This is a genomic window from Fusobacteria bacterium ZRK30, from assembly GCA_024628785.1.
Lineage (GTDB): Bacteria > Fusobacteriota > Fusobacteriia > Fusobacteriales > Fusobacteriaceae > Psychrilyobacter.
In genome coordinates this window covers 288,358-403,700 of sequence record CP102404.1, presented here as the reverse complement: position 1 = coordinate 403,700, position 115,343 = coordinate 288,358, and the positions used below count along the sequence as shown (strand labels likewise).

Below are 115,343 nucleotides of genomic sequence, written 5' to 3'. Positions count from 1 at the left end.
CTATCAAAGGGAGGTCTCTATGACTATAAAAGAAGTTTCTAAAAATAATATTTTCTGCTTTCAAAGTTTATAAAAAAGCAATGAGATCTAAAATAGATATTTAAATTAATTTGCCAAATTAATCGTAAATATAAATTAAACAGGAGGTATTCGATGAAAAAAGAAATTTACCAGGTAGATGCTTTCACTCATAAAGTATATAGCGGAAATCCAGCAGGAGTAGTTCCAAACGCTGAAGGACTTTCATCCCTTCAAATGCAATTAATAGCAAAAGAAATGAATCTTTCTGAAACTGCATTTGTTTTTCCCGGTTCCATAGATTATGATTTTGAATTACGTTTTTTTACCCCAACTGAAGAAGTTGATTTATGTGGTCATGCAACAATTGCAACTTTTAGCCTGTTAAAAGAATTAGGTATTATTCCTCCTCATAAAACACAAATAATTCAAAAAACAAAAGCCGGAAAATTAAATATTCAGTTTTTAGAAGATGGAAGTATATTAATGCAGCAAACCTCCCCCAAAAATTTTAAAAAAGAAATCCCCCTAGATAAATTATTTACGATAATGGGCTTAGCCTCTGAAGAAGTTGGAATAGAAAATTTAATGGAGTTCCCAGAAATTTGGTCTACAGGGCTCCCCGACCTTTTATTACCCATTAGATCAACTGAAATTTTAAAAAATTTAACACCTGCCATGGATAAATTAGCAAACTTAAGTCAAAAACTTAATATTGTCGGGGTTCATGCCTTTTCTATTGATAAAAAAAATCAAGTATGGTGTCGGAACTTTGCTCCTGCTTTTGGTATACCAGAAGAATCTGCAACAGGAACCTCCAACGGAGCATTAGGAGCTTGTCTTTATACAAAAAGATGGGGGTCAGGTAAACATCTATCTTTTGTTGCACATCAAGGTGATTGGATGAAAAAACCAAGTAGAATAATTGTTCAAATAGATGCTGAAAATGACTTTCAAGTATGGGTTGGGGGAAAAGCTGTAACTGTTTTTGAAGGTAAGCTTATAACCCCTGAATAATCATAGTCAGAAAAAAAATAAAACCCTTAATTAAAAAAACCTCCAGTTATAATTTACGCTAATCTGGAGGTTTTTATAAAATATAAGTCAGCTTTATCTTTTCAAATTCCGCGTCCTGGGCTGTTTTAATCTTTCCTTTAAAAACAAATTATCATTGGAAACAGGTGGTCGCTGCCTTTCCTTTAGATCCCTGTCAAATTCTTCCCTATTATTCAAAATATCTTCCTTCGTTCTCTTCCTATCTTCAACCTCTGGTATTCCATCTGGAAATCTGTCTTCCAGCTTATCCTTTACATATTCCTGGAATTCTGGATTCTCTTTTATATCTTCTATGATCTCTTTCTTCTCCTCATCGGATAGGTCATCCCAATAAACCCCATTATCATAATAACTGTCATAGTATCCGTAATAATAATCGTTATACCAAGGATAGTAATCGGTGTTGGTAGAAGTTTCATCGACAGAACTGCATCCTAGCAGGATCAATCCCACCAGTATTAAAAGTATTTTTTTCATAATAGATCACTCCTTTTAGCTGTGTAAAATCTAAATATTTAATACTATAGATAAAATTCTAATTAATAACTATTCCATTTTAATTCATTGGTACTAAGAGCACCTTTTCTATCGCTATATCCTACAGGCCTTACTACCCAATTTAGTTTGAGAGATTCTCCTCCTGCAATGAAATCAATAGGTGCTCCTCCATCAAAAATGGTATACATATCATTGTTATTATCTAAATTATTTTCTAATGCCAATGATGTATGTCCTCCATAAACTAGTTCGGAACCTGCTGTATAATATAACGATCCCCCTACTTCTATCTGCTTTTCTCTTGCTTCACGGGAACTATTTGTTATAACTATTAAATCATTTGTTTTTTTATCTACTTTCTTTCTTATTTCTTCCAATGTTATAAAGGTAGGTGAGGTCGAATCATTTATAGTTTTATCCAAAATAATAATTGGTATAGATGTTCTAACTGCTCCTAAGATTGCCACAGCTTTAGCATCTTTTGCTTTTGCTAGTTCTCTTCTCAATTTAGGCGCTAATGTTGTTGCTAATATACCTATTATAGCTATTACGATCAGAATTCAATAAGTGTAAACCCATTACTTTTATTTTTTTTCATAAATACATCCTCTACTTTAAAAATTTGTCATTTCTTATTTTTCAATTTAATTGACACGTCTAATAATCAATTATGACATATATTGTTTAATTTTCATATTATTATTTTATATATTATTAACTCAACGTTGTCAAACTAAATGTAAATATAGATCTTGATAATTGTCACTGTAGAAGCATTCCTGCCGAAGCTTAACGACTATAAACTTCAAATAAAAACTCAAAACTGAGCTTTGTCCGACTCTATAGCTAGAGGCGGAAACAAGTGGAGTATGAAGAAAGTTTTTTTTAGTAATCTCCCTAGGATTTCCTTTGTGAGCTTCGTGTAAGGATTTTTGTTTTTATCTCGGGAGAGATTCGTGTCTATTCGTGAAAATCCATACATTCAATTTGACAAAACACAATATATATCTTATATATAATACTGATATTGTGCAATTTATAACAAAATATTAGGAGGGGTTATTTATGATTACATCCGGTTATAGTTTTATAGCGTTTATAGTTTGTTTTGCAGCAGGTGTATTTTTTATTGAAGAAAAGTTAAAATCTAAGACGAAATTTTTTGAGGTTATTCCTCCCCTGGTAATTATCTACTTTGGAGTAATGCTCATGTCTACCTTTGGTTTTTGGTCACTGTCAATTGACGGGGTAAAAACAGGAGCAGGTATAGCAAGAAATGGAATGAAGAATGCCATCCTGCCCTCTATGATATTTTTGATGTTATTAAAATGTGATCTACGACATGTATTAAAATTAGGTCCAAAGATGTTATTGGCATTTTTTTCAGCTACATTGAGTATAATGACTGGGTTTGCAGTAACATTTATGATCTTCAAGGATAAGTTAGCTGAAAATTCCTGGCAGGCTTTCGGAGCACTATCTGGTTCTTGGATAGGTGGAACTCAAAACATGGTAGCAGTACAGCAGGCATTAAATTTAGATGATGTAGGAATGGGATATACCTTACTCATAGATTCCATAGATTATTCAATTTGGATCATGCTCCTACTATTCTTTGTTGGTTCAAGTAAATTAATAATGGCTTTTAATAAATTCAATAAAGCTGATACCAGCATAGTGGAGGAACTTTCCGAGCATCTGGCTGCATTAGATGAAGAGATAGTAAAAGAAGTTACATTTTTAGATCTATTCGGTACATTGGCATTTGCTTTGGGAGCAGGAGCGTTCTGTGTATGGGTAGCACAGTATCTACCTCAGACTACTTTTTTAAATAATACAACTTGGTCGATTTTATTAGTTACAGTTATGGGAGTTGTTGGAGGAATGTCGCCAATGAGTAAAGTCCCGGGATCTAAACAGTTATCTAATATATTTTTATATACATTGATTGGATTGATAGCTTCCTCTGCAAACTTTGCAGAGCTGACAGAAGCACCGGTTTATATTATTGCAGGAGCATGTATCCTGGGAATCCATGCACTTATCATGGCAATCCTTGCTAAGATCTTTAAATTTGACCTCTTTACCTGTTGTGTGGCATCGGTGGCAAATATTGGAGGAGTTGCATCAGCACCTGTAATTGCAGGGGCATACAATGATTCTTTGGTTCCGGTAGGAGTACTTATGGGAATGTTAGGAGCAATCATAGGAACAGGGATGGGACTTATAATGGCTAAGATCTTATTTTCATTACTATAAAGTATAACAATCAGAAAAAGAAGAGTATCAGAAACTTCTTCCTGCATCTAGAGAAATCTAGACGTAGGAGGATTTTTTTTTAATAAATAGAACTCGGATCAAAAGCTCTGATGATCACAGATTTAAACCTTGGACACGGAGATACACCGAGAAATAAAAAGTGCACTGAGAAAACTCTGAGAATCAGAAAATTTAAAATTTTTAGATTTTTTTAATTTTGAAAGCGATGCTGCTTTCACAATCGTCATTATAGAAACACTACTGCCGAAGTGGGACGACTATAAACTTCGTATAGAAACACAAAAATGAGCTTTGTCCGCCAGAGACACGAGTATCTAAATTACTTTTATTTGAAATGAAATAATTTAGAATGTGTTAGAGGTGGAAACAGGTGGAGTATGAAGAAGATCCCTTAGTGATCTCTCTTACTTTTCTTTGTGAGCTTCGTGTAAGGAATCAGATTTTAAAACTCTTAGGTTGTAAGGTCTTTTTCGTTTGGTTTGATAAAATAGATACTCTTTCTCGGTTTTTACAGTAACTTTTTAGAAAGTATTTATTTATTGCATTTTTGATAAAATTGCAATATAACAAACCAAACCGATTACAAAATTATAACCATTACAATTTAAATTAGAGGAGGAATAATATGGGTTTAAATATGTGGAATGGAAACAGAAATAACTTATTCAAATTTGACGGATGGAGAAAGGTAGCAGCTAAAAGATCTAATACATCATTTACTTCAGACGGGTGGCAAAACAAAGTTACTAGTAATAAAGCTTTTAAAGCACATACAAATGGATGGAAAAATTCAATAACTTTATAATCAAATTTATCCCTATAAATATTAAAAAAAATCCTCCTGCCCGTAGAGATTTCTAACTTACAGAAGGATTTTTTTATTTCACTAAACTCCTCAGATTCTTGACTTCTCCGATAAAGTTTGTTACAATTATGTTATTGATTTAAAAAATCAGTTTACTGCTTTCAACAGATAGGATTTTAGGAGGTCAAATAATGATAAAAAAATCTATTCTATTACTGATGATCATAATGGGTAATTTAGCCTATGGAGGAGAACTCAAAGAGGCTCTTTTTGCCGGAGGATGTTTTTGGTCTATGGAGAAATCCTTTGAGGGAATCTCAGGTGTAGAGTCAGTAGTTTCAGGTTATGCAGGAAAGCCTGCTACTGTAAATAATAAAAAGAAAAAACCCATAGAAGTTGTCCATATCACCTATGATCCTTCCATAGTTACCTATGAAGAGTTACTGAAACTCTATTGGAAACAGGTAGATCCCACAGATGGAGAGGGGCAGTTTGTAGACAGGGGATATCAATATAGTCCCGCTGTATTTTACTACGACAAGGAACAAAAACAAGAAGCTGTTAATTCAAAAACAGACCTAGAGACCAGGGGAGTATATGAAAAACCCATAGTAGCTCCTATTTTAGTAGCTCCTAAATTTTATCCGGCAAAGGAATACCATCAGAATTATTCCAAGAAAAACCCGGTAAAATATCAATATTCCAGAATCAAATCAGGAAGGGATGAATTTTTGGATGAGATCTGGGGAAAAGACAGAAAGGATGTAGGAGTAAGGGAGTTAAAAAATAATTAACACCTATCCAATAAAGACTGCAACCCTAGATGACTTAATATAAAAATAGATCTTTGACCAAAGGAACTCCTAAATTTAGGAGTTCCTTTTTTTGTGTTTGCCCTCCCAGTTAAATTTCATCAATATAACAACATTAAAAATTATTAAATTTTAATGTTATAGGTATTTCATTTATTCACCTGTATATAATTAGGGGAATAAAAATATTTTATAGGGAGGGTGAATACATATGAAAAAAATTATATTATTGTTCTTTACCCTGTCACTTATGTCATTTGGTTCCCAAAAATATGATTTCAGATTTCAGAGTGTGGATATTTTGCAGGTTAAAATAAGCAGGAAATATAATGGTGTGAGGAGTCTCACAGGGGTAGTAACTAACAAAAGTTCAAAAGAGATAGAATATATAAAGTTTAATATTAAAATCAAAGATAAAAATGATAATTACTATACCGTAGGAGAGATAAGATCCTATAACTTACCCCCCAATAAAGAAGTATGTTTTAAAACCTATCTAAAAGTTTTGGATATAGATAACAGAAATCTAAAAGTTGAAATAATCGACCTGATTATGGGGAAAAAATAATATTAAGATTCTAAAATAAACCCTCCTGCACCAGAGAAGTCTGGTTTTGCAGAGGATTTTTTTATTTTATCAACATTTTCATTCCCATTACTTTCCATAATGAAACTATATAACCATAGGGAAACTACTTCACAGATGATCCTCTTAGTGTTATTCTGTATTCAGATCAAAAAAGTAATGTCTTTAAAAACAGATTAAATAAATTTTAAATAAAGGGAGATTAACTATGAAAAAACAATTTTTAGAAGCAATGAATACAAGATATGCATGTAAAGAATTTGATATTACCAAAACTATCAGTGATGAGAATTTTAACTTTATATTAGAAGCCGGAAGACTTTCCCCCAGTTCATTTGGTTTTGAACCTTGGCAATTTTTAGTGATCAGAGATCCGCAAAAAAAATTGGATGTCACTGAATTCTCATGGGGTGGGAGGGACAGAGCTACAGGAGCCAGCCACTTTGTGGTAGCTTTAACTAGAAAAAGCGATATGAAATATGACTCAGATTATCTAAATAATTTTATGAGAGATATTCAAAAATTACCAGAAGATGTAATTGAAATGAAAACCGGCTTCTTCAAAGGATTCCAGGAAAATGATTTTAAAATCTTAGAAAATGAAAGAACATTATCTGACTGGGCTGGGAAACAAGCATATATAGCTTTAGGAAATATGCTCACAGCCGGTGCTATTGCAGGGGTAGATTCTTGTCCTATTGAAGGTTTTGACAAGGAAAAAACAGAAAAAGTTTTAGCAGAAAAATTTGATATAGATATGGATAAATTCGACCTGGCTTATATGACAGCCTTCGGATACGCTAAAAATCCAGCAAAACATGATAAAACAAGAAGAAAAATAGAAGATGTTGTTAAGTTTTATTAAAAACTTATAGTAAGATAAGGAGTGATAGTTCTAGGGTTATTACTTCTTATTTTTATGTTATTAAAAAATAAATACCGGAGGAAAAATATGATAAAAATCACAGCTAAAGCAAGTGTAAAGGAAGAAAACATAGATCTCTATTTAAAAGTTGCTTCAATCTTAACAGACGCAAGCAGGAATGAAGAAGGAAATATTTCATATGGTCTATTTCAAGATACAGAAAATCCTTCTACTTTAACATTTATAGAGGAGTGGAAAAGTTTAGAGGCTGTTAAAATTCATGAAGAATCTGAGCATTTTAAGACAAATATTTCAAAATTAATTGAATTGGCAGAATCTATAGATATAAATGTATATAACCAGGTTGTGTAAGTTTAAAATATAGAAGTTTCAGTAATTGGAATGGGAGAAAAGAACCATTAGAAGGCAGTCCATACTTAGACAAAAGAGTAGATATTAAAACAATAAAAAAACAAAAATGGCAGGATTAATTTCCTTCCATTTTTTTATGAACTACCTCTTCCAAGATTATAAGATTCTTGTCTTAAACTGTATCTAATATAAATTTAATAGATCCTATATTCTTTGCATTTTGTAACAACAATCTACAATTCTCATTTGGTCTTATTAGGGTAAATGTCTTCCCCAGAGCCTCATATCTTTCTGCAATTGCATTGATTGTTTCTATCCCGGAAAAATCCATTACCTTAGCATATTTAAGGTCTAAGATTACATCTACAGGATCCCTGTTTACATCAAAAATTTCTTTTAATTTATAAACTGAACCAAAAAATAAGACACCATTTATTTTATAAATTTTTTCTCCATTCTCATCAGTTTCAACATTAGCATATATGATCTTTCCCTTTTCCCAGGCAAACATAAGAGCCGATAAGATAACTCCTACAATAACTGCAGTTGCCAGATCTTGAAATATAGTTATAAAAGTTACTGCTAAAACAACTATTACATCGGTCTTAGGAATCTTGCCTCCGTATTTTAAACTTTCCCATTTGAATGTACCTATAACCACCATGAACATAACTCCAACCAGTCCACCTATAACTGCATACGGAAAGATTATTTTAAATGTCTCTAGACTAAGACTTACGTGGGGAATATAAAATTTTGGAAGATCTCCCTTTAATTCCATTCCTGCAAAATCTTGGACTGTTCTTAAAGAATAGATGTCATAGTGGCTCATAATACTAGAAATAATTGTCACAGAGACTATAGCAACCAAACTTGATGGTATTGCGCTTGTTATCTTTCCTGTGAAGTGAATTATCGCCATAGTTACCAGTACAAAGATGATCATAATCAATAGATCTTTTGTTGGCAGCCAATTCCCATCAATTTTAAACTGGGAAAACTGAGCGAGAAACATAACAATTGATAATCCATTTAAAAATCCCAGCGTTACTGAATATGGAATGATCTGGGTATATTTTCCGAGTTTAAAAACTCCCAATAATATCTGGATAACCCCCATTAGAATAACTGTGGCAAATAAATATTCTAAACCATAAGTTGCTATTAAAGATGCAAAAACAACTGAGATAGCAGCTGTAGAAGAACTGATCATTGCCGGTCTCCCTGTAAAAATAGCTGCGACCAAACCCATAACTACTGCACCTTTTAAACTCAAGATAGGACTTACCCCTGCAACAAATGCAAATGCAACAGATTCAGGGATAAGAGCTAATGCAACTGTCATTCCCGATAAAACTTCATTTTTTAATATTTTTCTAAACATACTGACCTCCTCAAAATAGTTTGTTCGAGCTTGAACAACTTAGATACTATAACACTTTTTTAAACTTTGTTCAACCACGAACAAAAAATATGTATGGTATAATAGATATATATTAAAATTAAAGGGGGAAAAATGAAAGAAAGTGTAGTAGAACTGATAAAATGTGTAAATAAAAGGTTCAATGATAATTTAAAAGCAGAGTTTAAAATAAAAGAGATCCCAATAAAATTAAAGCATATCGATCTTTTTATGATTTTATATGAATGCGGGGAAAAAATAGAATTTAAAAATCTAGTTAAAATCTGGGGAATCTCTAAATCAACTGTATCTGAGACTATAACAAGATATGTCAAACTAGATCTGTTAAAAAAAGAAAATACAACGACAGATAAAAGACTGGTATATATCTCCCTTACTGAAAAAGGCAATGATTATGCAGATAAAATAAATGGTATTACCCATGAATTTTCAACTGAGATCAACGGATTATTAGGTGAAGATAAAGATAATTTAAAAAATATTCTCAAAGAGATTATAAAATCAGACATATAAAAAGAAATGTGACATCGCATCAGAAAGCTAGAAATATTGGTGATACCAGTAGCTGGTAGTATTTTTTGGATTCCACTTACAGGTATAATTTCCTAAACTAAAAAAAGATAAAGCTCACAATACGAACTTTATCTTTTTTGAAACAACCAAAAATAAACTACCCATGCATATTTATCATTGTAAACTCTAAATCAGCAATAATCCCCATGAAGATAAGGATCATGACTAACATATACTTAGTGTTAATTCCCTTAGATTTTATAAAATCATCTTTACTTTTCCCATCCACCGAAATAATATCTTTTAGGTAGCAGTGATAGTTATTATCAAACCAGATGATATAATCCAGGCAGGTATAATCTCTTTCAAACTTAACAATTTTACTTTTTTTTATCTTTTTATTGTGATCATAAAACTCAACTAAACCGGTTAATTTTTTTATTTCTTTTTGTTTTAATCTTAATTTTTTTTCCATAAACTCTCCTTTTATATTAATTTTTAGTTTTTTTTAGTTTTTTTTTAGTTTTTTTTAGTTGATTGATTATATTACAAAGAAAGAAAACAATCAATACTTTCTATAATGAAACTACATAACCATATGGAAACTACTTCACATATAATACTTTTAATGTTATTGTTATTGTGAAGAAAAAAACTTAAAAAGCTTTTAGGAGGATATCAAATATGATTGCAATGGTTGTAAAAATAATAACAGAAACACATGACATTGAAAGAACAAAAGAAGTTGCAGAAAAATTGGTAATGGAAACTAAAAAAGAAAAAGGATGTATAGAGTATGATTTCTATATAAATATAGAGGATAAAACATCTATGTCTTTTATTGAAAAATGGGAGACAAAGGATGACCTGGAAAATCATCTGAATTCTGAGCATTTCAAAAGATGGTATCCTGAGATCTGTAAGTATAGAGTTGGGGGAGAAACAGTTTTATACGAAAAACATCAAATATAGACAATTAATATAAAAAATTTAGAGGGGAACTATGGAGAAAATAACTTTGAACAATGATATAAAACTCTTCCCTGACCCTGATAACTGTTCTTTTTAATTAAAGAGCAATGTGAATTTGCACCCAATTAATAATAATAAAACTTTAGGAGTTGAGATATATTTATGAAAGTCGTAGCATTTAATGGAAGTCCCAAGGTAAATGGTAACACTAAGCAGGCTATTGATATAGTAGCAGCTGAGTTAAAAAAAGAAGGAATAGAAGTAGAAGTTGTTCATGTTGGAAATAAAATTATCAGAGGCTGTTTAGCCTGTGGTCAGTGCAGAGTCAAACTAGATGACAGATGTATCATAAAAGATGATAACTATGTAAATGAATGGATCCAAAAAATGAAGGAAGCTGATGGTGTAATCCTGGGTTCACCTGTACATTACTCTGCTGTTGCAGGGACAATGAAATCATTTTTAGATCGTGCATTTTATGTGATGGGTGGATCAGCTATGCTGAGAAATAAAGTAGGTGCCTCTGTTGTAGCAGTCAGACGTTCTGGTGGGATTCCGACTTTTAATCAGCTGAATAACTTTTTAAATTATTGTGAACTGACTATGCCTACTTCTAACTACTGGAATGTAATCCATGGTACAGCACCTGGGGATATCGAGCAGGATGAAGAGGGAAAACAAATCATGAGAATTTTAGGGAAGAATATGGCCCACCTGTTAAAATTAGTTGAAAATGGTAAAGGTCACGTAGAAGCTCCTGAATTTGAACCAAAAAAATATACTCACTTTGTAAGATAAAAAAAAGGGGAAGGATGATTTTAAATTATCCCTCCTCTTTTATTTTAAATCTTCCCTATACTTTTCATAGGCAATATAATAGTTTAAATTTGCCTGTATAAGCGATAATTTACTGTTATTCAGCTGATTTTCATAGATTAGATATTCAATCGTTGAGATCTGTCCCTGGCTGTATAATTTTTTTTGTAGTCTAAAATTTTCCTGGGTGGCTTCTAGTTTGGCATCCTGGGATTTTAATGCATCGCTGGTTTTAATCAATTCTATATAATTTCTTCTAATCTTTACTTCCAGATCATTCAGTTCCATCATTCTCTTATTTTCAGCCTTTTTCACTTCGTTTTTCGCTTCAGAGTAGGAATCATAATTTTTTCCAAAATCAAAAAGTCTCCAGTTGATTTCAATCCCGGTAGTCCAGTACCATTTATTTCCCGATGAATTAAAATGCCTGTCATCTGCATTATATGCCAATTTAGCATTAACTTCAGGAAGCAAATCTGCCCTGGCTACGTTCTTCCTCTCCTCTGTGATCTCTCTGTCTAAATTAATTATCTTGCTTTCCCTGCTGTTTTCTAAAGCTGTCTCTAGATCATCTTTTAAATCGATGGTTTCAATGCTGTATTTTTCAGGTTTAATCTCTTCTACATCTGTCTGTTCATAGGGAGAAAGACCAAGAAGATTTTCAAATTCTATTAAATATATCTTAAGCTGATTTTTCGCTTCTGAAAGTTTTAATTTTGAGTCGATATAACTGCTTTTTAACGGAAGATAATCTGCATTTGAGATGTACTCCAGTTCCAATTCTCTCTGGGCTTTTCTATAGGAGAATTCCACCTCTTCCACCGCTTCCTCATATACCCTTATAATATGTTTCTGACCAACTATTTGGGAATATTTAGTTATGACAGCTAACTTTAAACGGCTTTTTTCCTCCATTAACCTATGATCACCGATCTCTTTAAAAATATCAGCAATCTTTATATTAGATACTATCATTCCTCCATTATAGATAGGCTGGTTCAAAGATATTTCATGGAAAAAACCCTGATCTGTCATGGTTCCGTCCATAAGGTCTACTTGATTTTCTTCATCTGTTGTAATATAAGTTCCCCTATAACTGATGTAGGGAAGAGCCTCTTTGTAGGCCTGATTTTTTTCAAGCTCAATATTATTGTTTTCTATCTGAATATTCTTGAACTTATAATTATTTTTATAGGCTAAATCTATCGCTTCTTCCAGGGTAACTTTATTTTTGGCAAAAATAGAGTAATTAGATAAAAGCAATAGAATTAAAAAAAGTTTTTTCATCTCCTTCCTCCCTTTTTATTTTTCACCGACAATTTTTACTCTCCCGTTATCTTGTAATTGATTGGAAGGAGACAAGATTATTTTGTCATCTTCCTTTAAACCCTCTAATATTTCTACCCTGTCCTTTCCTTTTAACCCCTCTTTTACCTGGGATAATACGGCTTTTTCAGAAGAAATTTTAAAAACGTAGTCTTGGCCGTGATATTTAAATACACTGTTTTTAGGAACTGCTATTACATCCTCCTTTGACATCTCAACCAGTTCAATATCCACTTCATAACCAACCATTAGATTCTGGATGGGTTTATCAAATTTGATCTCTACCTTTACTCTTTTTTGCTCTATTCCCAGGTCTGAAATTTTTTTAAAAGCCTTAGGATAAATCTTTGAAATCTTCCCGTAAACAAATGGAAATTCTTCCCCATTTCCGATAATAACTCTATTCATAACCTTTAACTTCATCACATCTTCTGCCAGAATTTCAGCTTCTATATAGTAAGTGTCCTTTGCTCCTACTTCAAAGAGTTTAGTTCCCGGAATTACATATTCCCCTTTTTTTATAAAAACATCCAATAAGATGCCATCTGCCTCCCCGAAAATTAAACTGTCTTCCTTTCTTATTTTTGTTTTTTCCAATTCATTACTTAAAACTTTTTCATTACTTTCATAACTTGTAACATACAAATTAGAGGTATACCTCTTATACTCCTCCCTGACCTCTATAAGTTTTTTTTCAGCTATCAAATATTCAGCATATGCTTTTTGGTACTCGTCTTTAGAGATATATTTTTCATCATATAAAGTTTTTTTTATTTTATAGATCCGTTTAGCTTCATTAAAAAGAGTTTCATTCCTTTGTATATTTAAAGCTATTTTCCTCTTATTGATCCTGTATTCCGATCTCAATAAATTTATTTTCTCTTTTAACTCTTTTTCTGAAAAATCAGTGTTTTTCATGTCCAGTTCTGCCAAAATTGTCCCTTTATCAATAAGATCTCCCTCTTCTTTATAGATCTCTATTATCCTTCCATTAATCTTAGAGTAGATATTTTTTTGATCCTCGGCCTTTATAGTTCCACTTTCTTCAATAGATTTCATTACCCATCCTTTCCTTACATCAAACACCGTCACTTCCTCTTTTTTCTCAAAAATTATACCCGAGATTACAGCTGCAGCAACGGCTAAAAGAATTATAATCCATTTTTTTTTCATAAGTCCTCCCTAAAAATCCCTTGATTTTAGTACCTCTAAAAGATCTAAATTATTAATTTTTTTTATTATAAACAGCTGGGATAAAGCAATAAAAAATATAGTGGTAGTTGTGGTAATGATATGTACTTTTACAGGGAGATGGGGGTCCAGAGTATAGAGGTCGGACTGAAGAGCATCAGCCAGAAGTTCTACAGTTTTTATCCCCAGAGGAATACCGATTAAAATTCCAAATACAGCCATTAAAATAGTCTCTTTAAGAATGATTTTAAATATTTTTATCTTGGAAAACCCTAATATTTCCAAAGTTGAAAATTCAATTGTCCTTTCAGAAATACTTATAATTGTTGCATTATAGATGATTCCAAAACCCATGATCCCTGCAAAGATCACCATAAGAAAAACGCTTCCCATGGTTATTTGCAAAAATTCTTTAGAGGTATTAATCAGGTCTTCAGTTGATTCAACAGAAGCTATATTTTTACCATTTTCAATCTTTGATCTATCTATATCTTTACTATGTATAAGAGCACCTGTAACCATCCCCTTATCAACTAAATACTTTTCCATATAATGGATGTTCATATACCCATTGATTCCTAAATTCTGTTTAATAATATCTACGACCTCTACCTCTAAATCGTCCCTGTGGGGAATAAAGTTTTTGATTAAGAGATGATCTCCAACAGTTAAATCTAATTTTCTGGCCAGATTTTCCGTCAGGAGAATCCCATCTTCAGGGAGATCCACAGACTCTCCCCTGAGATTCTTAAAGTTATAAAATTGTGTTTTTGATTTCAGACCAAGAATAGGAATATTTTTAGATTTCCATCCATTCTTTAACTCAAAGGGATATTCTATCTTACCTTCAATATCGTCTATTTTAAGTGTATTTTTTAAATCTAATATCACACTTTTCTTCAATGGACCTGTGAAATTGATATTATAATCAGCTGTTTGAAATTTTCCATAATGCTCATTAAATATCTGGGAGAATATATTCATTTGATAATATGGAAAAATTGTAACCATATAGGTTATTGAAACCCCCAGGACCACCGTTATAAATCTTTTCCTATTTCTAAAAATATTTCTGATAACTATCTTCCAGGAAAATTTTATATTTTTCCAGATCTTTTCAGCCCGTTCTAAAAATATTCTTTTTCCTCCTCTGGGTACCTCCGATTTCATGGATTCTGAAGGCATGATCTTCAATGTTCTTTTTGCACCGGCTATTCCTGCTATCACAGTAATAATAATCGATATGATAAGTCCCCCCAAAATATATCTATAATAAATTTTCGTTATTAAAAAAGGCAGATTGAAAAGTCCCGCATACATCTTAGTCATTACATTTGACAGATATAAACCTCCAACAGATCCCAGTACAGCACCAAATCCTCCAATAAGTACAGCACATTTAATATAATGAAAAAGAACCTCATAATCGGAATATCCCAAACTTTTAAGAATTCCTATTGTCATCCTGTCTTTTTGCACCATCCTGGAAATAATAGTTGATATGATGATGGCAGCTATTACCAAAAACATCATAGGAACAACCGTAGCAGTACCATAAAGACCTTTTATTTCATCACTTATAGCTCTGTTGCTCAGCTGATTTTCTTTCTCTACTATCCTTTTTAACCCGTATTTATCCAGCTTATCTTCCAACCTATCCTTTATACCCTTAATATCTTTTTTATTTTTCAGCGTCACCAATACCTCATTATACTGTGATTTATATGAAAGGGCATTTTGTAAAAATTCTTCCCCTATAAATACCACCCCAAATTTACCCTGGGGAGGTAAAATACTCTGTTCGTCCTTCATGAGATACACATATTCAGGCTGTTCAGCTAAACCTACAACTTTAAATATATACTCTTTTTTATTTATCTGAACCCTTATGTTGTCACCAATATCTAATTTTTTATCTTCAGCAAACTTCTTTAACAATATGACTTCCCTGTCTGCTTTTATCTCCCTCCCTGAAACAATGGTTAGTCTGCTCAGTTCTTTTTCCCCATCAACTCCTAAAAATCTTAACTTTACAGATGGCTCTCCTTTTTTCACCTTCATCTGAACCTCTGTAACTACACGCCCCTCTACTTTTTCAACCCCCTCCATCCTTTTAATAAGATCCAGTTTATTCTTTGAAATCCTGACAACAGATATAAATAGATCTGGAAAGTTATTCATCTCATAATAACTGTTCAAAGTATTAGACATATTAATGGCCGTAGAATTTAAAGCTGTATATAAAATTATTCCCACCATACTCACAAAACAAGTGCTGATAACCTGTCCTTTCATTTTTTTCATAAATCTCAGGAGCCTCAAATCTAATTTTTTGATTACCATTCCAATTCATCCACACTTTTAGGAGAGTTATTTTCTATAACATCTATTATCTCTCCACTCTTTAGATAGATGATCCTGTCAGCAATCCTTCCTATAGAGGAGTTATGGGTAATAACTATTATGGTTTTTTTGAATTTTTTATTTATTTCTGTTAAAACTTTTAAAATTTTTATCCCGGTTTCATAGTCTAAAGCTCCCGTTGGTTCATCGCAGAGTAAGATAGTGGGATTTTTAGCTACAGCTCTTGCAATGGAAACCCTCTGCTGTTCCCCTCCGCTTAATTGAGACGGAAAATTATTTTTCTTATCTCCTAAACCCAGATTGTTCAAGATTTCATCAATATCCAGAGGGTTACTACAGATCTCCACAGCTAATTCTACATTTTCTTTAACTGTAAGATCGGATAAAAGGTTATAAAATTGAAAAACAAATCCAATTTCATCCTTTCTGTATTCAGTTAATAATTTATTGTTGTATCCACTTATATCATTTCCCCTGACAATAATTTTCCCCGTGGTAGGTTTATCCATCCCTCCAAGGGAGTTTAAAAGAGTACTTTTCCCGCTTCCGCTGGGTCCCAAAATAACTGCAAACTCTCCATCCTTTATATACAAATCTATATTTTTTAATGCTTTAAATGGGAGTTCCCCTGTTATATATATCTTAGAAAGGTTTGAAACCTCTATTATTCTTTCTTTTCCCATAATAACTCCTTTTGTATTTTTAATAGTTTATTCAAAATCAACCCTTTTTTTAAATATCTAAACTTCTTTAAATTTATCCCTATATTAAAGAATTTGCATAAAACAGCTAAAATCCTTTTCTATTTTTTTAGAAAATTATATTTGAAATTAAAATTTCTTCTTTTTTCATTTAGGAAATCTGATTCCACAGGAAATTTTTTTAATAAACAATGTCTTTTTTTATTTTTTTTGTTATAATATGAACATAATGTATTAAAAAAATAATTTTGAAAAGGGCAAAACAAGGGAAACTTTGTGACGCAAAACTATAGGGTCTGAGTCCTGCAATGGATATGACAGCCAGTTACCAAAGTTTCTTTAGGGGGTAGTATGCTTAAGATTCTTAAAAAAAAAATTATTCAAAATAATTGTTTAGGTAAAAAAGTAAAAGAGGAGACTAGATTACTCAGAAATTGTGATAAAGCTGTTAAACGTAACCCGGAGAATCCAATTAGTTATTTTAACAGGGGAAATCTAAAGTTTAAATCAGGAGATTATCAGGGTGCAATGAAGGATTATAATGCAGCCATAAGACTGAACCCTGAATATTTAGAAGCATACCATAGCCGGGCAATAATAAAAGAGAAGTTGAATTATTACAACGGGGCTATCGCTGATTATAACTTTATTTTAAAGATGGATTCCTTGGATCCATTGGCACGGAAAAATAAAAATATTATCCAGCAAAGATTTTAAACAACCTTCAAAATAAATCACAAAAATCATGAAAAATTTTTTCCTCTTTTTGAATAATTAAATTTAATTTTTTGGAGGAATTGATCACTTCCTCAGTATATGAAAGGTGTAATAATATTATTTTTAAAAAGGAGTAAATATATGAAAAAAATTGTTTTTTTATTTTTTATTTTATCTTTTATCTCATTTGCCTCATTTAACCCCTTCAGCCATCAGAGGTATAACTTTACCCTTGATAAGGTCTCACTTTTAAACGTTAAACTAAGTGAAAAAATTGGAGGAAGAAAATATTTTGAGGGGATCATTAAAAATAATACAGACAAAAAAATTATAAAGGCAGAAGTTACTGTTATGTTTAAAGATAAAAATACCCCATACCATATTGTGGGGAGGATGAATTTTTATAACTTAAAACCCAATGAACGTTCTACTTTTTTAGGGCAGAGTGTTCATGTGAATAATATTAAGGGGGAAGATTTTAAAGTTGAACTCAGTGAGATTATTATGGAAAAATAAGGGCAAAAATTTATAAAAAATGTAACATGTGTTACAGAAAATATATTGAAATCCTGATAAAATATTCTTAAGTTAAGAAGGTAAAATATAAATAAAAGAGGTGATCTATATGTTTTCAAAATTAAAACTTCCAAAAAATACAAGTAAGATAGGTGAAACGCCTATTATGAATGAAAAAAATGTTTTTCCTGAAATATTAAATAAGCACATGACTCCCAAAGGAAAATGGGCAAAAATTGTTGTTATTGATGGCAGCCTTAAATATGTCCATGACGATGAACTTAAAAAAATATTAGTAGCAGATAAGAACCATTCGATAGTTATCGAACCCGAAAGATACCACCATGTTATTTTAGATGGCAGGGTTGAATTTAAAGTTGAGTTTTATAAGGTTCCGGTAAATGTAGAAAATTTTGATGATAGTGCTTCCAGACCGGGGGAAAATTTCTTATAAAAATAAAACAATAAAAAACTCCTAATTCATAAATTAGGAGTTTTTTTTATCTATATCTCTTTTTTTAATTGATCGACCCACTCTTCAATCCTAGAAGATGTAAGATCATCCTGATTATTTATATCCAGTGCCAGACCTATTAATTTATCGTTTTCCAGGGCTTTACTGTCAGAAAAACTATAGCTTCCCCTTGAAGTCATACCGATTATTTCCCCCCCGGCATCTCTGGCCGCTTTACCTATAATACCCAGGGCATCACAGAATGTATCTCCGTATGATTCCTGATCACCGGTTCCGAAAACACCTATTTTTTTCCCCGATAAATTTACATCTTTTAAAAGATCGATCTTGTCACCCCAGTCATCCTGAAGTTCACCATATCCCCAAGTAGAAGATCCAAACAAAATTAAATCTAAACAGTCAATATTTTTTATTCCCTGAGATATAGGCACAACTTCTGCTTCTAACTTCCCTCCCAAGATCTGAGCTATTGATTCCGTATCACCTATTGTACTTCCATAATAAATTCTTACTTTCATCTTGTCCTCCTTTTCATTTTCAAAAGATTTGTAAGTCAAAGTATTTTAACTTAAAAACATTATATGGATAAAAACATGAATTGTCAAGAAATATATTTTAAATTTATAGCTTTTAAAAAAATATAAGAAAGGCAGATAGGATAACCTATCTGCCCTTACAATTAAAATTTTATTTTTTAAATATAATTACTCTAAAAACCCCCATGTCACTTACCTTATGAGGTACTGTATTTTTTTCTTTTAAGAAAAAATGAAGAATAGTCGCTATCACTCCTAATAACCCACAAAATAAGAAAGAAGTTTACGACCTTTCTCTCAAAATATATCCCCTTCCCTGAAGAGATTCAATGTGATTATCAAAGGTAGAAAGCTTATTTTTAAGTTTTCTTATATACACATCTATAATTCTATTACCCTGAATAAATTCATCCTCCCATACCCTCTCATAGATATTTCTTCTAGAAAGAGCCACTCCCCTGTTTTTTGCTAAAAAAACAAGGAGATTATACTCGGTTTTAGATAGCTTGATCTCTTGTCCACCCTCCCTCACACTTTTGGCTGAGAGGTTGATAAAAATATCTCCTATCTGGAGAACCTCTATCGCGGCACTATTTTTTCGTTCCACAGCTCTTATCCTCAAGGTTACCTCGTGTATATTAAATGGCTTCTTCACATAGTCATCTGCCCCCTTTGTAAAACCATCTACTATATCCTGCTGTTCAGTCTTTCCTGTGAGCATTATTATATGGGGAGCCCCATAAACTTTTGGATTATTTCTTATCTTTTCACAGACCTCCAGCCCATCTATCCCCGGCAGGTAAAGATCCAAAAGTATCACCTCCGGACTCATACTTACTATTATGTGTAAGGCTGCTTCCCCAGATGAAGCTGTGCTCACATCAAAGCCCTCTTCCTTTAAAGTTTTTTCTAAATGATTTCTTGTTATCAGACTGTCTTCTACAATTAATATCCTCATATACTATCCCCTTTTTCTATTCTCTCCCTTAAACTATTCCACCTGACCTCTATATTCTCTAAATATTTAATTTTTTGCTCAAAGTTTTCTGAATCTCTCTCAATTTCTTCCAGAAGAATTCTTATTTTATCCTCTTTCAGATATGAAAACTCCCCCTTGAGTTTATGGGCATAATATTTTATTTTACCACAGGATTTCTCTTCCAGTGCTTTTTTCAGTTGGAAGATCCCTTCCGGTATCTCCTTTAAACAATCAGCTATTATCCCTTCACTGCCCAATTCATCGACTAACCTTTCAACCTTTAGGTGAGGTATAAGATTTTCAATGGCCTCTATCAGATCATCTCTCTGAAAAGGTTTGGTCACATAGGCATCTAGCGATCCCTTAAGGGCTTTTATTCTATCCTCTAAAAATGCATTTGCAGTTATTGCCACCACCGGTAGTTTCATATCTATCTTTTTTATCCTCTCAGCCAGTTCATATCCATCCATCCCAGGCATCTGTATATCTGTAAACACAATATCAATATCATCTGTCAATAATTCCAGAGCTTTTGAACCTCTAGAAGCAGAGATAACTACTATTCCATTCTTTTCCAATAGATCCTTTAATACATTTAGGTTTAAAGTGCTGTCATCTACAATCAAGGCTTTGATATCTCTTGTTTTGATCTCTGTCTCTTTCGGTATTACCTTCTCCATACTTCTATAGATCTTCCAGTTAAACAATGGATTCATACAGATAACAGATACTTTTTTTAGTTCCACAGGAGAATCAGATACCACTGTACAATTTAAACCATGTTTTTCAGAGTGGTACAGATCTTCCCCTATAAAGATATGGGGATAGTCCAGAATTACCTCTCCATCCTCAGACATATCCATAAATGCCTCTTCATCGGATACAATTATATAAGGGCAGCTGTAGTCATCTCCAAATTGCTGAAAAATTTCTTTTATCTCTTTAGAAGCTGTATATAAAATAAAACCTTCGGTGCTAGTCTCTAATCGATCTTTCCCTTTAGGAAGGGACAGTTTAAAATAAAAACTACTCCCTACACCCACAGTACTTTCTACCATAAGTTTTGATCCCATTAAAGATAAAAATCTCGAGGTTATTGCCAGTCCCAGCCCCGTTCCCTCATATTCCCTTAAGTTTCCCTGCTGTCCCTGGATAAAATCCTCAGTTATCTTCTCTACCATCTCTTGGGGGATCCCTATTCCAGTATCTGTTACTTTAAAATAAATATCTTTGGATTCATCTATTTTAACACAGATAGTAATTTCTCCCTCATGGGTAAACTTAACTGCATTTCCAATGAGGTTTATGAGGATTTTCCTCAGTGCCAGCCTGTCTCCCACTACAAAGTGGGGGGTATCTTTTGCACAGATACAGACAAGTCTTAAGTTTCTCCTGTTTATTATACTCTCAAATATCTGAAGTACCTCGGCCAGTGTTTCCCTAAGAGAAAACTGATTTCTGTGAATTTCTATTTTATTTGCTTCAATTTTAGAAAAATCAAGGATATCATTTATGATCTCCAATAAATGATGGGATGCTCCGCCTATAACTCTTAATTTTTCACCGATCTTCCTGTCCATGGGAATATCTTTAAGAGTTTCCACCGTGCCTATTATTCCGCTGAGAGGCGTTCTTATCTCATGGGACATATTTGCCAGAAATCGGCCCTTTTCCAAACTAGCCTCCTCTGCCTTGAGTCTTGTTTCTATAAGTTCCTTTACCAGCTTTCGTCTGCTTATTATCAGGTAAAACATAATAAAGGAAACTATTATTGTCAGATGGAAGGAAATTATTATCTTATTCAGATTCCTCTTGTCTATCACAAAGAAATGTCCATCCATATTATAGAAGGAGTACCCTCCCTCTAAAAGAAAGTAGTTTAGTTTATATTCTTTTGCCTTGGGGTAGTTAAAAAACAACTTTTCCCTCATAGGTAAGCCGCTCTTTTTTCCATCAGGATACAGCACCATAGTAAACTCATCTCTAGGAGCATACCTATATCCGTAAATTGGATAATTCAGTTTCTCTAGATCCGAGGTTTCCTCTCTGTCTTTAACAACTAGTGCTCTTTCCCCTCCAGATTCTCCTTTATTTTTTTCCATGGAAAAATTTGAGAACTCTATATCTTCAAAATGTTTCTTCAAACTATCAACCTCTGACCCTTTAAAACCTAAGAGATAGATCTCCTCTATTGCAGGCTGAAGATAAAGTATCCTTTCAAAATAAGCTTCCAGCCCATGAAATTTTGGGAGGATCTTCCCACTTTTTTCCATATTCAGTGAGGATTCTATTCCAACAGCTGACATACATATTATTATATATAAAAACATAATTATTCTTTTCATTTCTTCCTCCTCAAAAGCATTATATCTTTTTTAAAAAATAAAATCAAAAATTAACAAGATGTTAACAACTTAATATTATACTTATTTTGAACTTAAAGTTCTTAAAAAAATCGTATTGATATGAAATTTATCAATATTTTTTAAAAGTTATCACATAATATATTAGGGAGGTAATGTATGAAAGGAAAGTTAGGATTTTGGAGTATTGTACTTTTAGGTATCAACTGTATAATTGGTACGGGAATTTTTGGTTTACCCAACAAAGCTTATGCTATGATCGGTGAAGCCAGTGTAGGAGTTATTATTTTTGACGCACTATTAGTTATCTCTATTGCTCTGTGTTTCGCAGAAGCAGCTGGTCGTTTTAAAGTAAATGGAGGTCCTTATATCTATGCTAAGGAAGCCTTTGGAACATTTTTTGGTTACGAAGTAGGTCTTATGAAATGGCTTATGGGAATTATTGGCTGGGCTACATTTGCAGTATTTTTAGGAAACAGACTTGCTCTGGTTTTCCCGATGTTTGATACTCCATTTGGCAGAATGGCTATTGCAATCTTTAGTATTCTTTTCTGGAGTGTAATTAACTTAATGGGAGTTAAATCTTCTAAAATAGTTAATAATATAGTTACTTTGGGAAAACTAATTCCATTATTTTTATTTATCTTTGCAGGAATCTTCATGTTTGGTAAGGTTGATACAACAACTTTAACTGAAACTGTTGCAGTAACTGCACCTAATGGAAATACCTTAGTAGAAGCAGCTATATTATTTTTCTTTGCTTTTACAGGTTTTGAAGCTATCGGTATCGCAGCTGGAGATATGATCAATCCTCAGAAAAATCTTCCTAAGGCTATCGTTGTAGTAATGTTAATTGTATCAACTGTTTATATCGCAATCCTATTAATATGTATGAAAGTACTGGGACCATCTCTTGCTCTTAGTAAAGCTCCTGTTGCAGATGCAGCCGGCGTTCTTTTAGGAAGTGCTGGAAAATCATTTATCATGACAGGTATATTAGTATCAATAATAGGTATAAATATGGCCGGTTCTTATACTTCTACAAAATCCGGAGTAGCTTTAGCTGAAACTGGTCTTGTTCCTGAATTCTTTTTAAAAACCAACAGTAAAGGGGTTCACTATAACGCAGTTCTGGCATCTATGATAGGAACTATGGTATTAGCAATGAGTGGAAGTTTTACTGTTCTTGCATCTATCGGTGTTATTGTTAGATTTATCCAGTATATTCCTACTTGTGCTGCTGTTTTGATCTTTAGAAAAAGAGATAAGGAAAAGGGAATAAAACATGACGGATTTACAATCCCATTTGGACCAATTATTCCTGTTATTGCTTTAGTTGTCAGTGTAATCCTATTAATCAAAGCAGGGATAGCTACTCCTCATAAAATTGTTTATGGTTTAGGAGGATTGGTAGTTGTAGCTCCATTCTATAAGTTCTCTAAGGAGAGAATGGAAAAGGTAGAGAGAAAGGAAGCCCTGGGAGGTGTCCAATAGATGAAGGTAATCGGTATTTCAGGAAATAAAAAATTTTTAGATGGTTTTAACAGAGATTATGTTTTCGACCACTATTCTACATGTATTGAAAAGATCGGTGCTGTACCGTTAATTTTACCAATAACTGATAAAAAAGAAGTTGCCAGGGTATATATCGATAAGATCGATGCTCTAATTATGACAGGGGGTATCGATGTAAATCCTTTCCTATATGGGGTGGAACCTACAAAGGAAACCGAAGTTCCTTTTGCTCAGAGAGACGCTTTTGATTTCATGCTTATCGAGGCTGCACTAGAGAAAAATATCCCTATTTTAGGAATATGCAGAGGAATGCAGATCATGAATGTATATTTCGGTGGTTCACTGCACCAGGATATCAAATATTACGGTGAGACCAGTATACAACATGTACAGAGATCAAATCACCATGAACCTATCCATCTTGTTGATGTTGAGAAGAGTTCTACCCTCTATACTCTTATTGGGGAAAAACAAAAAGTAAACTCTGTACACCATCAGTGTATCAACAAATTAGGAACAGGACTTGTAGCTTCAGCAGTATCTTCTTCTGATAAGATAATTGAAGCCTATGAATCCAATGGAAAAAACAAGATCTTAGGTATCCAGTGGCATCCTGAGATGATGTTTGCTGAGGGGAATAACGAGATGGAAGATATCTTCACATTTTTAGTTAAGTAACCTCACTACAGATAATTAGAAAAAATATTCAGATAGAGGGGTCTTCTAAAAGAGAACCCCTCTTTTAAATTACAGATACAGATGGTATACTATTTAAAATATTATAAATATCAATTTTTATATCAGGGGGACAGAACATGACAAATAAATTAGGTTTTTGGAGTATTATCTTACTTGGAATAAATACTATTCTTGGGTCAGGGATCTTCCTCCTCCCTGGAAGTTTTTATATAGCTTTAAATGAAAGGGGGGTCTTCCCTACACTGATTGTTATTGCTACTGTTCTTTCTATCTCCCTTTGTTTTGCAGAAGCCTCTGGAATTTTTGAGGGTTATGGGGGTCCATACATATATGTAAGGGAAGCCATGGGAGAGTTTATGGGTTTTCAGGTTGGCTTTATGAAGTGGGTTATCTCTCTTCTTGCCTGGGCAACTATGGCTGTTGCCTTTGCAGACCTTTTAGTAGCTTTTTTAGATATAGGTCATATCCCTTATATTGAAAAGATTCTTGCAGGACTTCTTATTATCATACTCTCCTATATCAACTTTTTAGGAGTAGAGTTAACAAAGAGTTTAAATAATATTGTTTCCCTGGGAAAGATGGTCCCAATTCTCTTATTTGTTTTTATTGGGATTAAATATATGGGAAAAAGTAACCTTCTCCTTATAACAAGGGAGCCCGGAGGATTAATAACAGGTATCCAGGATCCAATTTTGATCCTGTTCTATGCATTTACAGGCTTTGAATCAATTGCAGTAGCGGCTAGAGATATGAAAACACCTCTTAAGAACCTGCCAAAGGGTATTATTGCTGTAATGATTGGCATAACAATACTTTATCTGATTCTGATATTTTCTATACTGGGAATTTTAGGAAAAAATATAGATCCGGATTCATATCCTATATTCCATGCAGCCTATCTTCTATTAGGACCTCTTGGGGGAAGTTTTTTTTCATCAGGGATAATAATGTCTATTATTGGTATCAATATTGCATCCTCGTTTACAAGTCCGAGATCTATCGTAGCACTATCTGAGAAAAATACCATGCCGGAATTTCTTTCCAGAAAAAATAAATATGGTACTCCCGGTGCTGCTATCATCCTTACAGGAGGTCTTTCATTACTTATAATTCTTATTGGAAATTTTAACACCTTAGCTTCATTTTCTGTAATTTCAAGGATTTCCCAATACCTGCTTACATGTGTAGCTGTCATCATATTTAAAAAACGGGGTATTAGAGGCTCTTTAGTCTTACCGGGAGGGTACCTGATTCCTCTCATTGCCTTGGGAACTATGGGTATTTTATTTTATAACTACCTGATCTACATAGCTACTGTATTTTTAATATTTTTTCTGATTGGAAAATATTTCTATAGTTATGATGGGAAACCACAGAAAAGTTTTGGAAACTAATCCTTAATTTTAAAATTTGAGATAATAAAAAAGCAACGTGATGTTGCATCCAGTTAAGCATTATCAATATTTATACGCACTAATTCATCTAATATTTTTATAGTTTCCCAGACAATAAAAAAGTGCCGCATCTGCGGCACTTTTCTTTAAAATCCCAATAATCTATATTTTTTTAAAATAACTCTCTCTATATCTTTCATAGGTTTTTTAAATAATTTTATTCTGTCAAATTCATCTGTTTCAAATTGAGATTTTAAACTGTTTCCAAATGTCATTCTTACAGCAGTACCTATATTAACTTTTTTTACACCTGTATGAGACAACTTAGTTAAATCATGATCTTTGACTCCAGTAGATCCATGAATCACAAGGGGAACATCTAATTCTTTTTCTATATCAGTTAAAAGTTCATAGTTAATAATAGCTTCCTGGCCGGTCATCCTATGAAGAGTCCCTACTGCTACTGCCAAGAAATCTACTTTTGTTTTGTCATAAAATTCTTTAGCTTCCAAAAGTTCAGTATATTTACCCTTAGAACCCATATTGGGATCACTGTACCCTACTGATCCTATCTCAGCTTCTACACTTACATTATAATTTTTAGCAAAGTCAATAACATCTAAAGTATTTGATATATTTTTCTCTAAAGGTAAGGAGGAGCCGTCATACATAACAGATGTATAACCTGATTTTATGGCTTCTTCTATCTCTCCCATAGATTTTGCATGATCTAAGTGAATGCAGATTGGAATAGAGTAATCTTCACTGATAGATTTAAGTAAATTGCATAAATTTCTCGAACCCATATGCATAACAGCATCCCTATTTGTCATCAAAACGGCTGGAGCCCTCAGTGAAGATGCCGCATCTAATACAACCTTGGCATCTTCATATCCATATACATTAAAGGCTGGAACCGCTTGATTTTCACCTAATTCATTTATTATTTCTTTTAAGGTAACTAGCATATTTCCTCCTATCCTCTGGCAACCATTTCTCCAAATTCAGCTTTTTTAAGAGCTATAAACTTTTGGATTTCATTTACAGTCGGCATATCTTCTGAACAACTGTGACTTGCTACTAGCATAGCTGCCGAAGCACTTCCAAATTCCAGTGCATCGATAATATCCCAGCCCTCCATCAACCCATAGATAAATGCAGATGCATAAGCATCTCCTCCGCCAAAGGATTTAAGCAGTTTTACTGGAAATGGTTTAATCTTATAAGATAAATTTTCAGTGTAGGCAACGGATCCTTCTTTTCCATGTTTTATAACAACAATTTTATTTTCATAAGCTAACCATCTATTGGCAATTGCTATATCACTTTTATCTTCAAAGTTAGCAATTCCTTCCATCAATTCAAATTCTTCCTTAGAACCTATTATCAGGTCGCTTAATCTTCCTATCAATGAATAATAGATTGCCACTTCCTCCTTAGATTTCCAGGTATAGCTCCTATAATCCACATCAAATATCACAATAGTTCCATGTTTTTTAGCGTATTCTACCGCTGTAAAACAGGCTTCTCTTGACGGGCTGGCCGACAAAGCTGTTCCAGATACAACAATTGCTTTAGCATTTTTAATATACTCTTCTGAAATTTCATTGGATTCCAGCATAAGATCCGCAATACCGTTTCTATACATCAGTATAGAACTTTCAGTTGGACTTTTTATTTCAGTAAATGTAAGTCCAAGAGATTCACCATTTTTACAAGTTGCTACCTCTGTTGTATCTATATTATTTTCTTCGAAATAATCGGTAACAAACTTTCCAAAACTATCATCTGAAACTTTTCCGATAAATCCTACTTTTTTGCCAAGTCTTGAAAGACCTACTGCTATATTTGCAGGTGATCCTCCAACATACTTATTAAAATTTTTACTCTCCTCCAACGGTTTATGAATATCTGTAGGATTAAAATCTATTGCAACTCTTCCAATAGGAATAATATCCATAGGTCTGTTTTGATTAAATTTTAACATAATTTCCTCCAGTTTTTTATCTAACTATAAGCATATATCCTCTAATGATTGAAACCAGTTCATCATATCCTTCACTGAATTGAATTAAAGTTTTAGTCACTGCTCCATAGTTATCAAACTCTTTTTCTTCCATTCCCTCTGCAAGATAAGCCTTCTTGAAATCATCAAACTTATAGAGAAGCTCATCTATTATCTCAGGTGCTACTGAATCACCTATTCTATCCTTCACCTCTATATTTGAACCGTTGAATCTCTTCTGCCATTTGTACGGGATAGTCTCCAGTATATCTCCTCCAATAAACTGAGACCACTGATGGTGATTTCTGTAAGCTGCCACCAGGAGCTTAGTTTTATATCCCCTCTCCTGGAATATATTATAGGCATTTTTCATAACTGCTACTCCTGCCCATTCAAGATATTCTGGGTTTGTGATTATATGATCTCTATTGGCTACATCTTTTAGCCAGTCATCTACCCTTCCAACCATGATAGTGCATACAGGATTTATGTGACTGTTATCTAAGCCCTCTTTCTCCCTTCTCTTAAGACCTCTTTCTACCGCTTTTGCTACAGCTATAGCCTGTGGAACGGTAAAACTAACCGTAGCATTGATGCTTACCCCTCTATAGGTAGCTTCTTCAAAGGCTCTTATTCCTGCACTTGTAGCCGGGATTTTCACCTGCATATTTTCAGAAAGATTGCTGAAGTGAACAGCCTGTTCTGTAAGAAGTTCCGAATTTCTATAATATTTAGTATTTGTCTGGATGGAGATCCTACCCCTTCCTGTTTCAGGATCAAAAATAGGTTTTAGGAGTTTTGCTCCCTCTACGGCCATATTTTCAATGAGTTCCCAGGCGATCTCATCTTCTGTTGCCTCTGGGTTTTTCACAATGAGATCTTTTATCTGATCTTCATAATTTTCAAGTTCTGCTTTCAATACATTTTTAACTATCACAGGATTCGTAGTCGCTCCTACAGCACCATTTTCAATGGCATAGGACAATTCATTTATAGAACAAGAATCATTCCAATAATCTGTTTTAGTAGTAAGTGCCATCTCATGAAGCGGTCCTCTGTATATTTTTTCCATGTTCTCCCCCTCAATGGAATCCATTTAATATTTTGGATTCCATTTTACAGTTATTTTTTTATTAAATTTTATATAGTTGTCTCCATTTTTTATTAGCTCATCCAGTCTACTTTATGCTCTGGATTCCACTTTGTAGTTATTTTTATTAAATTTGTCCAAAAATCTATGGAAGAAACTCCTGTGATATCCCCATATCCAAATTTAGAATCTTTGATCCCTCCAAATGAAAATGGTTCTCTTGGAACAGGCACTCCGATATTAACCCCTAACATTCCTGCCTGGAACTCTCTTATAGCTTCATCTACAAATCTACCATTCTGAGTAAAGATTGCAGCAGCATTTCCATATGGTGACTCATTTTGAATAGATGCAGCTTCAGCGATTGTATTAGCGCTTCTAATCTCCAAAACAGGTCCGAAGATCTCTTCGCTGCTCATTTTTTTACTGTTACCCCAGTCAATAATAGATGGCCCTATAAAATATCCCCTATCTCCTTTAACTGTTCTTCCATCAACTATAATTTCAGCTCCATTTTCCTCGGCGTAATTTAAGTAGTCCTCTATTTTTTTTATAGCAGCCTCTGAGATAACCGGAGGAAGATCTACTCCGGGAACCATATTTTTAGCCTTAGTAATAACTTCTTCATATACATCGTCTATACTTCCAACACCAATCATTACAGATACGGCCATACACCTCTGCCCGGACATTCCAAAGGCAGATGAAATAATATCTCTACTACCTGCATCTTTATTAGCATCCGGCATTACTACAATATGATTTTTTGCTCCACCCAACGCTAAAACCCTCTTGGAGTTAGCCGATCCTCTTTTATGAACGATTTCAGCTACAGGAGTTGATCCCACAAATGATACAGCTACGATATCTTGATTGTCACAAATCCCTTCAACAATCTCTTTTCCACCGTTAACTACATTGAATATCCCTTCAGGTAATCCTGCCTCCTCCCAGAGTTCTGCCATTTTCATTGCTGAAATAGGTGTTAGCTCCGATGGCTTTAAGATTATTGCATTTCCTAGAGCTATTGCATTTGGAACAGTCCAATGGGGAACCATTACCGGGAAGTTAAACGGAGTGATAGATGCTACAACTCCTAGGGGTCTTCTCTCTTCCTTACAGTTGACTCCTCTGCTGACATCCTGGGTTTTCCCAGAAATTAATTGTGGAATAGAACAAGCAAATTCTGTTAATTCAATAGCTTTATCTACACCGGCATAGGCCTCTTCCATCGATTTCCCATTTTCTTCACAGTTAACTACTGATAATTCTTCCCTATATTTCATAAGTAATTCTCTATATTTATAAATAACCTTAGATCTCGATTTTGCAGTTAAACCTGCCCAAGCTTCTTGAGCAACTTTAGCTTTAGCTACGACTTCGTCCAATTGAGTTTTAGTAGCTGCTTTAAACTCACCAATAATTTCTCCATTGATAGGAGCATATACATCATATTTTTCTCCCATTCCTGACACAAACTTACCATTTAAATAATTTTTAATTTCATTATATTTCATCTTTTCCTCCTAAAGTATTTCAGAGATCTTCACAGGTCTCTTTTCTTCTAAAGATTTTTTTGCCGCTAACCCAATTAATACAGGTTGTAATCCGTCGTTCGCATTAACAGGTACATCTTTATCGTTAACTATTGCCTCTACAAATTGATTTACTTCTTCACCAAATGATTGCATATATCTCTCCAGGAAGAAATAAAGTGGTTTTTCCGATATAATACCATCTTTTGTAGAGATAACTGCCTTTGATCCACTGTCATTTGAGATAGATACCGAACCAAGTGATCCGAACACCTCTGCTCTCTGGTCATATCCATAAGCTGCCTCTCTGGAGTTATCAATTACACCTAGAGCTCCATTTTTTAATTTTAATGTTATAATGGCTGTATCTATATCACCGGCTTCTCCAATCTCAGGATTTACAAGTACTCCTCCAACAGCATAGACTTCTTCTACTTCACTTCTAGACAAATATCTGACCATATCAAAGTCATGGATAGTCATATCCAAAAACATTCCACCAGATACCTTAACATAGTCAATTCCTGGAGCTTCAGGATCTCTGGAAGTTACCTTTATGATATGAGGTGTCCCAATTTTTCCTTCTGTAACAGCATCTTTTATAGCCTTGAAATTATTATCAAACCTTCTATTAAACCCAACCTGATATTTTACCCCGGATTTTTCCACTTCATCTAAAACCATCTGGATCTTTCTTAAATCATGGTCTATTGGTTTTTCACAGAAGATATGTTTGTTAGCTCTTGCTGCCTCTATTGATATAGATGAATGAGTATCTGTTGAAGAACAGATTAAAACAGCATCGATATCTTTATTTTCCAATATTTCTTTATAATCAGTAGTTATATTTTCTATTCCAAGTTCATTGATCCATTTTATTTTATCTTCATTCATAAATGGATCTGCAATCATATGAACAGTGGCATTTTTTACATTGTTGGTGATACTTGTTGCATGTACCTGCCCGATTCTTCCGGCTCCTATAATTCCTAATTTTAACATTTTTTTGATTCCTCCCTTTATTAAAGACCTGTTTTTTCAGCAATAAATTTTCTAGCTCTTACAGCATATTCAAATGGGTTAGCAAGTGCAGGATCCTGTTCTGCTTCTACTACCATCCAACCGGTATAATCAGCATCTTTTAATGTTTTGAATATAGGATCAAAATTAATTATTCCATCCCCGGGAATAGTAAATGCCCCTTTTTTTACCCCTGTTAAAAAAGAAAGGTTGTTTTCTTTAACTTCTCCTAATATATTTTCTCTCACATCTTTCAAATGAACATGAGCAATTCTATCTATATATTTATTTAAAACGTTTTCAACTGAAGATTGAGTTCCTTCAGAATAGTACATATGGCCTGAATCAAATAATAAATAAACATTACTGTTTGTTGTTTCCATGAATTTATCCACTTCTTCCGGAGTCTGAATGCCTGTCCCCATATGGTGATGCAGCGACACTTTCATCCCTTTTTCTTCAGCTAATTTAGCTAATTTATTGTATCCAACAGCCACTCTGCCCCATTCTTCACCTGTAAAAACAGGCTTTTCATTGAATATCGATTTATCCAGTCCCTGAATACTGTGTGACTGCTCGGAACACCCTATAACTTTAGCACCCATAGTATGTAAAAAATCTCTATGTTTAATAAATTCGGCAATAGTTTCCCCTTCTTTTCCTACAGCAAAGAAGGTACTAAACCATGCATTACAAATTTGAATTCCTCTAATATTTAACTTTTCTTTTAAAAGATCAGTATCTTTAGGATATTTATTTCCTACCTCACTTCCAGTAAATCCAGCTAATGCCATTTCAGATACACACTGCTCGAAAGTATTTTCACTCCCTAGTTCAGGTAGGTCATCATTTGTCCAAGCGATTGGTGCAATTCCTAATTTTACTTTTTTAGAATCCATTTTACTCCTCCATTAATATTTTTTTATTTTTTTCTTTTCCTGCTTTGATGCTTCATATGCCTTATTTATTTTTTCATTATCAGATACCGAAGCATTTCCCACATGCCACCATGAGTCATATCCATCTGTCATAGTTTTAGGTAGTACTTTTACATCTATTAATGTCGATACTCTCTGCTTTTTACTGTCTTCCAGTGCCTCTATTAACTCCTTCTCATTTTTAACATTATATGTCTTGCATCCATAAGATCTTGCATTCATAGCAAAATCAATAGGGATCAGTTCCCCGTCTAAGTTTCCTGTTTCTGCATTTCTATACCTAAATTCAGTTCCAAAACTTCCCATCCCATTTCCCATTTGAAGATTATTTATACAACCAAATGCCATATTATCCATTAAGATTATGTTTATCTTTTGTCTTTCTTGAATAGAAGTAACCAATTCCGAGTGCAGCATCTGATATGATCCATCTCCAACCAGGGCATATACCTCTTTAGTCGGTTCAGCTATTTTAACTCCCAGAGCTCCACTAATTTCATACCCCATACAAGAATACCCGTATTCTACATGATAGTCATTTTCACCTCTGCTTTTCCAAATTCTCTGTAGGTCCCCAGGTAAACTTCCGGCAGCTCCTACAATTATAGAGTTCTCTAAATTTTTATTTAATATTCCTAAAACATTAGTCTGGGTTAAAGATGAATCAGTATTTTTTTTAAATTCTTCCAATACATGATCTAAACCTCTTACTTCCGGAATAAAGTTTTCACCATAAGTTATATCCACTAATCTATTCCACTCTTTTTCCCAAAGTTCTTTGACATCTCTAACTTCATTTTTATATTCTGATCTATAGCTGTCTTTTAACCCTTTACCCAGCTTTTTTAACGTTTTCTCTGCATCAGCAGTAATTTTAATCCCATCTAATTTATGTGAATCAAAATTTGCAATATTAATATTTAAAAACTTTACATGTGGATTTTGGAAGATCCATTTAGAGGCAGTTGTAAAATCAGTGTATCTGGTCCCGACACCTATTACAAGATCTGCATCTCTGGCTATCCTGTTAGCTGCCAAATTCCCAGTTGTTCCCATCCCTCCCAGATTCAGATTATGACATGAGGAAACAGCTCCTTTTCCAGCTTGAGTTTCACCAAATGGAATATTAAACATCTCACTGAACTCTCTAAAAGTTTCTTCTGCCTCGGAATATTTAACTCCTCCTCCACAGATTAACATAGGTTTTTTAGCTGAGGTAATAGCTTCAACAGCCTCCTTTATCATTGAATCTGTAGGAAGAGTTCTTTCCATCCTGTGAATTCTTTTTTTAAAAAACTCCAGTGGATACTCATAATTTTCTCCCTGTACATCTTGAGGCAGTGCTATTGTCACGGCTCCTGTATTGACAGGGTCCGTTAACACTCTCATGGCATTTAATAGAGCTGTCATAAGCTGTTCCGGTCTGCTGACTCTGTCCCAGTATTTAGACACGGGTTTAAAAGCATCATTTGTTGATATCGTTAAATCATGGAATTGTTCAATTTGCTGTAATACCGGATCTGGCTGTCTAGTTGCAAATACATCTCCAGGCAGCAAAAGTAATGGTATCCTGTTTGCAGATGCAGTTGCTGCAGCTGTCACCATATTTGCAGCTCCCGGTCCTACAGAACTAGTGCAGACCATTATTTTTTTTCTCTTTTTTTGTTTTGCAAAGGCAGTTGCTGCATGAGCCATTCCCTGCTCATTCCTTCCCTGATAAACTTTTAAACTGTGATTTTTTTCTTCTAAGGCCTGTCCTAGTCCAAGAACATTACCATGGCCGAAGATTGTAAAAATTCCTTCTATAAATTTACTCTCTTTCCCATCAAATTCAACATATTGATTATCTAAAAATTTAACAAGAGCTTGAGCTGTTGTTAATTTAATTGTATTCATATTTACCCTTCCTATTTAGATTTGATATTTTAACCTAATATTTTATTTTTCAGGCCAAATTTTATTCTCCTTATCATGCAGCCACGTATGTGCATCGTCATCAACTCGCTTTGTCCAAGGATTCCCATCTAAATGTCTGATCATCCAACAATAATACATCCCATATCCCGGGGCTGATGTTTGAGGATGTGTAAAACCACCATTTATCATTAAAGCCGAGTTATTTTGTATCTTATATACATTTTCTCCTACAAAAGCTCCTCCAAAACCCTGAGGCTTTGTAAATTTATAAAAGTAAATCTCCGGCTGGGCATGACTATGAGGAGGGTAACTTGACCATTTTCCAGGATATGTTATTACTTCTCCTAAAACCATATTTGAATAAGGAGCATTTTCATATTTAAAAATATCTCTTACAAGTCTCCTTGCAGTTCCATCCATTACCCCGTCCCCAAAAATATTATCTTTGCAGTCTTCCGGTGTATATAATTTAGAATCAAATAAATTATGATTTATGGTTTTTTGAACCCCTATTTCCCCATCTTTCATAAATTCTATAATTACCTTCTTATCATTTGAAACATGCAGTGTATAAGGTCCACAATCAAAAACATTTTCCCTTTCAGCAACAAGGTCTTTTCCTTCCCATAAAAACTTAATTTTTCCTTCAAATAAAATTATAGCCATCTCCTTATCACGATCGTAAAGTTCTACTTTTTCTCCAGCTTTCATCTTATATATACCAAAATCCATAAGCATTGATCTATTTTTCCCGTCATCTTTTGATATCGAATTATATCCATATTTAAGTTCATTATTACTTTGATGCTCAAGCATAATTAGTTTCTCCTTTTTAATTTTATAATTTTTCTTTTAATTTAAGATTTAATTTTATTCTTTCTCATATCAAATACAACTGCTGCAACTATAATAAACCCCTCTACAATTTGCTGTATAAATGCATTAATTCCTAAAAGAGTAAATCCATTTGCCATCACCCCTAATATTAATGCTCCTATTACAACACCCCATACAGTTCCTATCCCTCCGGAATGGCTGGTTCCTCCTATTGTTGCTGCTGCTATTGCTGTAAGTTCGATTCCAGTTGCTGCTGCCGGCTGAATACTTCCTCCTGTTCTTCCCATAAAGATTATTGCACACAGGCCGGCCATTAATCCGGCATATGCATAGATAATTACTGTATTTCTCTTAACCTTTATTCCTGATATTTTGGCTGCATTTATATTCCCGCCAATTGCATAAACACTTTTTCCAAATTTTGAATAATTCATAATAATAAATGTAATAATTATCATAATTCCATAGATAATAACCGGAACAGGAATAACATTGAATATCCTGGATCCAAAAAATGTTATCGAGTCATTGATACTGCTTATGGGTTTTCCGCTTGTATACATAAGTGCTGCTCCCCTTGCTGCAGTATACATTCCCAATGTCGCGATAAAAGCCGGCACCCCAGTATAAGCTATCAAACCGCCATTTATGGCTCCGCATAAGGCTCCCAATAATAAGGCTACTATTATCGGCACTATTATCGGCAGTTCCGGTAATCCCGGAAACATCCTGTCAAAGGCATCCATCGTCTGTCCTAAACTACCTGCTACAACTCCAGCAAATGCAAGAACCGATCCTACAGAAAGGTCTATTCCCTTAGAAACAATTACAAGAAGCATTCCCAATGCCAATATCCCGTAGATAGAAGACTGGGTTATTAAATTAAATATATTTCTAACGGACAGAAAATTAGGTCTTAAAATAGATAAAACTAATATCATCCCCATAAGAATCAAAACTATTCCGTATTTTTTTAGTAATTCATTTGTATTTTCATTCAGTAAAGATTTTTTTTCATTTTTTATAACAGTTTCTACTGCCATCTTTTAGCCTCCTTAATTATATTAATGTCAATTTTAGTTTTTCTTTATTTGTTATATTTCTATAATCATTTTTTTTATTGGTTGCATATTCCATGAGTTCTTCCTGGGTCAATTCGCCATCATTATCAAGAATACCTGTAATTTTCCCCTCATGCATCACTACCACACGGTCAGCCATCCCCAAAATTTCAGGCAGTTCCGAAGAAATCATTATTACACTTTTCCCTTCACAGGCTAATTTTGATATTAATCTGTGAATTTCAGATTTTGCCCCTACATCTATTCCCCTTGTAGGTTCATCCAAAATAAGTATATCCGGATCTGTTAAAAGCCATCTTGCTATCAATACCTTTTGCTGGTTTCCTCCGCTTAAATTTCCAATTTTATGATTTAAACTTGGTGTTTTTATTCCCAATGCAGATATATATTTTTCCCCATCTTCTTTCATTTTTTTATAGTTTATTAACTTGTTGGGGTTTATATATTTATCTATATTGACTATAGTCATATTGTCTTTTATCGACAACATCGGGAAGATACCCGTTTCCCTCCTGTCCTCTGTCAATAAGGCCATTTTATTCTTAACGGCTGCAGATGAGGAATCAATTTTTATTTTTTCATTGTCAATTAAAACCTCTCCATTAATAATAGAACGAACACCAAACAGAGCTTCCATGACTTCTGTTCTACCGGCACCGATCAACCCGGCAAAACCTAAGATTTCTCCTTTTTTTAAGTTAAAAGAAATATTTTTAAAATGATTTCCGTCACTTAAACTTTTCACTTCTAATTTTACTCCGGATATTTCACTGGGTGTTTTAGGAAATAAGTCATCTACATCACGGCCTACCATCATCTTGATCATTTCATCCATGGACATATCTTTGCTAGGTTTACTACCTATATAATCCCCGTCACGAAAAACAGTAATTGTATCCGCTATTTTAAATATCTCATCTAATTTATGGGAGGTATATATTATGCTTCTTCCCTCAGATTTTAATTTAAATATTATTTTAAATAACTGGTCTATTTCTCTGTCTGTAAGTGCCGAAGTAGGTTCATCCATTATAATTAACTTGGCATCATATGAGATTGCTTTTGCTATTTCTATCATTTGTATTTTTGCAATACTTAAGTCTTTCATCAAAGTTTTAGGATTTATGTCTAGATTTATCATCTTCAATACTTCTACAGTCTTTTTATACATAGCTTTATGATCTATTAATCCCAGTTTATTCTTGGGTTCCCTGCCAAGCCATATATTTTCCATAACAGACCTGTATAATATTGGACTTAATTCCTGATGTATCATTGAAATTCCTAATTTTAATGCCGTTTCTGTATCATATTTTTTCATTTTTTTACCGTTAAAAATAATCTCTCCCGATGTCTGTCTGTGTATCCCTATTATGCACTTCATAATAGTTGATTTTCCGGCACCATTTTCTCCCATCAGAGCATGAATTTCTCCAGCTTTAACTTTTAAATTAACCCCTTTCAATGCCATTACACCTGGAAATTTCTTAACTATCTTATCCATCTCTAAAATATATTCATTAACCTCCACTACATCACTCCTTATCCTATTTAAAATTCAAAGAATGTTAACTTAAAATATTGTTTTAAGTTAACATTCTTTCAAATAATATTTTTTACTTAAAATCATTTAAATTTTCTTTTGTAATAAGTTTAAATGGAATATAAGTTATTTTATTTTCAACTGTTTTTCCTTTGATAACATCAATAACATTTTTGGCTGCTGTTGCTCCCTGACCTTTAGCATCTTGAAATACCGTAGCACTAAGTTCTCCTTTTTCTACGGAATTAAGAGCATCAGGTGTAGCATCTAATCCAATAACCTCAACATATTCAAGTAAACCATTATTTTTTAAAGCTTGAATTGCACCCAATGCCATTTCATCATTATTTGAAATAATTGCAGAAAGATCATCTCCATATGTTGTAATCCAGTTTTCAGCAATTGCTAACCCTTTATCTCTTTGCCATAACCCAGTTTCTTCTGCAAGAACTTTAACATTAGGATATTTTTCTTTTATTACTTCTTTTACACCAAGAGTTCTTTTTAGGGCACCTTCATTTCCTAAAATCCCCATAAGAATTGCAATATTTCCCTTACCGTTTATCTCTTTTCCTATAAAATCCATCTGCATTTGTCCACCTGTAATTTCATTGGCCCCCACATAATAAACATTTTCAGGCATTTTATCTTCTTTTCCTGCATATGGATTTCTATTTACATAACACAGTGGAATTTTGGCATCCATGGCAGCATCGGTAATAGGTCCCATAGCACTTGTGTCGGTAGGAACCACGATTATAGCGTCTACGTCTCTTTCTATAAGTGAATTTACTAAATCCTGTTGTTTAATAACATCTTCTTTTGCATTTTCTATAATAAAATTAACATCATTTTCTTTTGCATAGGCTTCTGCAGCATCTAATATAAAGGTCTGGAATGTGTCATTTAAATTATTGATAACGTAAGCAACTGTTGGTTTTTCATTGTCTGTGTTCTTAGCTTCCTCTTTGGATGATTCTCCGCACCCCTGGAATAATCCCATCGTCAAAACTAACCCTATTATCATTAATAATTTTTTCATTAATTTTCCTCCTAAGTTAAAATTATGAAGTTACAATAACAAAATTTCTATCCAACATCTATACTATTAATTTTCTTGAATATCAATAAGTTTCCCTGTCTCAAATGACTCCTTGCAGGCATAGGCTACAATTGTAGTTCTTGTCCCGTCATATACAGTTACCTCTGGTTTTCTTTTATTTATAATACAGTCTACAAATTCTTTTAATTCATCTACATATGCAACTTCAAACCTTTCCAAAAAATCCTGAGAACATTCTTTTCTTACACCACTAGGGTCCAAAACTTCCACTAAATTTTTCTGAGGTACATTGGCAATCCTTAATATTCCTTCCGTTCCAATAATTTCAGTTTCAACATTATATCCATGAGGAGCCGTTCTTCCAGCAAAAATAAATGCCATTGCATCATTTTTAAATTTTAAAAGTGCAGATACATTATCCCCGTCTTTATGTTTTCCAAATTCATCATGTTTATAACAGCCACCTATTCCCCATGTTTGGATGGGTTCAGAATTCAAAAGCCATCTGGAAAGATCTATATCGTGTACTGCCATATCAATGAATTGTCCTCCTGAATGGCCTGCATAGGCAATTGCTCCAGCTATTGCAGATTCTGGATCTTGGCTGTACCCTCTAAATAAAAATGGTTTCCCTATTTTCCCCTGGTCTATCATCTTTTTAGCATATACATATGAAGGATCATAACGTCTCATGAATCCCAGCATAAATATTTTATCTGGATGGTTTTCAATGGCTTTTTCTGCTCTTTTACACTCTTCCAATGTCGTCCCCAGAGGCTTTTCAGAAAAAACATGCAGCCCTGCCTCTAATGCTTTTTCAATCTGGTCACAGTGCAGATGTGATGGTGAACATAGAAACACAGCATCTAATTCATTGTTTTTAATCATCTCATCAAAATCAGTATATCCATATGGAATACCCCATTTTGTTTTAACTTCTTCCACTCTTTCCTCTTCAATTGCACAAATAGCAGTTAATTCTGCTTCAGGAATTTTAAAAGCAATGTTTTCAGCATGTTGAATTCCAAGTCTTCCAAGACCTACCATTCCAAACTTAATTTTTTTCATTATTCATCCTCCTAAAAGTTTTTTCAAAATTTAAAACGTTTTAAATTATTTTATAATATTAAATACTTCTTTTTTTTTAATTTGTCAAATTTAATTTTACTGATTTTTGGACAAAATACATTAATAACAGACACTAAACTCGATAAAACTAATATTTTATTGACTAAAATTTATTATTATAATCTAAAAAAATATTTAAAGTTATTTTTTTAACAAAAACTTTGGAAACGTTTGCTATTTAAAACGTTTTAAGTTATAATTTTAAAATAAGAATTAATTAAATTATTGGGGGAGAGTATCATGGGAGTCACACTTAAAAATATTGCCAGCCAGTTGGGTTTATCCTATACTACGGTATCCAGGGCTTTAAATAATCACAAAGAGATAAAACCTTCTACTCGAAAGCTGGTAAAAGAGACTGCCGATTCTATGGGATATGTCCCAAATTCAATAGCCCAGGGATTAGTTATGAAAAAAACAAAAACTCTTGGTCTTATTCTTCCAGATATAACAGATGGTTTTATGGCAGAGTTGGCAAAGGAGATTGAAATAGTTTCCAACCGGGCCGGGTATACAATATTTTTATGTAATACTAACTGGAGTAAAGAGCGGACAAGAGATTATGTAAAAAAATTAATAGAAAGAAGGGTAGATGGTATCATTATGATCCCCACATCCAATGATATAAGTTTTTTAGAAACTGCTCTAAAATATGATACTCGAATTATATTTATAGGTTCTAGTTTAAAAAAAATAGAGGTTAAGTCCATCCAGGTAGATAACTATAAAGCTATAAAAATAGCTATTTTTCATCTTTTAGCAAAAAATAAAAAAAATATTGCTTACCTCGGAGGAGGAAAAGAGCTTTTTGCCAATGAAGAAAGATTTACTGCCTTTAAGGATATTTTACAAAATAATAGTCTCTTTGATCCTAAGCTTGTAGCAAACTCACATGAAATTAGAAAGGATGGCTACTTATTAGTAGAAGAACTTTTAAAGAAAAAGATAAAATTCGACTCAATTATTGCTTTTAATGACGTTATTGCAATGGGAGCCATAAAAAAATTAAAAGAATTAAATATAAGAGTCCCAGAAGATGTAGCTGTTATTGGATTTGATGATAGTCCAATTTCTAGAATTTTAGGAGTCGGGTTATCTACGATAAAACAACCCATCGGAGAAATGGCTAAGCTAGCCTTTAATGAAGTTATAAAAAATAAAGATAATAAAAGGATTTTGTTAGATCCTATATTCATCCAAAGGAATAGTTCCTAATTATTAACAGACTTTTTTATCAAAAAAATTATTTTTAGAAGCCTAAATAAATTTCATTGTTTCCTATACTATAAAAAATCCATCTAGGTAGATTCCTAGATGGATTTTTTTATGCTCTCTTACGCTCAGAAGCAGTTATTTTTTTATTCTTCTGTCCAGTGCTCATACTATACAGAAAAATACCTAATCCAATGAAGATAATTCCTATAATCATATTTGTACTTAAAACTTCTCCGAAAACTATAACAGAAATAAAAATAGTAGAAATACTCTGGGTAGACAATATCACAGAAGCTTTTTCAGCATCTACAAATTTTAATGCCTGGTTCTGTGCTGTGTATGCAAAAGCTGTAACTACAATACTCAGATATAATATATTCATTGTTAAAGCTCTCGTCAGAGGAAAAGGCTTTTCATTAAATACGCCAATAAATATCAGAGAAAAAAGGCCGCATAAAAACATCTGGATAACAGAAAGTTTTTTATAGGACATCTTATTGGAATTTTGTTCTAAATATACTATGTTTAAAGCAAAACAAAAACCGCTTAAAATCGAATAGAAGTCCCCTATACTAAATCCATTGAGAGAAAGACCATTTTTATTGACATAGAAGATCCCAATTATTATGAGAAGTGAATAGGATATATTTATTACACTAAATTGTACTTTTTTTAAAACTCTTTTAATTATTAAGGTAAATATTAAATAGGAAGAAAATAGTGCAGCACCTCTCGCCGATGATATATACAGCAGCCCATAACTCATAGTAAAGAACATTATAAATACAAATACAGATGACCAAAAACATATTTTTATCTCCTCTATATTTAACCCTTTAAGTTCTTTAAAATATATTATAGATAATATCAGTCCACCAATAAAAAACCTAACAGTTAATAAAGAGAAGACTCCTACCCCTAGATTAAAAGAATATTCCATGGAAGGATAGGCACTCCCCCAGATTAATGAAGCAAATATCAATAATACAGTCCCATATAAATTGGCCACTTTATCTCCCTCCTTGTTTAAAAATATAATTTCTCAAAATATTCTTTCAATACAACTCTCTTAGAATAAAAATTCCATCTTTCTTTTTTTAATCGCGATTAACTTATTAGTAAGGTTATAGTTCATAAATTCACACAAGTCAACAAAGCAACCTGATGAAATTAAGACACAGTAAAAATATTGAATAAAAAAAAGGATTTATATGATTATATATATATACTAAAACAATGAAATGGAGGTAATATCTGAAATTTTAAAAAATATTATATGAAACAAAATTAACAGAAAACATAATAGAAATAAGCTAAATAAAAAAATTTGAGGAGCGAGAGGATGGGAAGAAGACTATTAATTAAAAATGCAAAAGCTATTATTACCTGTGATGATAAAGATCGGGTATTTGAGGGTGCAAATATATTGATGGAAGACGGGGTTATTAAATATATAGATAATAATTTAAGGGACGCTGATGAAGTTATAGATGCTACAGGAATGCTAATTTATCCGGGACTTATAAATACACACCACCATTTATACCAGATATTTACAAGAAATTTACCGGAAGTACAAAATATGGAGCTGTTTCCCTGGCTGCTTTACCTCTATGAAATCTGGAAAAATTTAGATGAAGATACAATTAAATACAGTTCCCTTGTAGGAATGGGAGAGTTATTAAAAACAGGATGTACAACTTGTTTTGATCATCATTATATATTTCCTAACGATGCGGGAGATAATTTGATTGATTTACAGTTTGAGGCAGCAGCAGAACTTGGAATTAGAATGCACTCTTCTAGAGGCAGTATGTCTCTAAGTAAAAAAGATGGAGGACTTCCACCAGATGAAGTGGTGCAGAGTGTGGATGAAATCTTAGCTGACTCTGAAAGGCTGATCAAAAAGTATCATGATTCCGGTTTTAATTCAATGAGGCAAATCGTTCTTGCACCATGTTCTCCATTTAGTGTAACAAGTGAGTTAATGGAGAAAACAGCAGTATTAGCAAGACAATACAGTGTAAGATTACACACTCATCTATGCGAAACTATAGACGAAGAAAACTTTACCTTAGAAAAATTTGGGATGAGACCTCTGGAATATATGGAGAGCCTGGGATGGTTAGGTGAAGATGTCTGGTTCGCACATGGTATCCACTTCAATGATGAAGAACTAGAAAAACTAGCAGAAACTAAGACTGGAATAGCCCATTGTCCTATATCTAATATGAAATTATCCTCAGGAATTGCAAGAGTATCAGAGATGCAAAAGATAGGTATATCTGTTGGAATAGCAGTAGATGGAAGTGCAAGTAATGATGGATCAAATATTTTAGAAGAGATTAGAGTAGGATTCCTATTACAAAGATTAAAATACAGCAATGAATCAGTGAGTGGATATGAGATGTTAAAAATGGCTACCAGAGGTGGTGCAGATGTTCTGGGAAGAAAAGATCTTGGCCAGCTGTCAGTAGGTATGGCAGGAGATTTATTTATGATCGATTCTAATAGAATGGAACTTGTAGGTTCTCACTATGATTATAAAGCTATTCTGGGAACAATAGGTGTAAAAGGAAGTGTTGATTATACTATAGTTAGTGGTAAAGTTGTTGTTAAAGATGGAAAACTTGTAAATGTTGATGAATTAAAAATAAGCACTAAGGCAAATATGTTAGTTGATAAATTAAATAATAGAGATAAATACAATTCCCACTAGATTTAACTAAAAAAAAGGGAACTCTGAAATAGAGTTCCTTTATCTTGTTTATTTTTTTCTTCTTTTCTTCTTCCTTCTTTTATGGGTAACCATTTTTTCCATAAGGTTGAAAGCTTCAGAGGTCCCTTGAGAACTTGCTTCAAAATTAACAGCATCTTCCTGCCTTATGGCAATTTTTTCAGCTGTCACCACTGCATCCTGATTTGCTGCCAGGAATACAAACTCCCAGTTATAAGTTTCCTGCTGTAATTTAACCTTATTGGCTATTTCTTCGTAACTGTATTCCTTACTTGCATTTTCAAGACCATCTGTAAGAATGGCAACAATTACCTTTTCCGGTCTCTCTGCTTCAGAAGTTTTAAAAAGTCTTTCTCCTACCCTATCTATGGTTGTACCTACAGCATCAAGCATAGCAGTTGTCCCATTTGGTATGTAACTTTTTTCATCTAATAAAGGAACTTCTTTTATATCTCTGCCATCATATACAACATCGTAGTTATCGTTGAATAAAATAAGAGAAAGGGCTGTCTCACCTTCAAATTCTTTTTGTGATCTTATAAAAAAATTAACTCCTCCTATAGCATCACTTTTGATCTCATCCATAGACCCAGAACGATCAATTATACATATCACTTCATGATAATCTTTTTTCATTTTATCCTCTCCCATTTATTTATTTTATTAAAATAGACCAAAATATCTCTCTGCTTTCGAAATATTATTCGGATATGAGATAATAATTCCTTCAAATAAAAGTGAAAAAAGATATTAAATCCCCCTCGTGACCCACCTGAGGATAGATATTTACTCTCCTTTTTTTTAATATATATCCAGGATTTCTAAAGATTTGTTAGAAAGACATTTTTTATTACAAAAAATAAAAAAAATTTAAACTTTTTCCACCTAAGTGGCGTCTGATAGATATAAGCAAATGAAAATAGTAATTTTTTCATTTCTTTCTTTCCTTAAAATAAAATATAAAAATAAAAACCTCTTAACTGTGTGACTATTACAGGTAAGAGGTCTTTATTTTTTTGACTATATATTAACTATATTTTTAAATTAAATGCAAGACTATGATGTTTTTAATTCTACTGCACCTTGTTCAACCGTTACCACTCCTCCTCTTTTTTCCTTCCTTACTTCATCCCAAACCGCAAATTCTCCTTGAATTCCAATTTTATTTGGATTAAAGTCCCAATCATCTGCTCTTCCCTCTTTCATCCTTATTCGATAGTCTTTTAAACAAGCGATAGCAGGTTTGTGCATAATTAAAATCCCTATTATATTTATCCAAGCCATTGTTCCTATCCCAATATCTCCAACAGTCCAAGCCATCCCTCCTGCAAGTAGAGAGCCTAAAAATGTACATCCAAAGAATATGAACATTAAAATATATCTAATTTTTTTCCCTTTTTCACTGTTTTTAGTTAAATAGATCAATGCTGTCTCTCCATTCCAAAAAAATCCTAATAAACTAGTGAAAGCAAAGAATGCAATGGCTATAGCTACTATATATGCACCATATCCAATACCAATATCCAATGCTGTAGATGTATTGGCTGCTCCTACTGTCCCGACACTCATACTAGCTGTTGCTCCAGGTCCAGCATAAATTGCCTTGCCAGTTCCATCAAATACTTTATATGCACCTGTAATAATAATCATCAATGCTGTTGCTGTACATATGAATATTGAATCAATATAAATTGAAAATGCCTGTACCAGCCCTTGTTTAGCAGGATGTGATGTATCTGCTGCTGCTGCTGCACCCGGTCCTGTTCCCTGCCCTGCTTCATTTGAATAAACACCTCTTTTTACACCCCAGGATATCGCTGACCCTACTATCCCTGCAAATGCTTCTTCTCTTCCAAATGCAGATTTAACAATTAAAGTTAACGTTGGAATAATATTCTCTGCATTAAGTGCCAGCACTATCACTGCAATAACCACATATGCCACTGCCATAAATGGAACTACTATCCCGGCAAATGTTGCCAACCTTTTAGCTCCTCCCAAAATAATGATTGCTAAGAGACCTACAATAATTGTTCCTGTAATCCATTGGGGAACCCCTGCTGCTACTTTAAAAGTCCCTGCAATTACATGTGATTGAGTAGACGGCATACATATAAGCATGGCCAATATTGTAGACAGAGCAAATAAATTTCCATACCAGGCTTTTCCTCCTAATAATCCTTTTTGGAAATAATAAGCAGGTCCACCTCTATATCCGCCTTCAAATTTTTCTTTATATAGTTGGCCCAATGTAGACTCAATATATGATGATGCCGCACCTAGCAATGAAATCATCCATAACCAGAATATCGACCCAGGTCCTCCCAATGATATGGCTGTGGCCACTCCTGCAATATTTCCAGTCCCCACCCTTGCAGAAACAGACATACACAGTGCTTCAAATCCACTTATTGAATCCTTAGACCTTTCTCCTTTTTTCACATCTTTTCCCAATAACAATCTTACCATTTCCTTTATCATTATAAATTGAACACCACTTGTTTTTAAAGTGAAAAATAATCCTGCACCTAAGCAAAGATATATAAGCACCGGTGACCAAACAATACTATTTAACAGATTAACTAAATTCCCCATAAAACCTCCTAAGTAATTTCAACAATAAATATAAAATTCTTAATTCCACCTGTCTGCTACTAAGAGGTTAACCTCACTTTTAGTGAATGTCAAAAACAAAATATGGACACTCAGACTTATTTTTAGCACAGTTTTTTCTTGAATGTTATAGGTTGTGATTTTTTTTCAAAAAAATAGACTTCTATAGTAAAGGGTAGCAAAGTTTCAAATTTTAGTATCATAATGCTCTTGAGGACACTTTTTAATACAATATAAATAAAAAAATAAGCAACTATATGATCTGAAATATTTTTTATTTAAATTGTCAATTTTAGATATTTTTTTATACTTTTTTTCTTATATTTTTGATTGTTTTATCGACTAATATCTCAGTTTATTAGTTATTTATAATAAACAATTTTTTAGTCATCGATTACTATATTAATATCTATAACGATATTTAATCTAACCTATATTAGGATATTTTAACTAATTTTTTATTTTTTCTAAAATCGTACTCTAAAATGATACTAAAATGTAAAATACTCTGTTTTTTTGCCCTTTTAAATTTAATATTTTTATTTATTTTTTTCTTTGAGTGAAACAGATAACAATTAATTTAAAATATAATATTTTTATTTTTATTTATTTTTAACATCTTTTTAATGCCTTTATAACCGAATTCTAATTTAAAAATATTTATTTATTATTACATCTGTATTTTTTGTAGCACAATTTTAAAAAATACCAAAATTATAAAATCAGTTTTTTTAGTATTTATATAAATTTAACTATCGTATTTCTTAAAAAGGATATCCAATGACTTAAATAAAATCTGATATAGATCTTAGAGGATTTAGGTTGCTCATTCCGTAATAATATACATGAGTTTTAATTATTATTAACTGCTGAGAAAGGAGGATATACTATGTTAAAAAGCGGAAGAACACCCTTATTGAGAGCCCGTAAACTTGAAAAACTGTTAGATGTAGGAGAGATCTATATAAAATTAGAAGGTGCAAATCCAGCGGGTCATAAGCATGACAGGATAGCTGAGGTTTTAGTAAAAGATGCCATTGCTCACAAATATACAGGAATTGTTGTAAATGGTTCCGTCAGCTATATTAATTCTATCCTATATTATGCTGCTCTGGAAAATTTAGAGGTTGTGATTCCGTTGTTTAAGGGAGAAAGATGGAAAATTGTAAAATTTAAGGATAAGGGAATTCTGGATTTAAGATATTTAAAATATAGATCACAATTAGAAATAATAACAAAAACTGCAGAGGATAAAAATTATTATCTGGCAGCTGAAGGTTATACCAATACTCATATAAGTCAAATGATTCTGGAAAACCTGACAGATGAAATTTTTAAAAAACTGAATTACAGAGTAGATACTATATATACTCAGTTAAGCTATGGATATACATTAACTAGTATACATAACTACTTACTAAAAAAATGGATGAATGGTGAAATCGAAAATTTTTCAAATATTATATGCGGAACCTGGGGAAAAGGAAATGCAGTATTCCAATACTTTCAAAGGACTAAAGAAATTAAAAATAACGTTCTTCAAGGATTTAAGGATCAGGAGTTATCCAGGAACCATATATTATTGGATATAGAATTATTGGAACAGACTTTTCTAGACATCAATGAAACCGATGGTGCAGTTATTTCCATCAATAAAGAACTGTTGAAAGAAAGTGTAAAAATTTTAAGACAGAAAGAGCAGATAAAAGCAAATGAACAGGAAGTATACTCTTTTGCAGCTTTTTATAAATTAGTTAAAGATAAAAAAATAAAAAACGGAAGGCATGTAATCATCCTAAATGAGGGGAAGAGTATCATAAATATTGAAAATTTAAATGACTATGATGAGGTTTCTAAAGACAAATTAGTCAAATTAACCCGGGAATTACTGGTAGAATACTCAGATTCTGTAGCGGAGACAGAGGATGCAATAAAAAATGCTATCAATAAAGGGTTTATATTATTAGCTTCTCGTAATGGTATATATCAAGGTGTCTGTATTATTGTCAATCTGGGATTTGAAGAATTCATACCAAAATATCATTTGGCATATATCGGAACTAATAAAGCGAGTAAAGGCAGGGGAGTTGGAACTGAATTGATACAGCGTGCCATCGATCTAACCCATGGGAATTTATCATTGCATGTAGATTTAGATAATAAAGGAGCTAAAAAACTGTATAAAAGGCTCGGATTTAAACATGCTTATAACCGTATGATTTATAAAGGTGAAATATAGACTTATTCTAAATTAAAACCTTACTATAAAATAAAACTTTACTTCTTGTAACGTTTATGATATCATATTGTTAGTAACAGAGAGTCAGACAAGAGCTTCATTGGTTAAGAAACCCTTCATAGGGTTGAAAGTTAAATGGATTTTAAGAAAAACTTATCTGTATTAAAATTTTACGGAGGTAACACATGTTAAAAGGAACAGTTAAATGGTTTAACGATGATAAAGGATTTGGATTTATTTCAGCAGAAGACGGGAACGATTACTTTGCACACTTTTCTCAAATTAAAAAAGAAGGATTTAAAACTTTGAACGAGGGAGATGAAGTAACTTTCGAAATCACTCAAGGTGATAAAGGTCCTCAAGCTTCAAACATCGAAACTGTATAATTATATATAATTTTGAATATTCAAAGTGGTAGAAATTTCTACCACTTTTTTTATTATTTAGAAAATATCATCGGATTTATAGGTATAAAAAAAGTGCGATACAAAAGTATCGCACAAGTGTTGAAGTAACTCGGTACTTCAACTTATCGGACAGGCTAACGTCTCAGAAATATTGTATCATTTTTAATAAAATATAACAAGTTATATAATATAATAACTCTTTTGAATATTCTTCTTTTCTGATTGAATAAATATATGGTAAGAGGTTAATAAAAACATTTCCTGATCTCTCTTCATTGTTAAAGAGGAGGAATAAAAAATAAAAATTAAGTAAAATTAGGAATTGATTTTCCTGTTTTTTTGAATTTTAATAATTTTTTTGTCTATCTAAAGCCTTTTAATCCTCCAATTCCTACCTTTTGGTAACTACACCACCGAAAAGTGCCTTCTTTTTTTTCTGAAAATTTTAATATATACTAATCCCATGTAGAAAATATTAAAGAATTTTAGGAGGAAACAAATATGCAAAGATTTACAATACCAAGAGATCTATATTTCGGAGAGGACGCACTATCACACTTAAATACTATTAAAGGAACTAAGGCCTTTATCGTTATAGGATCACAAAGATTAGTAAATGACGGGACAGTACCTAGTGCTGTTGAATATTTAAAAGCAGCTGGAATAGAGAGCGAATTATTCGTAGGTGTAGAAAATGACCCTTCAGTAGCCACTGTTATGAAGGGTGTAGAAGCTATGAACAAATTTCAGCCAGATGTAATAATAGGAATCGGTGGAGGTTCACCAATCGACGCTGCCAAAGCTATGTGGATCTTCTATGAGCACCCAACATTCACATTTGAAGAAGCTGCAAAACCATTTAACTTACCAGAATTAAGAAATAAAGCTAAATTTATAGCAGTTCCTACTACAAGTGGTACAGCTACAGAAGTTACATCATTTTCTGTAATCACAGATAATGAAACTAATATCAAATATCCAATCGCAGACTACAACATCACACCAGATGTAGCTATAGTAGATACTAACTTAGTACAGACAATGCCTAAGGGATTAGTTGCAAACACAGGAATGGATGCATTAACTCATGCACTAGAAGCTTATGTTTCTAAAGCTAGAAATCCATTTACAGATGCACTTGCAATGAAATCTATCGAGATGATCGCAGATACTTTAATCAACTCTTACAATGGAGAAGACCAGTCTAGAAAAGATATGCATATTGCACAAAACTTAGCAGGAATGGCATTCTCAAACGCTATCCTTGGTATAGTTCATTCGATGGCTCATAAAACTGGTAAGGTATTAAACATAGCTCATGGATTAGCCAATGCAATCTACCTTTCTTATGCTATTGAATTCAATGCAAAAGATAAAGTAGGAAAAGCACAATATGCCCATGCAGCCAAGACAATAGGATTAGCTGGAAACAATGAAACTGAATTAGTAGAATCATTGGTAAACTTAGTTAAAGAATTAAGAGAACAGATGGATATGCCTCATTCATTAAAAGAATTTGGAGTAGAAGAAGAGTTCTTCTTGGCTAACTTAGATGAGATCTCTAGAACATCTGTAGCAGATCCATGTACAGGTACAAACCCAAGGGAGATATCTGTAGAAGAGATGAAAAACTTATTCAAAGCCGTTTACTACGGTGAAAAAGTAACATTCTAATTTAGAGAGAAAATTGAGACTATCAAGCAACACATCAATTGATTTATACTCATCAATTAGCTCTAAAAAATTTAAGAAAATTATTTCAAAATGCCCCTAAGGTCAATTGACTTTAGGGGCATTAAAATAATTAAGAAAATTACTCAGAATAAATGAACAGGAGAAAGAGATGAAAAAAGTATGTATAATTTACAATCACAATAAAAAAGAAACCCTTAATTTTTATGAGAAAACCGTAGCATATTTTGAAAAAAATGGACTTGAAGTATGTCCCATAGAAAAAGTAAAAAGTTGTGATTTTGCCGTAGTAATAGGAGGGGACGGGACTCTTTTAAGAGCAGGTAAGAAACTCATTGTTAACAACGATATTTTTGTAATAGCTGTAAATATGGGGAGCCTGGGTTTTCTTACGGAAATAAAAGTCCAGGAAGCTTTTGAAATATACGAAGAGGTACTTAAAGGAGACTACAAATTAGAAGAAAGACGTGTGATGGAGATAACTATAGGAACAAAGACCCTTTTCGCAATCAATGAGGCAGTTATTTCTAAAGGAGGTATTCTCACCAAGTTGGTCGGCATAGGGGTCTATTCTAATGGAGATCTTGTGAATACTTACAGAGCTGATGGAGTTATTGTAGCAACACCCACAGGTTCTACAGGATATTCTCTGTCAGCAGGTGGTCCCATCATAAAACCTACATTAAATGCAATGCTCGTGACTCCAATTGCTCCTCATAATTTAAGTCTTAGACCTGTAGTTATAGATGGAAACGAAGAATTAGTTTGTTCTATTCAAGATTTAGATGGACTGGGATACCTAACAATAGATGGAGAACAAATTTGTAAAATATTACCTGAAAGCAAAATAAAGATAAAGTATTCAGATAAAACTCTAAAATTAGTTTTACCTAAAAATAGAGATTATTATGATGTATTAAGAGAAAAACTTAAGTGGGGAAATAAACTATACTAAGGTAGTTACTAACCTCTAATGATCAGATAGACAGTGAATTAGATAAATAAAACATTTCATTTACTTCTTTTTACTAGAAATTCTAAATAATTTCTTGAACAACTAAAAATTTATTCCTAAAGTAGCGATTCTCTGTGTATGACAGGAAAAAAACATTAAATAAATTTTAGATTCTCCATAATAGTTGCATCAGAACCATGTGTTTACCTAAGTAATTATAGCCTGTTACGATAAGCAATAATATTTTTTATGAACAATTTAGTAACTCCAGAAGAGGAATAAAAAAAAGTAATTGTATATTATAAGAATAAATATTTAGTGCATAATTGGTGGTATCAAGAGGAGGGATAAAAATGATTTTACCAATATCAAAAGTAGTAGAAATTAAGTGGACGGCCGTAATGATAGATAACGAAACCCTTAGAGATTTAATCTGGGAGGCATTGAAGTTAGCAGCAGCTGAGAAAGGAATCACTCTCTCATCCAACCCTTATAACTTGTTCACACATGAACTGATGCTGATAACAAAGTTGACTGCAATAAATAAAGGAATTATAGAACTGAAGTGGATAGATCATCTCGTAAATCTGAAAGAACTTAATCTTAGTCAAAATAAGATAGTAAATATGGAAGGGGTGAAGTTCCCTGGCAGCCTAACAGAACTTAATCTCAATCACAACAAGATCGCGAACCTGAAAGGTGTAAAGTTTCCTGATAGCCTGACAACCCTTGATCTTAATAATAACAAGATAGCTAGTCTCGAGGGGGTAAAGTTCCCCGGTGGTCTAATAGAACTTAATCTCAAGCACAATCAGATAGCTAGCTTGGAGGGTCTAGACTTTACCGGTCTTGATAACCTGACAGTTCTTGGTCTTAATAACAACAAGATAGCTAGTCTCGAGGGGATGAAGTTCCCCCATAGCCTGACAACTCTCCATCTTTTTAGTAACCAGATAGCTAGTTTGGAGGGTCTAGACTTTACCAATCTTGATAACCTGACAGTTCTTGGTCTTAATAACAACAAGATAACGAATCTCGAAGGGATAAAGTTCCCCGATAGCTTGACAACTCTCCATCTTTTTAGCAACAATATAACAAACCTAAAGGTAGTAAAGTTTCCCAATAGCCTGCAAACTCTTGACCTTCTTAGCAATAAAATAACGAGCTTAGAGGGGGTAAAGTTCCCTAATAATCTACAGAATCTCGATCTCCTCAGCAACCAGATAACGACCTTGGAGGATGTGAAGTTCCCTGATAATCTACAGAATCTCGATCTTTCTAATAACCAAATAGATACAATTGCAGGATTCGAAAAAGTGTTCTCCAAACTTAATAAATTTTTTCATGTCTGTATGCGTAGCAATCCTATCACAGAGAGTTCAGAGTACCGTACGGTAATAGTTAAGATAGAGGCAGATAACCCACACATCAATTTTATTCCTAGATAGATTAAAAGATAGGTTCATAATGATCATTGTGAAGAGGAAAGGAATACAACTTATAAGATACTCTTTGATTTTGCCGAAGGGTTAATGGGGATATCAATTTAACCTCTAATGACTAGATAAATAGTGAACTCAATAAATATAAGGTGTCGCTGGATTTGGAGGACTTAAAATCCAAGGAAAAGGATTAGAATTTAAAATTTTTAGGAGGGCTAATTCAATAAAGAGTTTATTTTGTAAATATAAAGAATAGTGTAAAAGGGATATTTTAAAATGTCCCTTTTTTATTTGAATTTTAAAATATTGTCAAACATACTTAAATGAGAGTTAAAATAAAGGGAGAAGGAAACTTTAAAGATGGGACTCGATATTAATTTATTTAGACAAAATACTTTAGTGAAAAAAAGGATAAATAAATTGTTTCTACTAAAAAAGTCTACCTTAAACCGGTAGACTTTTCTTGTTATATATAATTTAAGAGCATTTTTTAAAATAAACTCTCTTCAATCTCTTTATTTTCAATAAAATTTATAGTTTAGCTCTTATTCCCACTCTGTAATTTTAATCTTTTTTGTGCTCTCAACCTCTATTTTTAACACTTTATATCTCACTATTCTCACTGAAATCAATTTTTTATTTATGTTTCTAAAAATATTAGTACGTTTTTAGTACTTTATTTTAATATAATTAACTACTATGATAAGACCGAAAGTTCAACTCCAGTAGGTGGCACCAATAAAATAGAGTTTTAGAGCAGAACCTAAGCTTTTTCTATTTTTATATTCCTCTGGTATTCTATCTTCAAGGCTTGTTGGCATATTTTTTACTATATTCTGGGGTTCTATCAGCATACATTATCAAGAACTCTCCATAGATTTCACCCCAATTTCTAAGGGAATAAGTCCATTTTTTAGTAGCTATTTGAGTTGCTAGACACAATGCTTTAAGTAGAGCAGTATCTGAAGAAAAAACACTTCTTTGATATTCATTCAACAATCCAGCAATAATTTGTTTTTTCCATCAAATAAATCATTTTATTTTTGTTTTGCTATAAAAAATAGCTTCCTTTATTAAAATTATTATCATAGAAAGCTATTCCTTCATACTTTATTTACATATTTTTTGGGACAGTCCCCCAGTTAAATTTGCAATTTACACTTTTTAGTTTCATAAATTATTGTCCCACTCTTTTTTTAATTTCCTTAATAAAAGTTACAATATATTATTACAACTATCAATACTTTTAAGAGTGTTCATAGCAGCCCAATAACTTACACAATCGCTTTCAGAGATTTTTGTTATAAAATGCTCTGAAAATGCTTTTACATATATAGAATCTCCTTCTTCAAGAATAAAAGTGGAACCATAAATTTCTATTTTTAACGTTCCTTTTATAACTATTCCAATTTCGTCAGTGTCATGACCCCAGTTTTTAGTACCTTTTGCATCATTTGTTAATGTTTGTACTTTCCCAACTAATCTTTGATTACTATCTGTCCAATATTCATAATTTATTCCATAATCTTTGCTATAAACCGATTCTCTTTCAGCTTTTTTAATTACAGGTTTAAAAGAAATACTTTCATTTATTAAATCCACTGCATTAATAGCCATAGCTTGACAAATAATTTGAATATTTTGTAATGTAGGACTAGTCACTTCTCGTTCTATATTACTTAAATATGCAATAGATAATGATGTTCTTTGCGATAATTTTTGTAAAGTTAAAGTTTTTTTCTTTCTATAATATTTAATTCTAGTTCCAATTGAAAACATTTTATTTCTCCCATTTTTGCTTAATATAATGCAACATTGTAAAAAAATTATAATTTTTGTAGTTATCTTTTATAAATAAATTTATAAGACAGAGGTAGTCACATAAATTAAATATAACATCATTATAAATACTTACGTAAACTTCTGTCAACATAATAAGCAATTTAAGTATTTTAAACTAAGACATTCGTTCAAATATCAAATAATTTTTTTAATTCATTCTAATGGAATAAAATAAAAATTTGACAATTCTCTATTTTTAAAATATAACTAATAATACATAATGTGAATTTTATTCAAATAAAAAAAAAACTCCATAACCCTAAAAAAATCTATTATATTTTTATTATAATAAAAATATAATACAAATAGGTGTAATCTAAAAGTTTCAATATATTTCTTTAAAAAATAATTAATAAGAAAATTTAACTTTTAAAATAATTTTACATAGGAGGAAAAATGTGGTCAACAACGACGGAAGCAAGTTAAATTATGGCACAATTTTTACATTGGTAGGAGCAATATTGGCATTTTCAATAGGCTCGGGTTACTCTACTGGGCAAGAGGTAGTTCAATTTATTACTTCTTATGGATATCAAGGTTTACTGGTAGGTTTAGTTTTCTTAATTATCTTTGGCTATTCTAATTATGCGTATGCTAGGGCAGGGAATATTGGAAAGTTTGATAAAGGTGCAGATGTTTATAGATATTTCTGTGGAAATGTTGTGGGGACTGCTTATGATGTGTTCTCTGTCGGATTTTGCTATATGTCATTTATAGTTATGATTGGTGGAGGAGCTGCAACATTACAGCAACAGTATGGCGTTCCAACATATATTGGAGGATTTATTATTACAGTTTTAGCAGCAACAACAGTAACTATGGGATTAAATTCACTTGTTAACATTATCGGAAAAATAGGTCCTTTAATCGTTATAATTTGCACAGTTGTAGGTATTTACGCATTAATTAACGATGGTGGAAATATACCCGTAGCAGTTCAGAAGATTAACTCAGGTGAAGTTAAAGTAATGCAGGCATCTTCTCATTGGTTATTAGCCGGAGGTTCATATGCAGGTTTCTGTATGCTTTGGTTTGGTGGTTTTATGGCAAAAATAGGATCTGAGAATAAACGTAAAGAAGTTACCATAGCAGTTATAGCAGCAGCAATTTTTAATACATTAGCAATTATAGTAAGTGGATTTGCTTTAACCGCCAATGTTGAATTAGTAAAAAGTGCACAAATACCAAACTTAGTATTAGTAAATAAATTGATGCCAATATTTGCTCCTATATTTGCAATCGTTGTATTTCTTGCAATCTATACGACATCAGTTCCATTACTATGGACAGCTACATCTCGTTTTGCAAAAGAAAAATCAAAAGCGTTTTATATATTAACACTTACTTTAGCGCCAATAGGTTATTTAATTGCCTTAAAAGTACCATTTAATAAATTACTAAACTTTGTATATGTAGTTAATGGTTACGCAGGTATTGTTTTATTAGGTTTCATCATTGTTAAAAACATAAGAATACGTATGAGTGGAAATATAAAATCGGAGGTAGCATAATGAATATTAAATTTGATAAGAGATTTGAATGGAAAGATTTACCTGATATGGATACAATGCGTCGTGAAGTTGATGCTGCTGCCAAAGATATCAAAATTGGAGAAACTTTATTTTTTAAAGAATATGGTGTGAAATCTGAGAATGAATACAAATTAAAGTGCATGAAAAATGGAGAATTAACTAAACATTCTCATGTTGGTTGGAATAGTTGGGACGAAACAGCAAAAAACATTGAATTTATATATAATGAGTTAAAAAAACGTGGAAGTCATATTACACGTTTTGGATTTATATGTGATTGGGTAATGGGTGTTCCTAAAGAGTATAGACATAAACTTCCAAAAGGTACTGGGCTTTGTTTGGAGACACCAGAAGAATGGGCTGCATTAGGACAAGTAGTGCCTGTTCAACCCCACTTATCCGATCATATGATTGGTTGCCCAAATGCTTGGGAAAATACAGTTTATGCTCTTAAGGCTGGAGCTACTTCCATAGGTAATGTATCTCATTACTTTACTTATGAATATCCAGGAGTTGATTTAGAGTATGATCGTACTTGGAATTCAATGAAAGCATTCTATCTGATGGGAAAATATGAAGGTACTGTTGTTCATTCAAATATTGATGATGGTTTTGGTAATCAATTTACAGATTTAGTGAGTATAACAGGTTGGGCAATGATGGAGAGATATATCGTTGAAGAACTTTTAGGAGCTAGGTTATCTCATGCTTATGGTAACTTATTTAGTGACCCAATGGGAAGAATTATTATGCACAATACCATGGATAGATTAAATAAATATAAAACTCCTGGTACTATGATTTTTGGTAATACAGTTGATTATGGTTTGGATATTGAACGTAATTTTGGAGCTTTGTCATCATTTTCATTAGCAGATGCAATATTTCAACGTCACTGTCCTACAGGTCATTCAGTAGCTTCAGTTCCAGTAACAGAAGCTATCCGTGTACCAACTGCTCAAGAAATTGTCGATGGTCACCTTTGTATAGATATGATGATTGAAAAATCTAAATTTATGGAGCCATATATCAACTGGGAAAAAGTTGAAGCTGAAACTGATGTTTATATAGCTGCAGGAAGTTTATTCTTTGAAAGAATGATGGATGGTTTAGAAAATTTAGGTGTAGATATAAAGCATCCTGGTCAAATGATGGCAGCACTTAAAGCTATTGGACCTAAACAATTAGAGGATAATTTTGGTGTTGGAACTAGAGAAAAAGATGGATTGAGAGAGAGAATCCCAGTGAGACCTACAGATATGACTAAAATTTTAATGGATAAAAAGTCGATTGCTCTAGATAGAATTGGAAATTTAAAAAAACGTTTGGAGGGGAAAAAAGTAATCGTTGGGACAACTGATATTCACGATTATGGTAAAGAAATAGTAAAAACAATAGTTGCTAAGGCAGGTGCAACAGTATTTGACCTAGGTACTTATGTTACTCCAGATGAACTGATTGAAACAGTTCTTGAGACTGAAGCTAAGGTGATAATTATCAGTACTTATAATGGTATTGCTCTTACTTATTCAAAAGAAGTTGTTGAAAAAATTAAAAAAGCTGGTTTAGATGTGCAGCTCGTTATGGGTGGATTACTCAATGAAAATTTAGATGGTGGAAGTCTTGCAGAAGATGTAACAGTTCAAGTTAAGGATTTAGGAGTAAATTGTGATAACAACATGGATCTTACAATAGATATTGTAGAAAAAATTTACAGTGTAGTAGGGTAGAGTGTTATGGATAATGCTATTTTATTAGATTTTGGGAGTACCCATACAAAAGTTGTCGTTGTTTCATTAAAAGAAGAGAAGATTCTTCATACTAACTGTTTTGCTTCAACAGTAAAAACAGATGCTAGAGTTGGATTGCAACAATGTTTAGACAGTGCAAAAAGTGTACTATCAGAAGATAAATTTGAAAAAGCAATTAAATTAGCTTCTTCAAGTGCAGCTGGTGGATTAAGAATGGCAGTAATAGGTCTTAGCCAAAGCTTGAGTATAAAAGCTGGAAGAAATACAGCATTTGGAGCAGGTGGAAAGATTTTGTTCACACTTTCGGGAAAAATAACACCTGAACAAGTTCAAGAATTTGTCGATGCAAAAGTGGAAATTGTTTTATTTTGTGGTGGATATGAAAATGGGAATGAAACAATTGTATTACATAATGCAGCTATCTTGGCTGAAAGTAATCTAAGAATCCCAATTATATATGCAGGTAATAGTGCAATCGTTCCTAGTGTTAGAGGTTTAATGCGAATAGGAAGAAAAGAATGTTTTATAGCAAATAATCTTATCCCAGATATTAGACAATTAAATACTGCAATGGCTGAGGATATAGTCAGGGAAGTTTTCCTTCAGAGAATAGTTAATATGAAGGGATTAGATAAAGTAAAAAAAACATTAGATGATATCTTGATGCCTACCCCATCAGCTGTGCTTTCAGCCGGGGAATTACTGACAAAAGGAACTGAAAGTGAAAGTGGAATTGGTGAACTGATGATAATTGATATAGGCGGAGCTACTACTGATGTACATTCATTCGCTGAACAAACTTCATACAAAGGAGCCAGATTATCAGGAGCTAAAGAATCATATTCGAAACGTACTGTAGAAAGCGATTTAGGAGTTCGGGAATCATCCGGGCTTATGCTTAATGAAGTTGGTATTGAAAAATTATCAGAAACTTGTGGAAAAAAGGTAGAATGGATAAAAGATTCCATTGAACATCGTGTAGTAGTTAATGGATATATTCCCGATACTGAAGATGAAAAGCATTTAGATGAGGTTTTAGCCGAGATTGCTGCTAGGTCTTCTACACGAAGACATGCAGGACGTATTGAACATGTACATTCAGCAAATTGTAAATTATTACAGGTAGGTAAAAATATTACTACTGTAAAAAATATAATAGGCACAGGCGGTCCAATAATCCACAACAAAGACCCCAAAAAAGTACTATCATCAGTATTTAAAAGTGGTAAAAAAGAAGAAAATTTTTTATTGCCTATGACCTCTAAATTATATTTAGATAAAAAATATATTCTTTATTCTATGGGATTACTTCGAGAAGTGGCTCCCAATATTGCTCTAAGAATTTTGAAAAAAGAATTGAAAGAGTTATAAGTTTTGGAGGGTGTACAGAAAAGTCTCCAAATAAAAAATAGTTTCTATGATAATTTTTAACATGATAAAAAATCATGAATTTTTATTAATTCAAATATAAGTTCTAAATTTTAGCATGTCAAGCAAGCCTTTAAAAAAAGGCTTCTTGGCTGGTCTTATGTCAATATAGTGGACAACTTTTCTTCGTATTTTTCCTCAAATTTTAAGGGACTCATATTCCCGTTTGCACTATGCAATCTTTCCCTATTATAAAATCCTTCAATGTAATCAAAAACTCTTAATTTCATCTCTTTCGCACTAATTACACCTTGTAAATAGATCATTTCTTTTTTTATACTCGCATGAAATTACTCAATAACTGCATTATCATAACAGTTACCTCTTCTACTCATAGACTGCTTCATTTTCAGCTGTTCAATCAACTTACAATAATCATTACTTGTATATTGTGACCCTTGATCACTATGAATTATTGTTTCTAACTCAGGCTGCTCTTTTAAGTACGCTTTTTCTAGTGTATCTATTACAAGTTTCTTATCCATTGTATTCCTAATCTCATAATGAACTATTTTTTTGCTCCACAAATCTAGGATACTACTTAAGTATAGCCATCCATCTTTAGTCCAAATATATGTTATGTCTGTTACCCAAATTTGATTTTTTCTTTCTGCTTTAAAATTTTGCTTTAGTAAATTCTCTTTGATATTTTGCGGTGGTTTTGAAGAGGCTGAACTAGCTTTAAACTTTTTGATTCCATTAACTTTTATGCCATATTCTCTCATTATCTTTGAAATTCTTTTAATTGTTGTTTTTATTTTGTATTCATCCAGTAACTGAGTTTTTAATCTAGGCGCCCCATAGGCTTTCTTATGCTTATTCTTTCTAATGTTATTAATATATTCCAAGATCATTAACTTATCTCTATAAGTCTTAGTCTCCTTCTGGTGAAGTTGCTTGTAAAATCCACTTTTAGAAACCCCCAAAGTACCACATAACCGCTTTATACTATGAGCTTTCCTGTGATTTTTAATGAATTTAAAGATAGTTTTATTCTTTACTTTAAGTTCCTTGAGAATATGGCTGTAGCCTTTTTTAAAATATCATTTTCCTCTTCTTTTTCTTTTAATAATTTTTTTAGTTTTATTATTTCTAATTCTTGAGGTGAAAGATCATCTCTTTTTTTTAATTCTCCAAAGAATTGTTTTTCCCAACCAACTACAGTGCTAGGAGCTATTCCATATTCGCGTTTAATCTCTGATCTACTTTTTATTTTGTTATGAACTAATTCAGCGATTTCCTTCTTAAATTCATTATCATATTTTGCCATTAGACATACACCTTCCTTTTAAATATATTATATATTTACGAATGAAAAGTGTCTACTAAAAGAGTATAGCACCAGTGCAACTTCTTTAAAAATATTTTTTTGGGAAATAAAGTCTTTAAACTCAAATTAGGAATTATAAGAATAGTTAAAATGATGACGCCTAAGATATTACCAAAAGTATTAGTCAAGTATGGGAAATATCTATTTAAAACTATTAATAATACAACCCCAAAAATAATAGAGAATATTTTTTTCAATTTTAACCTCCAATTTAATTGTTACTTTTCATATTTTTTTATGCTATTTGGTTTTTATCAAAATTTTGAATGTATCAGTTTTTATATACGTATAAAATAATTATAAAGCATTACATAATATATAGTATACCTTTTTTCACTCACTTATACTATAGGGTTTTGGTGCAAAGATTTCTATTTGAAATTTCTACAAATCTAAATGTTTTATTGTTCTTAAAGAAAGAAAATTAAAAAATACACCTATAAAGATTACTCCTAATAATATTTCTATAGTTACTAAAACTTTTGTCAAATTTGTAATAGGATAGATATCTTCGAACCCTAAAGTTGTAGTACATACTGTACTACAGTATAAGGTATTGATATAATTTTCTTTATTAAAGTTTGTGTTTTTTCAGCAATTCTATTTTTCTTCATTTTTATTATTTTTTGTTTAAAATGGCTAGCTCCCTTGATAGTTAGCTAATCTATAATTATTATTTATTCTCCTTGAAATATAGCTTCTAATATTTTTTTACCTTTTTTTGAAGCAAGTTCTAGTATAAATGAGGCTAGTTGCTTAGCTACTGCACCTATCAAAAGTATCCAAATGAAACTTAATTCTTTCTTTAAAGAAAGAATTATATAGCAAATAACAGCAATGAAAAGTTCCAATGCTAAACTAAATAAGTTTGGAATAAAATTAATCAACATTGTCTTTGTGGATATTCTCTCTTCTGAAGAGAAGTAAGTTGCAGCCCTTGAAAAAATAACCCCTATAAAAAGCGATATTGTATTATTAAAATCAGGTAAATTTTTAAAAAAATCTGTTGTTTTTAGCATAGATAAAAATTCCATCATCTTTTTATCACTCCTTTAGAGCTATCTAACATTCTTGTAATAAACCCCTCATTCTTATACTTTTTAACTGTTGTATAAATTCTTTCGTTTGTTCTTCTACTTACACCTCTTATCACTTTTCCTTCTCTTTCTAAGTTGATTAATTCTTTAGATATGTCTATACCTTTACTTCTTAACTCTCTTTCTTTTATCCAGGTCGAAGTAGAATTATCTAAAAAACGCATTACTAATCTTTTCTTTTCATTCATAGTTATCCCTCTCTTTTAAAAAAGACATTCCCCTAAGGAATTTTTTCTATTTTTTTGTTATTTCTTTCTATTTTAAACTCCTACAAACGTCTAGAACATTTGCAGTCATGGGCTTGTTGATGGAAGTACGATATGCCAAAGAAAAAATGCTCTAGAATAGTAAAAATAAGAGTTTTACTTAATTTTATGCTCACTCATAAGCATAATTAACAACCACTCTCTAAGTTCAATTAATTTAAGATTCTTCTTCTTTATAATTTTTAAAATTAGATAATACTCTTTGTCGTTCTTTATAGGATTCTTCAAGATGCTTTAACATCTCTTCAATCTCCGTTTCTGTTAATTCTTTCTTTTTTTTATTCGGAGTTGTTTTCATTTCTATAACAAAATTTTCATCTTCATCTTCTGGACTATATTTTTCTAATATATACAACTCTGTTTGTATATCATTATCATTATATTCTATTTTTTCTTTATCAAACCAAAGTGTCATTAAAGTATATTGTTTACCTTCCATGAACATATCTACACTCCAAACAAAGTTCTTTTCCGTCATCTTTTCATTTATTTTATAACTTACAGAGACCCAATCGCTTACGATTGTTGATGATATTCCATCATCATGGTCTATCGTTTTCATCCTATTCCATTTATGACCATTATCTTCATAATAATCTTTAATAAAATTTAATACATCTATATCTATAAAAAGGTTATTTCCATTTAACCCTGCCCTACTCCCACTACTTTCCATTATATAAGCTTTAGAAAAAGCCATATTCATTTGAAATTCCTTAGGTGAATAGATAGCTGTTTTTTTCTTTAACGTTTCTATTACTGAACTATGTGCTATAGTATTTGAAGCCATAGAGACTCTCTCATTCATGTAAGAGAATCTATCACCTATACTCAAAACACTTCTCAATCCGTAAAAATTATTTTTTATATCACTTTCATTTAGTATATTATAATTCAATATAGCTCTACTTAACCATGATAAGTATTTTCTTTCATAATAATCTAATTCTCCCTTAAAATCTAAAGATCTTATTATTCCATCATTTAAAACTAAAGATACTTCTTCTGAGTTATTCCTTACATGAAAATGTGGTTCTAACAATGTTATTCTCAATAAGTTTTCTTTTGCATCTTTTGTATTTAATTGCCATTTACTTTTTTTTAATGGTGCTCCATATCCTAATAGGTCACTCCACATACAAAAATTTTTTACTATTTTCAATTTTTTCCCCCTTTGTGAATTTAAGTAGAGTACTCCACCACCAGCCTAACTCTCTATCCAAAAAGAAGACGCTCGGGACATCTTCTTTTCTTATTTTAAATACATAATAGCACTTTTAAATCATAAATTAAAGATTAATTAAATTTAACTAAAAAAGGAGTCAGACAATTGCCTAACTCCTTTCTCTATTTTAAACTCCTACAAATTTCTAGAACATTTGCAGTCGTGGATTTGTTGGTGGAAGTGACGGGAATTGAACCCGTGTCAAAATTTTTGTTATTCTTTTTTTAACTAACCATTAGAGTTTCCAGATATTTACAAGCATTGATTAGGTTTGGATCTTGTCCCTTATCTTTGAGGTAATCAAAATACCTTCTATCATTCTCAAATATTTCTCCTAAAGTCTTCCCGCTATATTTACCGAAAGTAAGTTTCATCAATCTAGCTCTTTGAAGTCTATCCTTTGGGTTTTCAGTGATAGGTTTAGTGTTTTTAGATTTAGAAATTGTACCTAAATCTTTAAAATCTATTATAGGGGTTATAGCAAAGTCATATCCCTTACCTTTGGGAACTATAGGAAACCATTGATTTCTGACTCCATATAGATACCTACCTATACCAAATCCACTAGAAGCTACTCTCTTAAAGGCAGATGATATGCCCCCTTTGACAAATTCATAATCTGTTAGTTGAGCACCATCCTCTTTACTTATCCATTCATTATTAATCCTGAGAGATAAGGAGCATAGAAACCCATCTTTTACTTCCCTATAGCTGACCTTCCAGCTATTAAATCCTACAACTTCATCTAATCTGTCTTGGATAGATCTAGCTTCTACATATGCTAGAGCCAACCCCATTGTTTTATCTTTATTTGTAGCACCAACTTTAAATTCTAATTGATCTTCTACAAATGGTTCTTTTAGTTGTTGTATTATTATCTCTATAGACTTATCCATAATTTAACCTCCCATCAATACTTAATTGTAAACATATCTACTACTTCATCCATATTGCCACTCTTATGTATCTGCTCCATCAGCTCTGGAATATCATCTGAAATATAATACTCAGTATGATTATCTACATAATCCACGAGATCACTCTCATCCATAGCTTTTAAAATGGTATGAGGTGAAAGATTATCAGTTAAAAATTTCTCGATCTCTTTACCTTCGTTTTCTAATTGGAGTTCAAGTTTTTCCCATAGTTCTGTAGAGTTAAATTCTTCAGTCTCTAGAAGTAACTCTTTCTCCTCTTCTGTCCATTCATTTTTAATAAAATCTTTGATATCTTTTGGTTCTATATTTTTAAGAATTCCGTTAGAATCCATAGTGATTAAAATATTCATAATGTGTTCCTCCTAATTTTTTAGTATATTTGTACGTGATTATAAAGTGACTTAGTAGTATCAATACTCTTCGCTATACATGATAGTCCAAAAACTTCTCTTCTCCTCTTCAGTTCTGATTGCAAATATTTTACAATCACCATATTTTCTACCTAGAGGATAGACTTTCTTGTATTCTGGTTGCTCTGATGAATGAGTTAGTATCTCATCTTCAAGATCAAACACTTGAAGGTAGTCAACTTTTCTATCCATATGAGATATTTCACCTGTGATAAAAGTTAAGATTCTTAGATCTAGATTTTGGTTAATGTTGTGCGTTACGTAGATTTGGCTCATTTTTTTACCTCCGTTATAGTTATTTGATATTCTTAATTTTTCTGACCTTCTAAAATTGATTCTAAGCCCTTATGGTTTTCTGAGCCATCTAATATATACTCAAAAGTCTTATATGCAGTCTCGAAACATTTGATTAAATCTCTGTCATCTTTATACATGGATAGATACTTGTAGGCACCTTCGATATTTAAATTAAAATAGGATCCAAAGATAAGAGTGCATAATTCCGCCTCACTTTCCTTTAGATCCTTATTTAGTTCCTTTCTATTCTCTTTGAAATGATTATAATAGTGGGTAAACTCATGGATTAATATTCCTGCCATATCCACTCTGTTCTTTGTTGGCTTAATGTATATATTTTTCCCATCAGTCATTCCAAGAGCTTGTTCTAGGTCTTTAGATTCAATTATAAGGCAATGCTGCTCAATGAAGGCTTTTGTGCCATATAGGAGCTCCTGAGGCTTATACAGGGTACTTTTGGTGACTTTTAGACTAACATCAATACTTGGTAATTCTACTGATTCCTCCGTAGCTTCTACTTGACTCACATCAAATATATTTCCTTTCTTAAATCCGAATATCTTTGATTCAATTTTCCCTGTTACCTTGTCCTCAACCTTTTTTATCATAGGAATCATTATAGCTAATGCTTTAGCTCCTTTTTTTACTGTATAACCTAGCTCTTGCCATTTCTTATATCCAGTTACAAATGTAGCTCCTGGCATCTGTCTGTAGATTAGTAGAGTATTATTTAAGCTATAGCTGTAGAAATGTTTTCTTCTAAATGAGATAAATTTCTTCAGCTCCTCTGAGTCAGACATAAAATTTTGTATCTTATCTTCTATATTTCTTTTGAGCTCGTCCATTTGTTTTTTAAAGAATTCTCTTTTTTCTTCTTTTGTATGTTTCATTTGATTACCTCCAGAATGTAAAAAGAGACCAACCCTAAGGCTAGTCTCTTCATAAGTTAAATTCAATATAAATAATTTTGTCATACACCAGCTATAATTTCATTTTCCTCTATGCTAAACGTTTTGAAATTAAAGATAGAAGGGGCATACTGCATATAGATAGTATTAGCTTCATCACCTATGATCTTCTTATCTAAATCTAGGAGTTTAGAGATAAAGTTAGCAGAACAGTATATGTTTTTAGGATTTAGAGTTTCTATTAGAGGAAAATAAATTCCAATATATTCAGAATAGATAATTCCCAATATAGCTCTGCCTTCTAGCTGAGCCTTTTTGTAAATTTCTTTTAATATCTCATCTGTAAATTTAACCCTAATCATAAATTCCTCCTATTTAATTTATCTTAATTGGAGTGAATAATTTTCAATTATTCTGGCACCTTCAACTAATTTTCCTGATTTTATATCGGCACCTATAGATTTTTTGTCAAAAGAAACCTCTCTCTTCTCCCTAATATACCCCTCTGGGATGAGGTCTATATTGAATATATCGACTTTTGATGACCGTCGAAGACCATATACACCTAAATCTGTTTCAATCTTTAATTTGTTAAGAGACTCCATTGTAGAGACTAGATATCCCTTTAAATTTTTCATTTTACTTTCCTTGCTCTTTTTAAGCTTAGTTAATCTATCAAGCTCCTCTTTAATCCCTGAAACATCTGAATTAATGTTAAATATGTATTTAATTATATTTGAACTTTTATTGGCTAACTCAGTTCTTAAATATTCCATATTTTCCTTATACATCTCTTGATCCATGTTATCTTGATCAGATTCTAGAAAGATATCCAAAGAATCGACCATTGCATTTCTTGCCTCATATAATTTCATAATTATTCCTCCCTCAATACTATTTACTCTCATTAAAATTTCTTACTCCTTCTTAACATTAAAATAACCTCCGTTCGTACGGAGGTCACATTATTTTCGGGTTTATTTTTTTTCATCAAATACGTCGTCTAAATATCTTAGGACTATACCAACAATAACAAATAGTTTTCCCCAGTTCATCAAATCACCTCATTTTTATAATGTTCCACTTTTATAATATATAGTTATTAATTTAATTTTTGACAGTTTTAAACTTCGCATGTTATTTAAAAAGGTCGAATAGAATAATTTTAGTTGCAGGGAAGTACCTCGGTGGGTTCCTTTGATTTGGATAATTTCCAGGGTGCTATTATTTGCGAATTTAATATATTATTCGACGTTTTTTTGTGCCTCTGATATGGAGTTATAATAATCTGAAGATCCAAAAATTTACATAAAAAAATTATTTGAATGTCGGTAAATAGAATAAGGAGATCTTTAATTTTTGAAAAAGCATTGAAATTTGTGATCATAATTTGTATAATGAAATATATACAAAATTAAAAAATAATATTACTCATGAATTTGAAGCCATTCTATAATATTAGGCTCAAGGGCATTACATGAGACCTTTTTTATAAAAGACACATGCCGAAAAGATTCCATTAATTCTGATGGATTTTTTTCGGTTTTTTTATTTTTTAAAAGATAATCAACTAAGCAAAATATCCATGCATATAAAAAATTTTAAAAAGGAGAGTGTAGAAATATGAACTCAATAGATGCAACAAAAAAAGAATATTTTAATCCTATTATACGTGAACAAATAACGCCGATAAAGAGAATTGATAAAAATCAAGGGATCTGTGTAATCGATCGCCATGAATCTTTTGAAAATAAATCTTTCTTCCCCAGGGATAACTATATTCTGAACAATTATTATTTGGCTCAAAAGAACAGTGAGTATTTAAAACTGGATGATCATGATTTAAAGCATAAAATATATGTTGGTGAAGTTCTAGAAGTTATAAGGCAAGAATATACCGAGTTTAATCACGAATCAAAGGGGATTCGTAAATATAAGGAGGATGTAAGAGAGTTTAAGATCGAATATAAAGCAATGGAATTAAGTACAAAAGATGTATCTTTATATAGGAAGTATTATAAGCTGTATAAAATAGTGGGACCTGATTATTTTCAATATATAAATGAAAATATTAAAGAGAGAGCTATATGCCTTTTCACCAAAGATGGTATTAATGAAAGTTTTATCCGAGAGGTATTTATAGGTTATATAAAAGGAGAGATCAAAAGTTTAAGTAAAGTAGAAGAACTCATATATACAAGTCCAGATAGCTTTTATAATAAAAAAGAACAACTAGATAGTCTTCTCACTATGATTAAAAAGGGATTCACCAAGAGAAGTTATGAGAATCAGGAAGATCTCATAGAAGAGATCTATCAAATATTAAAAGGTAAAAAGAAAAGTAAAAAATGTAAATTATAAAATATTTTTAACTAACATATATTTAATTATAAGATATAAGTATATATAGTAATAAGGGTAATAGATATATAAGATAATGAAAGATTAAAGACAAAAAGAAGGGGGTAATATTATATATATTATTCAGTACACTTGAAAAATTTTTCATCTCATGCTACTCGAAGTAAATTAAAATTTTATATTAAAAACCCACATAAATTAATGCGGTATTGAAATCAGATAATTTCCCTGCTGATTGCAGGGAGTTTTTAATGCCCTATACTGTGGTACACATAAAAAACTGTGTAATTTTTAATTTTACTTCTAACATGAATATAAAAAATTAGGAGGTAATAAAATGGATACAATAGATATCAGACTTATACTAGGGAGACCCCTAGATGAACAAAAAATAAAATATATTAAAGAAAATATTAAATGGATTAGCAAGTTAGGATACAAGGAAAATAAATGCTCTTTTGTAATAAGTTTCCCTAAATTCTTTTACCCTATCAACAATGCTTACTTAGTAGAGACACAGAGAGAGGTAGATATGGTCTTACATGATGTGATTAGAATCTTTGAAAATTATCATATACAAGAGGCTTATACCAAACGGATAGATTATCCATTTACTTTTAATATGCCTGAAGGAAGGACATTTAACAGTTATTTTGAATTATTCCGTTTAGTAGGTATTATAAAAAAGGCAAATCCAGCAGGAAATAGTAAATATTATGGGAGTATTGTTAGAGATGAAAAAGAAACAGTAATTTTTACCAACACCACAAACACAAATAATTTTTCCAAGAGGGTAATGATTTATAATCAGGCTATAAAGATTAAGGAAAGTAAAGCGTCAAGTTATGAAGATACTATAAATAAGTTCCCTAACTTGGAAAGGCGTATGAGAATAGAGATAGCCTTTAAAGAAGAGGTTAATATTTTAGATGGTAAATCTCTAAGACTAGACTTAGGGAAAATAAAAAGAAAATACGCTAGTTATTTAGCAAATGGGATATTTAATAAAAGAAGCATCGATGAAGGCATAAAAATCCAAATAGAGAATTTAAATAGATGTTTAGAAGAAAAATATCCAGGAAACATCAAGTGGAAAAACCTCATGATGAATAAAATTATAGACCCTGGTCAAGTTATTTCAAGTGATATTTTTAATGCTGCTATAAAAAAAACTAATCTTAGTGAGAGAGGTAAACAGAGCTCCAGAAAAGCTCTTAGAGATACTGCTAGTGAAACAGAAATGGTTTATGAGAATATAGGTAAGGATCTTAATGAAATCATGATGGCGATATTAGAGCAAAGTAGGAAAATTTAATGTAAATTAAAAAAATAGGTATCTGGGTACTAAATAGATACCTATTAATTTAAATCCCATATTTTTCTAAATGATAGTTAAATTCTTTTTCCATTTCTTCATCTGAAAAACTAGTTTTTAAACTTGTTATTTTCTTATTTTCATCTAAAAAAGTCAACTCATTCCATACAATATAATCCCAGATTAAGACTCCCTTTATTCCACCATATATTATCGGTCGTGTTTTATGAATCGCTCCATAAGTTCTACCTACCTTATCTAGAATTTTTTCAATATCTAATTGCCCAGTAATTACTTTAAGAATTTCTTCTTTAAAATCCATTTTTCCTCCTTGTATAATGAAATAGAACTGTATAAGCACTATTTCTAGTTTATTTAATTTTTAATATATAATTAACATAGACGCTGTGGATTAGTTCTTCCTCCTATAGCTTAGACTATTTCATTAAGGCTCTAACCATAGTTCTATGTTCAATTGTTAATTAGTTAGATAACACTCGATGTTTTATATGTAGCAAGGATACGTTAACATAGTTTTTATGGAGCACAACGTCAAATAAATTATTTAAGGAGTGGTAACTATGATTTTTGTTGGTATCGATGTTGCTAAAAATAAACATGATTGCTATATTTTTGACTCTTCAAAAGAAATAGTTGAAACAAAATTTTCTTTTCTAAATTCTTTTGAAGGGTTTACAACTTTTAAAAATGTTTTATCTTCATATTCTGATGATTTTTCCAATATAAAAGTAGGAATAGAATCAACTGGGCATTATGGCAATAATATTATCAATTTCATTCGCAAAAACAGTCTGGAGTTAAAAATATTTAACCCGCTTGCTGTAAACCTTTATCGTAAAGCTATGACACTTCGAAAGACTAAAACCGATAAAATTGACGCTCAAATTATAGCTCAAATGCTTTTCAGCGATGATTCTAATTCCTACCTACCTATAGATTACAACATAAATGAGTTAAAATCACTAGCAAGACATAGATATAGGTTGGTAAATCATCGCGGGAAGTTAAAAATATCTGTAACAAGGATATTAGATCTTGCTTTCCCTGAGCTAAGTAATGTAGTTTGGTCAATACATCAAAAATCTTCTTATGCTTTATTATTAGAATTTCCTACAGTAAAAGATCTTTCAAAAGGTCATTTAACAAAGGTAACAAATATCTTATCTAAAAATTCTCATGGGCGCTATGGTAAAGAAAAAGCTAAAGAAATTAAAATCCTTGCAACTAATTCTATCGGTACAAGCGAATGGTCAATTGGTTTTGAATTACAACAAAGCATAAGGCTAATCCAAAACATCCAATATGAAATAGATCTTTTAGATAAAAAAATAAAAGAAGCTGTCATAGCAACTAAAACACCATTATTAACAATTCCAGGAATATCCTATGTTTTAGCTAGCATTATTCTATCTGAAATTGGAAATGTTAAAAACTTTTCAAATTCTGGAAAATTATTAGCTTTCGCGGGATTAGACCCTTCAACTCATCAATCAGGCAATTATACTGCAACTATGGCTAGAATGGTTAAAAGAGGCTCTAAATATCTTCGTTGGGCACTATTACAAGCAGCTAGGACAGTTAGTATAAGAGTTCCTGTTTTTAAAGAATACTTATATTTAAAAAAATCTCAAGGAAAACATTACTTAGTAGCCATGAGTCATACAGCTAAAAAATTATTAAGAGTGATATTTCATTTATTAAAAACAGGCGAAAAGTTCATCTGTAGTTAACTTAAAAAAATTAAAATGTCTCACTTTTTTTGTAATGCAATTTTTTAGGATTCCAATTAAAAAATATATTAACTATTTTTACTTGACTTCATATAGTTAGTCTTTATTATTTTTAAATTCTTCATTACCTTTATTAAAGTCTTTTAACAACCTTTTCATATTCTCTTTCCATATTTTTCTAAAAAAAGGACCAGTAGGACCGTCAGTAGGTTCGGGTATTTTTTTTCTTTTAAAAATTTTATCTTCTTTTTTACTCATGAAAATCCCTCCTAAAGATTTTAAAAATTTTCATATTATATATACTTAATAACTTTAAAAAATCCTTTTTACATTGTATCATTTTTAACCCAGATTCAAATTTTACCAAAAAAACCTTCAAATTAATGTAATTGTAGTTTACATAAATTTAAAGGTTTATAATAAATGTGAGATAACCATAAACTATACAACAATGATTAGAAATTTTTTATTAAAAATTAACTTTTTTTAGCTCTTTTGTCATATAATTATATTTACCTAAGAATGGGTTACCATCATAGATACAATTAACCATGTTGATAGTATTAGTATTATCTGTAATATTTAAATATTCTATTTTTAATTTTGTTTGATTTTTTCTTACTTTAAATTTTAATAAAGAATTTTTTTCAAAAAAATATGTAATATCATACATTTTACCATTCTTTAATTTTACCCATACAGCTTCATCATCGACAAATACTTTTTCTACGAAATAATTTTCCTCATGTCCAATAGTTCCAAAAAATCCGTCTCTAAACTTTTTCTGAATTTCCTCTTTATTGTCTACATTTGAAATTTCAATAATATTTTCTATATCTTCAAAAATATCCTTTATTTTAGAATAACCATCTACAATAAGCTCTAAATTTTTTGTGAATTCAAAAGATTTATTTGTTTTAATTATAAAATTTAATTGTTTTTCTGAAAAAGTAGTAATTATACGATACTTATTTTCAACATAGCTTTTTCTATTTTCCAACTGATTTCTAAGTACTGCATATTCTGCTGTATATATAGATTGATTTTCGCTGTTATATGCAAAATCTATTAATCTCGAAGCTTGTGCAAACTTTCCATCATCCAATAGTTTTGAAAATTTTTCATAATCAAATTCTGAAGGTAATATTGGGAAAGCATGATACTCGATTTTATATTGAAGTTTTGAAATTATTTTATAAAAAGCTTTAAAGGTGCCTTCTTGATTTGACCATCTCTTGAGGTTGTTATTTAAACCTTGGCTACTACCGAGTTCTAAAATTTTGCATGCATTATCTAGTGTATTATATTTACTAGTTAAAAGTTCTCTTATTAAATTTTCTGGGTTGCTCTTTATAAGTTTTTCCAAAAATATAACCTCCATATCTTCTAAATGATAGAAATTATAACAAGCTTTGATATTACATGTCAATTTTTTTAAAATTTTTAAAAAAATTTTTTTGGTTAAATATACGTAAATTTAAACTATATAATTTACTTTTAATATATTTTTAAACTTATAAATGTATTTTTTTGAAAAACTAAACTATTTAATATGTTTTAAGATGAAACAATTAGTGAAAAAAATCTAAAAATACTTGATTTTTAATAAAAAAATAGATATACTCTTATTATAAAAACCAAAAAAATTCAAAATTAAGTAATTATTTAATTTTGGATAATAATGTGGGGTGATAAAAAAATGGATTTTGGGTATGCACGGACATCAACTAAAAGCCAAAATTTGGATAGGCAGTTAAAGGCTCTTAAGGATTTTGGTGTGGAAGAGAGGTTTATTCACACAGATCAATACACAGGAACAACATTAAAAAGAAATGGGCTAGACCTACTTTTAAAAGATCTATCTGATTTTTTAGGTTATCACAGGGTGATAATAAAAGAATTAGACAGGCTCGGAAGAAACAGAGATGAGACTAAAGAGTTTATAACAAAGTGTATCTTAGAAAAAGGTCATAGGTTAGTTGTCTTAGATATGCCATATGTAGAGGATTTTTTGGAAAAGAAGATTTCTCCTATTAAAAGTTTTACAAATAAAATAATGGAATCAGTGGGGGATTTGATCATTGATTTTGCTTTATTGGTTGCTGAAGAAGAGAGAAATAAAATTATAAGAAGGACCTCAGAGGGAAGGGAGAGAGCTGTAGCAAAAGGAGTTAAACTTGGAAGGAAAAAAATAGAAATTATAAATTTTGATAATTATTATCAGCTTTGGAAAGAACGAAAATTAAATGTAGCTCAAACTTGTAAAGAAATAGAATACAGGGTTGGAAAGGATATTAGAAAAGGTATTTCTAGATATAAATTTTATGAGGTGCTTAAAAGTTATAAGAATTGTGAGTAATATCTAAGGGATCATCAAACAAGTGTTTTTTTTATAGTGATTTTTGATTACAAAAACACTTGTATCATTACAAAAATATTGTAAGAAAATTGGTAATTTAAATAACATTAATAGGAGGGGATTTAAATATCAAAATATCAAAAATATACTATAGCAGGTGTACAACAAGATAAACTATTAAAGTTAGGGCTCGATATAAAAGATGCTTTTATTCTTACCTATTTAAAAGATATAAGTCCCCTAAAAAAAATTGTAAGAAAGAAAATAAATGGTCGATTTTTTATCTGGGTAGATTATAAAAAGCTAATAACCTATCTTCCAGTATTAAAAATTAAATCATTAGATACAATATATAGAAAATTTAAAAAATATCAGGATTTGAGGCTTCTTGATAAACATGTTCACAAAACAATGAATGGATCTTATACTTTCTTTTGTTTAAAAGAAGAATTCTATAATTTATTTGAGTTCACTAAAAGTCAAGGTACGGATGAAGAACTAGAAGAGCAACTTAAAAAGATGGGGCTTATACCTATCTCGGATGAAAAGTCGGTTGGGTTCGGACAAAAAGTCGGTTATATCTCGGATGAAAAGTCGGCTCTTAATACTCCAAGTAATAATACTCCAAAAAATAGTAGTAGTAGTAAAGAGACCACTGCTGCTTCTAATGATTTCATCAAGGAACTAAAAGAACTTTTTTCAAAGTCATCTGTAACCAATATTAACCCAAATACACTAAAGAATATCGCTAAATTCTCTAATAGAAATCTTAAGGAAGTAGAGGCTGCTATTTCTTTTATGATACTCAAGAAGAAGGATATAACTCCAGGATTACTTGTAGCCATATTAAGAGACGGTGACTATAAAAAAGTAAGAAATATTCTTCCAAAAGAAATTAAACGAAAGGATAAAATTAAATTTATGTCAATTAAATTAGGAAAATCAAAAGTTGAAGAGTTAGAAAAGAAGATTTTAAAAGAAATAGGGTTTAAATGTCATTCTGTAGATAATGAATTGGGAAATATTCTATGTAAAAAATTTAATCATTATATAGCTCAGGGTGGTATTTATAAACAATTTTAAAAGATTATAATACCCGTGGTGGCGGAAAATAGTAGAGTTATTTTTAGCACCAATATCAGATAAAGATATTTTATTAAAAGTTATATTTTGATAAAAACTAAGATTAACATGAGCTACTAATTTTAGAGGAGGATCAATTATGATTAAAAGAGAAGAAAAAAAATTCATTAATGCTAAAGAGGTCGCGGATTCACTAGATATCTCAGTAAGTTCTTCGTACAGAATAATAAAAAAATTAAACTGTGAACTAGAAGAAATGGGGAAAATAACATTGGCTGGAAAAGTTAGTAGAAGATATTTTGAAGAAAAAATTTATATGTAGGAGGGTAGTATGGCAGTTTATAAAAATAAAAATCGTGGAACATGGTATGTATCATTTTATTATAGTGACTGGACTGGAAAGAGGAAGAAGAAGAAAAAGGAAGGATTTAAAACTCAAAGAGATGCCAAAACATTTGAACGTGAATTCCTAGAGAGATCTCAGGCAAGCCCTGAGATGACATTTAAAACTCTTGTAAGTTTATATATGGAAGATTGTAAGTCAAGACTGAAACCAACAACTTATGCAAACAAAGAATATGTTATTAATACCAAAGTCCTCCCATATTTTGAGAATTTACAAATCAATAAAATAGAATCTGCAACTATTAGAGTATGGCAAAATCAATTTATAAATCATGAAAACAAATACAGTCCTACATATTTAAAGACAGTTAATAACCAGCTCTCGGCTATATTTAATTTTGCTATGAAATATTATAAATTATCTTCTAATCCAGCACGTGTTTGTGGTAGTATGGGAAAGAAGAATGCTGAATCCATGTCATTTTGGATTACCGAAGAATTTAATAGATTTTTAAATGTTATATCTAATAAGCCTGCTTCTAAAACAATTTTCAACATATTGTTTTGGACTGGGATAAGGTCTGGTGAACTATTAGCCCTAACTCAAGATGACTTTGATTTTGAAAATAAAACTATGTCCATCAATAAAAATTACGCAAGACATGATGGGGAGGATTTGATTTTACAACCTAAAACACCTAAAAGTAAGAGAATTATTACAATCCCTCAATTTCTCTGTGATATCATTCAAGAATATATTTCTAAGTTGTATGACTATCAATCTAATGAAAGACTGTTTCCAGTGACAAAATATTATCTTCATCATGAGATGAAACGTGGAACTAAAAATGCTAATTTAAAAAAAATTAGAGTTCATGATCTTAGACACTCCCACGCTTCCTTATTGATTGAAATGGGATTTTCCCCATTACTAATCTCTGAAAGGCTAGGACATGAAAATATAGAAACAACCTTAAATACCTATTCCCACCTTTATCCGAATAAGCATGGTGAGGTGGCTGATAAATTACAAAATTTGATAACAAATACCATAGAAAAGAATAGTGAAAAATAAAAATAGTACGTTTTTAGTACTCTATTAAAAAAAAGAACTCCTACAACCCTTAATTTAAAAGGATTATAGGAGTTTTATTAATTATTCCCACTCAATAGTTGCAGGTGGTTTAGAAGATATATCGTAAGTTAATCTGTTGATTCCTTTAACTTCATTTATGATTCTATTGGATACTCTTCCTAAGAACTCATATGGAAGGTGTGACCATGTAGCAGTCATAAAGTCTATTGTATCAGCAGATCTTAATACTGCTGTATATTCATAGGTTCTTTCGTCTCCCATTACTCCTACAGATTTTACAGGTAAAAGTACTACAAAGGCCTGACTTACTTTTTCATATAAGTTAGCAGCTCTTAATTCTGAGATAAAGATATCGTCTGCTTCTCTTAAGATATCAGCTTTTTCCTTATCTACAGCTCCTAAAATTCTGATCCCTAGACCAGGTCCTGGGAATGGATGTCTGTCGATCATATGATCTGGGATACCTAATTCTCTTCCAACTTTTCTTACTTCATCTTTAAATAATTCTCTAAGTGGCTCTAATAATTTGAAATCCATCTCTTCTGGTAATCCACCTACATTATGGTGAGATTTGATCGTAGCAGATGGTCCCTTTACAGATTGAGATTCAATAACGTCTGGGTAGATAGTACCTTGAGCCAAGAATTCTGCATCTTTCATCTTTTGTTTTTGTTCATCAAAAATTTCGATAAATTCATGTCCGATTATCTTTCTCTTAGTTTCAGGATCTGAAACTCCCTTTAATTTGTTTAAGAATCTGTCTTCTGCATCTACACACTCTATATTCATATGGTAGTGTTCCCCATAAGTTTTCATTACTTTTTCAGCCTCATTTTTTCTCATAAGACCTGTATCTACGAAGAAACAGCTAAGCTGATCTCCAATAGCTTTATGGATAAGTACTGCAGCTACCGATGAGTCTACTCCACCAGATAGAGCTAAGATTACTTTCTTATCTCCTACAGTCTCTTTTATCTCTTTTACAGTCTGCTCTATATAGTTCCCCATAGACCAGTTTTCCTCACATTTACATACATCGAATACGAAGTTTCTAAGCATTTGATGACCATCTACTGAATGAGTTACTTCAGGATGAAATTGTACATTATAGATATTTCTTTCAGCATTGTATAGTGTAGCTATAGATGAATCTGTATGAGCTATCTTTTCAAATCCTGGAGCTATCTTTGTAACGTGATCTCCATGAGACATCCATACCTGGGTATTGTCTTCTATTCCGTAGAAGAAAGGAGATTTTTTATCATCTATCATTACTTCAGCTTTTCCAAATTCCTGCTTATCTGCTTTAGCTACTTCTCCACCTAATAAGTGTTGAGTAAGCTGCATTCCATAACAGATTCCAAGGATAGGTATATCTAAGTCAAACATCTCTTTATCTACTGTAGGAGCTCCCTCTAAATATACAGATGCAGGTCCTCCAGATAGGATAATTCCCTTTGGATTTCTAGCTTTTATCTTCTCTAAATCTTCGAAATAAGGAACGACCTCGGCATAAACACCCATTTCCCTTACTCTTCTTGCAATCAATTGGTTATATTGAGAACCAAAATCTAAAATAACTATACTATTCTGTTTCATTTTCATCCTCCTATAATAAAAAAAACTCCATATAAATAAGCTCTCTGTACCTACAGTGAACCTATCCAAATGGAGTCTATACTTTTAGAGCTTAGACTTTGGGTTAGAATTCACTCATAGATACTAATTTAAGGTTAGTCGTAGATACATCGGACCCTATTTCCGATTTATATGAGTTATATTAATAATAAATTTTAAAGAATATTACCACGTATTTTCTTAGTTGTCAATATATTAGAATAATTTAATTTTTCTATTATTTAAAGGTGAAACTATCTTTCTATCCCGTCTCTAGCCATAACTCCGCAGTTATAATAATGTTTGATCTCTTTCATCTCTGTAACCAGATCTGCCGCTTCTATAACTTCCTTAGGAGCATACCTCCCGGTTAATACCAATTCGGTCTCCTCCGGCTTGATCTTCATCAGATGTAAGATCTCATCCACAGTTATCAAATTAAAATATGTAGATACACAGACTTCATCTAATACAACCAAATCATATTTTTTACTTAGCAAAACTTCCTCTACTTTTTTATACCCTTCCTTTGCTTTAGCCAGATCAAAATCTGTCACATGTTCAGGTGATATGATACAGTTTTCCGTCCCAAACCTTTCTATTGATATCCCTAATTTTTCCAGAGTATTCAGTTCACCGTATCTCTGCCCCTTCATAAACTGCCCCATATAAACTTTTAGTCCATGCCCCAAAGCTCTTATCATAAGTCCCATACCTGCTGTAGTTTTCCCCTTCCCGTTACCTGTGTATACGTGTATATATCCCTTCATCTTTACCTTCTCCCTCTAGACGCTCTATTATCTCCTCAACAATTTCATTTGAAGACAGCCCTGAACTCTGAAGAGCATCTTCTAAACTTACATTTTTAGAAAATGTGCAGGAGCTGCACTTTAATCCGAATTTTTCAAATATTTTAGTAACAAAGGGGTACTCTGTAAAAAGGTCTTGAATATTCATCTTTAAAAATAGATTTTTCTCCATCATAACTATATCCCTCCTAAATATTTTGAATTGCTGAGTATTCATTTTAAAGAAAACTGATCTTTAGATCAGCTCTCTTTTAAAACTATTATATTTATTAACCTTCTACTTTTTTTACAATTTCAGAGATTACAGTATTTAATGATTCATATGCAGCTCCTGCTTTTTTAGAAAAGATATAAGGTTTTCCCTGGTCTCCTGTTTCCACCATCTCTGGAGTTAATGGTATTTTCCCTAAAAAGTCTATATTCATATCTTTAGATACCTTTTCCCCTCCTCCGCTTTTAAAGATGTCTATCCTTTCATCGCAATGAGGGCATACAAATCCACTCATATTTTCTACTATTCCCAAAACCGGCATATTTACCAGTTTAGAAAATTTTATAGATTTTCTGGAATCCAAAATAGCAACATCCTGAGGAGTTGTAACTATCACACTTCCATCTACCTTTCCTAAAGTTTGGGCAACAGTGAGAGATTCATCCCCTGTCCCGGGAGGCAGATCCACTACAAGATAATCTATATCTCCCCAATTTACATCTCCTAAAAGCTGTTTTATCGCTCCTGTTTTTGCAGGTCCCCTCCAAATAATCGGATTGTTGGAATCCTTTAAATAAAAACTCAATGAAACTACCTTTAAATTTTCATTAATTCTCAAGGGTTCCCTCAATGAAGGTAATGTTTTTCCCTCTACTCCTAACATAATTGGGATATTCGGTCCATGTAGATCTGCATCCAAAAGACCAACCTTTTTCCCGGACATTGCAAGACCATAGGCTATATTTGTAGAAAGAGTTGATTTTCCTACCCCTCCCTTCCCGCTCATTACAACGACTTTATGCTTTATCCCCTTGATATTTTCCTGTATCCTGGCATCTTCCTCTTTGATTTTTTTCATTGTTTGTGGATCCATCCTTAAAACATCTCCTTTTTTATTCTTAATTCTATCTTTAAATACTCCCTATAGTTTTGTGCATATGCACAAGTTGAATATACTCCTATTTAAAAAATTTGTCAATAGATATTGAGTAAAAATGATGGATTGGTTTGTAAAATGATTAATTATATGCTAATATTAATGGTAGTTTAAAGTGGAGAAGTCTGTTATTTTAAAGGCGTCTACTGCGACAAAAAGTTTAATTAATAATTTAAATAAACAAAAAAATAAAATATATGGAAGGTGGGTAAATGAAGATAATTTCAATTTTAAATCAAAAAGGTGGAGTAGCTAAGACTACATCAACTCAAAATATAGCCGCAGGCTTACACGCTCTAGGAAAAAAAGTTTTAGCTATCGACTTTGATCCACAGGGAAATCTGACCTCTGGTTTTGGTCTAGACAAAAGAAATTTAGATTATACAGTGTATGATCTTCTAAAGGCTAAATCCTTTGGAGCAAGTAAATTAAATTTTGATGATATAGTTATAGAAACTTCATTTGCCGATATTCTTCCAACTAATATAAAGATGTCAAAGGTCAATTTAGAATTAGGAGGAGTCCCCGGAAAGGAAAGTTTACTCAAAGAAATTTTAAAAGATGTATATGGATATGACTATGTTCTTATCGACTGTCCCCCTAGTTTAGATACCCTTACATTTAATGCTCTTATGGCATCTCATGAGGTATATATCCCGGTTCAGACAGAATTCTATGCTCTAGAAGGAATTGTAGAACTTATGGACACTATAGATATCGTTACCCAGAGGATGAACGATGACCTTAGAATTGGCGGAATATTTGCTACCATGGTAGATTCCAGATCAAAACTTCATATAGAAGTTGTTGGACAACTAAAAGAGTTCTTCGGAGATAATATGTTTAAAACTTTAATCAGAAGAAATGTAAAGGTAGCTGAAGCATCTTCCCATGGGCTGAGTATCTTTGATTATGCTTCTAGAAGTAATGGAGCCAAAGATTATAAAGGTCTTTGTGTTGAAATAATTGAAAGGGAGGAGAGTTAATGAGTAGATTAGGAAATAACCCTTTACTCAGTAGGGGGCCGAAAAAAGAAACGATAGATCTCCCAAAGGAAAAGATAGTAAAACAATATGGAAGAATGGTTCATATGCGTCACGAACTCTTGGACCAAATTGATTTCGAGGATATTACTTTTATAAACAGACTTTCTATGGATGATTCTGAATTAAATGAACTTAAAGAAAGTATTAGTGCCATAGGACTCTTGAATATAATATATCTTCAGGAAAAGGAAGAGGGAAAATTTAGAATTATCAGTGGTCTTCGAAGATCCAGTGCTATAAAGGAGCTCTATAAAGAGGAAAAAGAAGTTAAAGCAAAGGACAGAGTAGTTATCTTTGATAAAAATACTCCATACAGCCTCTTAGACAGCATCTCTATCGATGAAAATTTAAAGAGAAAAAACTTAACTCTATTGGAGCAATCCTATAAATTTAATAAGGAAGCTGCCAGAAAAGATAAATCTATTGAAGATATCATAACTGGGTATAATATCAGTAAAAAAACTTATTATAGGATAAAAAATGCTATTAACTACCCTATGGAGATCAGGGAAATTATAGAAGTTTTAGGTGCAGACAAGGCTGAACTATTAAATAAAGTTGTCACTAAACTAAAAACAGAAAAAGCTACAGCTGATATTGTAAAAGAATATAAGGATTTTAACAGGGATGAATTGAGGGATCTGTTAAAAAACTTAAATATCTCGGAAAAACCAAAAAAGGTATCTATAAAATACACTGCCAAGGGATTTAATTTTTCTGTAAAGAAAAAAGTCCCACAAGAAGTTAAAGAATATTTTGAAAAAATTAAAGAGATGATGGAAAAAGAAGACTATACCTTTATAAAATAAGCAACGTAAAGCTGTATCCAAATTAAGCATAAATTGAATATATATATGTTTGATTTTTCATAATTAAGTTTATAAACGATTAAATAAAAGTAGGTGGTTAGATGAATACAATAAAATTTATACCCAGAGATCCGATTAAACCTCTCTTTGCAATAAAAATCTCTCCTACACTGCACAAGGTTTTAAACACCTTTTTGGATGAAAAAGAAAAACTGGATCTTTTAAAAAATGTCTTGGGAATAAATCCCAAAAGGGTAGTTGGATTAAAAAATGTCTTAGATGAAGATAAAAATAATGGAACTATCGTTATAATCTATGATTATATCTATGAAAAGATAATGCCAAAATACGATATCCCCTGTGACGAGAATGGATTTTTTAAATTCAAGATCTATGATATGGATTTTAATACAGATATTAATATTGAAAGTTTATTAAAAAAATAAAAAAATATTTCAAAAGAGTATTCGTTTACGAATACTCTTTTTTTAGTTCAAAAATACTGCTTTTCTATGATTTTTCATATAAATATTAAAATAAAGTTTGAAAATAGTGCTTTTTGTTGCATATAACTTAAAAATGTACTAGAATTATATTATAATCACATTTAAAAAGGAGCATATTATGACAACAAAGAAAAAACTTCAATTTCCAACAGCTTATACCATACTTTTCATTGTGGCTGCCTTAGTAGCTATTTTAACTTGGATCATGCCGGCAGGTAAATATGATTCACTGGCTTACGACACCCATGAAAATGTATTTATAGTTACTACTGCCACTGGTAAAACAACTAATTATCCACCAACTCAGGAAACTCTGGATAATTTTGATATCAAAGCAAAACTTGATAAATTTATAGGAGGAGATATCTGGAAACCTATAGGTATTCCAGGAACTTATACTAAATTAGAGTCCAATCCACAGGGAATAAAACAGTTATTCCAGTCTCCTATTAACGGGATGTATGGAGGAGTGGATATCATCTTCTTTATCCTAATAATCGGTGGATTTATAGGTGTAGTTAATCATACAGGGGCATTTGATTCGGGAATTTCCCACCTTGCCAAGACGTTAAACGGGAAGGAAAAATGGCTTATCATAATCATCACTTCATTGATTGCACTAGGCGGGACATCTTTTGGATTAGCTGAAGAAACTATCGCATTTTATCCCATCCTGGTTCCTGTATTTTTAGCAGTAGGTTATGACGCTATGGTAGCAGTAGCTGCAATCTATGTAGGGTCATCTATTGGTACTATGGCTTCTACCGTAAACCCATTTGCTACTATTATGGCTTCTAATGCTGCCGGTATTAACTGGACATCTGGAATAATAGGAAGGGGAGTTATGCTGGTAGCCGGAACAGCTATCTGTATAGTATATATCATTAAATATGCTGAAAAAGTAAAAAAAGATCCAAGTAAATCTCTTATTTTTTCACAAAAAGCTGAAATCGAAGAGAGATTTTTACACTCTAATACAGATAAAGAAGCTAAAACTTTTGATATCAGAACTAAATTAATTTTATCTATATTTGCACTCTCATTTATAGTTATGATCTACGGTGTTTCTAAACTTGACTGGTGGTTCTTAGAGATGACTACACTATTCTTTGTAGCTTCTATAGTTGTAGCTGTTATAGAGAAAATAGATGAAAAAATTTATGTAGCTGAGTTTTTAAATGGTGCCAGAGACCTTTTAGGAGTTGCTCTAATCGTTGGTATTGCCAGAGGTGTTACAATGATCATGGATAATGGGTTAATCAGTGACACTATGTTATATTACACTTCTAATATAGTTGATGGTATGGGTAAGGGTTTATTTATCAATGTTATGATGATCTTGTTTGCCGGGCTTTCATTCTTTGTCCCATCATCTTCTGGATTGGCTGTTTTATCTATGCCTATCATGGCTCCCCTTGCAGACGTTGTTGGTATTCCTCGTGAATCAATTGTCAGTGCTTACCAATACGGGATGGGAATGATGGCATTTATCACTCCTACAGGTTTGGTTTTAGCTTCTCTAATGATGGTCAACGTTACTTTAGATAAGTGGTTTAAATTTATTATGCCTCTATTAGGAATTTTATTGGTATTTACTTCTGGATTACTTCTTGTAGGAGTTTATTTCTAAAGATTTAAAAATAAATTATAGTTCTAAATAAAAATTCCCTGTATTTTACAGGGAATTTTTTTAATTCAACTATGAATCTTACCTTTAAAACAGTACTAAAGTATTAAAAAATAATTACAAAATTTGACTTTTTTTAACATATATATTATAATTTTAAGGGTTTTTGACTAAATTTCAATTAAAAATCAAAGATTGTTCTAGGGAGGAATGAAATATGAAAAAAGTATTATTAGGGTTAGTAGCACTATCGGCACTATCATTTGGTGCTAAGGGAGATACGTATTTAAATGCAAGATTCGGGGGAGATTTAGGAGCTGAATACACTAAGATCTACACTAAAGATAATGGAGAAGATGTTCCTATCTTAAATAATGAGACAAAGGGATTTGGTGGAGAGATAGCCATTGAGGGATATAGAGGTTTAACAGATAATTTTGACCTGGGTTTAGGTCTAGCGTACCAATTCCATGGAGATAGGGAAGATAAATCAAATGGAACAAGTCAAGGAAATCTAGATTCTAAAGGTGGAGAGTACAACTCAGTCCCACTATATTTAATCGCTAAATATAACTTTCATATGGATTCAGAATTCACACCATATTTAAAGGCTAACTTAGGTTATTCATTTAACATGGGTTCTTCAGATATAGAATATTCTTTTACAGATGCAAATAAAAGTGGAAAAACAGAGACAGAGGTTGAAAATGGTCTTTATTGGGCTATTGGTGGAGGAATGGAATACCATAATTTCACAGTAGAATTAATGTATGCACTTAATAAAGCTAAATCTGAAATAAAGGGTGAAAACGAAAAAGAAGACAATGACTATGGAAGACTTGTTCTTTCTGCCGGTTATAGATTCAATTTATAAAAAGATTAAAAGACCGAAATTTTTCGGTCTTTTTTTATAAAATTATAAAAAAAATCTCTTACTTTTTTATTTTTCCCTCATATTTTTGTTATTGACAACAATATTATATTTATGTTATGATTATTGAAATTTATAACAATAATCAATAACTCATATAAGCTAGAAATATGGTCTAGTGTCTCTACGGTTAACCTAAAATTAACCTCTATGGGTGAAAAGTAAAGGCAGAAGTCTATACTCTTCACACATAGTTTTTGTAGAGGGTGGACTACGGTCTTTTTTTTATACCTTTTTTTAGATGTAATTAAAAGCACATTATGATCATAATAATTTAGTTTTTTATCATTTTAATTTCAATATAATTAGGAGGTTTATTTATGTTAAACGGAAAAATAATCAAAGAGGCTATCACCTTTGACGATGTATTATTAGTACCACAAAAATCAGAGGTTTTACCCCACGAGGTATCATTACAGACAAAATTAACTAAAAAAATCACCCTAAACATCCCATTTTTGAGTGCTGCTATGGATACTGTTACAGAATCTAAGATGGCTATCTCCATGGCACGTCAAGGGGGATTAGGATTTATCCATAAAAATATGTCTATCGAAGACCAGGCTGCTGAGATAGACAAGGTTAAAAGAAATGAATCTGGGATGATCACAAACCCTATCATCTTGCATAGAAACTCTATCCTAGCTGATGCAGATAAGATCATGGCAACATACAGAGTTTCCGGATTACCTATTGTAGAAGACGACGGGACATTGGTAGGAATTATCACAAATAGAGACTTGAAATACAGAAAAGATCTAAGTCAAAAAGTAGAGGAGATCATGACCTCTGAAAATCTTATTACAGCCTCTATTGGAACTACTTTAGATGAAGCTAAGGAAATTTTATTAGAAAACAGAATTGAAAAACTACCTATCGTAGATAAAGATAATAAATTAAAGGGACTTATAACTATAAAAGATATCGATAATTTAGAGGAATACCCAAATGCATGTAAGGATAAGAAGGGAAGATTAAGAGTCGGAGGAGCCGTTGGAATTGGGGCCGACACAATGGAGAGAGTAAGTGCATTGGTAGAAGCCGGAGTTGATATTATCACTGTAGATTCAGCCCATGGTCACTCACAAGGTGTACTTAATATGATAAAAACTATCAGAACTGAATTTCCTGAATTAGATATTATCGGAGGAAATATTGTAACTGCCCAGGCTGCCATTGATCTGGTAGAAGCTGGAGCTACAGCAGTAAAAGTAGGAGTAGGACCTGGTTCTATCTGTACTACCCGTGTTGTAGCAGGAGTAGGAGTTCCTCAGCTAACTGCTGTCAATGATGTCTATGAAGTTTGTAAAAACTTAGAAGTAGGTGTTATTGCCGATGGTGGAATAAAGTTATCTGGAGATATTGTTAAAGCTTTAGCTGCTGGTGCAGATTGTGTAATGGTAGGTGGACTTCTTGCCGGTACTGAGGAAGCTCCAGGAGAAGAAGTTATCTTTAATGGTAGAAAATTTAAGGTATATGTAGGTATGGGATCTATGGCTGCTATGAAAAGAGGGTCTGGAGACAGATATTTCCAAGGGAAGGCTAAAAAATTAGTTCCTGAAGGAATCGAAGGAAGGGTTGCTTTTAAAGGTTCATTATCTGATGTTATCTTCCAACTTTGTGGTGGTATCAGAGCTGGTATGGGATATTGCGGTACTCCTACAATAGAAGTTTTAAAGAGAGACGGGAAATTTGTTAAGATCACAGGATCAGGATTAAAAGAATCTCATCCCCACGATATAAACATTACAAAGGAAGCTCCTAACTACACAACATAGGATAGAGAGTATAAAGATAGAATAAAGGGGATACCAATCGGTATCCCCTTTAATATTAATAACCTACTGACTTTCTATCCCTTATACCATACATAAAATGATCCAAATCCTACTAGATATTCAATAATCCCCTGATCCTCAATAGATTCCAACATATCTATTACTTCTTCAGGATCCGCTTTTAAATTTTCCATGATATTTTCTACCAGATCCGGCTGGGTCATCTTAAAGAAATACTCTAAAAATTCCAATGGACCATCAAAAGTATCCAGGTTATTTGCTATCTCTCTTAATTTAATTTCATCTAGATCAGGTGTCTTTTCAGCTATATAGATAAACATCTTTGAGAGACATTCAATTTGATCTTCATCTATCTTCTCTGATATTTCCTCTAAAAAATTAGAGGCTCTTTCCTCATTCCAAAGTTTTTTTAATTCGATTTTTAAGTTTTCATAGTTATTTTTTTCCATCTTTTCCTCCATAATTTATTCTTTTTCTTATTTTATCATAAATTTTTCTAAAAATTATATATATTTAATATTCATCATCTTTCCCATTAAAATCAAGACTTTTATAACAAATAATTAAATTATTAAAAAAAAATTTAATTATTTTTTGACATACTTCTGTAAAAATGTTATTGTTGTATCAATAAAAAAAACAAACAAAAAACGGAGGTCAAAATATGAGATCAATAATTAATATTTCTATTGTCATTATAATAATAATTATAAACATAATCAATAATATTAGTTGTGATCTTTATAGTACGAATTCCGCCAATTTTTTTTAAACGATAGTTTTTAATAAGATTAATTATTTAGGGAAAGTAGTATAGAAGCAGCTAATAATATTAGCTGCTTCTTTTTTTATAAAAAAATAATAAATTCAGGAGGTTATAGAGATGATAGATACTAAAAAAATATGGATGAATGGTGAGATGATCGATCATGACAATGCTAAGGTTCACGTTTTATCCCATGTAATGCACTATGGAACTAGTTTTTTTGAAGGGATCAGAGCTTATAAAACAGAGGAAGGAACAGCTATATTCAGACTAGATGAACATATCGACAGATTATATAACTCTTGTAAAATATACAGAACTGAGATCCCATATTCTAAAGAGGAGATGAAAAAAGCTATATTTGATACTATCAAAATCAATGGTATTAAAACTGCCTATATCAGACCCTTGGTATACAGAGGATATGAATCTTTAGGAGTAAATCCATCTAATTGTCCCGTTGAAACTATGATAGCTGCCTGGGAATGGGGAGCATACCTAGGAGAAGAAGCATTGACTAAGGGAGTAGATGTCTGTGTATCTTCTTGGAGACGTTTAGCACCCAATACAATGCCTACAGCTGCCAAAGCCGGCGGGAACTATCTGAGTTCCCAACTTATCAAGATGGAAGCACTAGAAAATGGTTACGATGAAGGTATTGCTTTAGATTACTCAGGAAATGTAAGTGAGGGAAGCGGGGAAAATTTATTTGTAGTTTCCAACGGAAAGATCTATTCTCCCCAGGCAGGGTCGTCTGCACTTATTGGTATCACCCGGAATTCTGTAATAACAATAGCCCGTGACCTAGGTTATGAAGTTGTAGAAGAAACAATTTCCAGGGAATCTCTATATACAGCCGATGAGATGTTTTTTTCTGGAACTGCTGCTGAGATAACACCAATAGCCAGTGTTGACAAAATAACAGTTGGAATTGGTAAAAGAGGTCCTGTCACAGAGAGGATACAAAAAGCCTTCTTTGAGATGACAGAAGGAAAAAAATCTGAGTATAATTCTTGGTTAACTTATGTAAAATAAGCAATATGACGTTACATCTAGATATAAAAAAATTAAAATTAGGAGCATAACTATGAGAAGTAATGAATTAAAAAAAGGGAGCCAGAGAGCTCCCCATAGATCTCTATTAAAAGCTCTAGGGCTTGTAGATGAGGAAATAAAAAGACCAATTATAGGGATAGCCGGTTCCTATAATGAAATAGTTCCGGGACATATGCACCTGGATAAAATAATCGATGCCGTAAAAACCGGAGTTAGATTAGCTGGAGGAGTTCCTCTGGAATTTAGTACCATAGCTGTTTGTGATGGTCTAGCTATGAATCATAATGGGATGAGTTTTTCCCTTCCAAGCAGAGAGATTATAGCTGACTCTGCAGAGATAAGTGCCACGGCAATGCCCTTTGATGCTATGGTATTTATTCCAAGTTGTGACAAAGTAGTTCCCGGAATGCTCATGGCAGCAGCCAGATTAAATATTCCATCTATTTTTATTAGTGGGGGACCTATGTTGGCCGGTGTCTTTAAAGGTAAAAAAATTGGTTTAAGCAATGTCTTTGAATATGTCGGTGAATATGAAAACGGAAGTATGAGCTGTGAAGATTTAGCAGAAGCTGAAAATTCTGCCTGTCCAACATGTGGATCTTGTTCCGGTATGTATACTGCAAATACCATGAATTGCCTTACAGAAGCTCTTGGAATGTCACTATCTGGTAACGGAACCATTCCAGCTGTATTTTCAGAAAGAATCAGACTGGCTAAAACAGCCGGGATGCAGGTTTTAAAATTATTGGAAGCAGATTTAAAGCCTAAAGACATCATGACAAAAGATGCTTTTTATAACGCTATAGCCGTTGATATGGCTCTGGGAGGATCTACAAATTCAAGTTTACACCTTCCTGCTATTGCCAATGAATGTAGGATAGAACTGACTTTAAAAGAATTTGATGATGTTTCAAAAGAAGTTTTACAGATATGTAAATTATCTCCCTCAGGGGAACATTTTATAGAGGACCTGCATATGGCAGGAGGAGTTTCTGCTGTTATGAATGTTTTACATCAAAATGATTGTTTGAAAGAAGCTTCTACTGTGATGCTAAAATCTCAGCTGGAAGTAGCAGTAGGAAGTAAGGTATTAGATAAAGATGTTATTAGAACTTTTGAGAAGGCATACTATAAAAATGGTGGATTAGCCACTCTATATGGAAATTTAGCAGCCGATGGAGCCATTGTAAAAGCTGGAGCAGTAGATAAAACAATGATTAAACATTGTGGACCTGCCAGAGTATTTGAAAATGAAGAGGATTCGGTAAAAGCTATCTTAGGAGGCCATATAGAAAAAGGCGATATAGTTGTCATTCGATATGAAGGGCCAAAAGGCGGACCTGGAATGAGGGAGATGTTAGCTCCTACTGCCACACTAGCCGGAATGGGATTGGATAAATATTGTGCTCTTATTACAGACGGAAGATTTTCAGGAGCTAGTCGTGGAGCAGCAGTTGGCCATGTATCTCCAGAAGCAGCAGATGGAGGAGTTATCGGTCTTGTAAAAGAAGGAGATCTTATAGAGATCGACATCCCTAATAGATCTATCTCTTTAAAAGTCAGTGACAGTGAGATAGAGGATAGAAAAACTAACTTTAAACCTCTAATAAAGCAGGTAGAAAGTAGTTACCTCAGAAGGTACCAGCAAATTGTTAGTTCAGCCAGCAAGGGAGCTGTCCTTTTAAAAAATTATTAATTTTATTTATAACAACAAATATCGTTAAGAAGGGAGTATTCTAATGAAAAATATTAATGGAGCTAGAATAATTTTAGAAATTTTATATAGACATGACTTAAATACAGTCTTTGGTTATCCTGGTGGAGCAGTAATTCCTCTCTATGATGCTCTCTATGACTATAAAGATAAGATAAAACATATTTTTACAAGGCATGAACAGGGGGCTACCCATGCAGCAGACGGATATGCCAGAGCCAGTAAAAAAACAGGGGTTTCAATAGCTACTTCGGGACCTGGAGCCACCAATACAGTTACTGGAATAATGACTGCTTATATGGACTCGACTCCTCTGCTGGTTATTACAGGACAGGTTCCCAGTACGAATCTAGGCAGCGATGCTTTTCAAGAATCTGATATTACAGGGATTTCTCTTCCAATAACTAAGCATACCTATCTTGTGAGAACTATTGAAGATCTGCCCAGGATCTTAAAGGAAGCTATCTATCTCACGAATATAGGAAGACCTGGACCTGTATTGGTGGATATCCCTAAAAATATCCAGCTGGAGGAGATCTCCTATGAAAAATTTGAACAACTTTATAGGGACGAAAATAATCCGACCTCTACATATCATCACCTATATGATAGTCCAGAAACAAAATCTATAGATCTTATGATTGATATGATCAAGGAGAGCAAAAGACCTATTATCCTTTCAGGAAATGGGGTTGTTAAATCAAAAGCACAGGAAACATTAAAAAAAGTTATTAAAAAATTTGATATCCCAATGACATCTACCCTCTTGGGATTAGGAACCCTGCCCCACCATGATATCCATAACCTTCATATGCTGGGAATGCACGGGACCCCCTATGCCAACTATGCTGTAGATGAAGCCGATCTTGTGATAGCTTTGGGAATGAGGTTTGACGATAGAGTTACCGGAGATGTCCAAAGGTTTTGTAAAAATGCAAAAATTATACATATAGATATCGATGAAGCTGAAATAAACAAGATAAAAGAAGTCAATCTGCATATTGTGGGAGATTTAAATTGTGTACTAAAAAAACTTTTAGTATCAGATTATGAAAAACAAAACCCTCAGTGGATAGACAGGATTTCAGAGTTAAAAAATACATTTCCCCTCTCAAAGGACTTTCCTATAGACGAGATCAGTCCGCAAAATCTCATCTCTAAAATAAGTGAAATAACCAAGGGAGAAGCAATCGTCTGTACAGATGTTGGACAACACCAGATGTGGACAGCCCAGTATTATGAATTTAACAAAATCAATAGTATTGTGACTTCTGGAGGAGCAGGAACCATGGGATTTGGATTACCTGCTGCCATAGGAGCTAAACTTGCTCATCCAGATAGGGAAGTAGTTGCTATTGTAGGAGACGGGGGATTTCAAATGAACTCCCAAGAACTTATGACCATATCACAATATAATTTAGATATTAAGATCATCATCGTAAACAATTCATTCCTAGGGATGGTCAGGCAGTGGCAGGAGATGTTTCATGAGAGAAGATATTCATTTGTTGATCTAGAAGTAAACCCTGATTTTTTAACTTTAGGAAAAGCTTATAGAATTGATTCATATAGAGTGGAAAATATTCCCCTTCTAGATAATATTTTGGAAAAAGCATTTAAAGTTAATAAACCGGTATTAATAGATGCCGTTGTTACAAGGGAAGAAAATATATTCCCTATGATTCCGCCGGGGCAATCTGTACATGAGATGATTTTATCAAAGGAGGACAGATGAGAGAATACCAAGTTTTAGTTATTATGAAAGATATTCCAGGGGTATTGTCTAAAATTTCTGGATTGTTTTCTAAAAGAGGTTTTAATATCAATGGAATTACTTCTGGTGTCAGTGAAAGAGATGGTTTTTTTAGGATGACCATCTCTGTTATAGGAAATAAAAAAATTATAGAACAGATAAAAAAACAGGTTGGAAAACTTGTGGATGTAGTAGAGGTACAAATTTTTGATAAAACAAGAACCATCAAAAGGGAATTAATTTTAGTCAAAATAAAAACTGACTTTAAAACCCGGAGTGAACTTATTGAAGTTGCTGATATATTTAAAGGAAAAATTATTGATATTTCCCACGAATCATTGATTATAGAGTTAATTGGAGATCTGGATAAGATCGATGGATTTTTAAAATTAGTTCAAAAATTTGAGGTCTTGGAGATCTCAAGAACTGGTATAACAGCTATGCATAGAGGAGAAAAACAATAAATAAAAATTACATTGGAAGGAGTATATATATTATGAAGGAATTAAAAGTTTTAGAAGGGAAAAAATTAACTGTAATAGGATATGGAAGTCAGGGACATGCTCATGCACTTAACTTAAAAGATTTGGGAATGGATATGACAGTAGGATTAAGGGAAGGCTCTAAATCTTGGGAAAAAGCAGAAAAAGCAGGAGTCAAAGTAAAAAAAATATCAGAAGCTGTAAAAGATGCTGATGTAGTTATGTTTTTAACTCCAGATGAAGCCCAGCCTACTGTATACGAAAGAGATATAAAAGATAATCTAAAAGAGGGAGCATACCTAGGTTTTGCCCATGGATTTAATATCCATTATAAAAAAATCATTCCCAATGAAAAAGTTAACGTATTTATGGTAGCTCCTAAAGGACCTGGGCATATGGTCAGAGAAATATTTGAAAAAGGACATGGGGTTCCCTGCTTAACAGCAGTATATCAAGATATAAGCGGAGATACCAAAGAAGTTGCTGATGCATGGGGAAATGGAGTAGGAAGAAAGGTTGGTATCATAGGAACTACCTTTAAAGAGGAAACTGAAACAGATCTATTTGGAGAACAGGCTGTACTCTGTGGGGGAGTTACAGAACTTATGCAGGCTGGATTTGATACCTTGGTAGAAGCAGGGTATAATCCTGAGGTAGCATATTTTGAATGTGTCCATGAGATGAAATTAATAATTGACATGGTATATGAAAAAGGATTTGCTAAGATGAGAGATTCTATATCAAATACTGCTGAATATGGTGATTATGTTACTGGTAAAAAAATTATCACAGGTAAAACTCGTGAAGCTATGAAAGAAGTTTTAGGAGATATTCAGAATGGTAAATTTGCAAAGGAATTTATAGATGAAACAGAAACTGGATATAAATTTATGGGGGGGGAAAGGTCTAAATATTCTAACTCTAAAATTGAAGAAGTTGGATCAAAGATGAGAAAGATGGTTTTTAAAAAATAAAAATCTAAAACAAAATACAAAACCTTAAACTGATTATTAAGACTTTACAAAACTTCCATATTTAATGGGAGTTTTATTTTTTTATTGAAATTCTAGAAAAATTTAAAATTATGACTTATAGGTGATTATATAAAAAGTTATCATCACTTATAAAATATAAAATTTAATATCTATTCATTTCTCTGTCTCTCAATGTAAATCTAATGTAAACAAATAAGAAAAAGTTTGAAATAGAGTAAAAAAAATTGTATTCTAAGTATAGAATATAATTTTATAAATAATAAGGGATGAGGTGATTATTAATTGAAAGTATTAATTGTAGAAGATGACATAGATATCAGAGAATTAATTAGTTTTTTTATGGAGAAAGAGGGATATGAAGTCCTTGAGGCTGGCGATGGGATGGCAGGATTAAAATTAGCAAAAACTTATCATCCTCATATTATTATACTGGATCTTATGCTTCCTCATTTGGATGGAAAGAGTCTGGCACAAATGATTAAAAAGTCAGAAGAGAAATATGGTAACCCTAAGATAATAATGCTTACAGCCAAAACTGATATAGAAGATGTATTATCAGGTCTTGAGATAGGAGCAGACGATTATATGAAAAAACCATTTGATCCTAGAGAGTTGGTTTTACGGGTAAAGAAGCTTTTAAACCGTGAAACGAAAGTAAATACCAAGAAATATACGTTTAAAAATATAACTATCGATACCGATAAACACTTGATTTTAGAAGATAAAAATGAGATTCCCATGTCTAAAAAAGAATATGATCTTTTACTTCTTCTTATAAAAAATAAAGGATTAGTATTAACTAGAGATAAAATATTAGACAAAGTGTGGCAGAGTAACTATTATACAGGTGATCGTACTGTAGATATGTATATCTCAAAAATTAGAGATAAGGTAAAGAGTATCTCAAAAGACATTAAAACGATCAAGGGGGTTGGATACAAATTAGAAGAAAAGATTTTATAATAATAATTTTTATCCTCCTGATAGAGGTCCTCTATGTAAGGTGGAACACCGATAAATTATCGGAAATCAGCATAAAAAATGTGGAAAATTCCCTTAGAAATGATGCTTATTTAATCAAAAATATTATCCTGCAAAATCCATCTGAAAATTATGGGGATCTCTTTAAAAAAACACAAAAACGATTTACCATTATAGGTTTAGATGGAAAAGTTTTATTTGATAGTATGGAGGATAAATCTATTGACTCCATAGAAAATCACCATAATCGTCCTGAAATTTTAAGTGCTCTAAAAGATGATGAAGGTCTCTCTACACGGAAAAGTGAAACTACTAAAAAAGAGATGATATATTTTGCTCTGAAATTAAATTCATCTCAAATTATTCGTGTTTCTGTAGTATCCAATAATGCTCTCAAACACATAAAACTCAGTACTTACGTACATATTATCTTATTCTCTCTGCTAAACCTCTTTGCACTTATAAGTTATCGATTTTATTTAAAACGCTATCTGTTTGACAGGATCGACCAGATAAAAAAGATGCTAGAGGATGGTAATGAAATAAAAGAAGTCGTCACAAAAGACGACAGGTGGCTGTTTAAATTTTGGGAAGTTATTAAGGAATGGCAGGACAATAACCTAAAGAATATAGAAAAATTAAAATTAGAAAAAATTAAATTAAATAACATCATCTCATCTGTAGATATGGGGATCCTCTTAGTGGATAATGAAAAAAAAATCAAATTAAAAAATGATGCCATTAATTTTATCTATATAAAGGAAGATATTAATAATTATAAAAAAGATATCAAATATCCAGAAGTTATTAAATTTATAGATCGATTGATCTCAAAAAAAGAAAACGATACCTCTGAAATCTTCTTAGACGATATTCAAAAATATATATTGCTCAGGGGTAAATATATGAAGTCCCGGGAAGAATATCTTTTTACCATAAAGGATATCACCAGGAACAGAGAAACACTAGAGGTACAAAAGAATTTTATTACCAATGTAGGACATGAATTGAAAACTCCTCTAACTAATATTATGGGATATTTAGTTGCTTTGAGGGAGGAAGAGAATTCCCATAAAAGAGATAAATTTATCAATACCATAGAGAGAAATGCAGGAAAATTAGATAATATTTTGATGGATTTTTTAAATCTATCTAAGATAGAGAGCAGCAAGGTCATAAATTTAGCTCCTATTCATGTCAACCTTTTGAAGGATGAGATCAACAGATCTCTTGAAAATCAAATTGAATCAAAAAAAGTAGATCTATCCTATAAATTAGATCTGCAAACTGACTATATCAGAATAGATTTTGAAAAAACTACCATGATCTTAAAAAATCTCATAGAAAATGCTATTATTTATAATGTTAACACTCCTAAAATAAAAGTTACTATGGAGGAAAAATTCGATAAATATAAAATTTCTGTAAAGGACAATGGGATTGGGATGAATAAATCCGATACCTATAAAATATTTGATAGATTTTACAGGGTCGATAAAGCAAGAACCAGTAATGTAGCCGGAACAGGTTTGGGGCTGTCTATAGTCTATGAATTAGTTCATCTATGTGGCGGAGATATAGATGTCAAATCCAATAAAAATGGGACTCTATTTACCTTTACCATGATAAAATAAATAGCAACGTGACGTTGCATCCAGATAAATATAATCGAGATTTTTATAATTTTTTATTTTCTAACTTTTATAGTTTTCTAGATATTAAAAAACGGAAAGTGTACCCATACACTTTCCGTTTTTTAAATTGAACAAATCCTATGATACAAGTATCATATTATTAGAGTTATGAAAAAGTTAGAAAATAAAAATGAGGGAAAAAAATGAAAAAATTATTTATGTTAATTTTCTTATTATTAAGTTTAACGGCTTATAGTAAGAATAAGATCAATGTCGGAGTAGTCCTCTCTAGTGGCGGATTAGGTACAGGATTTAATCAAATGGCTTATGATGGATTAAAGAAAGCGGAAGATGAAGGGCTTATTACTTTTAAATATGTTGAACCTTCTAATATAACAGAAGATTTAGTGTTTTTAAGAGATTTTTCAAGGGAAGGAAACTATGACCTTGTAATCGGAATGGGTAGTGTCGTAGCTGAATCTATAAAAAAAGTTGCCACTGAATTTCCAGATCAAAAATATGCCATTGTAGGAGGTACAATTACCGTGCCTAACACTGTTACCATCGATTTTGCTGAACAAGAGATGAGTTTTTTAGCAGGTGCATTAGCTACCATGATGAGTGACAGCAATAAAATTGGTGTTCTATTGGGAATGGATAATAAATCTTTCAACAGATTTAAACATGGATTTACCCAGGGTGCAAAATATGTAGATTCAAATGTGATGGTTATTACATCTTATATGCCTACAACTAGCAGCAACCCTTTTAATGATCCTGTTACAGGAAAAAATATCTCTGATCTTATGATATCTAGAGGAACTGATGTTATTTTACAAGTTGCTGAAGGTACTGGACAAGGAGTTTTCGAAGCAGCAAAAGAAAAGAAGATCTATGCTATCGGATCTGATGTAGACCAAGATGGGGAAGCTCCAGGTACTATCTTAACTTCTGTTAGAGTTAGAATTGATAATGCAGTTTATAATTTGACTAAAGAAGTAAGAGAAAATAGGTTTAAAGCCGGCTACAGACAAGCTGGTTTAGCTGATAACGGCGTTTCTTTAACTGACTTCAACCATACTAAAAAACTTATCGGCTCTAATAAATTAGCTAAATTAGATAAGATGAAAAAAGATATTATCTCTGGAAAGATCATAGTTTCAGAATAAGTTTTTTTAACAGCAATTAAAATTTTACCAAGAGAGACAACTTAATTATATATTAAGTTGTTTTTTTATTTTTAAAAATTATATTTATTAAGGGATGATAAAAGCAACGTGACGTTGCATCCGAATAAGCACAATTCAAGTTTTTATAATTTCCTAGATCTTTTAAAAAGATATCATCACTATATTATTATAATTTTTATTTTAATAGTTCGCAATAAACTTATAATCCCTTATTAATTATATTTTATATTAAATTATAAACCAATGTTTTCAATAAATTTGATAGATCCCTGGATAATAAAAAATATATCTTTGCATGAACCTTATTATAATGTTAAAATGTAAAGTATTATAATTTATAAGTGATGAATTAGGAGGAATATATTATGACGTATACATTGATAGCTACGGCCACCATGGGAGTAGAAAGTATATTAGCACAAGAAATAAAAGATCTAGGGTTTAAAAATGTTGTTACCCACAACGGAAGAGTTGAATTTGATGGGGGGATAGAAGATATAATTAAAGCTAACATTTGGCTTAGAACAGCTGATAGAGTTTATTTAAAGATGGGAGAATTTAAAGCTTTTACTTGGGATGAATATTTTGAAAAAGTAAAAAAAATGGATTGGATTAGTATCTTACCAATTAATGCAGAATTCCCAATTTCATGGGTTAGTTCTGTTAAATGTAAACTTTTTTCAAAGTCTGATATGCAGAGGATGGCTAAAAAAGCTATTGTTGAAAAACTAAAACTTCAATATAAACATGATTATTTTAGTGAAGATGGAGCTCTTTATAGAATAAAAATTATTGGAAATAAAGATAATTTTGTAGTAATGGTAGATACTTCCGGTACACCCTTACACAAAAGAGGATATAGAGCTCACCTAAATGAAGCTCCTATGAAAGAAACTTTGGCAGCAGCACTTGTTAAATTATCTAAATGGAATGGCGGAGAACGTCCTCTTGTTGATCCTATGTGTGGTACAGGAACTATTTTGATAGAAGCTGCCATGATCGCTAGAAACATCGCTCCTGGAGTAAATAGACGGTTCGCTTCTGAAGACTGGCATATTATCGATGAACAACTTTGGTTAGATGCTAGAGATGAAGCTTTTACCCATGAAGATTATGAAAAAGAAGTTAGGATCTATGGATCAGATTTAAATGGCGAAACTATTGAAACTGCAATAAAGAATGCTAAATTAGCTGGTGTTGAAAATGATATATTATTTGAACAAAAGCATCTATTAGAGTTTGAATCTATGGCTGAATATGGATCACTTATTACTAATCCACCTTATGGAGAACGTTTATCTGATTTAGATCAAGTGGAGAAGTTATATAGAACATTAGGAGATATTTGTAGAATGAGATGTAAAAAATGGTCTTATTACATAATTACTTCTCATGATGGTTTTGAAAAATTATTTGATAAAAGAGCAGATAAAAATAGAAAATTATATAATGGTAATTTAAAATGTAGATATTATCAATATTATGGTCAGAGACCACCAAGATTAAATAAAGATTAATTATTTTAGAGGATAAGATATATGTTGTCTTATCCTTTTTTTATTGTCTAGTAGAAGATCAAATTACTTTTTTAGTTTCAGTAAATAGATATTTTATGAAATTGATAAAATATTATAAAATTCCAGATTGTATTTATGGAGATGATTATATTTAAGATAGATATATTGATTTAGAAGGTTTTGATTTTTTAGAAAAAAATAATCTAAAACAGACAAAACGATCTTTAATTATTTATAGTTGTTTTATGTATTATTGTTTTATGTATTATGTAGAGCCTTTTATAAAAAGAAGGATATTTAGTAAAGCTCAATAAATATATGTTGTAAAGAGGAAACTAAATTATTTTTTTATAATAAATAGAGGATTGCATAATTAAGCCTATAAATTCAGAGAGTTTTTTTTATGTGTAATAAAGGATTATAAAAAAAGTTTGTTTTTATTGGGTTAAAAAAAAGTGAAAAAAAAATAAGATTATAATAAATGAAGGATTATAATTCTAGACTATATTTTCATGACTTTAAATATATTAGATTGATTAGAACCCTTTAAAAGTCATGGGTAGATAAAAAAAATAGTTATAATAAATGGATGATGATAAAATGATTATTAATATGTTTTATCAGTGATTATAAAATAGGTCAGTAAAATCAGAAGTAAAAAAAGACTTAAAGGTTTAAATAGAAATATAATAAAAATATAATAAATAGATGATTATAAAGGTTCTCCTAATTTTACTGAGGCAAGCCAATAAAAAAAATATAATAAGTAAAGGATTATATTATTAACCCTATATTTATTGTATTAAAATGAAGTTAATAATATAGTGATGATAAACACAGCTTGAATTACCAAGGAAATAAGAGAGAATAAGTCTAGATATTAATTATAAATAATAAGGGATGAATAATAAATTGCCAAGTTTATTGAGGTTAATAACTTATAGTAATTAAAGGATTATAAACAGGGGCAATAAAAGAGAAGTTGAATGGTTTTATTGGAAAATATTCGATTATAAATAACAAGTGATGATAAAAATAAAACTTGATAAAACCATGAAAACATGTTATAACCTGTAAAGGATGATAAAATTATAAATTGAAAATGATGATAAGGTGGGATAGAAATGTCTGAAAAAAAACAAGGATCTTTATTAGAAATATTAGAGATAGGAAACAAAAATGACCTTAGTGTAAACATTAAAAGCTATAAACCTAAAACAATCCCAACTAAAACAGTGTCTTTATACTTAGAAGATATGGATATAAGAGATACGATTAATCAACCTTTTTTATTCATAATTTTACCATTTTTTACATCTAAAAGGCAGAGAAATGTAAATTTGGTATACGAAATAGCTAATGCTGGGATTAAATTTGGTTCCTCTTTAAGTACAGATAATTTTGAAGGGATAAGAAATCAACAACCCTCAGATTTTGAGAAGAATGTATTTTACTTTATTTTATATAAATTTCAAGAAGTTTTGGCTGATGACCCTGCAAAGGAATATATAACTTTTAATGTTGAGGAAGTTATAGATTATTTAGGTTTAAAGTTTTCTATGAAATATTATAGAAAAATGGAAGAAACTCTATATAATCTGCAGGCAACAACATATAAGATACTGATTAGAAATAAAAAAGCTGCAGGGAATATAATCAGAGAGGTTTATAAAGAGCCACTTAATTTAGTGAAATATGAAAAATTTAAGGAAAAAAATATAAAAACAAATAAGATGAAAGTTTATTATAAGGTGAGATTAGACCATAGAATAATAGAGGAATTGAGGATAAAACATTACTCTATTTTTGATAGACATCAACTGAATGTTTTAAGAAAATCTGATAGAGCTGCAGAAAAAATATATCAGTTTTTAAGTATGAAAAGATTTGCTAATACTGAAGGCGAATTTAGAATAGAAACCATAGCAACTATAATTCCATTAACTTTAAAAAGTAGGATAAAAAAAGTATTAAAGACCGGAGAAGTTAAGGAATATGAAGTGAGTAAGATGAAACAGGTAATGAAAAGGATAAATAAATCTTTTGATACTTTAGTGGAGAAAGGCTATCTTTTAAACTATGAAGTTCATCCTTTGAAGGCAGAAAAAACTTATGTCTATAAATTTAAATACAATATAGATAAAGATGGAGAATGTCATATTTCAGATTATATTCTGAAGGGGAAAAAGAAAAAAACTCTCAAAAATGCAACGCAAAAACAGATTAAATTAGAAATGCCTAATGAAGCAGTTCAGATAGTAGCTAAAGATATTAATGAGGTATCGGAGGTTACTTTAAAAGCCATGTCCAAGGCAAAAAGAAATATATTTGTTTCTAAAAATTGGAATAAAAGAGCAGAGAATAAGATTGTAAAGTTATATAATGAAGAGGGGGAAAATGTAACTATACATATTTTAGATATCTTATATTCAAATTTAAAAACTGATATCTCTAAAACTTTAGTGGCTTATATCAATGGGATATTGAAAAATGTAAAAAGTGATAAAGATCTTTTAGAAGATATAAAAGTAACTAAAAAGAAAGAAAAAATTAAAATGCCTAAAGTGACAAAGAAGAAGCCATCCAATCTGGAAATTATAGATGCTGAGATAGTTGAACCAGCGAAATCAAAGGTAGATGAAGAGGTTGATTTAAATAATCCAATCTATAAAGTTTTATTAGAACTATATGAAAAAATGGAAAAAAAGGAAAAGGAAGAATTATTGGTAAAAGCCAAAAAAATGTTTGAAATAGATTCAAATATAGAAAAATTCATGCCAATTCACCAGCAAATATTTAAATCCATAGAAAAAATATATATATTGAAGATATTAAAGAAAGAAAAAGGATTATAATTTATAAGTGATTAAAAATAACCATCATTGATATTTTATAAGAGATAGGGTATAATAATCAAAGCTATATTTAAAGGAGGGTACCATGAATAACTGTATATTTGTAGGAGTAGCAGGGGGAAGTGGATCTGGAAAAACAACAGTTGCTCATAACCTGATAAAGGCATTTAAGTCAGAAGACGCAGTACTAGTTGAACAAGATGCATATTATAAAGAATTAAAGGAACTATCTATAGAGGAGAGAGCAAAAGTCAATTTTGATCACCCTAAGTCCATAGAATTTGAACTTATAAAGAAACATTTGATGGATTTAAAAGATGGAAAGTCTATAGACAGACCTATATATGATTTTAAAACTCATTCAAGAAAAGAAAAGATGGTAAGGATAAATCCATCTAAAATAATTGTTATAGAGGGGATTTTAATCCTATCTATCCCAGAGATAAGGGATATGTTAGATGTGAAGATCTTTGTTGATACTGATGCAGATGAGATGCTTTTAAGAAGGATCGAAAGAGATATCAATGAAAGAGGGAGAACATTTGATTCAGTAAAAAAACAATATTTACAGACTGTAAAACCAATGTATTTAGAGTTTTGTGAACCATCTAAAAGGTATGCTGATGTGATAATACCTAGAGGTGGAGAGAATAAAATAGCTATAAATATGATTATAGCTAAATTAAAGAGATATCTTGACAAAGGGAGTTTAAGTTAATGAATATCTATTCTTGGAATGTCAATGGGATAAGAGCAATTCAAAAAAAGGGTTTTGTGGAATGGATTTTAAAAGAAAGTCCGGATATTCTGTGTATTCAAGAAACAAAGGCACAAACAGAACAATTAGAGGAAAAATTAACTAAGATAGATGGATATAAATCTTATTTTTTTTCAGCTGAAAAAAAAGGATATTCAGGAGTTGCGGTATATACAAAAGTAGAACCTTTGAATGTCAGAAATATGGATATAGAAGAATTTGATTTTGAAGGCAGATACATAGAATTAGAATATAAAAACTTTAATTTAATCAACTGTTATTTTCCTAACAGTCAGAGTGAGGGAAAACGATTAGATTATAAAATAAGATTTAATAAAGCCATAATGAAAAGGTGTAATGAACTAGTTGATCTAGGGAAAAATGTGATTTTATGTGGTGATTTAAATGTAGCACATAGGGAGATTGATCTGACTAACCCTAAAAGAAATGAAAAAAATCCGGGATACCTGCCTGAAGAAAGAGATTGGATGACCGAATTTTTAGAATCTGGTTATATAGATACTTTTAGATATATTCAGCCTGAAGAAACTAAATATTCGTGGTGGTCTTATAGGTTTAAAAGCAGGGAAAAAAACATTGGCTGGAGAATAGATTATCATATTGTTAATGAATCATTTGTAAATAATATAGAGGATGCCGTCATATTAAATGATGTAATGGGATCTGATCATTGCCCTGTTGTATTAAGGGTATCAGTAAAATAGGAGTGATGTGAGATGGTAATAGTCGTTAAAAATTTTATGGACCAAGATGCAGAAGTACTTTACTTAAATATTATGAACAACTTAAAAAGAGATGTAAAAATAACATTAGATTTTAAAGGAATTGAAAAAACTACTTATGATTTTTTAGAAAAAACAGTAGGAAAAGTAGTTGAACAAAAGGGATTTGAATCGATCCAAAATAACATTAGATTTAGAAATGTAGATACTGGGATAAAAGAGATGTTATCTAAATTAATTAAAGATATGAATAAAAAATAAAGTCTAGGATTTCCTGGACTTGTTTTTTTGGAAAATAAATTATAATAAACAGGTGATGATAAAGGATGACAACAAAAGGTGGGGAAAAAAATAAAGAAATAAGTAAAAATCATGAAAATGAAGTTATTATAGATTTTTTAAATTATAGTGATATGAGAATAATTCAAAGAAATGACTACCTTAACTTTTCTATAGATTCAGTATTAATATCTAATTTTTTGACTATAAAAAAAGGAAGAAAGAATATAATGGATTTAGGAACAGGAAATGGTGTAATTCCAATGCTCCTGTCAAAGAGAACCAATGCTAAGGTAGTAGGGATAGAAATCCAGGATACTTCAGTAGATCTGGCCTGTAGGAATATCATCCTCAATAAATTAGAATCACAGGTAAAGATCGTAAAGGGGGATATAAAAAATATACAATCACAATTTGTAGATCAGAGTTTTGATGCAGTGATAACTAATCCGCCTTTTTTTAAATTTACCGGAGATAAAAATCAATTGAATGACTTAGATCAGTTGACTTATGCAAGACATGAAATTTTAATTAATTTAGAAGATATAATAAAAGCCGGGAGTTACCTGTTGAAATTCAGGGGAAACTTCACTATGGTCCATAGAGCAGACAGGTTGATAGATATTTTAGAACTTATGAAAAAATATAAGATAGAACCTAAAAGAATAAGGTTCTGTCATACCACAAGGAATAAGGCCGCAAAAATAATATTAATTGAAGGAATGAAGGGTGCTGAAGCAGGTTTAGTGATCCAGCCACCTCTTTATATTAATAATGATGATGGTTCGTATACAGAAGAAGTCTTGAAGATGTTTGGAAAAATATAACAAATAAGGGATGATAAAGTTAAACTTTATCATCCCTTATTTGTTATATTTTTCTTTGAAAAAAATCAAATGATTTTGAGTTTTATATTTTTACAGAGTATACTATAAAAAAAGGAGGGAGATACTAATGATTGAATTTGATAAATTAGATGAGTTTTTTAAAAGTAAAATTATATTAGATGGACAGTATGATGGAGTTTACTACGACCTTCATTTACATACGAAAGCTTCAGATGGATTTTTAGATATAAAATTTTTAAAAAGTTTTTTAGAAGAAAAAAATCATTTGATATCTATAACAGATCATAATGAGATTAGAAAAAGTATTAAATCCTTTGAAGTAGAAAATATAAATTCTATACCTGGAATAGAGATAGGGTGTGAAGATGGTATGGAGATATTAGCTTATTTTCAAAACCCTAAGGAATTGGAGGAATTTTATAAAGTTTATTTAGAACCTTATAAAAATAGGTATAGGATGGCTAAATCCTATAAATCCTGGGAATATTATATAGAGGTTTTGAAAAAATATAAAACGCACACTTCTCTTCCTCATTTAAATGGATATGCACAGAAAAACTATATAAAAAATAAAAAATATCTGGAAGAAATAATAAAAAGTGTAGATTCTATAGAAACATACAATCATACTTTAGATAAGGTTAGAAACTTAAGAGCCAGAGATCTAAGGGAAAAATATGATTTAAAAGCTACCTTTGGAAGTGATGCACACACTAGGTTTGATATGAAATCTTATGCAAAGCTTGAAAAAAATGAAGTATATGAAGAATTAAAAATTATAGAGGGAGCAAAAAAACTTTATTCAATTATTGGATTAGGGGGGAAACATCTTAAATATATATTTAAGAAATAAATTGATAAAAAAATAAACATGGCTGTAAATGTCAATCAAGAATTGACCCATGTGGCAGTTAATTTTTGACCCACCTAAGGGTAATTAAAAAGTGACCCACCCTGCCTATTTCGCAGAGACCCTGTAAGAGTCACCATTCATGTTTAAAATATGTCCTCTAAATGTTACGCGATCTATTAAAGCTGTTGTTAACATTGTATCAGGGAAGAATTCTTCCCACTCTGAAAATGCTAAATTAGTAGAAATTATAATACTTCCCCTCTCACTTCTTTCTGAAATCACTTGAAATAGGAGTTCTGATTGATGTTTGTTAAAGGAGAGGTAGGAAAGCTCATCTATTATGAGTAGATCTAATCTTGCTAATTGCCTTAAGAATCTCCCTAAATTACTATTTTCTTGCGCTTCAACTAATTTATTTGATAAGTTAGCAGCTGTAGTAAAGTACACCTTATGTCCACAGTTGCAAGCTTTAAGTCCTAGAGCTATAGAAAGATGTGTCTTTCCAGTTCCTGGGTTCCCTATCATTATTATATTTTCTTTTTTTTTTTGATAAACTCACAGCTGGAGAGTTCGCCTACTACTGAAGGTTTTAAATAGCTAAGACGTTTAACTTCAAACTCTTCTAGCGTTTTTTCAAAGGGAAATTTAGCTCCGCGCTTTAACCTGAAAAGTTTATTGTCTTGTCTAGTTAATACTTCCTTTTCTAATAGTGTAAGCAGAAATTCTTCATATCCTTGTTTTGAATTTATTGCTTGGCGCTGAACCTCATGATAGTCTTTGAAGCTAGATAGTTTTAAAGCTTTGGAAAAAAGTTTAATTTTTTCACTAATTACACTCATTGGATCACCTCTTGGGAAATTAAGTTATCATATTTACCTAAATTATTTCTTTGAACTTCTATTTGGTCGTTGATTTTAGGAAGACCGACTTCTTCTCTTAGATATTCTAAAAAGAGTTTTGAATCTCCTTTAGAGTGATACATTTCAAAAATTGCTTTAGGAATATTTTGTATAACTGGATCAGCATTAAATACAGCTCGCGGTTTTCTTTCTAAAGCTTTAAGATAGTGAATTAATTGATAACTATGCTTATTTTTTTTAAATATTCTCTGGTGAATTGCAACAACTTTACCTTTATGAAGAAATTGTATTTCTGAATGACCAGTTTTTAAAATCACCTCAGTTCCTACTAATTCACAGGGTAATGAATATTTATTAGTTTCAAAAGTTACAGTTGAAAACTTAGTGACTCTTTTATAGTCTCTTTTAGAAATATCTAGTGAATGGCTAGGAAGCTCTAAAAGGTTATTAGCTTCAATCTGGAATTTTTGTTTAACACTTAAGCTTTCACCGCCAACTTTATGATTTTCTAAGTAGTTATCACAAGCCTTTTTTATTTTGATATTTAACTCATTCAAACTTTTAACTCTAGGGATAGGAACCATAGTATTTCTTCTGATAAGTCCTACTAAATTTTCAACCAAACCTTTTTCATTTCCACTTCTAACATTGCAAAATTTAGGTTTAAAAGCATAATGAGCAACGAGAGTTTCATACCCTTTAGTTATTTTAGTTACATGTTTTCCATAGCCTTCTGATACAGCAACTCTGGCATTATCAAAGAGAACTTCTCTAGGAACACCACCAAAATATTCAAAAGCAGAGATGATCCCATCTAAAAAACATTCTTCTCTTTCTGCGAAGTAGGCCTTAGTAAAGATATGAGCGCTATATGCTAACCGAGCACAAAAATATTTTATTTCCTGCTTTTCATCATTGAGAAAGATATGCGCTGAACCAAAATCAATTTGCATAGCTTCCGCAGGATTAAAGGTAAGTGGTAGAAAAACCTCTTTTGTTTTACCTTTTAATTCTCTAAATGCAACCTTAACAGAAGAATATGAACCAAGAAACCCAACCTCTTCTTTGAGTCTAACCCAAACCCTATTAGCAGTGTGCCTCTGTTTTGAATGAGTATGCTCGTTGTCTTCAAAAATACAAGCTTCAATAAAGTCTAAGACTTCTCTAGTCATAACTTGTTTTCCTCGAGAAGAAAACTTTTTTTCTCCAGGAATTGTATCTCCATTAATATACTTTCTAACAGTGTTTCTAGAAATATGAAGATCTCTAGAAATTTTTCTAATAGAAACCCCTTCAACTAGATGAAGTCGTCTAATTTTTTTATATGTATCCATATGAATTGCCACCTCAAACCTCCTGTACATCTCTTTAAAAAGATTGTACAGAGTAATATTAGGGTGGGTCAATAATTAGCTGCCTTTTTTATCTCAAAAGGGTCAATTTTATATTACCCTTTACACATGGCGGTATAAAATATTAATAACGGACCAAAGAAATGTTTAAATTAGAAAAAGCTCCCTAGGAAAGTTCTAGGGAGCTTTTTTATGTTGTGTTTAATTTGACAGTTTAGGAAATAAAAATAAATAGAGTTTTACAGACCTATTTAAAAAAATAGAGAAGGGATACTACAATACTGTAAAGTAAGATCAGTATTTTTAATATTGTTGATTTACTTCTTTTTAATTTATTTATATGTTTAGCCAAAAAAAGGATAAATTTAATTTTCTTCATCTCAAAAGGAACTTTATTCAATGATTTAATAATTTGTTCTTCATATTGTTCTTGAGTTTTCATATATAACACCTACTTTTATTTTTAAATTTTAAAATACAAAAAGAGGAAAATTCCTTGAAAGTATTGGTAATATAATAACATAATTAATGATTGTTGGAAAGAAAATTTATGACATAAAATAAATTGCTTTGAGGTTGAGAAACTTTATGAGTATAATGTAAAGAAGATATAAATTATGATAAATTTTTTTTAATAAATAAGGATTAATAGAGTTTTTTTTTGAAAAAACGAACTGTTTTTATAAAAAACGTTTGGAATTCAATGCGAAATGTGCTATTATCAAAATGTGAAATATTTTTTAATAATCGCGATTAGAATCGAGAAGTATGTGAAAATATTAGAAAGCCTAGTAAAAACAAGCTTAAAAACAGCTTATAAATAAATTAAATTAGATAAAAAAATTAAATAAAGGTATTTTTAATAATAATTTGGAGGTAAATCATGTTTGAAATAATGAAAAAAGAGTATTTGTCAGAAAATATTGTACTTATGGATATTAAAGCTCCTAAGTTAGCTAAAAAAGCTATGCCAGGAGAATTTTTAATAGTAAAGGTAGATGAATTCGGTGAAAGAATTCCTTTAACTGTATGTGACTATGATAGAAAATATGAAACTATAACTATAATCTATCAAATCGTTGGAAAGAGTACTGAAGATATGGCAGCTCTTGAAGTGGGAGATCATTTTCAAGATGTAGTTGGACCTTTAGGACAGATGAGTGAATTTGTTCATGAAGATATAGAAGAATTAAAAAAACAAAAGATCGTTTTTATAGCTGGAGGAGTTGGAACAGCACCAGTATACCCACAGGTTAAATGGTTTGCAGAACAAGGAATAGAAGTAGATGTTATAATTGGAGCTAGAAATAAAGATTATGTTATCTTAGAAAATGAATTTAGAGCTTTAACACCAAATGTATATGTATGTACAGATGATGGTTCTCAAGGACTTCATGGTAGAGTAACAGATATGCTTTCTAAATTAGTAGCTGAAAATAAAAAATATGATCATGTAGTAGCTATTGGACCTATGATCATGATGAAATTTGTAGCACTATTAACAAAAGAATTAAATATACCAACTACAGTAAGTTTAAATCCATTGATGGTAGATGGAACAGGAATGTGTGGAGCTTGTAGAGTTGTTATCGATGGTGAAGTAAAGTTTGCCTGTGTAGACGGTCCTGAATTTGACGGTCATAAAGTAGACTACGATGAAGCACAAAACAGACTTAGAATGAAAAAAGAAAATAAATTAGAGCATGGTGAAAATAAAAATTGTCCTATCGACCATGAAGAAGTAACAGATCCAAAGAAAAGAGCTCATCCAAGAATGTTAGAGGCAACATCTAGAAGTAAGTGTTTTGATGAAGTTAATTTAGGTCTTACTTTAGATGAAGCAGTAAGAGAAGCTAAAAGATGTTTAGTGTGTAAAAACCCTAGATGTGTGTCAGCATGTCCTGTAGGAATTGATATTCCAGGATTTATTAGTGAATTAAAGAATGTAGAAGTTGGAAAATCAGCGGAAGTTTTAGCTAAATATACAAAATTAGCATCTGTATGTGGAAGAGTATGTCCTCAAGAGAAGCAGTGTGAAGGATCTTGTATAGTTGGTATAAAGAGTGAACCAGTAGCAATCGGACTTTTAGAAAGATTTGTTGGAGACTGGAGTTTAAAGCATCTTGAAGTAAGTTCTACACCTAAAAATGGTAAAAAAGTAGGAGTAATCGGAAGTGGACCTGCAGGATTAGCAGCAGCAGCAGAATTAGCTACTTTAGGATATGAAATAGATGTATTTGAATCATTACATAAATTAGGTGGAGTATTAACTTATGGTATTCCAGGATTTAGATTACCAAAAGATATCGTAAATGGTGAAATTGGAAGAATCCAAAAATTAGGAGTAGATTTCCATACAAACGTAGTAGTAGGAAAGACAACTACTGTAGATGAATTATTAGATGAAGGATACGATGCTGTATTTATCGGAAGTGGAGCAGGATTACCTAGATTCATGGGAATTCCTGGAGAAAACTCAGTAGGAGTTTTATCAGCTAACGAATTTTTAACTAGAGTAAACTTAATGGGTGGAAATAAGGAAGGTTACCATACTCCAACAACTATCGGTAAAAAAGTAGCTGTAGTAGGAGCAGGAAACGTATCTATGGACGCAGCCAGAGTTGCTAAGAGATTAGGAGCTGAAGCTCATATTGTTTATAGAAGAAGTGAAGAAGAGATCCCTGCTAGACATGAAGAAGTAGAACATGCAATGGAAGAGGGAATCCAATTCAACTTATTAACTAACCCGGTTGCAGTAATAGCTGACGAAACTGGACAAGTAACTGGATTAAAATGTGTTAAGATGGAATTAGGAGAAGCTGATGAAAGTGGAAGAAGAAGACCACAAGCAATTGAAGGATCTGAATTCGTTATCGAAGCTGACACAGTTATCATGTCAATCGGAACTATGCCAAATGATCTAGTAACAGGAACAACTAAGGATCTTGAGTTAACTAGATGGAACACAATCCAAACTATGGAAAATAAGGAAACTGCAACTTCTAGAGAAGGAGTTTTCGCTGGAGGAGACATCGTAACAGGTGCTGCTACAGTAATCTTGGCTATGGGAGCAGGAAAAGATGCTGCCCATGAAATAGATGAATATATTAAAGGAAAAAATTAATTCTTTAGAATAAATTATAGTACAAAAAAGAAGTCAGTTTCTTAAACTGGCTTCTTTTGTATAAATTGTTAAAAAATTAGGAGGCAGAATATGGATCTAAGAAAATTTTTATATAAAGGTGATGATTTAGGAGTTACTTTTAAAGAAGATGGAACCACAAAAATAAAGGTTTGGGCTCCTAACATAAAAAATGTTCTCTTGAATTTATATTCTAAAAATGATCCCCAAAGACTTATTTTTTCTAAAAATATGGCTAAATTAGAGGATGATGTCTGGAGTATTATTTTAAAGGAAACAGAAACCGGTTATTTAAATTTGGATAAATTTTTTTATGACTTTAAAGTGGAACACCTGGACGGATCTGTAAAATATGCTTTGGATCCCTATGCCAAGTCCATGGCAAGTTTTGTACCAGATGAAGATATAGATAATATAGGGAGAGGAGCCATAGTATCTATGGACTCAGAGGAAGCAGGAGAGAAGCCGACTAGTATTGGAATGTCGAACCTGGGGTCTCCTACAGATATGGTAGCCTACGAGATCCATATAAGGGATTTTACCATAGGTATAGGGATGGAAGATGCAGGAACTTTTAAGGCTTTTTATGAATATGACAAAGGGATAGAACACCTGAAGGAGTTAGGAGTCACCCATGTTCAATTTTTACCTATACAAAATTATTTTACTGTAGATGAAGGAAATAAAAAATATAATGAACTGGGATCATCGTATAATTGGGGATATGACCCCCACAATTACTTTACACCTGAAGGGTGGTTAGCTGCAGATGCAGAAAATCCATATGGCCGAATCAAAGAACTACGAAATTTGGTGAATAAACTCCATGAAAATGGAATTGGAGTTATCATGGATGTAGTTTATAACCATACCTATAATTGGGATATATTTGAAAATTTAACACCGGGATCTTATTATCGTATGTTTGGTGAAAGTATCTCTGGAGGAACAGGAGCAGGACCGACTTTGGAAAGCCGGAATCCCATGGTAAGAAAATTAATTATTGATTCAATAAAATTTTTTATAGATGAATATGGGATAGATGGATTTAGGTTTGACCTTATGGGCTTTATGGATATAGAGACTATGATAGAGATTAGAAAAGCTGTAGGAGATAATATAATATTGCAGGGTGAAGCTTGGAACTTTACAGATCTTCCTGTTAATGAAGCTCCTGTAAAGGGACATATAGCCAACTATCCCCATAGGATAAATTTAGCTGTCTTTAATGACAGTACCAGAGACTCCTACTTGGGAAAGATTCATGAAAAGGGATTTGTTCAGGGGAATTATGATTTTACAGATATATGCAGAGCTGGAATTATTGGAAATATAATAGATTATTATGATAAATCGGTAAGTATAGATCTCTATCATAGGTTTGCCTATTCTCCCAATGAAACTTTGCAGTATCTTTCAATTCACGACGGTTTTACCCTTTGGGATAAGATAAATTTATCCTATAATGGAACTATGAAAGAAAGGATACATCTGTCTAAATTCAGTCTGGGAATGCTTTTTACCTCCCAGGGGAAGATAATCATTCAAGGTGGAACAGAGATCGGTCTGACAAAGCCCCTAGGAGCCAGACACCAGCCAAAAGATCCAGAATCAGATAGAGCACATACATCGGAATTTATAAATTTTGATGATGATATCGGAAATATAACCCACTACCATGAAAACAGTTACTCCTCCTCTGATTTTGTCAACAAGATCAGGTGGGAAAGGAAGGAGAATCATCTCTTTAAAGGACTCTATAATTATTGTGCCGGTTTAATAAAACTAAGAAGATATGTTAATGCCTTTAGGTATTCAACCTCGGAAAATATAAAAAAAGGATTGAAGTTTATATTGGTAGATGATTTTAATGCCTATAGGGTAATAGCCTATACCCTGGACAATAGAATAGAATATAACTATAGACCAGGAGTAGAAAGGATCCCATATAGTAAATTTTTAGTTGTACACAACGCTTCCTTTGAGGTTTTAAATTTAAAAGACGAGGAATTTTTTAAAGGTATGGATATCTTAGTAGACTCAGAAAATGCCGGTATTATTCCAATAAAAGATACGGAGATAGTAGTAAAAGAAGGTTCGTTAACAATTACAGGAAATACAACGGTAGTTTTAGGAGTTAGGGAATAGAAATTAAAAAGGAGCTGTAGTTACAGCTCCTTTTTAATTTAATATATAGCTTTGTATAACTTTAGAAGTTCATATAGAACTTTGTTTTTTTCTGATAATTGTTTAAATCCCCATTGATATAAACAATACTTCCACCTTTGATACTGTTGATCAGGTCTTTACTTAGATCTAGAGGGACAGCCGGACATCCCCAGCTTCTCCCCAATCTTCCATTTTTATTTATAAATGATTCTGTAGCATATTTTGCCCCATGAATAACTATATTTCTTTCCCTGGCATTGTCATTGATACCTTTTTCTAACCCATCTAATCTCATAGAATATCCGTTAGAACCCATATAAGTATTGGAAGTTTTGAAAAATCCAACTGAACTTTGAAGGGAATCTATATTGTTTGAAAAATTTTTGGCAAATTCCCCTCCGGTATTTTTTCCGTGGGAAACATAGGTATCGAAAATAATTTTTTCTTTCTTCAGGTCGATAACAAACAATCTTTTTTCATTGGCTGATTTTGTATAGTCAATGATTGTTATAACTTCTTTATTCTTTATATCAATCTCCGATAATCCTTCAAGGGCTCTGTTTAAAACTTTTTTATCCAATCTTGGTGTATCTAATTTTTTATATAGGTTCTTATCGATAAGAGTGCTGAAACTTAGACTGTAAACGAGAAAAACAGATATAAATAATACTAATTTTTTCATCTTGCCTCCCAGTGTTAAATTAAATTATATGGTTACTAATTATACCACAAAAATAACATAAATGATAGAAAACAATTTTTGTTAAACTTACATTTTCATGTTATACTGAAAAAATTAGATTTAATAGGAGGAACATATGACATTTAAAGAACTTTTTGAGGTAGGGCAGACATTTGAAAACTATATAGAAGTAGCTACTCAGAGTGAAAGGGATAGGATTCCTAAAAATCATTCCAGAATAGAACTGCCCATGGATCTGATTGAGGAAATTAAAGAGGTTAAAGAAGAGATCTATATCTTGGCTAGTGGTGAGATGTGGTGCCCGGATTGTCAATTAAATATAACTGTGGCTAAAAAATTAACTGAAATCAACGACAATATCAAACTTTCTATAATATCTATGGGAAGGGGAAGAACATATTTGATGCCTCTGCTTAATTTAGAGGAATTTAAAATACCCACAATGGTTATTTTGGATAAAAATTTTAATCAACTGGGATTATTTTTGGAACGGCCTAAAAATACAAAAAAATTGGAAGAAAATGCCGAAAATGAATTATTTTATCTTAAGGGGAATTTTTTAACGGATGCCGCAAGAGAACTGATCTTATTAATGAAGGGATAAACTATGAAAAAATTAATAATTATTGTTTTAATAAGTTTATCTATTATCTCCTGTAACCTTATAGAAAACAAGAAAGAAATAACTTATCAAGAAAAAAATGATATCTATGAGATCAGTTGGGTAGTTCCGAAAACACCATATCCAGAAATAGACAGGGAGATAAGAAAATCACTGAAAGAATTCCAGGCAGACCTCATAAAAACTGGTAAAGAGTTTCATGAAGAATTGGTAAAAAATAATGAAACTTCCTCCCTTCTCCCTTATGAATTAAAAGGGAGTTATGAAGTGATAGAAAATAATCTGGATGTTTACTCCCTTATCTATAAAATATATTTTTATACAGGAGGGGCCCATGGAATAGAGGAATATACAATATATAACATATCCAGGGATACTAAAAAAACTGTTAAATTGGAGGAATTGATAGGAAAAGATTATAAAAAACTGATAATAGAAGAAATAAATAAACAAATGGATGAAAACAATCTTTTAAAAAATGAAAATCCAAAAAAATTAATTTATTTTGTGGACAAAATAACTAATTTAGAGGGAACAAGCTTTTATTTTCAAGGAAAAAATCTGGTTATTCTATTTCCCGAATATATGATAGCTCCATATTCCAGTGGTAAAATTACCTTTAAATTTCCCTTATATAAAATTTTAGATTAAAAATTTAATTATTTTTTTAGATATATGGTAAAATAGAACCTCATAATTTAATTATCTCTTGAAAAGCCTAGTATAATATGTTATATTTAAATGTAGATAACATCTAACTTTTTTGAAAGATAGTTATGGAGGGGTACAATATGATCTCATGGATTAAAAGAATTTTAAAAATAAAAATAAAAATAAAAAAAATATAAATAGCTTGCAAGAAAAATTAAGAGAGAGGGAGAATCCCTCTCATTTTTTAGTTAATCTATTTTAGGTTTTTTAGAGTTTCCCCTTATATCTACTTCTATTAAACGTTCTATTTCTTTACCCCTATAACCGACCATATAGCTGGTCATATTTGCAGCAGAACAGCTGTGATTAGGAATTATCTCTATTTTTGAACCTATTTTAAGATTTGTCTCCCCACAGATCTTAACTTTAGCTACTTCCTCTGAAAGACCGGTAATTATAAGTTCGGGATGACCCTTTACAGTTCCAAATCCCTCGATAAGTGAACTACCGTGTGCCCCCTTATCTAAACCTAAACACTTGCTTCC

111 protein-coding genes, 1 pseudogene and 3 riboswitches (1 of these 115 running past the window's edge) are annotated in these 115,343 nt (G+C 31.8%); of the genes and pseudogenes, 58 read left to right on the top strand and 54 right to left on the bottom strand.

Annotated features, from left to right (window positions below; all coding sequences use genetic code 11):
- Nucleotides 1–153: 153 nt before the first annotated feature.
- Nucleotides 154–1,035, top strand: a complete 882-nt coding sequence (locus NRK67_02005; protein ID UUV17631.1) for a PhzF family phenazine biosynthesis protein — start codon at nt 154–156, stop codon at nt 1,033–1,035.
- A gap of 93 nt (nt 1,036–1,128) precedes the next feature.
- Here the strand turns inward: NRK67_02005 and NRK67_02000 are convergent, their stop codons facing one another.
- Together NRK67_02000 and NRK67_01995 are read right to left on the bottom strand one after the other, a co-directional pair.
- On the bottom strand, nt 1,129–1,551 hold the full coding sequence (locus NRK67_02000; GenBank protein ID UUV17630.1) for a hypothetical protein: 423 nt from the start codon (nt 1,549–1,551) through the stop codon (nt 1,129–1,131).
- A 62-nt stretch (nt 1,552–1,613) separates the two neighbouring features.
- Nucleotides 1,614–2,078, bottom strand: a complete 465-nt coding sequence (locus tag NRK67_01995) for a hypothetical protein (GenBank protein ID UUV17629.1) — start codon at nt 2,076–2,078, stop codon at nt 1,614–1,616.
- Between the two features lie 559 nt (nt 2,079–2,637).
- On the opposite strand from NRK67_01995, the gene NRK67_01990 reads away from it, so the two are divergent.
- The 6 genes from NRK67_01990 to NRK67_01965 all read left to right on the top strand — a co-directional run bounded on the left by NRK67_01990 (nt 2,638) and on the right by NRK67_01965 (nt 7,292).
- Nucleotides 2,638–3,831 (top strand): DUF819 family protein, encoded by a 1,194-nt coding sequence (locus NRK67_01990; protein UUV17628.1) that lies wholly within the window; start codon nt 2,638–2,640, stop codon nt 3,829–3,831.
- Nucleotides 3,832–4,477: 646 nt separating this feature from the next.
- Entirely contained in the window at nt 4,478–4,657 is a 180-nt protein-coding gene (locus tag NRK67_01985) for a hypothetical protein (protein UUV17627.1), read from the top strand.
- 191 nt (nt 4,658–4,848) lie between these two features.
- On the top strand, nt 4,849–5,451 hold the full coding sequence (gene msrA / locus NRK67_01980; protein UUV17626.1) for a peptide-methionine (S)-S-oxide reductase MsrA: 603 nt from the start codon (nt 4,849–4,851) through the stop codon (nt 5,449–5,451).
- Between the two features lie 229 nt (nt 5,452–5,680).
- Nucleotides 5,681–6,037, top strand: a complete 357-nt coding sequence (locus NRK67_01975; protein UUV17625.1) for a hypothetical protein — start codon at nt 5,681–5,683, stop codon at nt 6,035–6,037.
- Nucleotides 6,038–6,263: 226 nt separating this feature from the next.
- The gene (locus tag NRK67_01970) at nt 6,264–6,920 is read left to right on the top strand and encodes an NAD(P)H-dependent oxidoreductase (protein UUV17624.1); all 657 of its coding nucleotides are present in this window, start codon (nt 6,264–6,266) and stop codon (nt 6,918–6,920) included.
- Between the two features lie 87 nt (nt 6,921–7,007).
- The gene (locus NRK67_01965) at nt 7,008–7,292 is read left to right on the top strand and encodes an antibiotic biosynthesis monooxygenase (GenBank protein UUV17623.1); all 285 of its coding nucleotides are present in this window, start codon (nt 7,008–7,010) and stop codon (nt 7,290–7,292) included.
- Between the two features lie 172 nt (nt 7,293–7,464).
- Here the strand turns inward: NRK67_01965 and NRK67_01960 are convergent, their stop codons facing one another.
- Complete coding sequence (locus tag NRK67_01960) at nt 7,465–8,676, bottom strand: SulP family inorganic anion transporter (GenBank protein UUV17622.1); 1,212 nt, start codon at nt 8,674–8,676, stop codon at nt 7,465–7,467.
- A 132-nt stretch (nt 8,677–8,808) separates the two neighbouring features.
- Between NRK67_01960 and NRK67_01955 the strand changes: the two genes are divergently transcribed.
- Complete coding sequence (locus NRK67_01955) at nt 8,809–9,228, top strand: MarR family winged helix-turn-helix transcriptional regulator (protein ID UUV17621.1); 420 nt, start codon at nt 8,809–8,811, stop codon at nt 9,226–9,228.
- A 157-nt stretch (nt 9,229–9,385) separates the two neighbouring features.
- Here NRK67_01955 and NRK67_01950 read toward each other — a convergent pair whose 3' ends face one another.
- The gene (locus tag NRK67_01950; GenBank protein ID UUV17620.1) at nt 9,386–9,703 is read right to left on the bottom strand and encodes a hypothetical protein; all 318 of its coding nucleotides are present in this window, start codon (nt 9,701–9,703) and stop codon (nt 9,386–9,388) included.
- Between the two features lie 209 nt (nt 9,704–9,912).
- On the opposite strand from NRK67_01950, the gene NRK67_01945 reads away from it, so the two are divergent.
- A complete protein-coding gene (locus NRK67_01945) occupies nt 9,913–10,200 on the top strand; it encodes an antibiotic biosynthesis monooxygenase (protein ID UUV17619.1) in 288 nt (95 codons plus the stop codon).
- Between the two features lie 162 nt (nt 10,201–10,362).
- On the top strand, nt 10,363–10,998 hold the full coding sequence (locus tag NRK67_01940) for a flavodoxin family protein (GenBank protein ID UUV17618.1): 636 nt from the start codon (nt 10,363–10,365) through the stop codon (nt 10,996–10,998).
- A 39-nt stretch (nt 10,999–11,037) separates the two neighbouring features.
- On the opposite strand, the gene NRK67_01935 is transcribed toward NRK67_01940, so the two are convergent.
- Genes NRK67_01935 through NRK67_01920 form a run of 4 tightly spaced genes read right to left on the bottom strand, consistent with a single transcriptional unit; the run spans nt 11,038 to nt 16,580 of the window.
- Nucleotides 11,038–12,303 carry a TolC family protein gene (locus NRK67_01935; GenBank protein UUV17617.1) on the bottom strand — a complete coding sequence of 422 codons (1,266 nt, stop codon included), beginning with the start codon at nt 12,301–12,303 and terminating at the stop codon, nt 11,038–11,040.
- A 15-nt stretch (nt 12,304–12,318) separates the two neighbouring features.
- A complete protein-coding gene (locus NRK67_01930; protein ID UUV17616.1) occupies nt 12,319–13,515 on the bottom strand; it encodes an HlyD family efflux transporter periplasmic adaptor subunit in 1,197 nt (398 codons plus the stop codon).
- A 9-nt stretch (nt 13,516–13,524) separates the two neighbouring features.
- Nucleotides 13,525–15,837 (bottom strand): ABC transporter permease, encoded by a 2,313-nt coding sequence (locus tag NRK67_01925; protein UUV17615.1) that lies wholly within the window; start codon nt 15,835–15,837, stop codon nt 13,525–13,527.
- A 32-nt stretch (nt 15,838–15,869) separates the two neighbouring features.
- On the bottom strand, nt 15,870–16,580 hold the full coding sequence (locus NRK67_01920; GenBank protein ID UUV17614.1) for an ABC transporter ATP-binding protein: 711 nt from the start codon (nt 16,578–16,580) through the stop codon (nt 15,870–15,872).
- A gap of 264 nt (nt 16,581–16,844) precedes the next feature.
- Nucleotides 16,845–16,931, top strand: a riboswitch (cyclic di-GMP riboswitch).
- Between the two features lie 18 nt (nt 16,932–16,949).
- Here NRK67_01920 and NRK67_01915 point away from each other — a divergent pair.
- From NRK67_01915 to NRK67_01905, 3 genes are all read left to right on the top strand, one after another.
- A complete protein-coding gene (locus NRK67_01915; protein ID UUV17613.1) occupies nt 16,950–17,315 on the top strand; it encodes a tetratricopeptide repeat protein in 366 nt (121 codons plus the stop codon).
- Between the two features lie 141 nt (nt 17,316–17,456).
- A complete protein-coding gene (locus NRK67_01910; GenBank protein ID UUV17612.1) occupies nt 17,457–17,831 on the top strand; it encodes a hypothetical protein in 375 nt (124 codons plus the stop codon).
- A 109-nt stretch (nt 17,832–17,940) separates the two neighbouring features.
- A complete protein-coding gene (locus NRK67_01905) occupies nt 17,941–18,285 on the top strand; it encodes a DUF1971 domain-containing protein (protein ID UUV17611.1) in 345 nt (114 codons plus the stop codon).
- A gap of 50 nt (nt 18,286–18,335) precedes the next feature.
- Here NRK67_01905 and NRK67_01900 read toward each other — a convergent pair whose 3' ends face one another.
- From NRK67_01900 to NRK67_01890, 3 genes are all read right to left on the bottom strand, one after another.
- Entirely contained in the window at nt 18,336–18,824 is a 489-nt protein-coding gene (locus tag NRK67_01900) for a flavodoxin (GenBank protein UUV17610.1), read from the bottom strand.
- A 301-nt stretch (nt 18,825–19,125) separates the two neighbouring features.
- Entirely contained in the window at nt 19,126–19,800 is a 675-nt protein-coding gene (locus NRK67_01895) for a response regulator transcription factor (GenBank protein ID UUV17609.1), read from the bottom strand.
- Entirely contained in the window at nt 19,797–22,166 is a 2,370-nt protein-coding gene (locus tag NRK67_01890; GenBank protein UUV17608.1) for a response regulator, read from the bottom strand. Before NRK67_01890 ends, NRK67_01895 begins: the two co-directional genes overlap by 4 nt.
- 177 nt (nt 22,167–22,343) lie before the next feature.
- On the opposite strand from NRK67_01890, the gene NRK67_01885 reads away from it, so the two are divergent.
- The 3 genes from NRK67_01885 (at nt 22,344) to NRK67_01875 (ending at nt 25,792) form a co-directional block, all read left to right on the top strand.
- Nucleotides 22,344–23,678, top strand: a complete 1,335-nt coding sequence (locus NRK67_01885) for an APC family permease (protein ID UUV17607.1) — start codon at nt 22,344–22,346, stop codon at nt 23,676–23,678.
- Complete coding sequence (locus NRK67_01880; GenBank protein ID UUV17606.1) at nt 23,679–24,377, top strand: gamma-glutamyl-gamma-aminobutyrate hydrolase family protein; 699 nt, start codon at nt 23,679–23,681, stop codon at nt 24,375–24,377. It abuts the gene before it with no gap.
- A gap of 137 nt (nt 24,378–24,514) precedes the next feature.
- Nucleotides 24,515–25,792, top strand: a complete 1,278-nt coding sequence (locus tag NRK67_01875; protein ID UUV17605.1) for an APC family permease — start codon at nt 24,515–24,517, stop codon at nt 25,790–25,792.
- Nucleotides 25,793–25,938: 146 nt separating this feature from the next.
- Here the strand turns inward: NRK67_01875 and NRK67_01870 are convergent, their stop codons facing one another.
- From NRK67_01870 to iolG (NRK67_01815), 12 genes are all read right to left on the bottom strand, one after another.
- Nucleotides 25,939–26,760 (bottom strand): class II fructose-bisphosphate aldolase family protein, encoded by an 822-nt coding sequence (locus NRK67_01870; GenBank protein UUV17604.1) that lies wholly within the window; start codon nt 26,758–26,760, stop codon nt 25,939–25,941.
- Nucleotides 26,761–26,768: 8 nt separating this feature from the next.
- On the bottom strand, nt 26,769–27,779 hold the full coding sequence (iolC, locus tag NRK67_01865) for a 5-dehydro-2-deoxygluconokinase (GenBank protein UUV17603.1): 1,011 nt from the start codon (nt 27,777–27,779) through the stop codon (nt 26,769–26,771).
- Between the two features lie 16 nt (nt 27,780–27,795).
- The gene (locus NRK67_01860) at nt 27,796–28,869 is read right to left on the bottom strand and encodes a transaldolase family protein (protein UUV17602.1); all 1,074 of its coding nucleotides are present in this window, start codon (nt 28,867–28,869) and stop codon (nt 27,796–27,798) included.
- A gap of 92 nt (nt 28,870–28,961) precedes the next feature.
- On the bottom strand, nt 28,962–30,404 hold the full coding sequence (gene mmsA, locus NRK67_01855) for a CoA-acylating methylmalonate-semialdehyde dehydrogenase (GenBank protein ID UUV17601.1): 1,443 nt from the start codon (nt 30,402–30,404) through the stop codon (nt 28,962–28,964).
- A 9-nt stretch (nt 30,405–30,413) separates the two neighbouring features.
- Nucleotides 30,414–31,424: an inositol 2-dehydrogenase gene (gene iolG, locus NRK67_01850; GenBank protein UUV17600.1), complete on the bottom strand. Its 1,011-nt coding sequence runs from the start codon at nt 31,422–31,424 to the stop codon at nt 30,414–30,416.
- Between the two features lie 20 nt (nt 31,425–31,444).
- Complete coding sequence (gene iolE, locus NRK67_01845) at nt 31,445–32,341, bottom strand: myo-inosose-2 dehydratase (protein ID UUV17599.1); 897 nt, start codon at nt 32,339–32,341, stop codon at nt 31,445–31,447.
- Nucleotides 32,342–32,353: 12 nt separating this feature from the next.
- Nucleotides 32,354–34,276, bottom strand: a complete 1,923-nt coding sequence (gene iolD / locus NRK67_01840) for a 3D-(3,5/4)-trihydroxycyclohexane-1,2-dione acylhydrolase (decyclizing) (protein UUV17598.1) — start codon at nt 34,274–34,276, stop codon at nt 32,354–32,356.
- Nucleotides 34,277–34,318: 42 nt separating this feature from the next.
- Nucleotides 34,319–35,113 carry a 5-deoxy-glucuronate isomerase gene (locus NRK67_01835; GenBank protein ID UUV17597.1) on the bottom strand — a complete coding sequence of 265 codons (795 nt, stop codon included), beginning with the start codon at nt 35,111–35,113 and terminating at the stop codon, nt 34,319–34,321.
- Between the two features lie 41 nt (nt 35,114–35,154).
- The gene (locus NRK67_01830; GenBank protein UUV17596.1) at nt 35,155–36,177 is read right to left on the bottom strand and encodes an ABC transporter permease; all 1,023 of its coding nucleotides are present in this window, start codon (nt 36,175–36,177) and stop codon (nt 35,155–35,157) included.
- A 16-nt stretch (nt 36,178–36,193) separates the two neighbouring features.
- Entirely contained in the window at nt 36,194–37,747 is a 1,554-nt protein-coding gene (locus NRK67_01825; protein ID UUV17595.1) for a sugar ABC transporter ATP-binding protein, read from the bottom strand.
- Nucleotides 37,748–37,832: 85 nt separating this feature from the next.
- Nucleotides 37,833–38,801: a substrate-binding domain-containing protein gene (locus tag NRK67_01820; GenBank protein UUV17594.1), complete on the bottom strand. Its 969-nt coding sequence runs from the start codon at nt 38,799–38,801 to the stop codon at nt 37,833–37,835.
- 66 nt (nt 38,802–38,867) lie between these two features.
- A complete protein-coding gene (iolG, locus tag NRK67_01815) occupies nt 38,868–39,890 on the bottom strand; it encodes an inositol 2-dehydrogenase (protein UUV17593.1) in 1,023 nt (340 codons plus the stop codon).
- Between the two features lie 300 nt (nt 39,891–40,190).
- On the opposite strand from iolG (NRK67_01815), the gene NRK67_01810 reads away from it, so the two are divergent.
- Nucleotides 40,191–41,165: a LacI family transcriptional regulator gene (locus NRK67_01810; protein ID UUV17592.1), complete on the top strand. Its 975-nt coding sequence runs from the start codon at nt 40,191–40,193 to the stop codon at nt 41,163–41,165.
- A 109-nt stretch (nt 41,166–41,274) separates the two neighbouring features.
- On the opposite strand, the gene NRK67_01805 is transcribed toward NRK67_01810, so the two are convergent.
- The gene (locus NRK67_01805; GenBank protein ID UUV17591.1) at nt 41,275–42,174 is read right to left on the bottom strand and encodes a DMT family transporter; all 900 of its coding nucleotides are present in this window, start codon (nt 42,172–42,174) and stop codon (nt 41,275–41,277) included.
- Between the two features lie 333 nt (nt 42,175–42,507).
- Between NRK67_01805 and NRK67_01800 the strand changes: the two genes are divergently transcribed.
- Nucleotides 42,508–43,884 carry an 8-oxoguanine deaminase gene (locus tag NRK67_01800; GenBank protein UUV17590.1) on the top strand — a complete coding sequence of 459 codons (1,377 nt, stop codon included), beginning with the start codon at nt 42,508–42,510 and terminating at the stop codon, nt 43,882–43,884.
- Nucleotides 43,885–43,932: 48 nt separating this feature from the next.
- Here the strand turns inward: NRK67_01800 and NRK67_01795 are convergent, their stop codons facing one another.
- Together NRK67_01795 and NRK67_01790 are read right to left on the bottom strand one after the other, a co-directional pair.
- Nucleotides 43,933–44,538, bottom strand: a complete 606-nt coding sequence (locus NRK67_01795; GenBank protein ID UUV17589.1) for a VWA domain-containing protein — start codon at nt 44,536–44,538, stop codon at nt 43,933–43,935.
- 420 nt (nt 44,539–44,958) lie between these two features.
- Entirely contained in the window at nt 44,959–46,497 is a 1,539-nt protein-coding gene (locus NRK67_01790) for an alanine:cation symporter family protein (protein UUV17588.1), read from the bottom strand.
- A 907-nt stretch (nt 46,498–47,404) separates the two neighbouring features.
- Here NRK67_01790 and NRK67_01785 point away from each other — a divergent pair.
- From NRK67_01785 to NRK67_01765, 5 genes are all read left to right on the top strand, one after another.
- On the top strand, nt 47,405–48,754 hold the full coding sequence (locus tag NRK67_01785; protein UUV17587.1) for a pyridoxal-phosphate dependent enzyme: 1,350 nt from the start codon (nt 47,405–47,407) through the stop codon (nt 48,752–48,754).
- Nucleotides 48,755–48,939: 185 nt separating this feature from the next.
- Nucleotides 48,940–49,140, top strand: coding sequence for a cold-shock protein (locus NRK67_01780; GenBank protein UUV17586.1), 201 nt, complete (start codon nt 48,940–48,942; stop codon nt 49,138–49,140).
- A 522-nt stretch (nt 49,141–49,662) separates the two neighbouring features.
- On the top strand, nt 49,663–50,835 hold the full coding sequence (locus tag NRK67_01775) for an iron-containing alcohol dehydrogenase (GenBank protein UUV17585.1): 1,173 nt from the start codon (nt 49,663–49,665) through the stop codon (nt 50,833–50,835).
- Nucleotides 50,836–51,004: 169 nt separating this feature from the next.
- On the top strand, nt 51,005–51,808 hold the full coding sequence (locus NRK67_01770) for an NAD(+)/NADH kinase (protein ID UUV17584.1): 804 nt from the start codon (nt 51,005–51,007) through the stop codon (nt 51,806–51,808).
- Nucleotides 51,809–52,161: 353 nt separating this feature from the next.
- Nucleotides 52,162–53,256, top strand: a complete 1,095-nt coding sequence (locus tag NRK67_01765; protein ID UUV17583.1) for a leucine-rich repeat domain-containing protein — start codon at nt 52,162–52,164, stop codon at nt 53,254–53,256.
- Nucleotides 53,257–54,054: 798 nt separating this feature from the next.
- Here NRK67_01765 and NRK67_01760 read toward each other — a convergent pair.
- Nucleotides 54,055–54,234: pseudogene (locus tag NRK67_01760) on the bottom strand (hypothetical protein).
- Between the two features lie 231 nt (nt 54,235–54,465).
- Nucleotides 54,466–55,029: an XRE family transcriptional regulator gene (locus tag NRK67_01755; protein ID UUV17582.1), complete on the bottom strand. Its 564-nt coding sequence runs from the start codon at nt 55,027–55,029 to the stop codon at nt 54,466–54,468.
- Between the two features lie 461 nt (nt 55,030–55,490).
- Between NRK67_01755 and NRK67_01750 the strand changes: the two genes are divergently transcribed.
- From NRK67_01750 to NRK67_01740, 3 genes are read left to right on the top strand one after another with little or no spacing between them, the layout of a single operon-like run.
- Complete coding sequence (locus tag NRK67_01750; GenBank protein ID UUV17581.1) at nt 55,491–56,603, top strand: hypothetical protein; 1,113 nt, start codon at nt 55,491–55,493, stop codon at nt 56,601–56,603.
- A complete protein-coding gene (locus NRK67_01745; GenBank protein ID UUV17580.1) occupies nt 56,603–58,354 on the top strand; it encodes a cobalamin-dependent protein in 1,752 nt (583 codons plus the stop codon). Before NRK67_01750 ends, NRK67_01745 begins: the two co-directional genes overlap by 1 nt.
- 6 nt (nt 58,355–58,360) lie before the next feature.
- On the top strand, nt 58,361–59,746 hold the full coding sequence (locus NRK67_01740; protein UUV17579.1) for a glutamate mutase L: 1,386 nt from the start codon (nt 58,361–58,363) through the stop codon (nt 59,744–59,746).
- A gap of 155 nt (nt 59,747–59,901) precedes the next feature.
- On the opposite strand, the gene NRK67_01735 is transcribed toward NRK67_01740, so the two are convergent.
- From NRK67_01735 to NRK67_01680, 12 genes are all read right to left on the bottom strand, one after another.
- The gene (locus NRK67_01735) at nt 59,902–60,069 is read right to left on the bottom strand and encodes an IS3 family transposase (GenBank protein ID UUV17578.1); all 168 of its coding nucleotides are present in this window, start codon (nt 60,067–60,069) and stop codon (nt 59,902–59,904) included.
- A gap of 24 nt (nt 60,070–60,093) precedes the next feature.
- Nucleotides 60,094–60,777, bottom strand: coding sequence for an IS3 family transposase (locus tag NRK67_01730; protein ID UUV17753.1), 684 nt, complete (start codon nt 60,775–60,777; stop codon nt 60,094–60,096).
- Nucleotides 60,778–60,800: 23 nt separating this feature from the next.
- Nucleotides 60,801–61,073 carry a transposase gene (locus tag NRK67_01725; protein ID UUV17577.1) on the bottom strand — a complete coding sequence of 91 codons (273 nt, stop codon included), beginning with the start codon at nt 61,071–61,073 and terminating at the stop codon, nt 60,801–60,803.
- Between the two features lie 737 nt (nt 61,074–61,810).
- Complete coding sequence (locus NRK67_01720; protein UUV17576.1) at nt 61,811–62,170, bottom strand: hypothetical protein; 360 nt, start codon at nt 62,168–62,170, stop codon at nt 61,811–61,813.
- Nucleotides 62,167–62,418, bottom strand: coding sequence for a hypothetical protein (locus NRK67_01715; GenBank protein UUV17575.1), 252 nt, complete (start codon nt 62,416–62,418; stop codon nt 62,167–62,169). The genes NRK67_01720 and NRK67_01715 overlap by 4 nt, the downstream gene beginning before the upstream one ends.
- Nucleotides 62,419–62,653: 235 nt before the next feature.
- Entirely contained in the window at nt 62,654–63,658 is a 1,005-nt protein-coding gene (locus NRK67_01710) for a hypothetical protein (protein UUV17574.1), read from the bottom strand.
- Nucleotides 63,659–63,945: 287 nt separating this feature from the next.
- Complete coding sequence (locus NRK67_01705) at nt 63,946–64,617, bottom strand: Rad52/Rad22 family DNA repair protein (protein ID UUV17573.1); 672 nt, start codon at nt 64,615–64,617, stop codon at nt 63,946–63,948.
- Between the two features lie 14 nt (nt 64,618–64,631).
- Nucleotides 64,632–65,009: a hypothetical protein gene (locus NRK67_01700; protein ID UUV17572.1), complete on the bottom strand. Its 378-nt coding sequence runs from the start codon at nt 65,007–65,009 to the stop codon at nt 64,632–64,634.
- 60 nt (nt 65,010–65,069) lie between these two features.
- Complete coding sequence (locus tag NRK67_01695; GenBank protein ID UUV17571.1) at nt 65,070–65,345, bottom strand: DUF960 domain-containing protein; 276 nt, start codon at nt 65,343–65,345, stop codon at nt 65,070–65,072.
- Between the two features lie 32 nt (nt 65,346–65,377).
- On the bottom strand, nt 65,378–66,256 hold the full coding sequence (locus NRK67_01690; protein UUV17570.1) for an ArdC family protein: 879 nt from the start codon (nt 66,254–66,256) through the stop codon (nt 65,378–65,380).
- Nucleotides 66,257–66,336: 80 nt separating this feature from the next.
- Nucleotides 66,337–66,636, bottom strand: a complete 300-nt coding sequence (locus tag NRK67_01685) for a hypothetical protein (GenBank protein UUV17569.1) — start codon at nt 66,634–66,636, stop codon at nt 66,337–66,339.
- A gap of 18 nt (nt 66,637–66,654) precedes the next feature.
- Entirely contained in the window at nt 66,655–67,149 is a 495-nt protein-coding gene (locus NRK67_01680; protein ID UUV17568.1) for a siphovirus Gp157 family protein, read from the bottom strand.
- 748 nt (nt 67,150–67,897) lie between these two features.
- On the opposite strand from NRK67_01680, the gene NRK67_01675 reads away from it, so the two are divergent.
- Both NRK67_01675 and NRK67_01670 read left to right on the top strand, forming a co-directional pair.
- Nucleotides 67,898–68,635 carry a hypothetical protein gene (locus tag NRK67_01675; protein ID UUV17567.1) on the top strand — a complete coding sequence of 246 codons (738 nt, stop codon included), beginning with the start codon at nt 67,898–67,900 and terminating at the stop codon, nt 68,633–68,635.
- Between the two features lie 337 nt (nt 68,636–68,972).
- Nucleotides 68,973–69,950 (top strand): hypothetical protein, encoded by a 978-nt coding sequence (locus NRK67_01670; protein UUV17566.1) that lies wholly within the window; start codon nt 68,973–68,975, stop codon nt 69,948–69,950.
- 49 nt (nt 69,951–69,999) lie between these two features.
- On the opposite strand, the gene NRK67_01665 is transcribed toward NRK67_01670, so the two are convergent.
- Entirely contained in the window at nt 70,000–70,272 is a 273-nt protein-coding gene (locus NRK67_01665; GenBank protein UUV17565.1) for a hypothetical protein, read from the bottom strand.
- A 259-nt stretch (nt 70,273–70,531) separates the two neighbouring features.
- Between NRK67_01665 and NRK67_01660 the strand changes: the two genes are divergently transcribed.
- Entirely contained in the window at nt 70,532–71,701 is a 1,170-nt protein-coding gene (locus NRK67_01660) for an IS110 family transposase (protein UUV17564.1), read from the top strand.
- Between the two features lie 96 nt (nt 71,702–71,797).
- Here NRK67_01660 and NRK67_01655 read toward each other — a convergent pair whose 3' ends face one another.
- On the bottom strand, nt 71,798–71,959 hold the full coding sequence (locus NRK67_01655) for a hypothetical protein (GenBank protein UUV17563.1): 162 nt from the start codon (nt 71,957–71,959) through the stop codon (nt 71,798–71,800).
- Between the two features lie 211 nt (nt 71,960–72,170).
- Nucleotides 72,171–73,067, bottom strand: coding sequence for a hypothetical protein (locus tag NRK67_01650; protein UUV17562.1), 897 nt, complete (start codon nt 73,065–73,067; stop codon nt 72,171–72,173).
- A gap of 333 nt (nt 73,068–73,400) precedes the next feature.
- Between NRK67_01650 and NRK67_01645 the strand changes: the two genes are divergently transcribed.
- From NRK67_01645 to NRK67_01630, 4 genes are all read left to right on the top strand, one after another.
- Nucleotides 73,401–74,060 carry a recombinase family protein gene (locus NRK67_01645; protein ID UUV17561.1) on the top strand — a complete coding sequence of 220 codons (660 nt, stop codon included), beginning with the start codon at nt 73,401–73,403 and terminating at the stop codon, nt 74,058–74,060.
- A gap of 411 nt (nt 74,061–74,471) precedes the next feature.
- Nucleotides 74,472–75,143 (top strand): hypothetical protein, encoded by a 672-nt coding sequence (locus NRK67_01640; GenBank protein UUV17560.1) that lies wholly within the window; start codon nt 74,472–74,474, stop codon nt 75,141–75,143.
- A gap of 139 nt (nt 75,144–75,282) precedes the next feature.
- Nucleotides 75,283–75,465: a helix-turn-helix domain-containing protein gene (locus NRK67_01635; GenBank protein ID UUV17559.1), complete on the top strand. Its 183-nt coding sequence runs from the start codon at nt 75,283–75,285 to the stop codon at nt 75,463–75,465.
- 9 nt (nt 75,466–75,474) lie between these two features.
- Nucleotides 75,475–76,563: a site-specific integrase gene (locus NRK67_01630; GenBank protein UUV17558.1), complete on the top strand. Its 1,089-nt coding sequence runs from the start codon at nt 75,475–75,477 to the stop codon at nt 76,561–76,563.
- 81 nt (nt 76,564–76,644) lie between these two features.
- On the opposite strand, the gene guaA is transcribed toward NRK67_01630, so the two are convergent.
- The 4 genes from guaA to NRK67_01610 form a co-directional block, all read right to left on the bottom strand.
- On the bottom strand, nt 76,645–78,183 hold the full coding sequence (gene guaA / locus NRK67_01625; GenBank protein ID UUV17557.1) for a glutamine-hydrolyzing GMP synthase: 1,539 nt from the start codon (nt 78,181–78,183) through the stop codon (nt 76,645–76,647).
- A 97-nt stretch (nt 78,184–78,280) separates the two neighbouring features.
- Nucleotides 78,281–78,378, bottom strand: a riboswitch (purine riboswitch).
- Nucleotides 78,379–78,455: 77 nt separating this feature from the next.
- A complete protein-coding gene (gene cobO, locus NRK67_01620) occupies nt 78,456–78,971 on the bottom strand; it encodes a cob(I)yrinic acid a,c-diamide adenosyltransferase (GenBank protein UUV17556.1) in 516 nt (171 codons plus the stop codon).
- Nucleotides 78,940–79,185, bottom strand: coding sequence for a DUF1858 domain-containing protein (locus NRK67_01615; GenBank protein UUV17555.1), 246 nt, complete (start codon nt 79,183–79,185; stop codon nt 78,940–78,942). Before NRK67_01615 ends, cobO begins: the two co-directional genes overlap by 32 nt.
- Before the next feature lie 94 nt (nt 79,186–79,279).
- Complete coding sequence (locus NRK67_01610; protein ID UUV17554.1) at nt 79,280–80,080, bottom strand: Mrp/NBP35 family ATP-binding protein; 801 nt, start codon at nt 80,078–80,080, stop codon at nt 79,280–79,282.
- 290 nt (nt 80,081–80,370) lie between these two features.
- On the opposite strand from NRK67_01610, the gene NRK67_01605 reads away from it, so the two are divergent.
- From NRK67_01605 to guaB, 6 genes are all read left to right on the top strand, one after another.
- A complete protein-coding gene (locus NRK67_01605) occupies nt 80,371–81,144 on the top strand; it encodes a ParA family protein (GenBank protein UUV17553.1) in 774 nt (257 codons plus the stop codon).
- Nucleotides 81,144–82,013, top strand: coding sequence for a ParB N-terminal domain-containing protein (locus NRK67_01600; protein UUV17552.1), 870 nt, complete (start codon nt 81,144–81,146; stop codon nt 82,011–82,013). Before NRK67_01605 ends, NRK67_01600 begins: the two co-directional genes overlap by 1 nt.
- A 101-nt stretch (nt 82,014–82,114) precedes the next feature.
- Entirely contained in the window at nt 82,115–82,459 is a 345-nt protein-coding gene (locus NRK67_01595) for a hypothetical protein (GenBank protein UUV17551.1), read from the top strand.
- Between the two features lie 178 nt (nt 82,460–82,637).
- Nucleotides 82,638–84,149: a YfcC family protein gene (locus NRK67_01590; protein ID UUV17550.1), complete on the top strand. Its 1,512-nt coding sequence runs from the start codon at nt 82,638–82,640 to the stop codon at nt 84,147–84,149.
- Between the two features lie 214 nt (nt 84,150–84,363).
- The gene (locus NRK67_01585) at nt 84,364–85,020 is read left to right on the top strand and encodes a porin family protein (protein ID UUV17549.1); all 657 of its coding nucleotides are present in this window, start codon (nt 84,364–84,366) and stop codon (nt 85,018–85,020) included.
- A gap of 130 nt (nt 85,021–85,150) precedes the next feature.
- Nucleotides 85,151–85,248: riboswitch (purine riboswitch) on the top strand.
- 149 nt (nt 85,249–85,397) lie between these two features.
- Nucleotides 85,398–86,855: an IMP dehydrogenase gene (gene guaB, locus NRK67_01580; GenBank protein ID UUV17548.1), complete on the top strand. Its 1,458-nt coding sequence runs from the start codon at nt 85,398–85,400 to the stop codon at nt 86,853–86,855.
- Between the two features lie 74 nt (nt 86,856–86,929).
- On the opposite strand, the gene NRK67_01575 is transcribed toward guaB, so the two are convergent.
- On the bottom strand, nt 86,930–87,325 hold the full coding sequence (locus tag NRK67_01575; protein ID UUV17547.1) for a hypothetical protein: 396 nt from the start codon (nt 87,323–87,325) through the stop codon (nt 86,930–86,932).
- A gap of 428 nt (nt 87,326–87,753) precedes the next feature.
- Here NRK67_01575 and NRK67_01570 point away from each other — a divergent pair, with 428 nt between their 5' ends.
- From NRK67_01570 to NRK67_01500, 15 genes are all read left to right on the top strand, one after another.
- Nucleotides 87,754–88,677, top strand: a complete 924-nt coding sequence (locus NRK67_01570; GenBank protein UUV17752.1) for a branched-chain amino acid transaminase — start codon at nt 87,754–87,756, stop codon at nt 88,675–88,677.
- Between the two features lie 52 nt (nt 88,678–88,729).
- Nucleotides 88,730–90,394 carry a dihydroxy-acid dehydratase gene (ilvD, locus tag NRK67_01565; protein UUV17546.1) on the top strand — a complete coding sequence of 555 codons (1,665 nt, stop codon included), beginning with the start codon at nt 88,730–88,732 and terminating at the stop codon, nt 90,392–90,394.
- A 43-nt stretch (nt 90,395–90,437) separates the two neighbouring features.
- On the top strand, nt 90,438–92,147 hold the full coding sequence (gene ilvB / locus NRK67_01560; GenBank protein UUV17545.1) for a biosynthetic-type acetolactate synthase large subunit: 1,710 nt from the start codon (nt 90,438–90,440) through the stop codon (nt 92,145–92,147).
- Complete coding sequence (ilvN, locus tag NRK67_01555) at nt 92,144–92,629, top strand: acetolactate synthase small subunit (protein UUV17544.1); 486 nt, start codon at nt 92,144–92,146, stop codon at nt 92,627–92,629. The genes ilvB and ilvN overlap by 4 nt, the downstream gene beginning before the upstream one ends.
- A 32-nt stretch (nt 92,630–92,661) precedes the next feature.
- Nucleotides 92,662–93,621: a ketol-acid reductoisomerase gene (gene ilvC, locus NRK67_01550; protein UUV17543.1), complete on the top strand. Its 960-nt coding sequence runs from the start codon at nt 92,662–92,664 to the stop codon at nt 93,619–93,621.
- 303 nt (nt 93,622–93,924) lie between these two features.
- Nucleotides 93,925–94,605 (top strand): response regulator transcription factor, encoded by a 681-nt coding sequence (locus NRK67_01545; protein ID UUV17542.1) that lies wholly within the window; start codon nt 93,925–93,927, stop codon nt 94,603–94,605.
- Nucleotides 94,606–94,685: 80 nt separating this feature from the next.
- A complete protein-coding gene (locus tag NRK67_01540; GenBank protein UUV17541.1) occupies nt 94,686–96,257 on the top strand; it encodes an ATP-binding protein in 1,572 nt (523 codons plus the stop codon).
- A 203-nt stretch (nt 96,258–96,460) separates the two neighbouring features.
- Nucleotides 96,461–97,426, top strand: coding sequence for a BMP family ABC transporter substrate-binding protein (locus NRK67_01535; GenBank protein ID UUV17540.1), 966 nt, complete (start codon nt 96,461–96,463; stop codon nt 97,424–97,426).
- Between the two features lie 386 nt (nt 97,427–97,812).
- Entirely contained in the window at nt 97,813–98,964 is a 1,152-nt protein-coding gene (locus NRK67_01530) for a class I SAM-dependent RNA methyltransferase (GenBank protein UUV17539.1), read from the top strand.
- Nucleotides 98,965–100,088: 1,124 nt separating this feature from the next.
- Complete coding sequence (locus NRK67_01525) at nt 100,089–101,819, top strand: hypothetical protein (GenBank protein ID UUV17538.1); 1,731 nt, start codon at nt 100,089–100,091, stop codon at nt 101,817–101,819.
- Between the two features lie 85 nt (nt 101,820–101,904).
- Nucleotides 101,905–102,537, top strand: coding sequence for a uridine kinase (gene udk / locus NRK67_01520; protein UUV17537.1), 633 nt, complete (start codon nt 101,905–101,907; stop codon nt 102,535–102,537).
- On the top strand, nt 102,537–103,301 hold the full coding sequence (locus NRK67_01515; GenBank protein UUV17536.1) for an exodeoxyribonuclease III: 765 nt from the start codon (nt 102,537–102,539) through the stop codon (nt 103,299–103,301). The genes udk and NRK67_01515 overlap by 1 nt, the downstream gene beginning before the upstream one ends.
- A 12-nt stretch (nt 103,302–103,313) precedes the next feature.
- Nucleotides 103,314–103,580 carry an STAS-like domain-containing protein gene (locus NRK67_01510; GenBank protein ID UUV17535.1) on the top strand — a complete coding sequence of 89 codons (267 nt, stop codon included), beginning with the start codon at nt 103,314–103,316 and terminating at the stop codon, nt 103,578–103,580.
- 65 nt (nt 103,581–103,645) lie between these two features.
- Nucleotides 103,646–104,425 carry a tRNA1(Val) (adenine(37)-N6)-methyltransferase gene (locus NRK67_01505; GenBank protein ID UUV17534.1) on the top strand — a complete coding sequence of 260 codons (780 nt, stop codon included), beginning with the start codon at nt 103,646–103,648 and terminating at the stop codon, nt 104,423–104,425.
- Between the two features lie 127 nt (nt 104,426–104,552).
- Entirely contained in the window at nt 104,553–105,299 is a 747-nt protein-coding gene (locus NRK67_01500; GenBank protein ID UUV17533.1) for a PHP domain-containing protein, read from the top strand.
- 105 nt (nt 105,300–105,404) lie between these two features.
- Here NRK67_01500 and NRK67_01495 read toward each other — a convergent pair whose 3' ends face one another.
- The 4 genes from NRK67_01495 to NRK67_01480 all read right to left on the bottom strand — a co-directional run bounded on the left by NRK67_01495 (nt 105,405) and on the right by NRK67_01480 (nt 107,953).
- Nucleotides 105,405–105,824, bottom strand: coding sequence for an ATP-binding protein (locus tag NRK67_01495; protein UUV17532.1), 420 nt, complete (start codon nt 105,822–105,824; stop codon nt 105,405–105,407).
- Between the two features lie 2 nt (nt 105,825–105,826).
- On the bottom strand, nt 105,827–106,138 hold the full coding sequence (locus NRK67_01490) for an ATP-binding protein (protein ID UUV17531.1): 312 nt from the start codon (nt 106,136–106,138) through the stop codon (nt 105,827–105,829).
- Nucleotides 106,135–107,505, bottom strand: coding sequence for an IS21 family transposase (gene istA, locus NRK67_01485; protein ID UUV17530.1), 1,371 nt, complete (start codon nt 107,503–107,505; stop codon nt 106,135–106,137). Before istA ends, NRK67_01490 begins: the two co-directional genes overlap by 4 nt.
- A gap of 253 nt (nt 107,506–107,758) precedes the next feature.
- Complete coding sequence (locus NRK67_01480; GenBank protein ID UUV17529.1) at nt 107,759–107,953, bottom strand: hypothetical protein; 195 nt, start codon at nt 107,951–107,953, stop codon at nt 107,759–107,761.
- Between the two features lie 441 nt (nt 107,954–108,394).
- Between NRK67_01480 and gltA the strand changes: the two genes are divergently transcribed.
- The gene (gene gltA / locus NRK67_01475) at nt 108,395–110,635 is read left to right on the top strand and encodes an NADPH-dependent glutamate synthase (GenBank protein ID UUV17528.1); all 2,241 of its coding nucleotides are present in this window, start codon (nt 108,395–108,397) and stop codon (nt 110,633–110,635) included.
- 90 nt (nt 110,636–110,725) lie between these two features.
- Nucleotides 110,726–112,801: an alpha-amylase family glycosyl hydrolase gene (locus NRK67_01470; protein UUV17527.1), complete on the top strand. Its 2,076-nt coding sequence runs from the start codon at nt 110,726–110,728 to the stop codon at nt 112,799–112,801.
- 61 nt (nt 112,802–112,862) lie between these two features.
- On the opposite strand, the gene NRK67_01465 is transcribed toward NRK67_01470, so the two are convergent.
- Nucleotides 112,863–113,504, bottom strand: a complete 642-nt coding sequence (locus tag NRK67_01465) for a murein L,D-transpeptidase catalytic domain family protein (protein ID UUV17526.1) — start codon at nt 113,502–113,504, stop codon at nt 112,863–112,865.
- 136 nt (nt 113,505–113,640) lie between these two features.
- Here NRK67_01465 and NRK67_01460 point away from each other — a divergent pair, with 136 nt between their 5' ends.
- On the top strand, nt 113,641–114,129 hold the full coding sequence (locus tag NRK67_01460; GenBank protein UUV17525.1) for a thioredoxin family protein: 489 nt from the start codon (nt 113,641–113,643) through the stop codon (nt 114,127–114,129).
- A gap of 3 nt (nt 114,130–114,132) precedes the next feature.
- On the top strand, nt 114,133–114,798 hold the full coding sequence (locus NRK67_01455) for a DUF3298 and DUF4163 domain-containing protein (GenBank protein UUV17524.1): 666 nt from the start codon (nt 114,133–114,135) through the stop codon (nt 114,796–114,798).
- Between the two features lie 248 nt (nt 114,799–115,046).
- On the opposite strand, the gene NRK67_01450 is transcribed toward NRK67_01455, so the two are convergent.
- Nucleotides 115,047–115,343, bottom strand: partial view of an alanine racemase gene (locus NRK67_01450; protein ID UUV17523.1) — the 3' portion only. It continues 816 nt past the right edge of the window; the window shows 297 of its 1,113 coding nt (coding positions 817–1,113); its start codon lies off the right edge, out of view; its stop codon occupies nt 115,047–115,049.

Bases quoted from the DNA above. Each gene is read 5' to 3' on its own strand.
- NRK67_01605 (UUV17553.1), top strand. From the start codon at position 80,371: ATGAAGATAATTTCAATTTTAAATCAAAAAGGTGGAGTAGCTAAGACT.
- NRK67_01925 (UUV17615.1), bottom strand. From the start codon at position 15,837: ATGAAAAAAATGAAAGGACAGGTTATCAGCACTTGTTTTGTGAGTATG.
- NRK67_01895 (UUV17609.1), bottom strand. From the start codon at position 19,800: ATGAGGATATTAATTGTAGAAGACAGTCTGATAACAAGAAATCATTTA.
- NRK67_01955 (UUV17621.1), top strand. From the start codon at position 8,809: ATGAAAGAAAGTGTAGTAGAACTGATAAAATGTGTAAATAAAAGGTTC.
- ilvN (UUV17544.1), top strand. From the start codon at position 92,144: ATGAGAGAATACCAAGTTTTAGTTATTATGAAAGATATTCCAGGGGTA.
- NRK67_01575 (UUV17547.1), bottom strand. From the start codon at position 87,325: ATGGAAAAAAATAACTATGAAAACTTAAAAATCGAATTAAAAAAACTT.
- NRK67_01835 (UUV17597.1), bottom strand. From the start codon at position 35,113: ATGCTTGAGCATCAAAGTAATAATGAACTTAAATATGGATATAATTCG.
- NRK67_01470 (UUV17527.1), top strand. From the start codon at position 110,726: ATGGATCTAAGAAAATTTTTATATAAAGGTGATGATTTAGGAGTTACT.
- NRK67_02000 (UUV17630.1), bottom strand. From the start codon at position 1,551: ATGAAAAAAATACTTTTAATACTGGTGGGATTGATCCTGCTAGGATGC.
- NRK67_01770 (UUV17584.1), top strand. From the start codon at position 51,005: ATGAAAAAAGTATGTATAATTTACAATCACAATAAAAAAGAAACCCTT.
- NRK67_01900 (UUV17610.1), bottom strand. From the start codon at position 18,824: ATGAAAGTAAGAATTTATTATGGAAGTACAATAGGTGATACGGAATCA.
- cobO (UUV17556.1), bottom strand. From the start codon at position 78,971: ATGAAGGGATATATACACGTATACACAGGTAACGGGAAGGGGAAAACT.
- NRK67_01515 (UUV17536.1), top strand. From the start codon at position 102,537: ATGAATATCTATTCTTGGAATGTCAATGGGATAAGAGCAATTCAAAAA.
- NRK67_01780 (UUV17586.1), top strand. From the start codon at position 48,940: ATGTTAAAAGGAACAGTTAAATGGTTTAACGATGATAAAGGATTTGGA.
- msrA (UUV17626.1), top strand. From the start codon at position 4,849: ATGATAAAAAAATCTATTCTATTACTGATGATCATAATGGGTAATTTA.
- NRK67_01665 (UUV17565.1), bottom strand. From the start codon at position 70,272: ATGGATTTTAAAGAAGAAATTCTTAAAGTAATTACTGGGCAATTAGAT.
- NRK67_01910 (UUV17612.1), top strand. From the start codon at position 17,457: ATGAAAAAAATTGTTTTTTTATTTTTTATTTTATCTTTTATCTCATTT.
- NRK67_01970 (UUV17624.1), top strand. From the start codon at position 6,264: ATGAAAAAACAATTTTTAGAAGCAATGAATACAAGATATGCATGTAAA.
- NRK67_01505 (UUV17534.1), top strand. From the start codon at position 103,646: ATGACAACAAAAGGTGGGGAAAAAAATAAAGAAATAAGTAAAAATCAT.
- NRK67_01975 (UUV17625.1), top strand. From the start codon at position 5,681: ATGAAAAAAATTATATTATTGTTCTTTACCCTGTCACTTATGTCATTT.
- iolG (UUV17593.1), bottom strand. From the start codon at position 39,890: ATGAAAAAAATTAAGTTTGGAATGGTAGGTCTTGGAAGACTTGGAATT.
- NRK67_01460 (UUV17525.1), top strand. From the start codon at position 113,641: ATGACATTTAAAGAACTTTTTGAGGTAGGGCAGACATTTGAAAACTAT.
- NRK67_01875 (UUV17605.1), top strand. From the start codon at position 24,515: ATGACAAATAAATTAGGTTTTTGGAGTATTATCTTACTTGGAATAAAT.
- NRK67_01600 (UUV17552.1), top strand. From the start codon at position 81,144: ATGAGTAGATTAGGAAATAACCCTTTACTCAGTAGGGGGCCGAAAAAA.
- iolD (UUV17598.1), bottom strand. From the start codon at position 34,276: ATGAATACAATTAAATTAACAACAGCTCAAGCTCTTGTTAAATTTTTA.
- NRK67_01905 (UUV17611.1), top strand. From the start codon at position 17,941: ATGTTTTCAAAATTAAAACTTCCAAAAAATACAAGTAAGATAGGTGAA.
- NRK67_01455 (UUV17524.1), top strand. From the start codon at position 114,133: ATGAAAAAATTAATAATTATTGTTTTAATAAGTTTATCTATTATCTCC.
- NRK67_01670 (UUV17566.1), top strand. From the start codon at position 68,973: ATGGATACAATAGATATCAGACTTATACTAGGGAGACCCCTAGATGAA.
- NRK67_01820 (UUV17594.1), bottom strand. From the start codon at position 38,801: ATGAAAAAATTATTAATGATAATAGGGTTAGTTTTGACGATGGGATTA.
- NRK67_01915 (UUV17613.1), top strand. From the start codon at position 16,950: ATGCTTAAGATTCTTAAAAAAAAAATTATTCAAAATAATTGTTTAGGT.
- NRK67_01945 (UUV17619.1), top strand. From the start codon at position 9,913: ATGATTGCAATGGTTGTAAAAATAATAACAGAAACACATGACATTGAA.
- NRK67_01890 (UUV17608.1), bottom strand. From the start codon at position 22,166: ATGAAAAGAATAATTATGTTTTTATATATAATAATATGTATGTCAGCT.
- ilvD (UUV17546.1), top strand. From the start codon at position 88,730: ATGAGAAGTAATGAATTAAAAAAAGGGAGCCAGAGAGCTCCCCATAGA.
- NRK67_01655 (UUV17563.1), bottom strand. From the start codon at position 71,959: ATGAGTAAAAAAGAAGATAAAATTTTTAAAAGAAAAAAAATACCCGAA.
- NRK67_01785 (UUV17587.1), top strand. From the start codon at position 47,405: ATGTTAAAAAGCGGAAGAACACCCTTATTGAGAGCCCGTAAACTTGAA.
- NRK67_01630 (UUV17558.1), top strand. From the start codon at position 75,475: ATGGCAGTTTATAAAAATAAAAATCGTGGAACATGGTATGTATCATTT.
- NRK67_01960 (UUV17622.1), bottom strand. From the start codon at position 8,676: ATGTTTAGAAAAATATTAAAAAATGAAGTTTTATCGGGAATGACAGTT.
- iolG (UUV17600.1), bottom strand. From the start codon at position 31,424: ATGTTAAAATTAGGAATTATAGGAGCCGGAAGAATCGGGCAGGTACAT.
- NRK67_01595 (UUV17551.1), top strand. From the start codon at position 82,115: ATGAATACAATAAAATTTATACCCAGAGATCCGATTAAACCTCTCTTT.
- ilvC (UUV17543.1), top strand. From the start codon at position 92,662: ATGAAGGAATTAAAAGTTTTAGAAGGGAAAAAATTAACTGTAATAGGA.
- NRK67_01990 (UUV17628.1), top strand. From the start codon at position 2,638: ATGATTACATCCGGTTATAGTTTTATAGCGTTTATAGTTTGTTTTGCA.
- NRK67_01705 (UUV17573.1), bottom strand. From the start codon at position 64,617: ATGGATAAGTCTATAGAGATAATAATACAACAACTAAAAGAACCATTT.
- NRK67_01480 (UUV17529.1), bottom strand. From the start codon at position 107,953: ATGAAAACTCAAGAACAATATGAAGAACAAATTATTAAATCATTGAAT.
- NRK67_01715 (UUV17575.1), bottom strand. From the start codon at position 62,418: ATGAATGAAAAGAAAAGATTAGTAATGCGTTTTTTAGATAATTCTACT.
- gltA (UUV17528.1), top strand. From the start codon at position 108,395: ATGTTTGAAATAATGAAAAAAGAGTATTTGTCAGAAAATATTGTACTT.
- NRK67_01675 (UUV17567.1), top strand. From the start codon at position 67,898: ATGAACTCAATAGATGCAACAAAAAAAGAATATTTTAATCCTATTATA.
- NRK67_01775 (UUV17585.1), top strand. From the start codon at position 49,663: ATGCAAAGATTTACAATACCAAGAGATCTATATTTCGGAGAGGACGCA.
- NRK67_01765 (UUV17583.1), top strand. From the start codon at position 52,162: ATGATTTTACCAATATCAAAAGTAGTAGAAATTAAGTGGACGGCCGTA.
- NRK67_01510 (UUV17535.1), top strand. From the start codon at position 103,314: ATGGTAATAGTCGTTAAAAATTTTATGGACCAAGATGCAGAAGTACTT.
- NRK67_01830 (UUV17596.1), bottom strand. From the start codon at position 36,177: ATGGCAGTAGAAACTGTTATAAAAAATGAAAAAAAATCTTTACTGAAT.
- NRK67_01700 (UUV17572.1), bottom strand. From the start codon at position 65,009: ATGAATATTTTAATCACTATGGATTCTAACGGAATTCTTAAAAATATA.
- NRK67_01530 (UUV17539.1), top strand. From the start codon at position 97,813: ATGACGTATACATTGATAGCTACGGCCACCATGGGAGTAGAAAGTATA.
- NRK67_01755 (UUV17582.1), bottom strand. From the start codon at position 55,029: ATGTTTTCAATTGGAACTAGAATTAAATATTATAGAAAGAAAAAAACT.
- NRK67_01680 (UUV17568.1), bottom strand. From the start codon at position 67,149: ATGAAATTATATGAGGCAAGAAATGCAATGGTCGATTCTTTGGATATC.
- NRK67_01610 (UUV17554.1), bottom strand. From the start codon at position 80,080: ATGAAAAAAATCAAAGAGGAAGATGCCAGGATACAGGAAAATATCAAG.
- NRK67_01795 (UUV17589.1), bottom strand. From the start codon at position 44,538: ATGAAAAAAGATTATCATGAAGTGATATGTATAATTGATCGTTCTGGG.
- NRK67_01495 (UUV17532.1), bottom strand. From the start codon at position 105,824: ATGATAGGGAACCCAGGAACTGGAAAGACACATCTTTCTATAGCTCTA.
- NRK67_01590 (UUV17550.1), top strand. From the start codon at position 82,638: ATGACAACAAAGAAAAAACTTCAATTTCCAACAGCTTATACCATACTT.
- NRK67_01720 (UUV17576.1), bottom strand. From the start codon at position 62,170: ATGATGGAATTTTTATCTATGCTAAAAACAACAGATTTTTTTAAAAAT.
- NRK67_01860 (UUV17602.1), bottom strand. From the start codon at position 28,869: ATGGAAAAAATATACAGAGGACCGCTTCATGAGATGGCACTTACTACT.
- NRK67_01950 (UUV17620.1), bottom strand. From the start codon at position 9,703: ATGGAAAAAAAATTAAGATTAAAACAAAAAGAAATAAAAAAATTAACC.
- NRK67_01885 (UUV17607.1), top strand. From the start codon at position 22,344: ATGAAAGGAAAGTTAGGATTTTGGAGTATTGTACTTTTAGGTATCAAC.
- ilvB (UUV17545.1), top strand. From the start codon at position 90,438: ATGAAAAATATTAATGGAGCTAGAATAATTTTAGAAATTTTATATAGA.
- NRK67_01615 (UUV17555.1), bottom strand. From the start codon at position 79,185: ATGATGGAGAAAAATCTATTTTTAAAGATGAATATTCAAGACCTTTTT.
- NRK67_01735 (UUV17578.1), bottom strand. From the start codon at position 60,069: ATGATCTATTTACAAGGTGTAATTAGTGCGAAAGAGATGAAATTAAGA.
- NRK67_01690 (UUV17570.1), bottom strand. From the start codon at position 66,256: ATGAAACATACAAAAGAAGAAAAAAGAGAATTCTTTAAAAAACAAATG.
- NRK67_02005 (UUV17631.1), top strand. From the start codon at position 154: ATGAAAAAAGAAATTTACCAGGTAGATGCTTTCACTCATAAAGTATAT.
- NRK67_01790 (UUV17588.1), bottom strand. From the start codon at position 46,497: ATGGGGAATTTAGTTAATCTGTTAAATAGTATTGTTTGGTCACCGGTG.
- NRK67_01525 (UUV17538.1), top strand. From the start codon at position 100,089: ATGTCTGAAAAAAAACAAGGATCTTTATTAGAAATATTAGAGATAGGA.
- NRK67_01800 (UUV17590.1), top strand. From the start codon at position 42,508: ATGGGAAGAAGACTATTAATTAAAAATGCAAAAGCTATTATTACCTGT.
- NRK67_01740 (UUV17579.1), top strand. From the start codon at position 58,361: ATGGATAATGCTATTTTATTAGATTTTGGGAGTACCCATACAAAAGTT.
- NRK67_01810 (UUV17592.1), top strand. From the start codon at position 40,191: ATGGGAGTCACACTTAAAAATATTGCCAGCCAGTTGGGTTTATCCTAT.
- NRK67_01985 (UUV17627.1), top strand. From the start codon at position 4,478: ATGGGTTTAAATATGTGGAATGGAAACAGAAATAACTTATTCAAATTT.
- NRK67_01870 (UUV17604.1), bottom strand. From the start codon at position 26,760: ATGCTAGTTACCTTAAAAGAAATAATAAATGAATTAGGTGAAAATCAA.
- NRK67_01585 (UUV17549.1), top strand. From the start codon at position 84,364: ATGAAAAAAGTATTATTAGGGTTAGTAGCACTATCGGCACTATCATTT.
- iolC (UUV17603.1), bottom strand. From the start codon at position 27,779: ATGTTAAAATTTAATCAAAACAGACCTATGGATATTATTCCTATTGGA.
- NRK67_01965 (UUV17623.1), top strand. From the start codon at position 7,008: ATGATAAAAATCACAGCTAAAGCAAGTGTAAAGGAAGAAAACATAGAT.
- NRK67_01500 (UUV17533.1), top strand. From the start codon at position 104,553: ATGATTGAATTTGATAAATTAGATGAGTTTTTTAAAAGTAAAATTATA.
- NRK67_01920 (UUV17614.1), bottom strand. From the start codon at position 16,580: ATGGGAAAAGAAAGAATAATAGAGGTTTCAAACCTTTCTAAGATATAT.
- iolE (UUV17599.1), bottom strand. From the start codon at position 32,341: ATGGATTCTAAAAAAGTAAAATTAGGAATTGCACCAATCGCTTGGACA.
- NRK67_01940 (UUV17618.1), top strand. From the start codon at position 10,363: ATGAAAGTCGTAGCATTTAATGGAAGTCCCAAGGTAAATGGTAACACT.
- NRK67_01535 (UUV17540.1), top strand. From the start codon at position 96,461: ATGAAAAAATTATTTATGTTAATTTTCTTATTATTAAGTTTAACGGCT.
- guaB (UUV17548.1), top strand. From the start codon at position 85,398: ATGTTAAACGGAAAAATAATCAAAGAGGCTATCACCTTTGACGATGTA.
- guaA (UUV17557.1), bottom strand. From the start codon at position 78,183: ATGAAACAGAATAGTATAGTTATTTTAGATTTTGGTTCTCAATATAAC.
- NRK67_01465 (UUV17526.1), bottom strand. From the start codon at position 113,504: ATGAAAAAATTAGTATTATTTATATCTGTTTTTCTCGTTTACAGTCTA.
- NRK67_01490 (UUV17531.1), bottom strand. From the start codon at position 106,138: ATGAGTGTAATTAGTGAAAAAATTAAACTTTTTTCCAAAGCTTTAAAA.
- NRK67_01935 (UUV17617.1), bottom strand. From the start codon at position 12,303: ATGAAAAAACTTTTTTTAATTCTATTGCTTTTATCTAATTACTCTATT.
- NRK67_01725 (UUV17577.1), bottom strand. From the start codon at position 61,073: ATGGCAAAATATGATAATGAATTTAAGAAGGAAATCGCTGAATTAGTT.
- mmsA (UUV17601.1), bottom strand. From the start codon at position 30,404: ATGAAATATAATGAAATTAAAAATTATTTAAATGGTAAGTTTGTGTCA.
- NRK67_01930 (UUV17616.1), bottom strand. From the start codon at position 13,515: ATGAAAAAAAAATGGATTATAATTCTTTTAGCCGTTGCTGCAGCTGTA.
- udk (UUV17537.1), top strand. From the start codon at position 101,905: ATGAATAACTGTATATTTGTAGGAGTAGCAGGGGGAAGTGGATCTGGA.
- NRK67_01660 (UUV17564.1), top strand. From the start codon at position 70,532: ATGATTTTTGTTGGTATCGATGTTGCTAAAAATAAACATGATTGCTAT.
- NRK67_01745 (UUV17580.1), top strand. From the start codon at position 56,603: ATGAATATTAAATTTGATAAGAGATTTGAATGGAAAGATTTACCTGAT.
- NRK67_01645 (UUV17561.1), top strand. From the start codon at position 73,401: ATGGATTTTGGGTATGCACGGACATCAACTAAAAGCCAAAATTTGGAT.
- NRK67_01695 (UUV17571.1), bottom strand. From the start codon at position 65,345: ATGAGCCAAATCTACGTAACGCACAACATTAACCAAAATCTAGATCTA.
- NRK67_01880 (UUV17606.1), top strand. From the start codon at position 23,679: ATGAAGGTAATCGGTATTTCAGGAAATAAAAAATTTTTAGATGGTTTT.
- NRK67_01640 (UUV17560.1), top strand. From the start codon at position 74,472: ATGAATGGATCTTATACTTTCTTTTGTTTAAAAGAAGAATTCTATAAT.
- NRK67_01685 (UUV17569.1), bottom strand. From the start codon at position 66,636: ATGATTAGGGTTAAATTTACAGATGAGATATTAAAAGAAATTTACAAA.
- NRK67_01635 (UUV17559.1), top strand. From the start codon at position 75,283: ATGATTAAAAGAGAAGAAAAAAAATTCATTAATGCTAAAGAGGTCGCG.